The 112,964-nt window shown below is 74.6% G+C and carries 71 protein-coding genes; 28 read left to right on the top strand and 43 right to left on the bottom strand.

The window, feature by feature from the left end; all coding sequences use genetic code 11:
* Nucleotides 1-916: 916 nt before the first annotated feature.
* A complete protein-coding gene (locus tag ACZ4WZ_RS26970; protein WP_467894204.1) occupies nucleotides 917-1,225 on the bottom strand; it encodes a hypothetical protein in 309 nt (102 codons plus the stop codon).
* A 21-nt stretch (nucleotides 1,226-1,246) separates the two neighbouring features.
* Nucleotides 1,247-1,978 carry a DUF2625 domain-containing protein gene (locus ACZ4WZ_RS26965; protein WP_467894202.1) on the bottom strand — a complete coding sequence of 244 codons (732 nt, stop codon included), beginning with the start codon at nucleotides 1,976-1,978 and terminating at the stop codon, nucleotides 1,247-1,249.
* A 153-nt stretch (nucleotides 1,979-2,131) separates the two neighbouring features.
* Here ACZ4WZ_RS26965 and ACZ4WZ_RS26960 point away from each other — a divergent pair, with 153 nt between their 5' ends.
* The 3 genes from ACZ4WZ_RS26960 (at nucleotide 2,132) to ACZ4WZ_RS26950 (ending at nucleotide 3,936) form a co-directional block, all read left to right on the top strand.
* Nucleotides 2,132-2,653 (top strand): cupin domain-containing protein, encoded by a 522-nt coding sequence (locus ACZ4WZ_RS26960; RefSeq protein WP_467894201.1) that lies wholly within the window; start codon nucleotides 2,132-2,134, stop codon nucleotides 2,651-2,653.
* Nucleotides 2,650-3,048 carry a VOC family protein gene (locus ACZ4WZ_RS26955; protein WP_467894200.1) on the top strand — a complete coding sequence of 133 codons (399 nt, stop codon included), beginning with the start codon at nucleotides 2,650-2,652 and terminating at the stop codon, nucleotides 3,046-3,048. The genes ACZ4WZ_RS26960 and ACZ4WZ_RS26955 overlap by 4 nt, the downstream gene beginning before the upstream one ends.
* 120 nt (nucleotides 3,049-3,168) lie before the next feature.
* Nucleotides 3,169-3,936, top strand: coding sequence for an SDR family oxidoreductase (locus ACZ4WZ_RS26950; protein WP_467894198.1), 768 nt, complete (start codon nucleotides 3,169-3,171; stop codon nucleotides 3,934-3,936).
* A 70-nt stretch (nucleotides 3,937-4,006) separates the two neighbouring features.
* Here ACZ4WZ_RS26950 and ACZ4WZ_RS26945 read toward each other — a convergent pair whose 3' ends face one another.
* Both ACZ4WZ_RS26945 and ACZ4WZ_RS26940 read right to left on the bottom strand, forming a co-directional pair.
* Nucleotides 4,007-4,879: a hypothetical protein gene (locus tag ACZ4WZ_RS26945; protein ID WP_467894197.1), complete on the bottom strand. Its 873-nt coding sequence runs from the start codon at nucleotides 4,877-4,879 to the stop codon at nucleotides 4,007-4,009.
* 10 nt (nucleotides 4,880-4,889) lie between these two features.
* Nucleotides 4,890-5,453: a papain-like cysteine protease family protein gene (locus tag ACZ4WZ_RS26940; protein WP_467894195.1), complete on the bottom strand. Its 564-nt coding sequence runs from the start codon at nucleotides 5,451-5,453 to the stop codon at nucleotides 4,890-4,892.
* Nucleotides 5,454-5,927: 474 nt separating this feature from the next.
* Here ACZ4WZ_RS26940 and ACZ4WZ_RS26935 point away from each other — a divergent pair, with 474 nt between their 5' ends.
* The 3 genes from ACZ4WZ_RS26935 (at nucleotide 5,928) to ACZ4WZ_RS26925 (ending at nucleotide 9,197) form a co-directional block, all read left to right on the top strand.
* The gene (locus tag ACZ4WZ_RS26935) at nucleotides 5,928-6,068 is read left to right on the top strand and encodes a hypothetical protein (protein WP_467894193.1); all 141 of its coding nucleotides are present in this window, start codon (nucleotides 5,928-5,930) and stop codon (nucleotides 6,066-6,068) included.
* Nucleotides 6,069-6,178: 110 nt separating this feature from the next.
* A complete protein-coding gene (locus ACZ4WZ_RS26930) occupies nucleotides 6,179-7,456 on the top strand; it encodes a YcaO-like family protein (protein ID WP_467894191.1) in 1,278 nt (425 codons plus the stop codon).
* Entirely contained in the window at nucleotides 7,446-9,197 is a 1,752-nt protein-coding gene (locus ACZ4WZ_RS26925; RefSeq protein ID WP_467894189.1) for an ABC transporter ATP-binding protein, read from the top strand. Before ACZ4WZ_RS26930 ends, ACZ4WZ_RS26925 begins: the two co-directional genes overlap by 11 nt.
* A gap of 159 nt (nucleotides 9,198-9,356) precedes the next feature.
* On the opposite strand, the gene ACZ4WZ_RS26920 is transcribed toward ACZ4WZ_RS26925, so the two are convergent.
* The 3 genes from ACZ4WZ_RS26920 to ACZ4WZ_RS26910 all read right to left on the bottom strand — a co-directional run bounded on the left by ACZ4WZ_RS26920 (nucleotide 9,357) and on the right by ACZ4WZ_RS26910 (nucleotide 11,392).
* Entirely contained in the window at nucleotides 9,357-9,938 is a 582-nt protein-coding gene (locus tag ACZ4WZ_RS26920; RefSeq protein ID WP_467894187.1) for a hypothetical protein, read from the bottom strand.
* A gap of 587 nt (nucleotides 9,939-10,525) precedes the next feature.
* Nucleotides 10,526-10,912 carry a VOC family protein gene (locus ACZ4WZ_RS26915; RefSeq protein ID WP_467894185.1) on the bottom strand — a complete coding sequence of 129 codons (387 nt, stop codon included), beginning with the start codon at nucleotides 10,910-10,912 and terminating at the stop codon, nucleotides 10,526-10,528.
* Between the two features lie 63 nt (nucleotides 10,913-10,975).
* The gene (locus tag ACZ4WZ_RS26910) at nucleotides 10,976-11,392 is read right to left on the bottom strand and encodes a VOC family protein (RefSeq protein WP_467894183.1); all 417 of its coding nucleotides are present in this window, start codon (nucleotides 11,390-11,392) and stop codon (nucleotides 10,976-10,978) included.
* Nucleotides 11,393-11,692: 300 nt separating this feature from the next.
* Here ACZ4WZ_RS26910 and ACZ4WZ_RS26905 point away from each other — a divergent pair, with 300 nt between their 5' ends.
* Nucleotides 11,693-12,283, top strand: coding sequence for a TetR/AcrR family transcriptional regulator (locus tag ACZ4WZ_RS26905; protein WP_467894181.1), 591 nt, complete (start codon nucleotides 11,693-11,695; stop codon nucleotides 12,281-12,283).
* Between the two features lie 98 nt (nucleotides 12,284-12,381).
* Here ACZ4WZ_RS26905 and ACZ4WZ_RS26900 read toward each other — a convergent pair whose 3' ends face one another.
* Nucleotides 12,382-13,470 (bottom strand): YVTN family beta-propeller repeat protein, encoded by a 1,089-nt coding sequence (locus ACZ4WZ_RS26900; RefSeq protein ID WP_467894179.1) that lies wholly within the window; start codon nucleotides 13,468-13,470, stop codon nucleotides 12,382-12,384.
* A 298-nt stretch (nucleotides 13,471-13,768) separates the two neighbouring features.
* Between ACZ4WZ_RS26900 and ACZ4WZ_RS26895 the strand changes: the two genes are divergently transcribed.
* The 3 genes from ACZ4WZ_RS26895 (at nucleotide 13,769) to ACZ4WZ_RS26885 (ending at nucleotide 18,008) form a co-directional block, all read left to right on the top strand.
* Nucleotides 13,769-15,277, top strand: coding sequence for a serine/threonine-protein kinase (locus ACZ4WZ_RS26895; RefSeq protein ID WP_467894177.1), 1,509 nt, complete (start codon nucleotides 13,769-13,771; stop codon nucleotides 15,275-15,277).
* 167 nt (nucleotides 15,278-15,444) lie between these two features.
* On the top strand, nucleotides 15,445-16,770 hold the full coding sequence (locus ACZ4WZ_RS26890) for a hypothetical protein (protein WP_467894175.1): 1,326 nt from the start codon (nucleotides 15,445-15,447) through the stop codon (nucleotides 16,768-16,770).
* Nucleotides 16,767-18,008 carry an MFS transporter gene (locus ACZ4WZ_RS26885; protein WP_467894173.1) on the top strand — a complete coding sequence of 414 codons (1,242 nt, stop codon included), beginning with the start codon at nucleotides 16,767-16,769 and terminating at the stop codon, nucleotides 18,006-18,008. Before ACZ4WZ_RS26890 ends, ACZ4WZ_RS26885 begins: the two co-directional genes overlap by 4 nt.
* A 255-nt stretch (nucleotides 18,009-18,263) precedes the next feature.
* Here ACZ4WZ_RS26885 and ACZ4WZ_RS26880 read toward each other — a convergent pair whose 3' ends face one another.
* The 10 genes from ACZ4WZ_RS26880 to ACZ4WZ_RS26835 form a co-directional block, all read right to left on the bottom strand.
* Nucleotides 18,264-19,163, bottom strand: coding sequence for an aminoglycoside phosphotransferase family protein (locus ACZ4WZ_RS26880; protein ID WP_467894171.1), 900 nt, complete (start codon nucleotides 19,161-19,163; stop codon nucleotides 18,264-18,266).
* 20 nt (nucleotides 19,164-19,183) lie between these two features.
* A complete protein-coding gene (locus tag ACZ4WZ_RS26875; RefSeq protein WP_467894169.1) occupies nucleotides 19,184-20,479 on the bottom strand; it encodes an MFS transporter in 1,296 nt (431 codons plus the stop codon).
* Nucleotides 20,472-21,656, bottom strand: coding sequence for an ATP-grasp domain-containing protein (locus tag ACZ4WZ_RS26870; protein WP_467894167.1), 1,185 nt, complete (start codon nucleotides 21,654-21,656; stop codon nucleotides 20,472-20,474). The genes ACZ4WZ_RS26875 and ACZ4WZ_RS26870 overlap by 8 nt, the downstream gene beginning before the upstream one ends.
* Complete coding sequence (locus ACZ4WZ_RS26865) at nucleotides 21,653-22,876, bottom strand: ATP-grasp domain-containing protein (protein ID WP_467894166.1); 1,224 nt, start codon at nucleotides 22,874-22,876, stop codon at nucleotides 21,653-21,655. Before ACZ4WZ_RS26865 ends, ACZ4WZ_RS26870 begins: the two co-directional genes overlap by 4 nt.
* Nucleotides 22,877-22,955: 79 nt before the next feature.
* Complete coding sequence (locus tag ACZ4WZ_RS26860) at nucleotides 22,956-24,182, bottom strand: ATP-grasp domain-containing protein (RefSeq protein ID WP_467894164.1); 1,227 nt, start codon at nucleotides 24,180-24,182, stop codon at nucleotides 22,956-22,958.
* A gap of 50 nt (nucleotides 24,183-24,232) precedes the next feature.
* Nucleotides 24,233-25,024 (bottom strand): SDR family NAD(P)-dependent oxidoreductase, encoded by a 792-nt coding sequence (locus ACZ4WZ_RS26855; protein WP_467894162.1) that lies wholly within the window; start codon nucleotides 25,022-25,024, stop codon nucleotides 24,233-24,235.
* A gap of 58 nt (nucleotides 25,025-25,082) precedes the next feature.
* Nucleotides 25,083-26,075 carry an aldo/keto reductase gene (locus ACZ4WZ_RS26850; RefSeq protein WP_467894160.1) on the bottom strand — a complete coding sequence of 331 codons (993 nt, stop codon included), beginning with the start codon at nucleotides 26,073-26,075 and terminating at the stop codon, nucleotides 25,083-25,085.
* A 34-nt stretch (nucleotides 26,076-26,109) separates the two neighbouring features.
* The gene (locus tag ACZ4WZ_RS26845) at nucleotides 26,110-27,351 is read right to left on the bottom strand and encodes an FAD-binding protein (protein WP_467894158.1); all 1,242 of its coding nucleotides are present in this window, start codon (nucleotides 27,349-27,351) and stop codon (nucleotides 26,110-26,112) included.
* A complete protein-coding gene (locus ACZ4WZ_RS26840) occupies nucleotides 27,348-28,397 on the bottom strand; it encodes a polysaccharide deacetylase family protein (protein ID WP_467894156.1) in 1,050 nt (349 codons plus the stop codon). The genes ACZ4WZ_RS26845 and ACZ4WZ_RS26840 overlap by 4 nt, the downstream gene beginning before the upstream one ends.
* Nucleotides 28,398-28,408: 11 nt before the next feature.
* Nucleotides 28,409-29,218 (bottom strand): phytanoyl-CoA dioxygenase family protein, encoded by an 810-nt coding sequence (locus ACZ4WZ_RS26835; RefSeq protein WP_467894154.1) that lies wholly within the window; start codon nucleotides 29,216-29,218, stop codon nucleotides 28,409-28,411.
* A 206-nt stretch (nucleotides 29,219-29,424) separates the two neighbouring features.
* Between ACZ4WZ_RS26835 and ACZ4WZ_RS26830 the strand changes: the two genes are divergently transcribed.
* Nucleotides 29,425-30,678 (top strand): ATP-binding protein, encoded by a 1,254-nt coding sequence (locus ACZ4WZ_RS26830; RefSeq protein WP_467894152.1) that lies wholly within the window; start codon nucleotides 29,425-29,427, stop codon nucleotides 30,676-30,678.
* A 96-nt stretch (nucleotides 30,679-30,774) separates the two neighbouring features.
* Here ACZ4WZ_RS26830 and ACZ4WZ_RS26825 read toward each other — a convergent pair whose 3' ends face one another.
* Complete coding sequence (locus ACZ4WZ_RS26825; RefSeq protein WP_467894150.1) at nucleotides 30,775-31,653, bottom strand: aminoglycoside phosphotransferase family protein; 879 nt, start codon at nucleotides 31,651-31,653, stop codon at nucleotides 30,775-30,777.
* 15 nt (nucleotides 31,654-31,668) lie between these two features.
* Nucleotides 31,669-31,884 (bottom strand): hypothetical protein, encoded by a 216-nt coding sequence (locus tag ACZ4WZ_RS26820; protein ID WP_467894148.1) that lies wholly within the window; start codon nucleotides 31,882-31,884, stop codon nucleotides 31,669-31,671.
* Between the two features lie 301 nt (nucleotides 31,885-32,185).
* On the opposite strand from ACZ4WZ_RS26820, the gene ACZ4WZ_RS26815 reads away from it, so the two are divergent.
* The 3 genes from ACZ4WZ_RS26815 to ACZ4WZ_RS26805 all read left to right on the top strand — a co-directional run bounded on the left by ACZ4WZ_RS26815 (nucleotide 32,186) and on the right by ACZ4WZ_RS26805 (nucleotide 34,760).
* Nucleotides 32,186-33,439 (top strand): helix-turn-helix domain-containing protein, encoded by a 1,254-nt coding sequence (locus ACZ4WZ_RS26815; protein ID WP_467894146.1) that lies wholly within the window; start codon nucleotides 32,186-32,188, stop codon nucleotides 33,437-33,439.
* A gap of 206 nt (nucleotides 33,440-33,645) precedes the next feature.
* Entirely contained in the window at nucleotides 33,646-34,227 is a 582-nt protein-coding gene (locus ACZ4WZ_RS26810; protein ID WP_467894144.1) for a TetR family transcriptional regulator, read from the top strand.
* Nucleotides 34,224-34,760 carry a dihydrofolate reductase family protein gene (locus ACZ4WZ_RS26805; protein ID WP_467894143.1) on the top strand — a complete coding sequence of 179 codons (537 nt, stop codon included), beginning with the start codon at nucleotides 34,224-34,226 and terminating at the stop codon, nucleotides 34,758-34,760. The genes ACZ4WZ_RS26810 and ACZ4WZ_RS26805 overlap by 4 nt, the downstream gene beginning before the upstream one ends.
* Before the next feature lie 2 nt (nucleotides 34,761-34,762).
* Here ACZ4WZ_RS26805 and ACZ4WZ_RS26800 read toward each other — a convergent pair whose 3' ends face one another.
* From ACZ4WZ_RS26800 to ACZ4WZ_RS26785, 4 genes are all read right to left on the bottom strand, one after another.
* Entirely contained in the window at nucleotides 34,763-35,785 is a 1,023-nt protein-coding gene (locus ACZ4WZ_RS26800) for an alpha/beta hydrolase (RefSeq protein ID WP_467894142.1), read from the bottom strand.
* 15 nt (nucleotides 35,786-35,800) lie between these two features.
* Entirely contained in the window at nucleotides 35,801-36,220 is a 420-nt protein-coding gene (locus ACZ4WZ_RS26795) for a RidA family protein (RefSeq protein WP_467894140.1), read from the bottom strand.
* 81 nt (nucleotides 36,221-36,301) lie between these two features.
* Entirely contained in the window at nucleotides 36,302-37,474 is a 1,173-nt protein-coding gene (locus ACZ4WZ_RS26790; RefSeq protein WP_467894139.1) for a cytochrome P450, read from the bottom strand.
* A complete protein-coding gene (locus ACZ4WZ_RS26785; protein ID WP_467894137.1) occupies nucleotides 37,471-40,731 on the bottom strand; it encodes an amino acid adenylation domain-containing protein in 3,261 nt (1,086 codons plus the stop codon). The genes ACZ4WZ_RS26790 and ACZ4WZ_RS26785 overlap by 4 nt, the downstream gene beginning before the upstream one ends.
* A gap of 125 nt (nucleotides 40,732-40,856) precedes the next feature.
* Here ACZ4WZ_RS26785 and ACZ4WZ_RS26780 point away from each other — a divergent pair, with 125 nt between their 5' ends.
* Nucleotides 40,857-43,805 (top strand): type I polyketide synthase, encoded by a 2,949-nt coding sequence (locus ACZ4WZ_RS26780; protein WP_467894135.1) that lies wholly within the window; start codon nucleotides 40,857-40,859, stop codon nucleotides 43,803-43,805.
* Nucleotides 43,806-43,893: 88 nt separating this feature from the next.
* Here ACZ4WZ_RS26780 and ACZ4WZ_RS26775 read toward each other — a convergent pair whose 3' ends face one another.
* Together ACZ4WZ_RS26775 and ACZ4WZ_RS26770 are read right to left on the bottom strand one after the other, a co-directional pair.
* Nucleotides 43,894-45,882, bottom strand: a complete 1,989-nt coding sequence (locus tag ACZ4WZ_RS26775; RefSeq protein WP_467894133.1) for an alpha/beta hydrolase family protein — start codon at nucleotides 45,880-45,882, stop codon at nucleotides 43,894-43,896.
* Nucleotides 45,883-45,923: 41 nt separating this feature from the next.
* Entirely contained in the window at nucleotides 45,924-46,820 is an 897-nt protein-coding gene (locus tag ACZ4WZ_RS26770) for a TauD/TfdA dioxygenase family protein (protein WP_467894131.1), read from the bottom strand.
* A gap of 179 nt (nucleotides 46,821-46,999) precedes the next feature.
* On the opposite strand from ACZ4WZ_RS26770, the gene ACZ4WZ_RS26765 reads away from it, so the two are divergent.
* The 7 genes from ACZ4WZ_RS26765 to ACZ4WZ_RS26735 all read left to right on the top strand — a co-directional run bounded on the left by ACZ4WZ_RS26765 (nucleotide 47,000) and on the right by ACZ4WZ_RS26735 (nucleotide 54,662).
* Entirely contained in the window at nucleotides 47,000-49,000 is a 2,001-nt protein-coding gene (locus ACZ4WZ_RS26765) for a non-ribosomal peptide synthetase (protein ID WP_467894129.1), read from the top strand.
* On the top strand, nucleotides 48,997-49,779 hold the full coding sequence (locus tag ACZ4WZ_RS26760; protein WP_467894128.1) for a thioesterase II family protein: 783 nt from the start codon (nucleotides 48,997-48,999) through the stop codon (nucleotides 49,777-49,779). Before ACZ4WZ_RS26765 ends, ACZ4WZ_RS26760 begins: the two co-directional genes overlap by 4 nt.
* A gap of 77 nt (nucleotides 49,780-49,856) precedes the next feature.
* Nucleotides 49,857-50,849: a cupin domain-containing protein gene (locus ACZ4WZ_RS26755; protein ID WP_467894126.1), complete on the top strand. Its 993-nt coding sequence runs from the start codon at nucleotides 49,857-49,859 to the stop codon at nucleotides 50,847-50,849.
* On the top strand, nucleotides 50,846-52,156 hold the full coding sequence (locus ACZ4WZ_RS26750) for an MDR family MFS transporter (RefSeq protein ID WP_467894124.1): 1,311 nt from the start codon (nucleotides 50,846-50,848) through the stop codon (nucleotides 52,154-52,156). The genes ACZ4WZ_RS26755 and ACZ4WZ_RS26750 overlap by 4 nt, the downstream gene beginning before the upstream one ends.
* Nucleotides 52,153-52,308, top strand: a complete 156-nt coding sequence (locus tag ACZ4WZ_RS26745; protein ID WP_467894122.1) for a hypothetical protein — start codon at nucleotides 52,153-52,155, stop codon at nucleotides 52,306-52,308. Before ACZ4WZ_RS26750 ends, ACZ4WZ_RS26745 begins: the two co-directional genes overlap by 4 nt.
* Nucleotides 52,309-52,312: 4 nt before the next feature.
* Nucleotides 52,313-53,695 (top strand): YcaO-like family protein, encoded by a 1,383-nt coding sequence (locus ACZ4WZ_RS26740; protein WP_467894120.1) that lies wholly within the window; start codon nucleotides 52,313-52,315, stop codon nucleotides 53,693-53,695.
* Between the two features lie 91 nt (nucleotides 53,696-53,786).
* On the top strand, nucleotides 53,787-54,662 hold the full coding sequence (locus tag ACZ4WZ_RS26735) for an NmrA family NAD(P)-binding protein (protein ID WP_467894118.1): 876 nt from the start codon (nucleotides 53,787-53,789) through the stop codon (nucleotides 54,660-54,662).
* Nucleotides 54,663-54,764: 102 nt separating this feature from the next.
* Here ACZ4WZ_RS26735 and ACZ4WZ_RS26730 read toward each other — a convergent pair whose 3' ends face one another.
* Nucleotides 54,765-55,919: an oxygenase MpaB family protein gene (locus ACZ4WZ_RS26730; protein WP_467894117.1), complete on the bottom strand. Its 1,155-nt coding sequence runs from the start codon at nucleotides 55,917-55,919 to the stop codon at nucleotides 54,765-54,767.
* A 279-nt stretch (nucleotides 55,920-56,198) separates the two neighbouring features.
* Here ACZ4WZ_RS26730 and ACZ4WZ_RS26725 point away from each other — a divergent pair, with 279 nt between their 5' ends.
* Together ACZ4WZ_RS26725 and ACZ4WZ_RS26720 are read left to right on the top strand one after the other, a co-directional pair.
* Nucleotides 56,199-56,705, top strand: coding sequence for a RidA family protein (locus ACZ4WZ_RS26725; protein WP_388946076.1), 507 nt, complete (start codon nucleotides 56,199-56,201; stop codon nucleotides 56,703-56,705).
* 263 nt (nucleotides 56,706-56,968) lie between these two features.
* A complete protein-coding gene (locus tag ACZ4WZ_RS26720; protein ID WP_467894116.1) occupies nucleotides 56,969-57,604 on the top strand; it encodes a class I SAM-dependent methyltransferase in 636 nt (211 codons plus the stop codon).
* A gap of 103 nt (nucleotides 57,605-57,707) precedes the next feature.
* Here the strand turns inward: ACZ4WZ_RS26720 and ACZ4WZ_RS26715 are convergent, their stop codons facing one another.
* On the bottom strand, nucleotides 57,708-58,607 hold the full coding sequence (locus tag ACZ4WZ_RS26715) for a LysR family transcriptional regulator (protein WP_467894114.1): 900 nt from the start codon (nucleotides 58,605-58,607) through the stop codon (nucleotides 57,708-57,710).
* Nucleotides 58,608-58,780: 173 nt separating this feature from the next.
* On the opposite strand from ACZ4WZ_RS26715, the gene ACZ4WZ_RS26710 reads away from it, so the two are divergent.
* Nucleotides 58,781-59,347, top strand: a complete 567-nt coding sequence (locus ACZ4WZ_RS26710; RefSeq protein ID WP_467894112.1) for a DUF6817 domain-containing protein — start codon at nucleotides 58,781-58,783, stop codon at nucleotides 59,345-59,347.
* Between the two features lie 54 nt (nucleotides 59,348-59,401).
* Here the strand turns inward: ACZ4WZ_RS26710 and ACZ4WZ_RS26705 are convergent, their stop codons facing one another.
* Complete coding sequence (locus tag ACZ4WZ_RS26705; protein WP_467894111.1) at nucleotides 59,402-60,721, bottom strand: LCP family protein; 1,320 nt, start codon at nucleotides 60,719-60,721, stop codon at nucleotides 59,402-59,404.
* A gap of 83 nt (nucleotides 60,722-60,804) precedes the next feature.
* Entirely contained in the window at nucleotides 60,805-62,358 is a 1,554-nt protein-coding gene (locus ACZ4WZ_RS26700; protein ID WP_467894110.1) for a N,N-dimethylformamidase beta subunit family domain-containing protein, read from the bottom strand.
* A gap of 134 nt (nucleotides 62,359-62,492) precedes the next feature.
* On the opposite strand from ACZ4WZ_RS26700, the gene melC1 reads away from it, so the two are divergent.
* Both melC1 and melC2 read left to right on the top strand, forming a co-directional pair.
* Nucleotides 62,493-62,918 (top strand): apotyrosinase chaperone MelC1, encoded by a 426-nt coding sequence (melC1, locus tag ACZ4WZ_RS26695; RefSeq protein ID WP_467894109.1) that lies wholly within the window; start codon nucleotides 62,493-62,495, stop codon nucleotides 62,916-62,918.
* A complete protein-coding gene (gene melC2 / locus ACZ4WZ_RS26690; RefSeq protein ID WP_467894108.1) occupies nucleotides 62,915-63,739 on the top strand; it encodes a tyrosinase MelC2 in 825 nt (274 codons plus the stop codon). Before melC1 ends, melC2 begins: the two co-directional genes overlap by 4 nt.
* A 138-nt stretch (nucleotides 63,740-63,877) precedes the next feature.
* On the opposite strand, the gene ACZ4WZ_RS26685 is transcribed toward melC2, so the two are convergent.
* A complete protein-coding gene (locus tag ACZ4WZ_RS26685) occupies nucleotides 63,878-65,377 on the bottom strand; it encodes an MFS transporter (protein WP_467894106.1) in 1,500 nt (499 codons plus the stop codon).
* A gap of 141 nt (nucleotides 65,378-65,518) precedes the next feature.
* Between ACZ4WZ_RS26685 and ACZ4WZ_RS26680 the strand changes: the two genes are divergently transcribed.
* Nucleotides 65,519-66,301 carry an aminotransferase class IV gene (locus ACZ4WZ_RS26680; protein WP_467894105.1) on the top strand — a complete coding sequence of 261 codons (783 nt, stop codon included), beginning with the start codon at nucleotides 65,519-65,521 and terminating at the stop codon, nucleotides 66,299-66,301.
* On the opposite strand, the gene ACZ4WZ_RS26675 is transcribed toward ACZ4WZ_RS26680, so the two are convergent.
* The 12 genes from ACZ4WZ_RS26675 to ACZ4WZ_RS26620 all read right to left on the bottom strand — a co-directional run.
* A complete protein-coding gene (locus tag ACZ4WZ_RS26675) occupies nucleotides 66,250-66,579 on the bottom strand; it encodes a chorismate mutase (RefSeq protein ID WP_467894104.1) in 330 nt (109 codons plus the stop codon). The genes ACZ4WZ_RS26680 and ACZ4WZ_RS26675 overlap by 52 nt on opposite strands.
* Before the next feature lie 11 nt (nucleotides 66,580-66,590).
* Nucleotides 66,591-68,015: a DHA2 family efflux MFS transporter permease subunit gene (locus ACZ4WZ_RS26670; RefSeq protein WP_467894103.1), complete on the bottom strand. Its 1,425-nt coding sequence runs from the start codon at nucleotides 68,013-68,015 to the stop codon at nucleotides 66,591-66,593.
* The gene (locus ACZ4WZ_RS26665; RefSeq protein ID WP_467894205.1) at nucleotides 68,012-79,069 is read right to left on the bottom strand and encodes an SDR family NAD(P)-dependent oxidoreductase; all 11,058 of its coding nucleotides are present in this window, start codon (nucleotides 79,067-79,069) and stop codon (nucleotides 68,012-68,014) included. The genes ACZ4WZ_RS26670 and ACZ4WZ_RS26665 overlap by 4 nt, the downstream gene beginning before the upstream one ends.
* A 4-nt stretch (nucleotides 79,070-79,073) precedes the next feature.
* On the bottom strand, nucleotides 79,074-83,891 hold the full coding sequence (locus ACZ4WZ_RS26660; RefSeq protein WP_467894101.1) for a type I polyketide synthase: 4,818 nt from the start codon (nucleotides 83,889-83,891) through the stop codon (nucleotides 79,074-79,076).
* Nucleotides 83,888-88,699: a type I polyketide synthase gene (locus tag ACZ4WZ_RS26655; RefSeq protein ID WP_467894100.1), complete on the bottom strand. Its 4,812-nt coding sequence runs from the start codon at nucleotides 88,697-88,699 to the stop codon at nucleotides 83,888-83,890. The genes ACZ4WZ_RS26660 and ACZ4WZ_RS26655 overlap by 4 nt, the downstream gene beginning before the upstream one ends.
* 26 nt (nucleotides 88,700-88,725) lie before the next feature.
* A complete protein-coding gene (locus ACZ4WZ_RS26650) occupies nucleotides 88,726-101,322 on the bottom strand; it encodes an SDR family NAD(P)-dependent oxidoreductase (protein WP_467894098.1) in 12,597 nt (4,198 codons plus the stop codon).
* A gap of 70 nt (nucleotides 101,323-101,392) precedes the next feature.
* Complete coding sequence (locus ACZ4WZ_RS26645) at nucleotides 101,393-102,580, bottom strand: 4-hydroxybenzoate 3-monooxygenase (RefSeq protein WP_467894097.1); 1,188 nt, start codon at nucleotides 102,578-102,580, stop codon at nucleotides 101,393-101,395.
* Nucleotides 102,577-104,940 carry a glycoside hydrolase family 3 protein gene (locus tag ACZ4WZ_RS26640; RefSeq protein ID WP_467894095.1) on the bottom strand — a complete coding sequence of 788 codons (2,364 nt, stop codon included), beginning with the start codon at nucleotides 104,938-104,940 and terminating at the stop codon, nucleotides 102,577-102,579. Before ACZ4WZ_RS26640 ends, ACZ4WZ_RS26645 begins: the two co-directional genes overlap by 4 nt.
* Nucleotides 104,937-107,093, bottom strand: a complete 2,157-nt coding sequence (pabB, locus tag ACZ4WZ_RS26635; RefSeq protein ID WP_467894093.1) for an aminodeoxychorismate synthase component I — start codon at nucleotides 107,091-107,093, stop codon at nucleotides 104,937-104,939. Before pabB ends, ACZ4WZ_RS26640 begins: the two co-directional genes overlap by 4 nt.
* Nucleotides 107,094-107,098: 5 nt before the next feature.
* Complete coding sequence (locus tag ACZ4WZ_RS26630) at nucleotides 107,099-108,676, bottom strand: FAD-dependent monooxygenase (protein ID WP_467894091.1); 1,578 nt, start codon at nucleotides 108,674-108,676, stop codon at nucleotides 107,099-107,101.
* Entirely contained in the window at nucleotides 108,673-109,902 is a 1,230-nt protein-coding gene (locus ACZ4WZ_RS26625) for a macrolide family glycosyltransferase (protein WP_467894090.1), read from the bottom strand. Before ACZ4WZ_RS26625 ends, ACZ4WZ_RS26630 begins: the two co-directional genes overlap by 4 nt.
* 46 nt (nucleotides 109,903-109,948) lie before the next feature.
* A partial coding sequence (locus tag ACZ4WZ_RS26620; RefSeq protein ID WP_467894088.1) for a type I polyketide synthase occupies nucleotides 109,949-112,964 on the bottom strand: 3,016 nt, incomplete at its 5' end.

The following is a 112,964-nucleotide window of genomic DNA, read 5'->3' as shown; positions in this document are numbered from 1 at the left end:
CCTGATACTGCGCCGGCCTTCTCTGTCCGCAAGCCCGACCTGAATGCTGCCGGGGGTGCGGGGATCGCGGATGCGTGACCGGAGACCACCTCACTATCGATGTCCTGCGGTACCCGGGCTCAAGACTCCGCCCGGGCGATCCTGATGGCGCGGGTTCCTCCGTTCTTCCCTCGGTGATCAACTACTTGCCAAACGGGAACTGCATACTGCTGGTGATGCTGGTACTGCTCTCCTGCGTACTGCTGGTAATGCGAACTGCTCAGTGGCCTGTGACAGCACCACTCTTCGGCAGCCAGCCCCGTCGCCCGTCCTGCGTCTGCTCTGGCTTAGAACCCCACTGCCGAACCTCCCGGTGCGCGCGCCCGCAGCCGACGCCTTCACCGAGGTACTGCTCACTTACTTCGCTGCTGGGTACTGCCACTGCGGTGGCGGCCCCTGATCACTGCGGGCCACCCGGTCCGGTCGTCAGTCCCGTCGCCGTCCTGCAACCACCCTGGCTTCGAAACTCCACCACCGCACCGTCATGCGAACTGCAACTGCGGGTACTGCTGCCCGGCAGTTCGTCTCTGCCGGGCCCTGCGGTCCTTCTTGGTTACGAGAGAAACCATACCCACACCACTGCGTAATGTCTACTGCGACCAACATAGATTTTCACGTGCTCGACAGCGAGATAATCGTCCTCGAGCAGTGATGGGTTCCGGGACGAGCCGGGGTGACGGGCCGCAGTGCGGCTAGCTGTACGGATCGCCAGCCTGATCGGCGACCGGCGCTCCCTCAGGGGGCGGGCCCCAGTCGATCTCCGTGTCCGTGTTGATCACCGCGACCCTGTCTTCCCCGGAGACGGTCACGTGGGCGCGGGCGCGGGCCGGGTCCACCGCCACGTGGGTCGTGCCGGAGACGGCGGGTCCCTTGCCGATCAGGGCGTCGGCACCGGGGGGATGCCGTTGCCGGCGCCGGTTGCCGGACCGTTGGCGAGGGCGATCAGCCGGAGCTCCCTCGACCGGGGCCAGTCGCCGGCTTCCTCCAGCGCGTGCGGGAAGGCCCGGCGCTGCTCGCCGAGGGCGGGCTTGTCGTCCCAGTCGGCGATGTGCTGCGAGAGCGGCTCCTGGGCGGCCGGGCTGTTGATCTGGCCGGAGAAGCCCGGGTTGAGCTTCTTGATCGCTGTCCCCCCGTCTCGCTCGCAGGACCTCGGCCCAGGCGCCCTACTCCGGAGCTTCGCTGACACACAGGGGCGACAGCGAACCGGTCACGCGTCGCCCAGGAAACCAGGATCGGACGGTCCCATCTGCCGGGCGAAGTCCGCTGCGACCGCGAGTACCTCGCGCATCGGCACAGGCCGCCGACTCGTGGCCGCGAGATCGGCGTGAGCCTCCTCGGACCACAGAAACGGATATACGGAAAGGCCCTGCCCGAAAGCCAGGGCCGCGGTCTCCTCACGCCAGCCGGACCAGCGCGTTCCGTCGTAGAACGTCTCGAGCCTGCCCGAGAGCAGCCAGGAGACCCAGCCGGAGTGGCCCATCTCCATCGCCTCCCATTCCAGAGTGTCGGGAGCGAAGTACGTCATCTGGCCAGGTGCCCCGGGGCGGCCGGCGGCCGCGGGATCGCCACCGTTCAACGCGAAGACCCCTCCGACAATGTCGTGGCCGACGACGAGGCCCGTCGCGGGGTGCCAGCCAGGGTCCAAGTCCGTGGGGAAACGGTTGACCTGCGCCAGGCTCGGAAGTCCCCCATCCGCGCCGGAACCCGGACCCCCGCCGAACACGCGCACCCACCCGTCGTCCACGAGCAATCCGCCGGTGTTCCACGCCAGTGCACCCAGCACCGATCGCGCGCTGACCTGCATCTGCAGAAGGCATCGGCGGCCCTCGTTGGGGTCTCCGGGCAGCACTCGGACCGGCACGGAGCTCGCCCTGAGCATCCCCTGAAGCTCCGGCCACGCCGGGTCGTCCACGTTGACCAGCTCATCGATCCCTCGCATCCGACGATGGTCGCACCTTCCGGTGTTGCCTCATCGGCGCCTGCCTGCGCCTCCGAGTGCGGCGGCTGCCGTGCGGGGCCGTCGCCGAAGGTTTGGGGGCCGGCCTCGAATGCAGCTGGTCAGGGCAGGGTTCAAGATCGTAAAGTCAGGGTCATGCCCCAGGACATACCCGCCGCGATCCCGTCCGCCGCGCCCTTCCGGCCCGTGCTGACCCGTCATGCCGACGCCGAGACCTGCGCCGACCCCAGCAGCGTGATGAGGCTGTTCGCCGACTCGGACGGCACGGCCGACGGCTTCACCAGCTATCGGTCCACCTTCGCCCAGGGGGCAGTGGGAGCACCCGCACACTTCCACACCAAGGCGACGGAGCTGTTCTTCGTGATCAGCGGATCCCTCCAGGTGCTGGTGGGTGAGGAGGTGACCGTCCTGGAGGCGGGCGACTTCCTGGCCGTGCCGCCCCGCACCGCGCATGCCTTCGCGGCCGCGCCCGGGTGTGAAGCCGACGTCCTGTTCGTGTTCACGCCGGGCATGGGCCGGTTCGACTACCTGCGCCTGCTCGGGCGGGTCATGCGCGGGGAGGCCGACCCGAAGGAGATCGCCGAGTCGGCGGAGCGGTTCGACAACCACTACGTCGACAGCCCGGTCTGGCGCGCCGCGCTGGAGACCTCGGCGTGATCGACTCCACCGTTCACGTCCGGGTGGCGCGGCCCTCGCGGAACCTGGCCGCGGCCGAACGTTTCTATGTGGACGGCCTGGGCCTGAAGGTCCTGTGGCGTACCGGCGAGCGCGTCCCGGGCGAGCACGACCTCGTCATGCTCGGCCCGTCCGACGCCGGCTGGCATTTCGAGCTGACGCACGACCCCGAGCGCCCGCTGGAGCCCACCCCGACCGTGGACGACCTGTTCGTGCTCTACCTCGGGGAACCGGCGGACGAGGAGTTGGTCGGCCGTCTGGTGGAGGCGGGCGGCACCCGTGTCCCGGCCCACAACCCCTACTGGGACGAGCACGGAGTAACGATCGCCGACCCGGACGGCTACCGCCTGGTGCTGTGCTCCCGCACCTGGAACTGAACATCCGTTGACGGCCCTGCCGTGGCCGGCCCGACGCCGGTCCCGCTGAAGGGTCTTGGCCCGGTGCGTACGCGGCCGGGGCCCACTCGCTGTTCATCACCCGCCGATCGAGAGAACGACATGAGCCTCACCGACCGCCGTGTGGTCATCACCGGTGCGGGCCGCGACTTCGGCCGCGCGCTCGCCCACCACTTCGCCGGCCTCGGCGCCGAACTCTTCCTGGCCGCACGCGGCCTGGAAGCGGCCGAGCGTACCCGCGGCGAGATCCTCGAGCGTGGCCACGACCGCGTGCACGCCTTCGCCTGCGACCTCGCCGACCCCGCCTCGATCCGCGCGTTCGCGTCGGCGGTCGGCGGTCGCACCGACCGCGTCGACGTCCTGGTCAACAACGGCGCCCGCTGGCTGGCGGGCCCCGACCTGCTCTCGGTCTCCGACGAGGACGTGGCCGACACCGTCGCGTCGGGCAGCACGGGCACCATCCTCGTGACGAAGAACCTCCTGCCGCTGCTCCTCGCCTCCGACCACCCCGATGTGGTCACGATGGTCTCGGTCTGCGGGGTGCCCGGCGCCCAGCACCCCGTGGCGCACGAGGCCTACTACGCGGCCAAGCACGGCCAGAGGGGCTTCACCGAGGCCCTCTCACGCCGCCTGCGCCCGCAGGGCGTTCGGGTGATCTCCCTGTTCCCGCCGGACTTCGACAGCGGCCGTGACCCGCTGTCCCCCGAGTGGGAGGCCACGCCGCGCTCTGCCATGGACCCGCTCGCGGCGCAGTCGGTGATCGACTGCATCACCTTCGCGATCCAGCAGCCGCGCGACTGCTACATCAGCGCCTTTCACTTCGAGTCCCTGCACCCCTCCCCCGCGGCCGGCGGCACGTCGCCGGTCTGAGCCGCAGTGGCGCGGCGGCGCCCCGCTCCGTCCGGCCGGCTGCCGGAGCGGAGTGAGGGACGGGACGGGCTCAGCGGGTGCCGGCCCGCCGGCGCCGACCGAGCACGGTGGCTGCGCCCGCGAGGGCGAGTGCCGCGCCGGAACCGCCGGCGAGGAGCAGGGTGGAGGACGTGGGATCGTCCTCCTTGGACCGGGTGCTGTAGCCGCTGGAGTAGCCCTTGGTGTCGTACTCCGAGCCGGGCAGCTTGTCGGCGTAACGGGCCTTGACCAGTTTCTGGTAGTCGCTGAGCGACACCGAGCTCTGGCCGCCCAGTCCTTGGCGGGCCTCGTCGTTGAGCGGCTCGACGGTGGTGAGCTTGAGCTGGTACCAGCCGCGGATCTGGGGCTCGGTGAAGACCAGGGTGCCGACGGTGGCCTTGGAGGCGTACGCGGCGTCGGTGTCGCCGTCGCGCACGGCCGCCAGGTGCCAGCCGCCGCCCTGGGTGGGGGCGAGCATGACGGTCGCGTTGCGGCCGTTGACGGTGGTGCTGAGCGAGGAGACCAGCTGCGTCAGCTTGACCGCCTCGGTGGGCAGTGGCCGGGCGGTGCCGGCGACGAACCCGGGGGTGATCTCGTTCCGTGCCACCGGGTCCTTGATCGTGAAGACCGGGAGTCCCTGGCACGGCTCGGCCGTTTCGGGGATCGTCTGTACCGGCTCGCCGGCGCCGCCGGTGGGCACCGGAGTGCGCAGGAAACGGCAGACCGCGTTGCGGACGTCGGTGGACTTCACCGCGTCGAGGGCCGACTGGTAGTCGGGGATGTCGGCCGGGAGGGGGTCCTTGGCCGGGGCCGCGTGGGCCGGGCCGACGACGGACAGCAGTGCGGACGCGCTCAGTGCGATGACGATGGACAGGCGGGAGAGGCGGGAGTCCGCCCGCCCGCTGGACGTTTTGGTGTCGCGCATGTCGCCTGCCTTAGCGGGAGATGCCGATGCGGGAGTGGGTCCACTTGGAGGAGCTGTTGCTCACGTAGTCGTTGTAGTTCCACCAGGTGTAGGTGGTGGTGTCCGGCCACGGGTCGGCCACGGCGATCGTGTTGTTCGAGGTGTCGAAGCCGTAGACGACGTTCATGTGGCCGCCGCCGGAGGTCCACCCGATGCGGGCGCCGATCGGCCGGGCCGCCTTCACGTCGGTGTACACCTGGTTGAACGTGGCCGCGCTGCTCAGGCCCGAGCCCGTGTGGGTCAGGCCCAGGCTGCTCCAGCCCCGGGCCATGTCGTCGAGGGTCGCGGGCTGGTTGTTGCAGCCGTAGTGGGGCTGGGCGCGGTTGCAGAAGTCGGTCTGTGTGGATCCGAACCCCTGGAACTTCGCGATGGTCAGCCCGGAGGCGACCCAGCACCACTGGGTCTTCTCCTGTTTCAGCATGGCGATGGTGTCCTGGCCCGCCTCCGCGTGGGCCGTGCCTCCCGCGGCCGCGAGCGATCCCACGGCGGCCAGCACGATGGCCGACGCAGTGGTTCCGTACCTGAACTTGCCCATGTTCCTGCCTTCCCCTGATGGGTGCAACGAGATGAAGCGGGCAATCCGACGCAGGAATATGACAGCGCATCATGTCGGTGTCACATAGGGGAATGGTGGAAAATGAGTCGTAAGGGCTAGTTGTCAGGAAATCGTGCAACTGGGGCCCTGGGAGCTGTCGCGCATCCGCGCTCCCTTCCGGCCCGGGACGCTGCCCGCGGGAATGTACGGACTTACTTCCTGTTATGAGGGGGTTTGGTGCCGTTTACCTCGGTACCGGGGGCCGGGTGCGATGCGTTTCGGAGCGTTCGGGTTCACGTCCTCAAGGGCCGTTTTCGGGCGCGCGGTTGCCCCTGGGGCTGCCCTTGCGGCCATTCTCCCGGCCGGTGGCGTACGGGAGTCTTGATCTCGGAAGGGCCCCCGCCGGGAAGCCACAGCAACCCGGCGGGACCGTCGCTCTTCCTCTCGTATCACTTCACTCACTGAGGAGTTGTCATGGGTAGCTTTGACTGGGGCCGTAACTGGAAGAAGACCGTTCTGCCGGGCACCGAGCTCACGGACGTGACCGAGGCGGAGCAGGGCGCCATCGCCGAGCTCCTCGACATCGCCGAGAGCACGGTTGTGATCAACAAGTAAGGCGTTGTACCAGCAGGCGGGCACGGGATCCTCATCCCGTGCCCGCCTGCGACGTCGCGCCGCGCGGAACCGACGCCGCGGCGCCTCCGGCGAGCAGAACACGAGCGGACATGGGTGGGAAGATGCTGCACCAGTACGGCGAACGAGAGATTCCGCTGGCGGAGTCCTGGAAGCGCGGCACGGAGGCCCTCGCCGCGCTGGGGCTGACGGCCGCGTACACCGACCTGGGCGGGGACCCGGGGGCGTGGCACTGCCAGTTGCACGAGGAGGACGGGACGCCGGTCCCCAGCCTCGCCGGGTGCGGCAAGGGCTTCGGCCAGGCCGCCAAGGTGGGGGCGCTCTACGAGGCGCTGGAACACCACCTCGCCGCCACGGTCACCATAGAACCCGCCGACGTCACCCTCCGCTCCGCGCACGAGATCTCCACCGGCCCCTTCGCGCCGGACGTCTCCTCGCTCCTCCTCTCCGCCGGCCCGGACGGGCAGGTGGCGTGCCGCAGCCATCGCGCCGTGCACGGGGACGCCACCTGCGACGTGCCGGTGTTCGTCAACTGCCCCTGGTACCTGGAGGACGAGGCCAAGGACCTGCGGTCGCGGCTGGGGGACCACTACTCCTACGGCGCCCTCGGCCGCTACAGCGTCAACAGCGGCTGCGCCACCGGCGCCACCGTCACCGAGGCCACGGTGCACGCCGTCAACGAAGTGGTCGAGCGCGACGCGTTCTCCCTGCTGCTGATCCGCACGTTCCTCGCCCCGCAGCCCACGCCGCTGACCGTCGTCGACCCGGACACCCTGCCCCAGCGGCTCGCCTCGCTCCTGAAGGCGACCGAGGAGCGCGTGGGCGCGCCGGTCGTCCTCATCGACATGACGAGCGACATCGGCATCCCGAGCTTCATGGCCTGGTCGGCCCCGCAGCAGCCCGGCATGATCCGGCGCGGCTGCGGCACGTCCCTGGTCTCCGCGTACGCGGCGGAGCGGGCGCTCACCGAGCTGATCCAGTGCGTCGCCGTCACCTCCCGCCCCGGCTACGACCACCCCGAGCGCAGCTCCCTGGAGGACTACCCGGTGCTCATGCGCTGCTCCGAGATGGACCTGCGCCCGGCCCTCGGCAGCGCCCGTACGGTTCCGTTCACGGAGACGCCGACGTGCGGCCAGCCGGAGCAGTACCTCGCGGCCCTGGTGGAGCAGCTGGCTCGGCGGGGGCACACCCCCTACGTCCGCCCCCTGCACACGTTCGCCAACGGGGTGTCCGTCGTCAGCGTCGTGATTCCCGGTCTGGAGCGGTTCGCGCTCATCACCGACGGGCGGGTCGTCGTCCCCGGGAGCCGCGGGCGGCAGGCCCAGAGGGCGGTTCCCCAGCCGGCCGGCCCGCACGCCGATGCCGCCTGACGCCCCCTCCGGCAGCAGCCTGCGCTTCCTGCTGCGCTCGCTGGCCCCCGCCAAGGCCGTCTTCGGCGCGGGAGCCGCGCTGAGCCTGGCGGGCGGGGTCGCCGGGCTCTTCCAGCCCCTCATGGCGAAGGACGTGATCAGCTCGCTCGGCGAGCACGGCCCCTCGCCGGCGCCGTTCGTCCTCCTGGCGCTCCTGGTCGTGGCCGCGGCCGTGCTGACCGCGTGCGGCGATTTCCTGCTGGAGCGCACCGCCGAGACGATCGTGCTCGGGACCCGCAAGAGGCTGATCCACCGCATCCTGTGCCTGAAGGTCGACGCGGCCGACCGGCTGCAGCCGGGCGACCTGCTCACCCGGGTCACCAGTGACGCGGCCGTGCTGCGCCAGACGGTGTCGCACGCCGTCACCCAGATCTTCTCCAGCGGCCTGCTGATCATCGGCTGCATCACCCTGATGGCGTTCACGGCACCCCTGCTGATGGCCGTCACCGCGGGCGCGCTGCTGCTCGTCGCCCTGTCGGCGGGCGTGGCACTGCCCAGGATGCGCGAGTCCGCCGCGCAGGTGCAGCAGTCCGTGGGCGCTCTGGGCGCCGTGCTCGAACCCGCCCTGAACGCGCTGCGGACCGTCAAGGCGTTCGGTGCGGAAGGGCGGGAGGCCGCCGCCGCCGAGCGAGCCGCGGAGCGGGCCTGGCGGCACGGCATCAAGGCGGCCGGCTGGCGGGCCGTCGCGGGCACCGCCATGACCGTGTCGGTCCAGACGGCCTTCCTGGCGGTCCTCGGAGTGGGCGGGGCGCAGGTCGCGTCCGGGGACCTCTCGTCCGCCGGGCTGGTGGCCTTCCTGCTGTACCTCTTCTACGTCATGCAGCCGCTGGACGCCCTGGTGCAGGCGCTCGGCACCGTCCAGGTGGGGCTCGCCGCCGTCCAACGCCTGGAGGAGCTGGACGGCCTCCCGGCCGAGGACCCGGGACCCGCGCGGACCCCGGCACCCCCGCTGCCCGTACCCCGTCCCGCCGCGCCCCTGCTGACGCTGGACGACGTCTCGTTCCGCTACGACACCGGGCACCCCGTCCTGACCCGCGTCAGTCTGCAGGTCCCGCACCGCGGGCTGACGGCCCTCGTCGGCCCGTCCGGGTCCGGCAAGAGCACCGTCCTCGCGCTCCTGGAACGCTTCCACGAGCCGGTGTCCGGGCACATCCGCATCCACGGCCGGGACGTGGCCGGACTACCCCTGCACGAGCTGCGCCGCCGCATCGGGTACGTGGAACAGGACAGCCCCCTGCTCTGCGGCACCCTGCTGGAGAACGTCTGCTACGGGCTGCCCGGCACCGACCGGGGCAAGGCCGGGGAGGTCCTGGGCAAGGTCGGCCTGACCGGCCTGCTCGACCGCCTGCCCGAGGGCCTGGACACCCCCCTGGGCTCCGGCGGCACCGCGGTCTCGGGCGGTGAGCGGCAACGCATCGCCATCGCCCGGGCGCTGGCGCGCGACCCCGAGCTCCTGCTGCTGGACGAGGTGACCTCCGGTCTCGACTCCGCCAGCGAGAAGGTGGTCATGGAGACCGTCCGTGCGGTGAGCCGGAGCACCGCGGTGGTCCTCGTCTCCCACCGCATGTCCTCGGTCAAGGACGCCGACGCCATCGTGGTCCTCAACGACGGGCGGCTCCTCGCCACCGGCACCCACGACGAACTCCTGGGCGCCAGCTCCTTCTACCGCGAACTGGCCGGCGCCTCCGTGCCGGCCGGGTGAACGGCCCGGCACCGCAGCGGTGCGCGGGCCGGTCGGGAGCCCGGCGCCCGCGGCGGCGAGCGGCCCGGCGGCCCGTCAAGGGCCGAAGACCGGATGTGGCCGTGCGCGGCGTCGACGCCCGCCCCGGGCGGGTGGGTCCGGGGCGGGGCGTCGGGCTGGTCAGGCCGGGGCCTTGTGGACCTTCCAGTCGGCGACGGTGGAGTTGCCGCGGTTGTAGTAGCCGTTGGTGCACACGTCGTACTTGCCGCCCGAGGCGGTGCTGTTGTGGTTCGTCTCCAGGAAGCCGCCGTTGTCCCCGTAGGTGTTGAACAGGTGGACGGTGTCGCCGACGCGGACGCTCTGGTCGAGCGGGCCGGAGGTCTGGGCGAAGATCCGCCAGCGGCCGGTGCCTTCCGCCCGGTCCCTGTCCTTGGAGGTGGAGACGTCGTACTTGCCGCCGGCGTTCTTCTGGCCGGTGGTGGCGTGGTTGTTGGTGTCGAGATAGCCGCCGTCGCCGCCGTAGAGGTTGCGCAGGTAGATCAGGTCACCGGTGACGACCGCGGCGCCGGCCGGCTTGCCGGAGGCGGAGAGCACCTCCCAGGTGCCCGTGCCGGTGCCGCGGTTGGGGGTGTCCGTGGTGGAGACCTCGTACTTGGCCCCGCTGTTGCCGGCGTGGCCGTTGGTGTCGAGGTAGCCGCCCTGCCAGTTGTTGTAGCCGTTCTGCAGATGGATCCGGTCGCCGTACTTGAGCTCGTTCGACATGCGTGTCCCTTCACCTGCTGGAGAGCGTCCTCCGCCTGGGCCGCCGGGGCAGCTCTCCCCGCCGGCCGTGCCGGGCGCTCGTCCCCGGCACCGCCCCAGGACAGCGCGGACCGCCGCGCGGCGGTAGGCGACGGGGAGGCAGACACGTCATTTCAGGTTGACGCGTTTATCCAGCGGGCCGGCGTCACCGCACGGGACCGCCGTACGGGGCAAATGCGGCGGGAACGGTTCCTCTGCGACCTGGTGTCCGGGCAGAACGGCGGGAAGCGGGTGCCTGTCCCTCCGGGATGGTCACCCACAGGGGTGGACTGTCGGGGCGTCGCGTTGACGCTCTCCCTGGTGTGGCCCCGGGGCCGGGCGCAGGCGTCGAGCGGTACGGCGTGGACCCCGGGCCACGGCCGAGCGCTCATCCGTCAAAGCGCCCGGGCAAGGGCGCCTGCCAGCTGATCGGCATCACGCCGCCGCTGGCGCCGCCGGCCAGCCGGACAGGACCACCTGTGTGCCCGGGCGCGGCCGGCCTTGGCCGGCGGCGTGTGCGCGTTGGAGGGGGAGGGTGGCTGGGCGGGAGGGGGCTGGACGGCTGGGGGTCAGACGGCGGGGGCGGCCGACTTCTCGTTGACGCCGATGACGTAGCCGTCGAGGTCGCGGAAGTAGAACAGGCGCATGCCGTTGTGTTCGGCGAGGGGCTTGACGATCTCGGCGTGCCGGGCGATCCGGTCGTACGCGGCCTGGAGGTCGTCGACGCCCAGGTAGTGCATGCCGGCGAAGCCGATCGGGGTGTCGGCGAGGACGGGCAGCCAGTTCTTCAGCTCCGCGTTGCTGTAGAGCATTCCGCAGAACTCGCCGCCGTAGAACAGCATGTGGATGTCGTCGCCGGCCTTGGCCCCGCTGGAGTCGGTGGTGAAGCCGAGCTGCTCGTAGAAGGCGATGCTGGCCGCGGTGTCCTTGACGCTGAAGCAGGGTGCGTAGCCCATGGTGGTTCCTCGCTGTGGTGCCCTCGTGCGGGCGGGGGGTGGGGTGAAGTGGGTCGGGTCTGGTTACGCGTCGGGGGTGTAGGCGCCGTCGCTGATGCAGAAGGGCTGGCCGGAGGGGTCCAGCAGGACCGTCCAGTGCTCGCCGCCGGGCTGGTGGCCCGGCTTGGTGGCGCCCAGCTCCAGCAGGTGCTCCTCGGCGGCGGCGACGTCGTCGAAGGCCAGGTCCAGGTGGAAGGGCAGCTCTTCCTCGGGCCAGTTCGGCGCCTTGAAGTCCCGGGCCGTGTAGAAGACGTACGCCGTGGCGCCGTCGGTGACGTAGAACGCGGTGGGCACGCCGTGCTCGTTCGGGAACTCCTGGGCGACCTTCCAGCCCAGAACGGCGGCGTAGAACTCCGCGAGCGCCCGGCCGTCGGGCCCCCAGAACGCGTACGACGTCACGCGGCCAGTGGCAGCGGGGCGTGCGGCATTGCCGGTCTTCATCAAGATCACTCCATGGGTACGGGACCGCGTCGTCAGCGTGTGGCGGCGGCAAGAGAGGGGGGAAGGCATCGCGAGCGGGCCCTGGGCGGGTCGACCTCGTCTTGAAACAGTACATACGTAATGTACATCCGTACTAGATGGCACGCAAATCGGGCATATCGCTCCCCGAAGCGCCGAGGGAGGGGGCGCAGGCCTGGGTCTGTAGCTGCTGTAGGCCTTGTCTCGGCGGCGCGCGCCTCGGGCGGGGAGTACAGTACGCATGTACTGGATTTCTCCTCGCAGCTCTCAGGAGTCGCCACCGTGCCCCAGGACGGTCCCGCTCGTCGCCGCCGCGATCCCGAACGCCGCATCGCGGAGATCGCCGCCGCGACCGGCCGCGTCATCGCCGACCGCGGCATCGAGGGGCTGACCCACCGGGCGGTCGCCGAGGAGGCCGGCGTCCCGCTGGGCGCCACCACCTACCACTTCAAAACCAAGGACGACCTCATCCAGGCCGCCCTCCAGCAGGCGTACGAGCGCTACGCCGCCATGCTCCACGACTGGGTCGCCCAGCGCCCCGACCTCACCGCCCACCAGCTCGTCGTGCTGCTCACCGACGCCCTCATGAGCTACTTCGGGCCCGACCGCGACCGCGCCTACGAGGTCGTCGAGCTGGAGCTCTACCTCGCCGCGCTGCGCCGCCCGGCCCTGCGCCCCCTGGTCGACCGGTACACCGAGGCCACCGTCAACGCACTGCTCCCCTACACCGACCCCGTCACCGCCCGCACCGCGACCGCGGCCATGAACGGGCTCAGCCTGCAAGGCCTGGCCGCCTCCCGGCCCCCCACCCGCACCGAAGTCGAGGACGTCCTCGCCCGCATCCTCACGCCCAACCCCGCACTCCCCGCCTGACGACCCGAAGCCCGCCGGCCGCGCAGACGTACCGATGGGGCACCGCTCGGCGGTGCCCCATCGGCCGCGCGCGCCGCTGTGGGCGTCGTACGCGCTGCTTACGGGCGGTCCTTGCCCTTGCCGTTGCCGGACCCGGTGAGGACGGCCACCCCGACCGGACCGTCGCCGGCGGCGAAGGTGTCGACCACCGTGTCGGTCTCGGTGTTGATCACCGAGACCGTGTCCGATGCCGAGTTGGTGACGTAGGCGCGGGCGCGGGCCGGGTCCACCGCCACGCGGGCCGGCTCGTCGCCGACGGCGAGGGTGCCGACCACCGCGTTGGTCTCCGTGTTCACCACCGTCACCGAGTCGTCGTCGAAGTTGACGACGTAGGCACGGTCACGGCCCGGGTCCACCGCGACCCCGGTGGGGCTGGTGCCGGTGGGGACGGTGGTGACCACCGCGTTCGTCTCCGTGTTGATGACCGTCAGGTTGTTGCTGCTCTGGTTGGTCACGTAGGCGCGGGCCCGGTCCGAGTCCACCGCCACGTCGAACGGGCCGTCACCGGTGGGGACAGTGTCGACCACCGTGTTCGAGTCGGTGTTGATCACCGATACGGTGTCGTCCTCCCGGTTGGACACGTAGGCGCGGGCGCGGGCCGGGTCCACCGCCACCCCGAACGGGGAGGCGACGGGGATGCTGGTGACGACGGTGTTCGTCTCGGTGTTGATGACGGAAACCGTCTCCGAGGCGGCGTTGGTCACGTAGGCGCGGGCCCGGCCCGGATCGACGGCGACCTGCTGGGGGGCACTGCCTACCGTGATGGTGGTGATCACCGAGTTGTTGTTGGCGTTGATCACCGAGACGTTGTCGCTCTCGCGGTTGGTCACGTAAGCGCGTGCCCGTCCCGCGTCCACCGCCACGTCAGCCGGCGTGTCACCGACGGGGATGGTGGCGATGATCGCGTTGGTGAGGGCGTTGATCACCGAAACGGAGTCGGTTTCGAAGTTGGTCACGTACAGGCGGCTGACCGTCTTCGGCTTCGGCTTGACCACGGCCGCCTGCGGGGCGACGGCCGGCACCAATGCCGTGCTCATCACCGCCAGGGTGCCCACCAGCCATGCGCGGCGCCTGAGCCAGGACCGGGGCTGTCTCCTCTCCTGGCTCCCGGCCTGTGCTGCGTCGTGGCTGTCGGGGGTTTCGGGCATCGCTTCTCCTGAGTCGTGGCCTGGGGACGGCACGGCCCGCCGTGTGGCGGGTGCCGTGCAGCATCCTCAGCCGGGTGCGACGCCTCGGCCAGGCGGGCGTGGCCATACGGGGTGGTAATACCTGGATCGGCCCCCTGTGTGGTCCGGGGCCGGGCCACGGTGTGGTGACGCGCGGTCCTCGGCGGACCGGCCCTGTCCCGCTGCCGCCGCACCTGCTGACCCCGCCGGGCATGTCATCTGGTCGGCGATGCAGGAGACGGCCGTCAGCGGGGCCGGGCGCATGGGTTAGGTTCCGGGCGTGACTCACGATCGCGGAGGACTGCTGGGCGGCCGGTACCGGCTGGCCGAACTGCTCGGCCAGGGCGGCATGGGGACGGTCTGGCGGGCCCATGACGAGCAACTCGACCGGGAGGTCGCCCTCAAGGAGCTCAGGCTCCCCGACGACCTCGACGCCTCCGGGCGCAAGGCCTGGATCGGCCGCCTCGACCGCGAGGCGCGGGCGGCCGCCAGGCCGAAACACCCGGGGGTCATCACCGTCCACGACCGGATAGCCGGCGATGACGGCCGCCCGTGGATCGTGATGGAACTCGTCCACGGCCGGTCACTGGACGATCTGATCAAGGAGGACGGCCCGCTCCCGCCGGCCCGGGTGGCGGAGATCGGTCTGCAGGTCCTGGACGCGCTGCGCGCCGTGCACGCCACGGGTGTCACGCACCGGGACATCAAACCCGCCAACGTGCTGCTCGAAGGTGACCGGGTGGTGCTGACCGACTTCGGGATCGCCGCCGTGGAAGGCGAGCCCGGTCTGACCAGGTCGGGGGCCCTCATGGGGACCCCCGTCTACATGTCCCCGGAGCAGGTGCGCGGGCTTCCGGCGACCGCCGCCTCCGATCTGTGGTCGCTGGGCGCGACGTTGTTCACCGCCGTGGAGGGAAACCCTCCGTTCAGCGGCTCCGGTTCCTGGGCCGTCTTCGTCGCCATCGCCACCGAGGAGCCCGCCACCGCCGTGCGCGCCGAGGAGCTCGCGCCCGTGCTGGCGGGCCTGCTCCGCAAGGACCCGGCGCAGCGCCTCACCGCCGATGAAGCGTACGGCCTGCTCGCCGGGCCGGCGGGCAGGGCCGGGCCGTCCCGGCCGGACCCCGTGCCGGCATCCGCGTCCACGCTGCGGCTGGGTGCGTCGCCGGGAGCCGGCCCGGGTGCGGAACCGGTGGTCCCGACGGCGCCCGGCCCCGCCCGCCGCGTCCGGTGGAGGTACGTGCCGGGTCTGGCGGTGGTCTTCGTGGCGGCCGTGCTCGCGATGCCCTGGTGGTTACCGGCGGCCGGGTCCACCGACGACGACGCCGGCCGCGGCCGCGCGACCGGCTCCACGACGCCCGCCCACCGCTCCCCGTCGCCGTCATCGTCTCCCCCTTCCGCCTCGCCCACGCCGGCTGCCTCGCCCAGTCCCAGCCCCACCCCCACGCCCGAGTCCACGCGCACCCCCCTCGACCGCCAGGCCGTCGAGCGCGTCTTCGCGGTCTACATGAACGGCCTGGCCGACCACGACATGACCTCGCTGCGCCGGGGCACCTGCCCCCGGCTGCGCTCGACCCTGCTGGGATTCGTCCTCAACGGCTATTACGTGGACCGCTGGGAACTCCAGCCCTACGAGATCCCGCCGGACCGGGACGAGCTCAGCGTGGAAGCGAGGATCACCCGTCGGGACCCCGTGACCGGGAAGCTCGCGGGCGACGTCCTCAACCAATGGATCATCGAGCGGGACGCGGACCAGCAGTACTACGTCTGCGGCTGGCTCAACGAGGAGTGACCCGAGGGGCGGGTGGGCCCTGAACCGCCCTGCCACGCTTGCCAGAGACAGGCAATAATGTTTGCCGTTGTTGACAACTCGCTTTCCGTGCTGGGTTAATGAAGCGCCATACTGTTGCCCGAATTGGCAACTTCGGGCGTGGCTTCTGAGCACGAGGAAGGCAGCGCATGGAGAACGCAAGCCCCCACCGGATCCTGATCGTGGGCCTCGACCGCTACGGCATGCGGGCATGCGTCCGCCTCGGCCTGGAGGTCACCGTCGTCTGTGGCGCGGCCACCTGGGAGCAGGGGCACATCGCGATACCGGACGAGGTCACGGTCATCCGCGTCGACGACCACACCAGCGCCGAGGCCGTGCTCATGGCGCTCGCCCGCGCCGGGCTGACCTCCGGGTCCTTCGATGCCGTGTACACCACCGCCGAGGACTCCCTGGTGATGGTCGGTCTGCTCGCCGCCCACCTCGGTCTGCCGGCCGTGCCGCCCGATGTCGCCGTGCGCTTCCGGGACAAGGCGGTGCAGAAGCGGGAGATCAGGGCGGCGGGCCTGGCCACGGCGGAGACCGTGGTCGTCGACGACGTCCACGACGTCGCCGGGATCACCCGGCTCCCTTCGGACCGGGCCGTGCTGAAGCCGGTCGCGGGAGCGGCCACCGAGCGGACCACCGTCGTGTCCTCGGTGGCGGAACTGCGCGGCCGCAGCGAGGAGTACCGGCGGCAGGGCACCGCTCAGCGCACCTTCGTCCTGGAGGAGTTCGTCCGGGGTGAGGAATGGATAGCCGACGGCGTGGTGTTCGAGGGCGAGCTGCTGTTCTGCGCGCTCGGCCGGTACGGCGACCCCTGCCTGACCGCCGTCGACAGCGGACGCCCGCTCAACTTCCGCCACTTCGACCCCGCCGAGGAGGACTGGGCCTACGACCGGGCCCTTCCCGTGGTGTCGGCCTCGCTCGCGGCGCTGGGCCTGCGGGACGGGATGTTCCACATGGAGCTCTTCCACGACCCCGGGACCGGTGCGCTCACCTTCGGCGAGTGTGCCGCGCGCCGGGGCGGCGCACTCGTTCAGGAGGTGGTGCACGCGAAGTTCAACGTCGACCTGGCCGCGTGCGCCATCCAGGTCGCGCTCGGACGGCGTCCGGAGATCGACGTCAAGATCCGCCCGGGAGCCATCGGCGGCGCGTACCTGACCGCCGGTGCGGGGCTGCTGCTCGACTGTCCCTCGGCGGACCAGGTCATGGCGCGGCCGGGGGTGGAGTTCGTCCGGATCGAGCGGCCCGTCGGCGCGCACACCCCGGCCGTCGCCGGTACGAACCACCGGATCGGCCAGTTCATGGTGGCGGCGGACACCCCCGAGGAGCTGCAGCGGCGGTTCGCCAAGGTGTGGGACTGGTTCGGGCCGCAGGTGAGGATCGTCCCGGACGGGCTCACCCCGCGCGAACTGCGCGCGCTCCAGCCCGCGCTGCGCCCCGGTGTCCGCTTCGGGGACGCGCTGTGGCGGTGACGACGAGCGTGCCCGGGCCCGCCCGGGGCGGCGGCCTGCGCAGGCTGCTCCCCGCATCGCCGGCGCAGCGCGTCCTGACCTTCGCCACCTTCGCCAACAGCTTCGGCGGCGGGATGTTCACCACGGCGAGCGCGCTGTACTTCACGCGCGTCGTGGGGCTGCCGGCCGGGCAGGTCGCCATCGGCCTGTTCGGCGGGGCGATGGCGGGCCTGATCGCCGGGGTCCTGGTCGGACGGCTGGCGGACCAGTGGGGACCCAAACGGGTCCACGTCACGGTCATGCTCTGCGGCGGGGCGGTGATCTCCTGCTTCACCCTGATCGGTTCCTTCTGGTCCTTCCTGGCGGTCTCCCTGGTCGCGGGGATGATCATTCCCGCGGACGTGGCCAGCAAGGCTCCGCTCATCCGCGGGGTGGCCGACGGGAACCCCACGGTTCTCATCGGCTACCTGCGGTCGGTGACGAACCTGGCCCTCGCGCTCGGCTCGGTCGCCGCCGGCTTCGCGATCCAGATCGACAGCCGGCCCGCGTACCTGGCCCTGGTGGTCTGCCGGGCCCTGGCCTACGTGAGCTGCGGCCTCATCCTGCTGCGGCTGCCGAGGATCGCGGCCGGCGCCGGGAAGCGGGAACGGGGCTGGGCCGCGCTGCGCGACCGCACCTACCTCAGCGCCACGCTCGCCAATGCGGTGCTGTCGCTGAACTACGCCGTGTCCGGGTTCCTGCTGCCGCTGTGGATCGTCGCGCACACGAGCGCGCCCCGGTGGGTGGTCTCGGCGGTCCTGGTGCTCAACATGGCCTTCGTGGTGCTGCTCCAGGTCAAGGTCAGCCGGGGGGTGCACGACGTGCACGCGGCCGGTCAGCGCATGGCCTGGGCCGGCGTGGCATTCGCCGCCGGGCTGACGCTCATGGCACTGGCCGACGGGCCCTCCCGCTGGACGGCGACGGGGCTGCTCATGGGCGGCATGGCCGTCTTCGCCCTCGGCGAGCTCTGGTACGCGGCCGCCTCGACCCAGTACTGCTTCGGGCTCGCGCCCGCCCACCTGCAGGGGCAGTACGCCGGGGTGTTCGGGCTGGGCAGCGGGGCCGTGCAGGCGGTCGCCCCGGCGGTGATGAGCCTGCTGCCGCTCGGAATGGGGCTGCCCGGCTGGCTGGTGCTGGGCGCGCTCCTGCTGTTCGTCGGCCTGGGCAGCCGGCCGCTGGTGGCCCGGGCGGGCAGGACCGGGCCGGCGGCATCGGCCTGAACGGCCGCCCGCGGAGCGGGGTGGACGACCTACGCGGCGGACGCGGCCGACACGGCGGACGCGGCGCGACGGGAGCCGGGCCGGAGGGAGGACCTCCGGCCCGGCTTCCGCGTGGGACGCCGCCTGCCGCCCCCGGACGCCGCGTCGGGCCGCACCCTCGGGCGCCGGCAACGCCCCGCGCCCCACGCCGGATCCCCGCCGCCCGACCGCCCGGGAGGGCCGGCCGGCGACGGGGACCGCGGGCGGAGGGGGACGTCAGGAGCGGTGGTGGTCGGCGATCGCCTCGGCCGCCGCGCGGTGGCCGGTGCGTGCCAGGACGGGGTTGAGGCCGCCGCGGTAGTAGTGCTCCGCGGTGAGCCCGAAGCGCAGGGCCCAGCCCCGCCCCCGGGCCCACGTGGCGTCGTCCACGCCGGCCGCCTCGCGGAAGGCGTCCCGGGTCTCGGCGGTCAGCAGGGTCCAGGCCGCCATCAGATCGCACGCGGGGTCACCGACGCCCACGAGCCCGAAGTCGATGACGGCCGTGAGCCGGCCCTGGCGGCCGAGCAGGTTTCCCGGCAGCAGGTCGCCGTGCAGCCATACGGGTGCGCCCCGCCACCCCGGCGCCCGTACGGCCGCCTCCCAGGCGGCCGTCGCCGCCCCGGCGTCGTGCGTGCCGTCGGCGCCCAGGTCCCGGATGGCCGCCCGGACCTCGTCGTCGGCGGTGTCCACCCGACCGCCGCGGAACGAGCGCGGTGCCCCGGCGGTGCCGACGCGGTGGAGCGCCGCGAGGAAGCGGCCCAGCGCGACGGCAGCGTCCTGGAGTCCGCTTCCGGCGAGGGGCCGGTCGTACAGGTTCTCGCCGTCGAGCCAGCGGTACACCGACCAGGCGAACCCGTACCCCTCACCCGGCGCCCCGTGCCCCAGCGGCACGGGCACCTCCAGGGGCAGGTGCGGGGCGAGGTGCGGCAGCCACCGCTGCTCGGCGCCGACCTGCCCCGCGGCATCGGGCATGCGGGGGAGCCGTACGGTCATGTCCTCGCCCAGCCGGTACATGGCGTGGTCCGTACCGGCCGAGGCCACCTTCCGTACGGGCAGTCCCGCCCACTGCGGGAACTGCGCCGCGATCAGCCGCTCGACGAGCGACTCGTCGATCCCGGCCCCGTCACGATTGGTCACACCGGTCACCTCGACTCCCCTCAGGCCGACGCCGGCTCCGGCGCCGTCTCCGGCATCCTCGTACAGGCCACGACGAACAGCACCCACCCGGCGAGCGAGGCGACCGCGAAGACCAGCAGCGAGTTCCACAGGCCCAGCCGCTCGCCCATCACGCCGCCGAGGAACGCGCCGAGGGGGAACGGCCCGTACGTGAGCATCCGGTACGCCGCGGTCGCGCGGCCCAGGACGTCCGAGGGGATCACCGTCTGGCGGAACGCCACGACGTGGACGTTGTAGATGGTCAGGCCGAACCCGTAGACGGCGAACGTCAGCGTCGCCAGCGCGAAGTTCCAGCCGGTGCCGGCCCCGGTCGGCAGCAGCAGCACCGGCGCGACGGACGAGGCGCTGCTGGCCAGGATCAGGATCCTGGGGAACCCGAACCGGTTGCCGGCCCGCTTGGCCACCGCCGCGCCGGCGAGGGAGGCGACGCTGCCGAAGGCGAGGACGAAGCCGACCCCGCCGGCGTCCATGTGGAGTTCCTTGACGGCGTAGACCAGGAAGAGGGTGAGGATCGCCTGCTCGCACATGTTGAACCAGCCGGCCCGCAGGCTCAGCATGCGCAGGATCCGGTTGCGCCACAGCAGCCCGAAGCTGGTGACGATGTCGGCCAGGCGCGGCCGGCCGGCCGCCTCCGGGTCGCGTGCCGGTTCCCGGTGCCGGATCAGGAGCATCGCCACGAACGCCGCCAGGTAGGCGACGACGTTGGCCAGGATCGCGAACCACGCGCCCAGCACCTTGATCAGCAGGCCGCCGAAGCCGGAACCGCCGATCTGGGCGACGGCGTACGAGCCCTGGAGCTTGCTGTTGGCGTCCACGAGGTGCTGCTGCGGCACGAGCGCCGGAAGGTACGCGAGGTAGCCGACGTCGAACACGGCGGTTCCCGAGCCCACCACGAACGCGACCGCGCACAGCGCCGGGACGCTCAGGCCGTCGGTGAGGTAGAGCACCGGCACCACGGCCAGGGCCACGGCCCGCACCGCGTTGGCCGCCAGGATGATCAGCCGCCGGTCGAACATGTCGATCACGAGGCCGGCGAACGGGGTCACGCACAGCGCGGGCAGGAACTGCATCGCCGTGACGAGGCCGACCTCCGCCGCGCTGCCACCCAGGGCGCCCAGCACCAGCAGCGGGAGCGCCAGCTGGGTCACCTGGGAGCCGAGCGCGGCGACGGTCTCCCCCGACCAGAGCTTGAGGAAGTCGTGGTTGTGCCACAGGCCCCGGCCGGGCCGGCCGGGGCCGGCCGGGGCGCTCGCCGTCCGGCCCCGGGGGCTAGTCACCGCGGTACTCCTCGGCTCCGTCGCCGAGGGCGGCCAGCGCCGCCGCGGTCTCCTCGCGGGTGCCGGCGAGGATCGCGTATCCGAGCCGGTCCTCGGGGCCGCGCGGTACCCGGGCCACCGTCCCCTCGCCCGCGAAGTAGCGCAGTTCCCGCAGGGTGTCCACGAGCGGCGGCAGGCCGGCGGTCTCCCAGGTCACGGGGTGGCGGAACGGCGTCCTGCCGTCGCCGACGAAGAACCGGATGGCGGAGCATTCGGCGGCCGGTGTCCCCTGGGCCGTCCGCCCGCCCACCACCGCCGCGAGTTCGGCGGTGTTCAGGTTCCAGCCGGTGGCCAGCTCGACGAGCCGCGGGATCTGGCCGCCCGCCGGGCGCCCCGCGATCTCCATCAGGACGGGGCCCTCGTCGGTCATTCGGAACTCCGCGTGGGAGACGCCCGCCTCCATGCCGAGCGCGTCGAGCGCGCGGACCGTCGCCTCCGACAGCAGCTCGCGCTCCGTGTCCGAGACCGCCGCCGGGGAGACGTGGCCGATCTCGATGCAGTACGGCGGCCGGGTCAGGTACTTGTCGGTGATCGCGAGGACCTGGGTGTCACCGGGTGCCCAGGTCACCGCCTCGACGCTGTACTCCTTGCCGGTGACGTAGCGGTCCACGGCGACGCGCCCGCTCGCGGCCAGTGCGGCGGCGGCGCGGAAGGCCTCGGCGAGTCCGTCCGGGCCGTCGACGACCCGGACCCCGCCGCTGCCGCCGTAGTCCGTCGGCTTGACCACGACCGGGAAGCGGCCGCCGGCGAGGGACACGCACTCCTCCACGGTGCGGGCCACGCCGAGTTGCGGCGAGGGGACGCCCTGCTCCCGCAGCCGTCCGTGCATGACTCCCTTGTCGCGGAAGTGGCCCGCGGGCATCCGCGGCGCCGGTACGCCGAGCTTGCGGGCGACCTCCCGGGCGATGTCGGTGGACAGCTCCTCCCAGCAGAGGATCGCGTCCCACGCGAACCCGGCCGAGCTCGCCGCTTCGAGCATGGAGTCGACGGAGAAGCGGTCGCCCGCGCGCCACCAGTCGCACTGGTTGACGGGGACGCGGTGCGGCAGGTCGATGATCCCGACGAAGTGCCCCGCGTCGCGCAGCGACTTGAGTCCGAACTCCTTGTTGTCGCCGAGTCCGGCGATCAGCACCTTCATCGTGCTTCCGCCTTCCCGCCGAACACGGCGAAGCCCTGCTCCAGCTGCCGGAAGGCGGACTCGACCGAGCAGCGCAGCAGGCCCGCGGCGTCGAGCTCCTTCACCCAGCGCTTGCCCGCCTCCACGTCGCCGACGGTGGTGACCAGCTGCATGCGGTCGGTGTTGATGAAGCAGCGGTTGGTGGGCTTGCGCGCGGTCACCCGCATGACGTCGGCGCCCTCGGGGTGCTCGGGCACCTCGACGCCGGGGATCTCGGCCGACGGCAGCTCGATCGCCACCGCGCGGGTACGCGCCCCGGGCAGCGGCTCGCCGAGCGCGGCCGCGGTGAACACCGCGTGCGGGTCGGTGCCGCTGCCGGTGGCGCCCAGGTCGGAGAGGCCGCCGAGGCGCGGGTTGATCTCGAGCACGACGATGTCGTCCTCGACGACCGCGAAGTCGATCTGCCACGGGCCGTACGGGGCGAAGTTGTCCTGGATGTCGGTGAGGAACGCCTCCAGACGCGCCGCGGCGCGCTCGGGGAGGGCGTACGGGGTGACCCGTGCCCGCTTCGAGGGGTCGAGCCCCGCGTCCAGCGGGCCCATGGAGACGACGGGCCAGCGCATCAGCTCACCGTCCGCGCTGATCAGCTCGATGCCGGTCTCCTCACCGACCTTGAACGCCTGCACGATCGCGGGGAACGCCAGGCCGCCTTCGAGTACCGCGTCGAGTTCCTCGGCGGAGGCCGCGAAGAAGCGGCCGTCGCCCGCCTGGGCCTGGGCTTCCTTGATCACCAGCGGGAAGCCCAGCTCCCGGGCGGCGCCGGCGACCTCGGAGACGTCCGCGCAGACCGCTCCCGCCGGGACCGGCCAGCCGCGCTCCACGCCGGTCTCGTGCAGCTTGACCTTGTCGCAGGCCACCTCCGCGAACTCGGCGGAGTGGGCGACGAACCGGCCGTCCCACCGCGCGGCGGCCCGGCCGTAGACGATGGGCAGCTGCTCCTGGCCGTGGGCGTACGGGTTGGCGATGGCCACGTCGGGCCGCTCGGCGTCCAGTACGCGGACCACGTCGTCCGCGTCCCAGTCCAGGCTCAGCGGCTTGACCTCGACGCCGGTGGCGTCGAACTCGAGGGCCGCGTCGAACTCGACGGCCGAGTACACGACGAAGTCCGTGTAGCCGCGGTCGCGCAGGACCGGCAGGAACCTGGCGATCTTGTACTCGCCGAAGATCAGGGCCTTCTTCATGGGTGTGTCTCCATCTGTGCGGAAAACGGGAAGGGGGAGCGGGAAAGCGGGGTCGGGAGGGGGGCGGGACGGGGGCGGCTCAGACGGGCAGGGGCTTGCCGAGCACGGCCGTGGCGTCGGCGAGCTTCAGCAGGCGCGCGTCGATCTCGTCGATGCCGGAGCCGGTGGCGATGACGTATCCGGCGCGGCCCAGGAACTGCCGCGGCGGCAGCCGCAGCTCGGTGCCCGGATCGCTGACCCGCCGCACCTCGCGCACCCAGGGCTCGCCGGCGAGCGCGGCCGGAACCTCGATGTCCTCGAACGTCAGGTCCTCGGCGGGGTACAGGAAGCGGATGCCGACCAGCTGCTCCGGGGCCGGGATAGGGTCGGGTTCGCGGCCGGTGGCGACCGCGCCGAGGAGCGCCCCGACGGACAGGCCCGGGATCGCGATCTCGGCCAGGCGCGGGATGAGTTCCCCGCCGAGGCGGCCGTTGACCTCGACCACCTTGGGTCCGTCGGCGGTGAGCATCAGCTCGGTGTGGGTGACCGTACGGTCGATGCCCAGCGCCCGGTTGGAGCGGATCACCACCTCGCGGACCGCGGCCTCGGTCCCGCTGTCGAGGACGGTGCCGACGACGTGCGCCACCTCCTCGAAGAACGGTGCGTAGCCGGTGCGCTTCAGCGCGATCGCGTACGGCTCGACCCTGCCGTCGAGCACCCAGCAGTCCACGCTGATCTCCGGGCCGACGAGGAACTCCTCGATGAGGACGAGCCCGTCCTCGATGGCCGCGTTCTCCGAGCTGCGGGCGAAGTCGAACGCCGCGCGCAGCTCGGCCTCGGAGCGGACGATCTGGACCGCGACGCTGGCGGCCCGGCCGCGGGGCTTGACCACCACGGGGTAGCCGATGGCGGCGGCCGCGTCGACCGCCTCGGCGACGGAGCCCGCGAGGTGGAACCGCGCCGACGGTACGCCCGCCTCCTGGAAGCGCTTGCGCTGCTCCGCCTTGTCGCGGCACGCCCGCGCCGCGTCGACCGGCATGGTGGGCACGCCCAGCCGGGCGCCGACCGCGGCGGCCCGCGCGATCAGCATCTCCTCCCAGGTGATGACACCGATGATGCGGTTGTCCGCGGCGAGTTCCTCGGCGGCCGCGAGGACCGCCGCCTCGTCCTGGAGGTCGGCCTCCCGGTGGTCGGCCGCGTACGGAAGCTGCCAGTCCAGCGGGCGCTGTCCGATGAGGACGACCCGGTAGTGCTCCGCCAGTCCGCGCAGCGCGTACTCCCGGAAGTGCAGGTAGCCCGAGCCGATGACGAGAACGCTGTCCAACATGTGCTCACTCCTCATGAGGTCGTGGGGGGCGCGTGCGTTCGCCCGGCGCGTCACCGGGAGGCCCGTTGCGCGTCGACGATGCGCCGGGCGCTGTCGTCCGGGGCGCCCCGCCCCTGGAGCCGGGCGGCGGCGGCCGGGAACTGCACCGACAGGGCGCAGCGCAGCCGCAGCCTGAGCGGCGCGATGTTGATCTCGCCGCGGTCGTGCGTGATGGCCCGGAGCACCGCCGACGCCACCTGGTCCGGTGTGACCGCCCGCGCGCCGCGGGGCAGTGGCGCCCCGGTGCGGGCGAACATGCCCGCCTCCGCGACGAAGCCGGGCTGGACGAGCGACACCCCGACGCCCGCGGGGCGCAGGTCGAGCCGCAGGGCGTGGGCGAAGCCGCGGAGCGCGAACTTCGACGCCGTGTACAGCGACGAGGCCGGGGTGGCGGCCTTTCCCGACATCGACCCCACGAACGCGAGGTGGCCGCGGCCGGCGCCGGTCATCGCCGGTGCGAGGAGCCGGGCCAGGACGACCGCCGAGCGCAGGTTCACGGCCAGGGCGCGGTCGATCTGCTCGGGCGTGTACTCGAGCAGGTCGCCGCTGGCCGGCAGGGCGGCGTTGGCCACGAGGATGCCGGTGCCCCCGCAGGACTTCGCGAGGTGTTCCACGTCGTAGGGGTCGGCGAGGTCGGCGGCCACCCACCGGGCGCCGAGCGGGTCGGCGAGGGCGCGCAGCGCGTCCGGGTCGCGGCCGGTCAGGATCAGGTCGGCGCCCGCCCCGGCGAGTCGGGCGGCGAGCGCCCGGCCTATGCCTCCGGTGGCACCGGTGAGGAGGACGGTCTCTCCGGCGATCTTCATCCTGTGGCTCCTGGGAAGGGGTGGGCGGGGGCGGGCGGGGCGGGCGGGCGGTCCGCGGTCACCAGAGGTGGTGCACCTGGGCGCGGATCCGGCGGTCGTACAGCTCGCGCAGCCGCTCGAGGGTCTCCCCGGGCAGCGGTTCCATGGAGCCGACCGCGGCGTTGGACCGCGCCTGGGCCACCGAGGTGGCGCCCGGGATGACGGTGGTGACGCCGTCCTGCTGGGTGACCCAGCGCAGGGCGAGCTGGGCGGGCGTGGCGCCCACGGGCACCATGCCGGTGAATTCGCCCGCGGCCGCGAGCCCGGTCTCGTAGTCGACGCCGGAGAAGGTCTCGCCGACGTCGAACTGCTCGCCGTGCCGGTTGTAGTTGCGGTGGTCGTCCTCGGCGAAGACCGTGTCGCGCCGGAACTTCCCGGAGAGCAGGCCGGAGGCCAGCGGCACGCGGGCGATGACGCCGACGCCCGCGGCCCGGGCGGCCGGCAGGACCTGTTCCAGCGGTTTGCGCCGGAACACGTTCAGGATGATCTGCACGGAGGCGACGTTCGGCCGGGCGAGGGCGGTCATGGCCTGGGCGCAGGTCTCCACGCTGACGCCGTACGCCTTGACCCGGCCCTCGTCGACCAGCGCGTCCAGGGCGTCGAAGACCGCGTCGGACTCGAACACGGCGTCCGGCGGGGTGTGCAGCTGTACGAGGTCGAGCGTGTCCACCCCGAGGTTCTGCCGGGAGCGGTCGGTCCAGGCGCGGAAGTTGTCGAGGGTGAACGCGCCGAGTTCCTGTGCGCCGCGGCGGCCCAGTTTGGTCGCCACGGTGGGCCGCTCGCCCCGCGAGGTGCGGAACTCCTGCAGGAACCGTCCGATCAGCCGCTCGCTGCGGCCGTCGCCGTAGACGTCGGCGGTGTCGATGAAGTCGACGCCGGCCTCGACGGCCGCGTCGAGGATGGCCCGGACGTCGTGCTCGCGCACATGGGCCCATCCGTCGCCGAACTGCCAGGTGCCGAGCCCGACGACGGAGACCTTCCGTCCGGTCTTGGTCAGTGGTCGCTTTTCCACGCGCGTGCCTTCCGCGATCGCTGGTACGAGGGGGTCACCGGGATTTGGGGGAGAACAGCCCGTCGACGAACTCGTTGGCGAACTTGCCGTCGGGGTCGGACTTCGCCAGCAGCTCCGCGAAATCGGAGGCGCGGCGGTAGCAGGAGCGGATGTCGGCCCCGGTCATGGCCGTGAGCTTCGCCCAGTGGGGCCGTGCTCCCAGCGGTGCCAGGAGTTCTTCCACGGCGTCGATCACCGGCCGTACGCGGGCGGCGTCCTTGATCCAGGTGAAGTGGAAGGCCACCGAGTCCCGTTCGTACGCCGGGCTCAGCCACAGGTCGTCGCCGCGCACGGTCCGGACCTCGGCCACGTGCAGGACGGGGCCGAGGAGCGCGCCGATCCCGCGCAGCGCGTCGAACGCGGCCGGGGCGGCGGCGCGCGGCAGGAAGTACTCCGACTGCAGTTCGTCGCCGGCGTCCGGGGTGGCGCCGGGGCGGAAGTGCGGCAGCCGCAGGTGCCAGGGGCCCGGAACGCCCAGCTGGGCCGTGCAGGGGGCCGGGTCGGCCCCGGGGACCGGGTGCAGCGGTCCCGGCGCGGGGGTCCCGAGGTCCAGTTCGGTGACGGCGCGGTCGGTGCGGCGCTTGAGCCACACGGACGCGTCGTCCCCCCACGTGGTGAACACGCTGACGCTGTACGCGGCGCCGGCGACTTCGTCGAAGCGGTCCCGGATCTCGTCGAGGGGCACCGCCGCCCGCACCGACTGGGCCACTTCGAACGCCGGCTCGATCTCCAGGGTGATCCGGGTGGCGACGCCCAGCGCCCCGAGGGAGACCACCGATCCGGCGAAGGTGTCCCGGTCCACGTCGCGGCGCAGCTCGACCAGGTCGCCCTCGGGGCCGACCAGTTCCAGCCCGGTGACGGCCGCCGACAGGCTGCGCCGGCCGTCACCGGAGCCGTGGGTGCCTGTGGCGGTCGCCCCCGCGACGGAGAGGTCCGGCAGGGAGGCGAGGTTCGCCAGGGCGTGGCCTGCCCGGTGCAGTGCGGCGGCCACGTCGGCGTACCGCATTCCGGCGGTCACCGTGGCGGTGCCGGCCGCGGTGTCGATGTCCACGGCCGGGGGCAGCCCGTCGAGCCGGACGAGGCCGCCCGCGGTCGCCAGGACCCCGCTGAAGGAGTGGCCGGCGCCGAGCGCGCGGACCCGTTCGCTGCCGGCGACGATACGGCGCAGTTCGTCGACGGAGCCGGGCCGCGCGATCGGGGCCGTACCGAAGTCGATGGTGCCCGCCCAGTTCCTCATGGGGCCGCCACCAGCCCGGGCCGGGTCCGCGCGATCATGTCGTCGGCCCGTACGAACGTGTAACCGCGCTCCAGGAGTCCTTCGATGATCGGCGGGAGCGAGGCCACGGTGGGCGAGCGGTCGCCGCCGCCGTCGTGGAGGAGGATCACGGAGCCCGGCCGGACCTCGGCCAGTACGTCGCGCGCGATGGCGTCGGCCTGCCGCAGGGCCCAGTCGTCGGGCGCGACGTCCCACAGAACGGTGGTGGCGTCGATGTCCGCGAGCCAGTCCAGCACCTGCGGTGTCCGCGATCCGTACGGGGGCCGGAACAGCCGGGGTGCCTCGCCGCCGCTCGCGCCGGCGATCGCCTCCGCCGTGCGGTTGATCTGTTCGGCCAGCTGGGGCCGGGTCAGCTCGGGCAGGAAGGGGTGCGACCAGGTGTGGTTGCCGATGGCGTGGCCCTGCTCGCGCATCCGGGCCAGGTCCTCGGAGAACCCGCCCGCGTTGATCCCGACGCAGAAGAAGGTCGCCGGGATGCCGTAGCGCTCCAGGACGTCGAGGATCTGCCCGGTCCAGGGCGGCAGCGGTCCGTCGTCGAAGGTGAGCGCGACCTCGCGGCGTTCGCGGCTGCCGTGGCTGAAGAGGCGGCCCGCCAGGTGCTGCTCGCGGTCCGCGCCGGCGGAGGAGGCGATCTGGGCGGCCAGTTCCTCCTCGCGGCCGGTCTGGGTGCCGCGGTGGGCCTCCAGCCGTACCAGGCCCCGTCCGCCGCGCAGGCTCGCGAGGGCCAGTTCCTCCGCCGGGACGGAGCCCAGCAGCGGCCGGTCCGGCAGCAGCCAGGGGTCGGCCCGGTGCACGCGCAGTCCGGCCGCCATCATGCGGCCGTCCAGGGTGCCGTTGGTGCTCTCCACGACGATCCCGAGCCGGTCGCCGAGCTCGCGCAGCCGCGCGATCAGCTCGTCCGCCCGGTGCGGGGGGTAGTCGCCGGGCACGGGGACGCGGCGGCCGTCGGGGCCGACCACGGCGAGGCGGTACCCGCCCGCGTGCCATGAGATTCCCGCGTGCAGCATCTCGTCCTCCCTCACTCGGGCCGGGTGTATTCGCCGAAGTGGTGCTCGGCGAAGAGGTCGGGCCAGTCCGCTCCGGCGAGCCCGAGCCGGCGAGCCCGCCGCAGCATCTCCCGCCAGTACGGCTTGACCGGCGGCCACAGCACGCCGGCCTCGCAGTAGGAGGCGTCGACGAAGTAGCGCGGGCGGCCCGGGAACTGCGGCTTCGCCCGGCGGGCGTGGAAGAGGGCGGAGTGCAGCAGCACGGTCGAGCCGGCCGGCAGCTCCTCGAGGTACACCTCGCCGGGCAGCACGTCGGTGCCCAGGTGGGCGCGCGCCGTCTTCGGCGCCGCCTCGAGGTGCGATCCGGGCAGGACGGCCAGTCCGGCCATGTCCGGGTCGATGCCGTCGAGGTAGTGCAGCGCGTGGACCATCGTGTGGGTCCGGCGCGAGGGGGAGCCCTGCTCGTAGTCGTGGTGCCACGCCTTGCCGGGGAGGTCGGGGGCGTGCCGGTCGCTGTGCATGTGGTGGAAGCCGAACCCCGGGCCGAGCAGCTGTCCGACCACGTCCAGCAGCGGTGCGTGGGCGAGGAGTTCGCCGTGCCCGGGGAGGTCGAGCTCCAGGACGTCCGGCACCCCGTGGGTGGCGTAGTCGAGTACGGCCGCGATGGACCGGGCCCGCAGCCCGGTGTCGACCCAGGTGTCGACCTCCTGTTTGACCCGGGTCACGAGATCGTCCGGGAGGAAGCCCGGCAGTACGAGGAAACCGGACCGTTCGAACTGGGCCCTCTGCGTGTCGTCGAGTTCGGGCAGCCGGGTGGGGGTGTGCAACGTCTGCACGGACATGGGTGAGAGCTCCGTTCTTCATTGATGAACTGGCCGGTCGCGCGCCCGGGGACACGACGAGGTGTCAGGCGATCTGGGGCGACCGGATGCTTCGGCTCAATCGAGCGGCTCTATCCCAAAAGAGTGACAGATGTTGCCTAGCTGGTCAATAATCTTGGCAACTGACATTGCCTTAACTGGCAACCAACTGCTCCGACGGAGGCAGCATGCGAGCTGATCACCCCTTGGTCGTCCTCGTCGACGCGTACGGCACGGGCAGGCACCTCCGGGCGGCCTTCGCCGGACTCGGCGCCGAGGTCGTGCACCTGTCCAGCACCCCCGAACCCCTGGAGTACCTGAAGGCGCCGGACCTGGGCGGCTACGCGGCGGCCCTGGTCGCCGCCGGCGGCCCGGCCGAGACCGCCCGGCAGCTCGCCGCACTGCGCCCGGCGGCCGTGGTGGCCGGGCAGGAGCCCGGCGTACCGCTCGCCGACCTGCTGTCGGAGATGCTCGGCCTGCCGACCAACGGATCCGCCCTGTCGGCGGCGCGCCGCGACAAGTACGAGATGATCGAAGCCGTCCGGAAGGCCGGCGTGCGCTGCGCCCGCCAGTTCCGGTCCGACGACGTCGACGCCCTCGCCGCCTGGGCGCGGGAGCAGGGCGGCCGTCCGGTCGTGGTCAAGCCGCTGGCCGCCTCCGGCTCCCAGGGCGTGTCCATCTGCGCCGACCCGTCCCAGGTGCGCGGCGCCGCCGAGGCGGTCCTCGGCACCGTCACCATGTACGGCGAGACCAACACCGAGGTCCTCGCGCAGTCCTACCTCGAGGGCACCGAGTACATCGTGGACACCGTCTCCTGCCGCCGGGCGCGCTACGACGCCGGTGTGTGGCGCTGCGACAAGCGGCGCCGCGGTGCCCGCAACATCCCCCACCGGGCCCTGCTCGTCGCGCCGGACGACCCGGTGGTCGCCGAGCTCACCGCCTACACCCACGACGTGCTGGACGCCCTCGGCATCGAGTTCGGCGCCGCGCACGCCGAAGTGATGATGACGGCCGACGGGCCCGCGCTCGTCGAGATCGGCGCCCGCATGAACGGGACGATGAACCCGGACTTCGACGCCGGGAGCTTCGGCGCGGACCAGGCCCGGGCGAGCGCGCTCGCGTGGCTGCGGCCGGACGCGTTCGCCGAGGAGTTCGCGGGCCGTACGTACCGCAAGCTCCGGGAGGGGTTCGTGTACCACGTGGCCACCGGCCTCGCCGGGGTCGTGGAGTCCGTGGACGCGTCGGTCCTGGCGGAGATCGACGCGGTGGAGTCCGTCCGGGCGGTCACGGTGAAGCCCGGCCCGGGCGACCGGCTGCGGCCCACCGTCGACCTGCCGTCCAGCCCGCTCACCGTGCACATGGCCCATGCCGACGCGGCCGCCCTGGCCCGCGACCAGGCCCGGGTCCTGGCGCTGTCCAAGGGGGTGTTCCGGCTCGCGTAGCCGCCGCGGGAACACAGGAGGAGGGGGGGGGGGGGGGGAGGGGGGGCCCCCCCCCCCCCCCCCCCCCCCCCCCCCCCCCCTCCTCGGGGAGCGGCCTCAGCCCGCGAGCACCTGCCGGATCACGTGGCGGGCGTTCGCGGAGATGACCGGGTTCGTCCCGCGGTAGTAGGGCAACTGGACGAGGGCCATGGACAGCGCCCAGCCCCGGCCGCGGGCCCACGAGGCGTCGTCGGTGTCCACGGCCTCGCGGAAGACCCGCCGCGCGGAGGACGGCAGCAGGTTCCACGCCGGGATCAGGTCCACGGCGGGGTCGCCGACGCCCGCGGTGCCGAAGTCGATCACCGCGGCCAGCCGTCCACCGGCGCCGAGCAGGTTGCTCGGCATGAGGTCGGAGTGGATCCACCGCGGCTCCCCGGACCATCCGGGGGCGGCGAGCGCCTCCTCCCACGCGGCGAGGGCCGCGCCGGCGTCGAACGGCTCGTCCGTGTGCCGCAGTTCCTCGATCGCGGCACGGGTCTCCGCGTCGGCGGCGGCCAGCGGCCGGCCCCGGTGGGCCCGGGGTCCCTCGCCGGGATCCACCCCGCGCAGCGCGGTGACGAACGCCGCGAGGTCCCGGGCGAGCCGCCCGGGGTCCTCCACCCGGCCCTCGGCCAGCACCTCGCCGTCGATCCACCGGTGGACGGCCCACCCCCACGGGTAGCCCTCGGCGGCCCGGCCCAGCCCGACGACCTCCGGGACGGGCACGGGCACCAGGGGCGCGAGCCGCGGCAGCCAGTGCGCCTCCCGCTCCAGCGTCCCGGCGCCGCCCTCGGTGAGCGGCAGCCGGACGGTCAGCCCGGCGCCGACCCGGTAGATCGCGTTGACGGTGCCACCGGACTCCAGGCGCCGCACCGGCAGGCCGGCCCACTGGGGGAACTGTCCGCGGAGCAGCCGCCGGACGAGGTCCTCGTCGGTCCGCGCTTCGTCTGCGTGCATCGTGGCCATGGGTCGTCAGGGCCAGTCGATGACGCCGGTGCCGCCGTCCCGGGTGCCGGCGGGGGCGGTGGGTCCCGCGGGCCAGTCGATGCCGTCGCCCTGCCCGGCGCCGACGATCCGGACGGAGGGCTCGGCGGGCCAGTCGATGCCGGGGTCGGTGGTGGTGGCGACGGTGGCCGCAGCGACGGAGAGCAGGGCTGCGGCGGAGGTGACGAGGATGCTTCTACGCATGAACGGCTCCGAACGAGGATCCCGTGATCGCGGGATCGGGGATGTGGGAGGTACTCGAGAGCCGCTGGAAGCGGCTCGGCCTCGATCAACCTAGAACTCCCGGCCCCCGATGGCAAGTCGATTTGCCAAAGGTTGCCAAGGGTTCTTGCGGGCTTCCTAGGGGTGCCCGGCGGTGCGCGGAGCCGCAAGGCACGCGTCCGGCAAATAATTTGCCTACGCGTGCGGGGAGCGCTACGATGCCCCCCAAAGCGTTGGCGGGCGCGATCAGGGTTGTATTCCGAGAATTGATTGCAGGACTCACATGACAGACGAGTCGTCTTTCGGCGCGCGCCTCAAGGCCTTGAGGCTCCAACGGGGTCTCTCCCAGGCCTCGCTGGCCGGCGAGGAGATCTCCACCGGCTATTTGTCCCGCCTGGAGTCGGGCGCGCGGCAACCCACCGAGCGAGTGATCACCTACCTTGCCAAACAGCTGGGGGTGGACCGTCTCGCCTTCGACGCCCTGCCCGGCGCCGCTGCCACCACTCCCGGCGGCAGCTCGCTGACGCAGGCGCTGAGCATCGCCGCCTCCTCCGACAGTGACGAGTCCGTCGAGCAGCTCATCGACGTGCTCGCGGCCTCCGGGGCGGAGGATCCGCTCCTGCGCTGGCAGGCCCTGTGGGTGATCGCGGGATACCGGTCCCGCCACGGCGAACGCGCCGAGGAACAGGCGTGCCTGGAGGAGCTGGCCGAAGTGGCCGAGGAGCTCGCGCTGCCGGCGCTGCAGTGCCGGTCCGGCACCCAGCTCGCCCGGTGTCTGCGCTCGGTCGGCCAGATCGCCCGGGCACTCGAACTCGCCGAGAACGCGTACCGCGTCGCCAAGGACGCCGGGCTCTCCGTCGCCGACACCGGGACCGCCCTGCTGGCGCTGGTGTCGGCCGAGGCGGAGTCCGGCCGTCTGGCCGAAGCCCGGGCGCACGCCCGGGAACTGGTCGAACTGGTGGCGGGCAGGTCGGACGCGCTGCGCGCCGAGGCCCTGTGGTCGGCTGCCACCGTCTGCTCCCGCCAGGGGGACGACGAGGCGGTCCACGCGTACCTGGAACAGGCCATGCAGGCGCTCGACAGCCGTGTCGACCCGATCCTGTGGGCGCGGCTGAGACTCGCCGCGGCCTCGCTGTACCTCCAGTCCAGACCCGCCCTCACCGAGCAGGCCCGCACCTGCCTGACGCAGGCCGAGGCGGCGCTCGCGCTCATCGGCACGCCCGTCCAGCAGCAGGAACTGCTGGTGCTCCAGGCGCACCTCGCGTTCGAGGAGGGCCGTTACGCGGACGCCCGCGCGGCCCATGGCCGGCTGGACTTCGACAACCTCCGCCTGACCTACCGCGACCGGATCCGGCTGCAGACGCTCGACAGCCTGCTGCTGATCGTCGAGGGCCACCAGCAGGAGGGCCGCGCCCGGCTGAAGCAGCTGGGCGAGGAGGCCCGCCGCGCCTCGAACATGGACCTCGCCGCCGAGATCTGGCGGGTCCTGGCCGAAACGCTGGAGAACGCCGAACGGGCGGGCGCCGCCCGCCGCTGACCGGCCGCACACGGGCCGCACACCGGCGGACGCACCGCCCGTCCGCCCCGTACGCGCGCATGCCCCGGGGGTCTGGCCCGAGCCAGGCCCCCGGGGCATGCGCGGGCGCCCTCCGCCCGGTTCTCCACCTCCCCTCCCCTGCCCCGATTAATAAATGAACCGCCATTTATTAATGTGTTACGGTCGGTCACGAGGAGGAGGAACCCATGCCACGACCACGCGCCACCAGCGACACCGAGATCCTCGCCGCCACCGCGCGCGCCATCGGCGCCCACGGCCCCGGCAGGCTGACCCTGGCGCACGTCGGCGCCGAGGCGGGCGTCTCCCCCGCGACGCTGTCGCAGCGCTTCGGGTCCAAGCGCGGCCTGTTGCTGGCCTTCGCCGCGGACGCCGCCGCGAACGCCGCCGCCCCCTACCGGAGGGCGCGGACAGCGAACGACTCGCCGCTGGCGGCCCTGCACGCGGCCGCCGACGAACGCGCCGGTCACATGTCCACCCCCGAGCAGATGGCCAACCACCTCGCCATGCTCCAGCTCGACCTCTCGGACCCGGAGTTCCGCGTCCACGCCGCCGAGCACGCCCGTGCGGTCGACGCGGCCCTGCGAGAACTGCTCGCCGACGCCGTCACGAGCGGCGAGCTCCCGTCCGGCACGGACGTGCCGCGCCTGGCGCGCGCCGTCCGGATCACCACCGACGGCTCCCTCCTGCAGTGGGCGCTCACCGGCGACGGCGACCCCGCCGCCCTTCTCCACGACGACCTCGACCACGTGCTGAGGAGCACCCCGTGACCTTCACCGCCACCGTCTTCATCGGCACCAGCCTCGACGGCTACATCGCCCGCCCCGACGACGACATCGCATGGCTGACCTCGCGCGGGGAGCGGGCCGGCGACATGGGCTACTTCGAGTTCCTCGGCTCGGTCGACGCCGTGGTCATGGGCCGCAACACCTACGAGAAGGTCGTCGGGTTCGGCGAGGAGAACTGGCCCTACGGCGACCGCCACGTCGGCGTCCTGAGCACCACCCTTCCCGAGGACGCCGACCCGCGCGTCACCGTCTACCGCGACATGGACGCCCTTGTAGCCGACCTCGAGGCGCACGGGACCCGGCACGTCTACCCCGACGGTGGACGCCTCGTCCAGAGCTTCGTCCGCGCCGGACGCGTCGACGCGTTCATCATCAGTGTCGCGCCGGTCCTGATCGGTGCCGGTCACCGTCTGTTCGGCGAGCTGACCGAGGACGTCCCGCTGCGCCTGGACTCGGCCGCGGACGTCGGCGGCTTCGCGCAGCTGCGCTACACCGTGGAGAAGCGGCGGCGCTGACCTCAGCCCGCCAGTACGCGGCGCATCCATGCCACCCGCGCCCGGTGCGCGGCCTTCGAGACGGCCGCGTCCGGGACCCACTCGTCGAAGCTGTGGAACGCCCCCGACCAGACGTGGAGTTCGGCCGAGCCGCCGGTCTGCCAGATGCGGGACGCGTAGGTGATGCCCTCGTCGCGCAGTGCCTCCACGGAACCGACCTCGATGAAGGCGGGCGGGAGTCCGGACAGGTCCTCGGCCCGGCCCGGAGCCGCGTAGCAGGAGACGTCCGGCGTGCCGCGCCGCTCGCCCAGCAGGGCCGTCCACCCCGCCCGGTTGGACTCGCCGTCCCACAGCCCGACGCGCGCCATCTGCCCGGCGGAGAACGTGCCGCACCGGTCGTCGAGCATCGGGAACTGCAGCACCTGGCCGATCGGGCGCGGGCCGGAGCGGTCCCGCGCCAGCAGCGCGAGGCCGGCGGCGAGGGCCCCGCCGGCGCTGTTGCCGCTGAGGAAGACGCGGTCCGCATCGAGGCCGAGGCCTTCGGCGTGCTCGGCCAGCCAGCACAGTCCGGCGTAGCAGTCCTCCACCGGCGCCGGGTCGGGGTGCTCCGGGGCCAGCCGGTACTCGACGGAGACCACCGCCGCCCCCAGGTCCTGGGCGCGGTCCAGCTCGCCGATCAGTTCGGTGCTGCGGTGGCTGCCGGCCACCATGCCGCCGCCGTGGGTGTGGTAGATGACCGGTACGGGCCCCGGGGCCGACGCCGGGCGGCAGATCAGCAGGGTGATCGCGGGGGCGCCGGCCGGGCCGGGCACCGTACGCTCCTCGATCTCGAACGCCCCGCCGCGGCGTATCCGTTCGTCGCTCAGCCGCCCTTCGGCGGAACGGCGGCGGCGGTCCGGGATCAGCTCGGGGGTCAGGGGCATGGGGAGCTCGCCGAGGATCCAGCCGATCGGCCCGGCCAGCTCGGCGTCGAAGGGCGGCGGCGGGGCCTGCAGTCCGGCGTCCCGGAGGGAGGCGGAGGCGGAGGGGGAGGTGGTGGGAGTCATGGTGTGTGTTCCGGTCTACTCGACGGGCAGCAGGGCGAGGGCGTCCACCTCGAGCAGCAGATCGGGGCGGTAGAGCGCCACGATCTGGACCACCGTGCTCGCCGGCGGGCGCTCGGTGTCGATGAACTCGTCGCGCGCGGCCAGGATCTGGGGGACGGAGGCGATGTCGGTGACGAAGTAGGTCAGCTTGATGACGTCGTCGAACGTGGCTCCGGCGGCGGCGAGGCAGCGCTGCATGTTGGTGAAGACCTGCCGGGCCTGCGCCGCGGGGTCCCCGGGGCCGACCAGTTCGCCGTCGGCGTCGAACGGCATCTGGCCGGCGATCGCGGCGACCCGCCCGGGCCCGGTGACCACATGGGTGTACCCGGAGCTGGGGTAGACCCCGGCGGGGTGCGACAGGTGTACGAGGCCGGGCCGTTCCTTCTTGTCCGTCATGTGTTCACTCCTGGACGGTTCGTGGGGTGCGTGATCGGTCGGGGGGAGGCGAGGGAGGGGGCGTCGCGGCCGCGGTGGCCGTCACTTCGCGGTGAGGCGCACCGGCAGCGTCTCGGGGCCGCCCACCTCGATGGACCGCAGCCGCCGTACGGGGCCGTTCTGCTCGATCCGGCCCACGGTGTCGAGCAGCTCGGTGAACAGGACGCGCATCTCGGCCCTGGCCAGCGTGCTGCCGATGCAGAAGTGCTCTCCGGCGGCCAGGGCGATGTGCCGGTTGGGGCTGCGGGTGATGTCGAAGAGGTACGGATCGGTGAACACGTCCTCGTCGCGGTTGGCCGAGGGCAGCCACAGGGCGACGCGGTCGCCGGCCTCGATGCGCGTGCCCCGGACCTCCACGGTGCGGGTGGCGACCCGCATGCTGTGCGTCGCGCTGGAGGTCCAGCGCAGGACCTCCTCGATGGCGCCGGGCATCAGGGAGCGGTCGGCGGCCAGCCGCTGCCACTGGTCCGGGTGCTCCAGGAAGGCCTGCATGCCCCCGATCAGGGCCAGCCGGCCGTTCTCGGTGGCCCCGATGAGGTTCTCGCAGTTGAAGACCGCTTCCTCCTCGGTCAGCAGCTCCCCGTCCACCGTGCCGTTGACGAGGGCGCTCACCAGGTCGTCGGCGGGCTCCTCCATCCGCTGGTAGAGCAGCTCCATGAAGTACTCGACGAGCTGGGGGTGCGAGACCAGGGAGGCGTGGGCCTCGAACGCCTCGTTCGTCCACCGGTACAGGTCCTCGTGGTCCCGCTCGGGGATGCCCAGGATGTGGCAGATCACCGACAGGGACAGCCGCCCCGCCACGTCGTCCGCGAAATCGCAGCCGCCCAGTTCCAGGGCCCGCCCGAGGACGCTGCGCGTCGCCGCCCGGATGTAGCCCTCCAGGCCCCGTACGGCACGGGTGTTGAACCAGTCCGCCATCAGCCCGCGCAGCTGCTTGTGCCGCGGGGCGTCGGTCAGGGCGAGCGTCATGCCGCCGCCCGGGTCGTCGCCGGAGCGCAGCAGTACGCCGCGGGCCGAGCTGAAGGCCGCGGCGTCCCGGTACACCGACCGGATGTCCTCGTGACGGGTCAGCGACCAGAACGCGGGGAGTTCCGCCGCCTCGTGGCGGTACACCGGGGCGTGCGCGCGCATCCACCGCCACACGGCGTGCGGATCACCGCTCGCGTGGAGTCCGGGATCGGTCAGCAGGGCGGGCGATACGGCGGTGGTCGTCATGGCGTGACTCCTGGGACGAGGGCTCCGGGGACGGCTCCGGGGACGAGGGCTCCTGCGCCGCGGGCTCCCGGGGCGAGGGTGCGCACCCGCTCCGCGAAGCGCTTGGAGACCTCCCGCGCGGTGCTCTCCGCGACGGCGTCGGGCCTGAAGGCGGTGTGGACGAGCAGCCCGCCGTCGTCCGCGGGCCACAGCTCCGTGTGCAGTTCGAGGGGCAGGTCCAGATAGGGCTGCCGCAGCAAGGTGGTCCTCGTGCCGACGAGTTCCAGCCTCGGCGGGACGTTGTCCTGGCAGGCGAAGAGGGTCTGGTACAGCGGGGGCCGACCGTCGCGCGGCGGATCCACCAGCGCCAGGACGTCCGGGAACGGCACGTCCTGCGCGGCGAAGGCGCGGGCGGTGGTCCCGGCGACGCGCGCGACCGCGGGGCCGTCGCCGTCCAGGGCCGCCCCGCGCAGCCGCAGGGCCAGCATGTTGATGTGGCAGCCGACGGCGCGTTCGAGCTCCGCGCCGTCGCGCTGGGCCACGGGGACGCCGACCGCGAAGTCCCGCTGCCCGGTCGCCTCGGACAGGCCGGCCGCCCACAGGGAGAGCAGGACCACGAAACGGGTGACCCCCGCCGCGGCGGCCGCGGCGTCGGCCCCGGCCACTGCCTCCGCGTCCAGTACGGTCTCGACGAGCCCCGGTGCCCCCGCCTCCCGCGGCTCGGGGCCGGCCGGCCACCTCATCGCCGGTACGTCCGCCAGCTCGGCCCGCAGCCGGGCGTGGTGGGTCTCCAGCGCGGCCTCCCGCAGGTGTGCCCGGCGCTGCCGGTGCACCGCGGCCAGCGTCGGGCGGTGGCTCAGTACGGGGGTGCCGGTGGCCACCGCGGTGCGGTAGGCGGCGCTCAGGTCCTCGGCGAGGACGCCCTCGGACCAGCCGTCGAAGGCGACGTGGTGCACCACGCAGCCGAAGACGGCGGTGCCGGCGTCCGGCTCCGGGCCGGTGACGGGGACCAGGACGGTGCGCCACACCTCGCCGGCGTCGGGGGCCAGCTCCCCGGCGAGCTCGGCGCGGGCGGCGCGGGCCGCCGCGGCGACGGACTCGCGGGCGGGCAGGACCTCCAGGGGCGGCGGGGGGACGTCCACGAGTTCCGCGGCGGGCCGCGGGTCGAGGACGTACGCGGCGCGAAGGGACTCGTGGATCCGGTGCACCTCGGCGACGGCCGCCTCCAGGGCGGCGCGGTCCAGGCGGCCCTCGACCGCCCAGGTCATCAGGCAGTGCCCGGTACGGTCCGCCGGGTCCAGCAACCCGGGGGTGAGGTGCACCAGCTGCATGGCGGACAGCGGCGTGCCGGCGGAGCCCCCGCGCTCGCCGGGGCCGGCGGCAGCCGCGTCCGGTTCCGGCTCCCGCTCCGGCGCGGCGGCCAGCCGGCGGGCGAGTCCCGAGGCCGTCGGGTCCTGGTACAGCCAGGAGACCGGGACCGGCCGGGACAGGGCGGCGCCGAGCCGTGCGCAGAGCCGGCCCGCGCCGAGGGAGGTCCCGCCGAGGTGGACGAAGGGCACGTCGAGGGGGACCGCGTCGAGTTCCAGGACGGAGGCGAAGCATTCCGCGACGGCCCGCAGCACGGGATCGCGCAGCTCGGCGGGGCGGATACCGGCCCGGACGCCGGGCCGCGCCGGGTGCGCCGCCTCCGGCGACGGGCCGCCGGGGGCGGCCGGTCCGGCCGCACCGGCCAGCGCCAGCAGGGCCCGTTCGTCCAGCTTGCCCCGCGCGGTGACGGGGAAGGCGTCGACACTGACCAGCGCGGCGGGCCGCTGGTAGGGGACCAGGGCCCCGGCCAGCACGTCGGGGGCGCCGTCCAGCGGGTCCCCCGGCCGCACCGGCACGCAGAACGCGACCAGTTCGAGCTCGCCGCGGGCGGCGTCGCCGCGGGCCAGTACCCGGCAGTGCCGCACCGCGGGCAGGAGCCGCTCCACCTGTCGCTCGACCTCGGCCGGCTCGACGCGGTGGCCCCGGATCTTCAGCTGCCGGTCGGCCCGGCCCTGGTAGTGCAGGAGGCCGTCCCGGTCCCAGCGGCCGAGGTCGCCGGTGCGGTAGACGCGCACCTCCTGCCCGTCGATCCGTACGTCGGTGAACTTCCGTGCGGTCAGGGCCTCGTCGCCCAGGTAGCCGAGTGCCAGTCCGTCGCCCGCGAGGCAGATCTCGCCGGTCTCGCCGACCGCGCACGGCCGGCTCCCGTCCAGGACGTGGACCCGCGTGCCGGGCACCGGGCGGCCGAGGGGGATGCCGCCGGGGAGGTCGCAGTCGGCTTCCGTGACGCGGTGCGTGGTGGCGAAGACCGTGGATTCGACCGGCCCGTAGCCGTTGAGGAGCGCGATGCCGGGGTGCCGGCGCAGGAACCGGCGGACGTGGCCGGCCGAGAGCCGTTCCCCGCCGATCGCGACCTGGCGGAGCCCGTGGAAGGCGTCCGGGGCCTCGTCCACGATCATGTTGAACAGGCTGCTGGTCAGCCAGACGGTGTCCGCGCCGTGCCGGGACACGGCCTCGGCCAGGGCCACGGGCGACAGGTAGGGGTCGGTCACGATCACCGAGGTGCCGCCGTTCAGCAGCACCGCCCACAGTTCGAGCGAGAAGGCGTCCCAGGGGGTGGCGGCGGCCAGCGGCATCACCGTGGCGGCGGTGAACTCGGCGAAGGTGCCCGGCTGGAAGAGGCGCGCGGTCGCCCGGTGCGGGCTGAGCACGCCCTTGGGCCGGCCGGTGGTCCCGGAGGTGAAGAAGACGCACGCCGGATCGCCGGCGTCGACGGCCACGGGCGTGAAGCCGGCCGGTTCCGCCGCCCGACCGGCCCCGGCCGTCCGCCGGGCCGGCGGCGACCAGACGGGCGGCGTGGCGCCGTGCGGCACGCCCAGGCCGTCGCGGGCGATGAGGAGGGGCGGCCGCAGGTCGCGCAGCACGTCCCGCAGCCGGTCCGCGGGCCAGTCGGGGGGCAGCAGGGCGTAGGCCGCCCCGGTCTTCAGGACCGCGAGCAGCGCGGTGACCAGATCCGTGCTCCTGGGCAGCAGTACGGGCACCAGCGCGCCGGGGGTGACACCCGCGGCGACGAGCCCCGCGGCCCAGGCGTCGGCCGCCGCGTCGAGTTCGGCGTACGTGGTGGTGCGGTCCCCCTCGACGAGGGCGACGGCCCCCGGGCACTGTGCCGCCCTGCGGGCGAACGCCTCGTGCAGTCCCCCGCCGGGCGCCGTGTTGCGCGGGCCGGCGGTCCACTTCGGGTCTGGTCGCACGCCGTCCTCTCCCCTCTGTTCCGGTTAACCGCCTGTCAGACAAGTCGATGACAAGGACATTGCCATCAACTTGCCTAATCTGGCAACCTTGCTGATCCGTACTGGCGCGACACGAAGGTGGATGCATGACGCGCGACCGTTCCCTCGACATAGCCGTGACCGGGCTGTCCGGCCGGTTCCCGGGCTCCGCCGATCTGGCCGGGTGGTGGGAGGCCCTCCTGGAGGGGCGGGTCCTCACCACCCGGTACGACAAGCAGAGGCTGCGGGAGGCCGGGGTGCCGCGGAGCCTGGTGGACGATCCCGCGTTCGTGCCGGTGCACGGGCACCTCGCCGACGCCGACCGCTTCGAGAACGCCCTGTTCCGGATCAGCCCGCGCGAGGCCGAGATGATGGACCCGCAGCACCGGATGATGCTCGAGTGCGCGTGGGCGGCCCTGGAGGACGCCGGGACCGGCCCGCTCGACACCACGCTCACCACCGGCGTGTACGCCTCCGCCAGCGGCAGCGGCTACCTGCGCGCGATGCTGGCCGGCGGCGGTCTGGACCCCATGACCCTCGAGGACGCCGTCCACGGCAACGAGCCGGACTTCATGGCGAGCCTCATCTCCTACAAGCTCAACCTCACCGGGCCCGCGATCGCCGTCCAGACCGCCTGCTCCTCCTCCCTGGTCGCCCTCCACACGGCCGTCCAGGCGCTGCTGAACGCGGAGTGCGACCAGGCCCTGGTCGTGGGCGCCGGCGTGGCCTACCCCCAGGCCGGGCACCTCCACGTGCCCGGCGGCATCCACAGCGCGGCGGGGGCCTGCCGGCCGTTCGACGAACACGCCGACGGCGTGGTGGCGGGCTCCGGGGTGGCGTGCGTCGTACTGCGGCGCCTGGAGGACGCGCTCGCGGAGGGGGTGGAGCCGTACGGCGTCGTCCTCGGCACGGCCGTCAACAACGACGGTTCGGCGAAGGCCGGTTACTACGCCCCCTCCGCCGGCGGCCAGGAGGCCGTCATCCGGGCCGCCCTGGAGGCCGCGGACGTCGACGGCGCGAGCATCGGCTACCTGGAGACGCACGGGACCGGCACCCGGGTCGGCGACCCCATCGAGTGGTCCGCCGCCTCGGCGGCCCTGCGCGCCGCGGGCGCCGCCCCGGGCCAGGTCGCCGTGGGGGCGCTCAAGGCGAACACCGGCCACCTCGACAACGCCGCCGGACTCGCCGGACTGATCAAGGCCCTGTTCGTGGTGCGCGAGGGCGTGGTCCCGCCGGTCGCCGGATTCAGCCGGCTCAACCCCCTGCTGGACACCGCGGACTCGCCGCTGTACGTACCCGCCGCCGCCGCGCCGTGGTCCGGCCCCGAGCCCCGGAGGGCCGGCGTCAGCTCCTTCGGCGTGGGCGGCACCAACGCGCACGCCGTCGTGGAGGCGCCGCCGGCCCCCGCGCCCCGCTCCGAGGACCGGGACCGGCCGCGGGCCGGGTACCTCGCGCTGCTCTCCGCCGCGGACGGCGAGGCCCTCGGGCGCTCCGCCGACCGCCTCGGCCGCCACCTGGCCGCGCACGCCCCGGCGCCGGCCGACGTCACCCGTACCCTCGCCACCGGCCGGACCGCGCTGCCCGAACGCCTCGCCGTCGTGGGCCGGGACACCGCCGGCCTCGCCGAACGCCTCGCCGCCGGCACCGGGGTGGTGCGCGGCCGTGTCCCCGAGGCCGGCCCGGCCCCCCTCGTCCTCGCCTTCCCCGGCCAGGGGTCCCAGCGCCCGGGCATGGCGGTGCCGTTCGCCGAGGCCCTGCCCGGTTTCGCCGAGGCCCTCGCCGAGTGCCTCGGCGCCTTCGGGCCCGGCCTGGCCTCCGAGGTCGACCGTGCCGTGCACGACCCCGCGTTCCCCGAGGAGGAGCTCGCCCGGACCCGGCTGGCCCAGCCCGCGCTCTTCGCGGTCGAGTACGCGGTCGCCGCGGCCCTGCGCGGTCTCGGCCTGGTCCCGCGGGCCGTGATCGGGCACAGCCTCGGCGAGGTCGCGGCGGCCTGTGCGGCGAGCGTACTGGAACTGCCCGACGCGGCCCGGTTCGTGGCCCTGCGCGGGCGCGCCATGCAGGACTGCCCGGAGGGCGCCATGCTGGCCCTCGGCTGCGGCGAGGACGCCGCCCGCGAGCTGCTGGCCTCCTGCGGCCTGCCCCTGGAGCTCGCGGCGGTCAACTCCCCGGAGGGCAGCGTGGTGGCGGGTGCCCCCGGGGCCGTCGCGGAGTTCGAGGCCCGGCTCGCCGGGCGCGTCGTCACGCACCGGCTGCGCACCACGCGGGCCTTCCACTCGGCGCTCGTCGAGCCGGCCGTCCCGCTGCTCGCCGCGGAGCTGTCCGGGACCGCCGTGCACCCGCCGGTGATCCCGTGGGCCGCCAACGACGGCCGGCTCCTGCTGCCGGGTACCGAGGTCGCCGCGGACTCCTTCGCCGCCGCCGCGCGCAACCCCGTCCGGTTCGCCCGGGCCCTCGGCGCCCTCGCCCGGCACCTGCCCGGCGCACTGGTCGTGGAGGCCGGTCCGGGCCGTACGCTGTCGGCCCTGGCGGAGGCGGCGGACCTGACCGCCGTCCCGCTCGCCGCCGCCCGCGCCGCCCGCGCCGAGGACGTGCTCACCGCGCTGGGCGCCCTCTGGACCGTGGGCCAGCCGCTCGCGGCCGGCCGGCTCTGCGACGGGGGCCGCCCCGTACGCCTGCCCGGCTACGCCTTCGCGGGGCCGCGCCGGACCGCGCCCGAGGCCGCGCCGCCCTCGGAGGCCCCCCGCCGCATCGCGGGCGCCCCCGGGCCGGCGGCCCCGGAGCCCGGCACCGGCGAGCGGTCCCCTGACCCCCTCGACGTGCCCGCGCTGGTCGCCGGGGTCTGGGCGGAGCTGCTGGGCCATCAGGAGATCGCCCCGGACGCCGACTTCTTCGCCCTGGGCGGCGACTCCCTGCTCGTCACCCGCCTCGCGCGCAGGCTCGGTGCGCGGCTGGGCGTCCGGGTCCCGATCCGCGAACTGCTCCTCGCCCGTACGCTCGGCCGCCAGACGGAGGTGGTCGCCGCCCTCGCCGCCCAGGCCGCGGCCGCGGCCGGCTGACCGTACGCGAACGCCCGGTACACGGAAAGCCGCCCCCGGATGTCCGGGGGCGGCTTTCCGTGTACCGGGCCGGGCGGCCGGCGGGTGCTCAGCCCGGGTGCCCCGCCGAGAGCTCGGTGCGGGGGATGCCCGGGGCCTCGAAGCCGAACACCTGCCCGTAGGCGGAGAGCTCGGCGTGCAGGCAGTCGATGACGGTCCGCGCCATGCGGAAGCCGTGCTGCTCGTCCTTGAACGCGAGGTACGCGTGCGGCACCCCGTTCTCCCGCATCCGTTCCAGGAACCGCTCGGCCTGGACCGGTGGGCACACGGCGTCGTCGAGCCCCTGGAGCAGCACGAACGGCGCGCGCACCCGGTCGGCGCGCCGCAGCGGCGACACCCGCGCGTAGCGTGCGGCGGCCCGCGGCCACGGGCCGATGAGGCTTTCGAGGTAGCGGGACTCGAAGTCGTGCGTGCCCTGCGCGCGCCACTCCTCCGGGTCCAGGAGCGGGAAGTAGATCCCGGCGACCCGGTACAGCTCCGGTTCGGCGGCCAGCGAGGCGGCGGCGGTCCAGCCGCCCGCGCTGCCGCCGCGGATGCCGATGCGCCCGGGGTCGGCCTTCCCCTGTGCGACCAGGCCGCGGATCGCGGTGGCGCAGTCGCGTACGTCGACCACGCCCCAGGCCTCCCGCAGCCGTTCGCGGTAGGCGCGCCCGAAGCCGGTGGACCCGCCGTACTGGACGTCCACCACGCCGACGCCGCGGCTGGTGAAGAAGGCGGTGGAGAGGTCCGCCACCAGCTGGCTGCGGGTGGTGGGACCGCCGTGCGCCTGGACCACGTACGGGGGCAGCTCGCCCTCCGGGGCGGTGAAGCCGGGGTTGTGCGGCGGATACACGTACGCGTGCACCTCCTCGCCCTCCGGGCCGCGGAACACCGCGTGGTAGCCCGGGGGCAGGTGGTCCTCGTACGAGGTGTCCGCCGGGCGCAGCACCTCCGGCGCCCCGCCGTCCGGTCCGATCAGCAGCAGCTCGCCCCGGTTGCGCGGGCCGGCGGCCGAGGCGGCCACGCGGCGGCCGTCGGTGGCCAGCACGGCCCATTCGGTGAGCTCCTCGCGGGCGTCCAGGTCCCGTAGCGAGCCGTCGGCCTCCAGGAGCGCGAGCCGCCGTGCGCCCACCCCGTGCGTGACGAACATCCGGCCGCCGCCGACCGGGAGGAACCACTGCGCTCCGATGCGCCACAGCGCCTCGCCGAACTCCTCCTCCCGTGCGCACAGGGGGCGTACGGAGCCGTCGAGGGACAGCTCGTGGAGGTTCCACCAGCCGGTGCCGTCGCTGAGCGCGTACAGGACGCCGGGCCGGTCCGGGGCCCACTCCGCCTGGCTGACGGCGATGCCGGGCCCGCCCGCCAGGACGCGGGCGGGGCCCAGGGTGCCGTCCGGGCCGACCGGCGCGCACATCAGCTCCGTACCGTCCCAGGGCATCCTCGGGTGGTCCCAGCCGAGCCAGCACGCGTACCGGCCGTCCGGGGAGACCTTGGGGCCGGTCATCAGGTGGTGGCTCGCGGCCAGGACCCGTACGGCCGCCGGGTCCGCGGCCGCGGCGCCGTCCAGCGGCAGGGCGACCAGGTCCCGGCGGACCTCGGCGCGGTCCGGGGTGAGGGCCGTCTCGCGCAGGCACCAGACCTCGTCCCCGACGCGGGAGAAGTCGGCGTAGTGCGCCCCGCCGGGCAGCGCGGGCTCCGGGCTGATCGGCTCCGGACGGCCGCCGGGCACCGCCCGGTACACCCGCTGGTCGTCCCAGTGGGTGAAGACGAACCCGGCGGCGGGCTCCGCGCCCAGGGGCAGCCACGGCCGCCCTCCGTATTCGATGACCCGGGTGCGGACGTTCCACCCGGGGTCCAGCACGTCGGCGACCGAGCCGTCGGGCGCGCGCCGCACCAGTGCCACGCGTCCCGATTCGCCGGGGCGCCACTCGGTCCACCAGACCTCTTCGCCGATGAACGCGGCCCACTCGACCTTCTTCTGTCCGGCGGCGGCCGCGTCCGCGCCGATCGGTGAGGTCCAGGTTCCGTAGGGGGACGTGCGCACCTGTGTCTCCGTCATGTCCGGGATCGTGGTCTTCGTGTCCGGGTGGCGCCGGCCGCTCAGTCCCGGCCCGTGCTGTAGGCGGAGGTGTCACCGCGCAGGGCCACGCTGGGCCGGCCGTCCACGCCGACGGGGGTGGGGGCCACGACGGTGACGCGCTCGCCGCGGCGGTACTGGTTGCCGTAGTCGTAGATGGCGTAGTGCGCCGTCGACTGGTTGTCCCAGATGGCGATGTCGCCGACCTTCCACTGCCAGCGCACGGTGTGCTCCGGCTTGGTGAGGTACTCCTGCATGACCCTGATCAGGTCGCGGGAGGCCTGCGGGGGGTAGCCCACCACCCTGCGGGCGAACCCGCCGAGCAGGAGGGAGCGTTCGCCCGTCTCGGGGTGGACCCGGACCGCGGGGTGTTCCGCCTCGTAGGGGGTGGAGATGTAGGCCCCGCGCTCGATGACGGTGTCGTCGGTGAAGTCGCAGTCGTTGCTGTGGACGATCCGCAGCTGGTCGGCGAACTGGCGCAGTTCCGCCGGCATGGAGGCGTACGCGGTCGCGGCGTTGGCCCACACGGTGTCCCCGCCCACCGGGGGGATGACCTTGCTGTGCAGGAACGCGAAGGCCGGCGGGCGCTCGATGAAGGTGAGGTCCGTGTGCCAGTGGTTGGCGCGGGTGCCCTGCTTGGAGTCCATCTCCCTCAGGTTCGGGCGGCCTTCGGGGGCGTCGTAGATCGGGTGCCCGAGCGTCAGCTTGCCGAAGCGCGAGGCGAAGGCGGTCTGCGCGGCGTAGTCCAGGTCCTGATCGCGCAGGAACACCACCTTGTACTGGAGCAGGGCCGCGCGGATGGAGGCGATCGTCCCGTCGCTCAGCGCGCCGCCCGCGTCCACGCCGCCGATCACGGCGCCGATGTTCCCGGTCAGCGGAGTGACCGTCACACCGGCCGGTGCCTGAAGGGTTTCAGTCATGGCTCTTGCCCTTCCCATGGTGATTCCGGTTCACCGGGCGTCCCGGCTCACCGAGTTGACTTTCCAGATCTGGCAAGAGGTTGCCATAATTGTGACTCGCCTGGCAATGTTGTTGGCATGAAGCTCCTGAAGACGCGGACCGGCCCTGCGCCGTCTGGACGAGCAATGGAGGACTCCTGATGGCCACGCCGACCCTGACCGCTCCTTCCGGGCCCCCGGCCGGCGCGCCCCGCCCCGCGGGAGAGGGCGAGCCCCTCCCCGCCGGCCCCCGGCCGCCGGTGCACGAACTCGTGGCGGGGTTCGCCCGCACCCGCCCCGCCCGTACCGCCGTCAGCTGTGGCGCGAGCAGCATCGCGTACGGGGACCTCGACGCCTGGGCCGGCCGCCTCGCGGCCGCGCTCACCGAGGCGGGCGTCCGCCGCGGCGGACGGGTCGGCGTGCTCGTCGAACCGTCCCTCGCGATGGTCGCCGCCGTGCTCGGCGTGATGCGCTGCGGAGCCGCGTACGTACCCGTGGACGCCTCGAACCCCGACGCCCGCCTGACCGCCGTCCTGACGGACGCCCAGGTCGACGCCGTGCTCGTCACCGACGCCACCCGCCCCCGCCTCACCGGGCTCGACGTACCCCTGGTCGACGCCGGCTCCACCGCTCGGGAACCGGCGGGCGGCCCCGCGAGCGGCGCGGCCCGCGGCCGCGAGCCGGAGTCGCCCGGCGTTCCGGTGGCGGCCCACGACGCCGCCTACCTCATCTACACCTCGGGCAGCACCGGCGAGCCCAAGGGCGTCGTCGTCGAACACGGACAGCTGGCGGCCTCCACCCTGGCCCGCCGCACGGTCTACCCCGGCCGGCCCGTCTTCCTCCTCGTCTCACCGCTGGCCTTCGACTCGTCGGTGGCCGGGCTCTGGGGCACCCTCACGGCAGGCGGCCACCTGGTGGTCGCCACCCCGGACGAAGTGCGCGACCCGGAGCGGCTGGTCGCCCTCGTCGAGCGCCACCGGGTCACCCGGCTGCTGTGCGTGCCCTCCCTCTACAGCGTCCTCCTGGACGCCGCGCGCTCCCTCGGCGGCGAGCGCCTGAGCTCCCTCGAGACCGTCATCGTCGCGGGCGAGGCGCTGCCGCCCGAACTCGTCGACCGCCATTTCGCCCTGCGCACCGCCCCCACCGCGCTGGTCAACGAGTACGGGCCCACCGAGGCGACCGTCTGGGCCACCTACCGGCGCTTCGACGCCCCGGGCCCCGTCTCCATCGGCCGGCCGGTCCCCGGCGCCCTGCTCCACCTGCTCGACGACGAACTGCGCCCGGTGCCGCCCGGCACCGAGGGCGAGCTGTTCATCGGCGGCGCCGGGGTGTCCCGCGGCTACCACGGCCGGCCGGAGGCCACCGCCCGTGCCTTCCTCGACGACCCCTTCGCGGACGCGCCAGGAGCCCGGATGTACCGTACGGGCGACCGCGCCCGCTGGAACGCCGACGGCACCCTCGCCTTCCTCGGCCGCCGCGACCACCAGGTCAAGATCCGCGGCCACCGCGTGGAACTCCCGATGATCGAGGCGCAGTTGGCCGCCCTGCCCGGCGTACGGGAGGCGGTCGCCGTCCCGGACGCCGCCGGCACCTCCCTGACCGCCTTCGTCCTCGCCCCGTCCGGGCCGGTACCGGCCCCCGAGGCCCTGCGCGAACGGCTCGCCGCCCGGCTGCCGGCCGTCATGGTCCCCGCCCGGATCGTCCGCCTCGACGCGTTCCCCCGTACCGTCAACGGCAAAGCGGACCGGGCGGCCCTGCGGGCCCTGGCCGACGAGCCGCGGCCCGTCGCCGCCGACGGCGCCGGCGCCGTCGGCGCGCCGGGGTCCGGGGGCGACCTGACCGCACAGGTCGGCGCCGCCTGGGCCGAGATCCTGAAGACCCCCCACGTGCCGCTGGACGTCAACTTCTTCGACCTCGGCGGCCACTCCCTCGCGATGTTCCAGCTCCGTGAGGCCCTGGAACGCCATACCGGCAAACGGCCCCCGGTCGTCGCCCTGTTCAAGCACACCACCGTCGCCGCGCAGGTCGCGATGCTGCGCGACGGCGACGGTGCCACCGAAGGCGCCGACGGCACCGTCTCGGCCGAACGCCGCGCCGCCGCGCGCCGCGCCCGTGCCCTGCGCGCCCGCCGGCAGGACCCGGCACAGGAGACCTCCCAGTGACCACCGACCTCACCGCCCCGTACGACGCGACCGCCGGCACCGCCCTGTGGCTGCACCGCACCGCACCCGTCGCCGACCCGGTCGCCCGTCTGATCTGCTTCCCCCACGCCGGGGGATCCGCGTCCTTCTTCCGCGACTGGGGCCACCAGATCCCCGGGGTCGAGGTGTACGCGGTCCGCTACCCCGGCCGCGCCGAGCGCCTCGCCGAGCCGGTGGCGGCCGACCTGCGCGAACTCGCCCGCGCGGTCGCCGACGCCGTGGCGCCCCTGGCCGACCGCCCCCTGGCCCTGTTCGGGCACAGCATGGGCGCGCCGATCGCCCTGGAGACCGCCGCGGCGCTGGAGGCCCGGGGGATCGACCCCGTCCACCTGTTCGCGTCGGGCTCCCGCGACGCCCCGTACCCGTCCGCCGAGGAGTGGGCCGACCCGGACGCGGACGACGACCCGGCCGTCATCGAGCGGCTCCTCACCCTCGGCGGGACGGATCCCGAACTGGCCGCCGACCCCGAGTTCCAGGAGCTGGTCCTGCCGTACGTACGGGCGGACGCGCAGATGTTCCACTCCTACGCCCCCGGCTCGGGTGCCGCACCGAGCGTGCGGTGCCCGGTCACCACCCTCACCGGGGACGCCGACGCGGACGCGGACCGCCGGCCCTGGAGCGAGCTGACCACGGGCGGCGTCCGTGAACGGGCCGTGCCGGGCGACCACTTCTACCTGGTGGCCGCGCCTCCCCTCGCCCTGATCCGGGACACGCTGGCGCCCGTCCCGACGGCCGGCTGACCCGCCGCACGCCCCCTCACCCACCCGTCACCTACCGCTCACCCACCCGTCCCCCACCGAGCAGACCCGGAGCAGCTGTGGACATCCTCCAGGCGGACGCACCCGGCCGCGCCCCCGCCGGCGGGCTCGCCGGCCTGCTGTACCCGCTCGCCGAGCCGGAGTTCCTCCGCCACCGGCTGGGGTCCGAACCCGTCCTGATCCGGGGGCGGGAGGGCCGCTTCCGCGGCCTCTTCGGCTGGCCCGAGCTCAACGAGGTCCTCGCGGCCGCCCGTACCGACTCCTCCCGCGTCCACCTGGTGCGGTCCGCCGACGGGGTGCCCCTCGCCTCCTGCGCCGAGCCCGTCCCGCAGCTGTCGCCGCGCGGGCGCCCCTCGCGGCTGCGCCCGGAGCGGCTGTACGAGACGCTCCGCGCGGGCAGCACCCTCGTCATCGACGGCATCGAGGAACTCCACGCCCCGCTGCGGGCCCTGGTCACCGCGGTGGAGGGCACCCTGCGCTCCCTCGTGCAGGCCAACCTGTACGTGAACCTGGGCGGGGCCGAGCAGGGGTTCCACACGCACTGGGACGACCACGACGTGTTCGTCCTCCAGGCCGAGGGCGCCAAGCACTGGGACGTCCACCCGCCGACCGAGGACCACCCCGTCGGGGTCCTCAGCGCCCCGGCCCCGCCGGCCCCGGACGCCGCCACCTGGTCCGGGGAACTGACCGACGGCGACGTGCTGTACCTGCCGCGCGGCTGGTGGCACACCGTCAAGGCGGTCGAGGGCCGCCCCTCGCTCCACCTGACCCTCGGCACCCGGCTGCCCTCGGCCGGGGACCTGCTGCGGCGGCTCCTCGTCCACCTGGCGCGCACCCGCTCCCGCGTACGCCAGGACCTGCCGAGGTTCACCACCGCGGACGACGCGCGGGACTGGTACGAGGGCCTGCGCGAGGTCCTGGTGGCCGCCGCCCGCGAGCCCGGTCTGCTGGAGGAGCTGGCCGGGCAGGCCGACGGCGGCGCCCCGGTCCGGCCGCGGTTCGGCTTCCCGTACGGCGGGCCCGCCGCCGGCGACCCGGCCGGCAGCCGGTGACCCGCCCGCGGGGGGCACGGCTGAGGGCCCCGGCGGCCGTACGCGGCCTGCCGACGGCGTTCTGGTGGATCTGGCTGAGCGTCCTGGTGAACTGGATCGGCGGCTTCGCCGGTCCCATGCTGGCCCTGTCGCTCACCGCCGGGCACGGCTACTCGGCTTCGTACGCGGGGCTCGTGATGTCCCTCGTCGGCCTCGGCGGGATCGCGGGCACGTTCCTCGGCGGAGCGCTCGCCGACCGGATCGGGCGGCGCACGACCATGTTCGCCGCCCACCTCTGGACGGCGGTGAGCATGGCCCTGCTCGGCGTGAGCACCGCGCCGTGGGCGGTGGCCGCGTCCGCCCTGGCCATGGGGCTCGGCGCGACCGCGGTCCGGCCGGCGATGCAGGCCTCGCTCACGGACCTGGTCCGGCCCGAGGACCGCCAGCGGGCCTTCGCCCTGAACTACTGGGCGCTGAACGCGGGCGGTGCGATCGCGGCGGTGCTGGCCGGCCTGATGGTCGCGCACGGCTACGCCCTGGTCTTCCTGGCCGACGGCGCCGCGACGCTGCTGTGCGGGATCCTGGTGCTGGCGAAGGTCCCCGAGACCCGGCCCGGCCCGGCCGGGCGGCGGCCGGCGCCCGCGGCGGGGGCGGAGGCCGTGCCCGTGCACCGCGACGGCTCCTTCATGCTCTTCGTCCTGATGACCGCCCTGTTCGCCGTGGTCTTCAAGCAGGGGACCTCCACCCTGCCCGTCGTCATGACCCGCGAGGGGCACTCGCCCGAGATGTTCAGCCTGGTCAGCGCCGTGAACGGGCTGATGGTCGTCGCCCTGCAGATCCCCCTGACCCGGCTGGTGAGCGGCCGCTCCCGTCCGGGGGTGCTGCTCGCCGCCTGCCTGCTCCTCGGCTGGGGGTTCGGCCTGACGGTGTTCGCGGACGGCGTCGCGGCCTTCGCGTGCACCGTCCTCGTCTGGACGCTGGGCGAAATCCTCCAGGCGCCCGCCGGGATCGCCGTCACCGCCGGCCGCGCCCCCGCCGAGAGCCGCGGCCGGTACCAGGGGATGTACGGGGGCGCCTGGTCGGCCGCCGCGTTCCTGGCCCCCGCGGCCGGCGGCTGGGTCCTCGACCAGTGGGGTGCCACCACGCTGTGGACCCTGTGCGCGGTCCTCGCCACCACCGCCGGCGCCGGCTGCGCGCTGGTCACCGCCCGCGAAGACTTCCGTACGGGCTCCGCGAGCCCCGTACGGGACGGCAGCGGCACCCCGCCGCTCCCGACCGCCTCCTCCGGAACCGGAAGAGGACACGCAACCGAAGGGAACGCGTCATGAACCTCGTGGACCTCGTGGACGAGCAGTTCGTCGTCGACAACTGCGTCGCCGCCTACGTCGGCGCCGAGGAGTTCGTCGTCAACAACTGCGTGGCGGCGTACGTCGACGCCGAGCAGTTCATCGTCGACAACTGCGTCGCCGCGTACGTGTGAGCCGATGACAGCCACCCGTACCGCGGAGCCCGGCCCGGACAGCGACCGCTGTCCGGCGCCGGGCGCCGGCCCGCACCCGTCCGTCATCTCCCGTACGCGGGTCCTCACCGGCCCCGCCGGTACCCCGCCCGCCCTCCACCTGGCCGTGTGCGACCTCACCGACCCCGGCCCCGGCAGGCCGTGGCAGGCCGACCGGCAGGCGTTCGGCACCTCCTGGGACGGCCCCGGACGGGCCCGCCGCTCCGCCGAGGGGGAAGCGGTCGAGCGGTTCTGCGGCTCCGTACCGCCCGCCCCGGAGCGGGTCCGGTACGCGAGCCACGACGAGCTGTCCCGCCGGGGCGTCCCCGCGCTGGACCCCCGCCGGCTCGTCCTGTACTCGCCCCGCCAGTACGCGACCCCCGGCTTCCCGTTCCGCCCCTTCCTGCGGGACTCCCCGGCCCACTGGGTCGAGGGCCGCTACGCCGATCGCGACGAGCCCGTCCACGTACCGGCCTTCCTCGTGTACACGCCCTGGCGGCGGATGCCGCACCAGGGGCCGGAACCGCTGTACGCCTTCCCCGCCCTGGGCGGCACCGCCGCCGGCCCCACCCCCGAGGACGCGCTGCGCGCCGGGCTGGAGGAGGTGGTCGAACGTGACGCGGCCGCCGTGTGGTGGGCCCATGCCCGGCCGCTGCCGGCCCTGGAGCCGACGGCGTACCTGCGCGGCCTGACCAGCGGCGCCGCCCGTGACTTCGACGTCCGGCTGACGCACATCGACAACGAGTTCGGGGCGCCGGTGCTCGCCGCCGGCGTGCGCAGCCGCGCGGAGGGCTGGCTGACGTACGGGTTCGCCGTGCGCCCCGACCCGGTCGAGGCCGCGGCCAAGGCCCTGGCCGAGGCGTACACCCTGCAGCTGACCTGCCGCACCCTGGACGACCCCGCGGCCACCGTCCGGACCCCGGGCCGGCCCTCCCCGCTCAAACCCTGGCGGGCCGACCGCCGCTACCTCGACTCCTACCGCGAGGACGCGTCGGACGTCGTGGAGCAGCTGTGCCAGCAGCAGCTCTACCTGGACCGGAGGGCGGCCGACCGGGTCGCGCCGTGGACCTGGGACCTCCCGGCCGGCCGCTGGAGCGACGTACCGCGCGTCGGCGCGGGCGGCGGCCTGGCCGACCGGGTCCGTGCGCGGGGGTACGAGGTCATCACCGTGGACATCACCGCGCCGGAGGCCGCCGCCGGGGGCCTGCACGCGGTGCGCGTCATCGTCCCGGGCACGGTCGGCGCCGCCCCGGCCGCCTACCCCGCCCTCGGCGCCGGCCGCCTGCGACGGGCCGGCACCCGCCTGGGCTGGACGCCGTCCGGCCTCCCCGGGACCGGCCTCAACACCTTCCCCATGCCGCATTCCTGAACGGCGCCCCGAATGATGCGGGCGGCCCGGGGTACGCCGTCGGGAGTGCGGGGGTGTGCGGGGCAGGGGGTCTGAGGAGGAGGACGGCTCGATGGGCATCGTGGTGACCACACCGACCGGACACGTGGGATCGCGCGTGGTGCGGTTGCTGCTCCAGGCGGGCGTCCGCCCCCGCGTCCTGGTCCGCGACCCCGCCCGCCTGGACGAGGAGACCCGCGGGCGGGTCGACGTGTGCCCGGGCGACCTCACGGACCCCGGGTTCGTCCGGAAGGCGGTGGCGGGGGCGCGTTCCGTCTTCTGGGTGGATCCCACCCCGCACACGGCGGCGGACCCGATCGGGACCTCGCTGGCGACCGCGGCGCCGTTGGCGCGGGCGGTCCGGGCCGGTGACGTGGGGCGGGTCGTGCTGCTCAGCAGCGTCGGGGCGGAGAAGCGGCACGGCGTCGGGCACATCGACGGGCTGGCCGGGATCGAGGCGGAACTCGACGCCGCCGGAGCCGACGTGCTGCACCTGCGGTGCGCGTACTTCTTCACCAACCTGCTGCTCGACCTCGAGGGGCTTTCCCGCGGCGTGCTGAGCACCGCGTTCGACCCGGGACGGCCGATGCCGTGGGTGGATCCGCGTGACGTCGGGGACGTGGTCGCGGCCCGGCTGCTGAACGACTCGTGGCGGGGCCGGGTGGTACAGGCCGTCCACGGGCCCGAGGACCTCACCTTCCACCAGGTCGCGCGGATCCTGACCGCCGCGCTCGGGCGCACCGTCCGGGTGGACCGGGTCGGCGACGACGCGGTGCGGGACGCCCTGCGCGCGGCCGGGCTGCCCGACTCGGCGGTGGAGGGCATCGTCGGGATGGCGGCCGGCTCACGGGACCTGGTGCCGGAGCAGCCCCGTGACCTGCTGACCACCACGCCCACCCGGCTCGCCGGCTGGGCCCACGCCGAACTGCGCCCGCTGCTGCACGGGTGATGCCCCTCCCGGCCTCCGGGAGGCCCTCGGAGCCTTCCTCCTCGCCGGGGACGAAGGGGTGTCCGTCCCCGGTTCGGAGCCTGCGCCGTCGACCGGGGCGGGTCAGCGGTTGTCGCCGAGTTCCTGGTGCATCTGGGGCTGGTCGTCCTGGCCCTGGGTGAGCGCGGCCTTCTCCATGTCGCGGAACGCGGTCGAGGCGAGGCCGAGGACGTCCTTGTAGGGGTTGACCCCGGTGGCCTTCTCCGCGCCGCCGCCCAAGAGGCCGCCGCCGATCCCGCTGACGGCCTTGTGCCCGGCGGCGAGGGGCTTGCCCGCGGCGGACAGCAGGCCCTTGGGCAGGCCGGCCATGTCGGCGTACTTGTCGCCGAGGGCGGTGCGGACCATGGCGAGGAACGCGTCGTGGGAGGGGCCGGGCAGGAACTTCTTGTAGTACTCGGTGGCCTGCTTGGTCATGAAGACCCCGTCGTCGGTCTTCATCCACTCCTTGTCGCGCTCGGAGGTCCACAGCCGGTGCACCTCCTCGGCGTCCTTCGGCAGCACCCACTTCTCGGGGGTGCCGAGGTAGTGGTTGACGTAGTGCCACGCGCACATGAAGCCGTGGGCGTCGTCCTTGGAGACGTCGAGGCCCAGGTTCCGCATGGCCTCCAGGACCTGGACGGAGAAGACGCAGGCGGCGCCGGTGGTGTACTTCTGCGAGACCGGCTCACCCCACTTGCCGTAGTCCCACTGGCCGCTCTTCTTGTGCAGCTGGCGCACCGAGGCGTGCACGAGGCGGACCTTGGTGACGTTGGCCTTCAGCGTGCCGTCGGTGAGCGCGTTCTTCTTGTCCATGTCGACGAACAGGCGTGAGGACTGCGACAGTCGCCGGCCCGGGCCCTCGACCCCGCCGAGGCGGCCGGTGGAGCGCAGGGTGAACGCACCGGTCGGGGAGAGGTACGTACCGATCAGGCCGACCGTGCCCTGGAGCATGGCCACCTCGCCGCGGTGGCGGTCGAAGAACTTCTCCGCGGCCTTGACGTCCGCGTCGCTCCAGCCCGGCGGGTCGGCCTCCGCGCTCTTGAGGAACGCGCCCAGCTTCGGGGGGAGATGGGAGTGGTCCTGACCGGGCTTGAGGGTCGCGATCGTACGGAACAGGGCGTTGACCCCGTCGATCTCCTTCTTGTCGATCAGCTCGGAGACCAGTTCGTCGGCCTCCGGATCACCCACCTTGCTCGCGGCCTCGAGCTCCTGGGCAACGTCCTGGGCGGTCAATGGCACGGCGCGTCCTTCCTCTGGCACTGGCACGGATCCGCTCGCGCGGCCGGCACCGCGGGAGGACCCCCGGCGGCGGCCGGGCCGGCGAGCACTGACATGCTCCCGGCCCCCCGCCGCCCGCTCCCGCGCGCCCCGGAAACGGATCGTTTCCCCCTCACCCGAACGGCGCCGTCGGTGACCGCCGGCGTCCCGGGTGTCCCGGTTCGACTCCCCTTCGAGGGGTCCTCGTTCGCGGACTGGCAGCTTCGGAGCTCCAGCACCGGGGACGAAAGGACAAGGGGAATGACCAAGTCGAGGCGCAGGTTCGGTATCGCCGCTGTGGTGGCCGCGTTGGTGGCCGGCATCACCGTTGTGGGGCCGCAGGGAGCGAGTGCGCAGGACACGGCGCGCCGCGGCTGGGACCACTTCGGGTTCGGGGTGTCGTGGGAGGAGACCTACGGCTACTCGCAGGCCATCAAGGCCGGGGACACGGTCTACATCTCGGGTCAGCTGTCGCACGACGCGGCCGGGAACCTGGTGGGCGTCGGCGACTTCGAGAAGCAGGTCCGCACGTCGTTCGAGAACATGGACAAGGTCCTCGCGCACTACAAGATCCCGCGCAGCCAGATCGTCAGCATGAAGATCTACACCAAGGACCTGCGCCAGAACTTCGACACGGCCGCGAAGCTGCACAAGGAGTACGTCGGCAAGCACCGCACGACCGACACCATCATCGGGGTCAGCGACCTGGCGTTCCCCGAGCAGCTGGTGGAGATCGAGGCCGTCGCTCTGGTGAAGCCGCGCTCCTGACCCCCGGGCGGGCCGCGCGGTGACCGCCGCGCGGCCGCTCGGCGCGTCGCGCGGTGACCGCCGCGGCGACGCCCGATGACCCGCCGACGTCGGGCCGTCCCCGCTCGCGGCCCGGCACGGGCGTCACCGGATCCGGTCCGGCCGCGGCCGGCACAGCGCGCGACGCCAAGGGCCCGGGCACTCGTTGCCCGGGCCCTTCCGCGTGCCCGGCCGGCCCGGACCACGCACCGCCGTGCCCGTACGGGGGTGTTAGCTTGTCTCCCATGGCGGAACACCAGGACGAGACCCGGGCGGCCTACGACGGGGTCGTCGATCTGTACGCGTCCTTGTTCGCCGACCGGTTGGAGACGCGGCCGTTCACGCGGGCCATGGTGACCACCTTCGCCGGGCTGGTGCGCGGGACGGGGAACCCGCGGACGGCCGATGTGGGGTGCGGGCCCGGACATCTGACGGCCGTACTGCACGACCTGGGGCTGGACGCCTTCGGCCTGGACCTCTCCCCGGGCATGGTCGGCCACGCCCGGCGGGCCCATCCCGCGCTGCGGTTCGACGAGGCGCGGATGGAGGCGCTGCCGGTCGGGGACGGCGTGCTCGGCGGTGTGCTGGCGCACTACTCGATGATCCACACCCCGCCGGGGGAACTGCCCGCGCTGCTCGCGGAGCAGAAGCGCGTCCTGATGCCGGGGGGACTGCTCCTCGTCTCGTTCTTCGGGACCGGGGGACCGGAGCCGGTCCGATTCGACCACAAGGTGGCTCCCGCCTACGGCTGGCCGGTGGACCGGTTCGCCGAGCTGCTGGCCGGGGCCGGGCTGGTCACGTTCGCCCGGCTGCTCCACGACCCCGCCTCCGAGCGGGGTTTCCTCGACGCCCACCTGATGGCCCGCCTCCCCGAGGGGTGAGCGCCCGGCGGGTGACACCTCGCCGTCCTGCGGCTGGACGGTACGGTCTCCGGCGGCGGCTCCGTTGATCGCCGCAGCTGATGGTGCGTGAGCTCCCTGGTGTTCACCGCCGGACGTGGCTGACGGTCCGCTCGCCCACCGCGTCGGCGAAGGTGCGGGCCAGCGGGGCGAGGGCCTCCCAGCGGCGGACCGCCCAGCCGACCGCGAGGGGCGGCAGGGCGGGTACGGGAACCAGGCGCAGGGGGCCTTCGGGTGCGGCGCGCAGGCCGGGGACGAGCGGTACGACCGTGTGGCCCAGGCCGAGTTCGGCCAGCAGGAGCGCGGTGTCCCAGTCCGCGACGCTGGTGTCGGAGCCGACCCGGACGCCCAGTTCGGTGAAGGCCGCGTCCAGACGGGCGCCGGAGAGGGAGTTCGGGGGCAGCCGGACGAGGCGGAGGTCCGTGAGGTCGGCGGCGTCGATGGTCCGGCGGGCGGCGAGCGGGTCGCCGGCGCGGACGGCGAGCACCCAGGGCAGGTCGGCCACCGGGCGCTGCTCGATGCCGGGCACCGGGGGGCCGATGGTGACCCAGGCCAGGTCCAGGGTGCCGGCCAGGAGGGCTTCGAAGCAGCGGCGGCTGGAGGTCTCGGTGCGGAACTCCAGGCTGGTGCGCGGGTGGTGGCGGCGGAAGTCGACGATGGCCTCGGCCATGAAGTGGCGGACGGTCGCCCCGCCGGTGCCGACGCGTACGGATCCGCCCTCGCCGTTCGCCAGGTCGCCGAGGCGGCGCAGCGCCTGGTCCAGGCCGGTGATCCCGTCGGCGGCGGCCTCGTAGAGGATCCGGCCGGCGGGGGTGGGCGCCACTCCGCGGGGCCGGCGTTCGAGCAGGGTCGTCGCCGTTTCGCGTTCGAGGCGCTTCACGTGCTGGCTGACCGCCGACTGGGTGCGCCCCAGTTCGCGTGCGACAGCGCTGAGGCTGCCCGCGCGGCATACGGCGATGAAGACGCGGAGATCGTCCAAGGTCATGAACCCCAAGGTATTGCTTGGGTGTTGGCAAGGAAACCCCAGGATTGACTGGATGCCCGGCAGGGCGGACGATTCCGGTGGGCCCGGACCCAGGCGGCAACCCTGTCCGGTGGCCACGGCCGGGTCCGGAACCGGCGTGGGCGCCGGACGGGTGCCGACCACGGGAGGGTCGCATGACCGCTGTGCCGTCCGCCGACGAGCGGGCCCTGGAGTTGCTGCGGCGGTGCGGGGCGCAGGGGGTTCCCCATCCGGGCGGCGACCTGGCGGCCCACCTGCTGCGGGTACGGGAGCGGCTCGCCTCGTGGGGGGCGCGGCCGGCGCTCCGGCTCGCCGGGCTGTGCCACGCCGTGTACGGGACCGACGGCTTTCCCGAGGCGCTGCTGCCGCTGGAGCGCCGTCCGGAGGTGGTGGCGGCGATCGGAGCCGAGGCCGAGGGTGTGGTGTACCTGTACGCCGCGTGCGACCGGGGGGCGACCTACCCGGGCCTGGGGCGGGCCGGTGCCGTGTTCACCGACCGGTTCGACGGCGGGCGGAGCCTGGTGCCGGGGGAACGGGCTCGGCGTGACTTCGCCGAGCTGACGGCGGCCAACGAGCTGGACCTCGCGGCGGAGGACTCCGCCTTCCGGGCCGCGTACGGGCCGGACCTGCTGGTGCTGCTCGGCCGTGTCCGGCACCTGCTCGGTCCCGGTGCGCGGGAGGACTGCCGGGCCTTGGCGCGGGACCTCGGGGTGCGGTGGTGAGGGGCCGCCGTGCGCGGCCGGCCCCTCGGTGTTCCCGGGCGGCGCGGGCCGGGTTCAGCCCGTGGGCCGGGCGGGGTGGGGGGTCGTGGCGGGGCAGCGCAGGGTGTCCGCGGTGACCGGGGCGCCGTCCGCCTTGTTGCGGTCGTAGGTCACCGTCCGGACCTGGACCGGGGTGGTGCCGACGGTGACGTCGAAGGTCTGGTCGTGGTCCGCGGCGGGGTGGAGGCGGGCACCGGGGAGGGCTGCCGCGAGGGTGGCCGCGTCCGCTCCCCGGCCGGGGGCGTACGTGATGACGGGCGGGCCGGAGGGCCGTACGAGGGGTGCGGGCCGGGGGGTGACCTTGAAGCCGCTCCGCGTCAGGGCCGCGGCGGCGGCGGGCTCGTCGACGCGGACCTCGATGCCGGCCGGGTTGGTGTCGGCGGGGGTTTCGGGGACGGGCTGGATGCGGGGGTCGCCGGTGATCGGGCGGTCTTCGGCGAGGGCGTCCCAGAGGGCGGCGGCGCGGGCTTCGTGCCAGACCAGGGTGGATCCGACGCCGGGGACGCGGTGGTCGAAGAGGCGGATGGGGACGGTGGCGAACTCGGTGCGCTCGGCGCGGAGCCGGCCGAGGGCCCAGCCGATGCGGACGAGGTCGCGCAGGTCCGTCCGGTCGTCGGTGCGTACGGTCTTCAGCAGGGTGCGGGCGGTACGGGCCGTGCTGAGGGGGCCGGCGAGGGCGCCTTCGGCGGTGAGGCGGGCCAGCAGGTCGTTGACGGTGCGCTGCTGGCGGCGGACGCGGCCGAGGTCTCCGGGCCGGTTGGTGATCTTCCGGGCGCGGACGTAGCGCAGGGCCTGGTTGCCGTCGGTGCGGTGGACGCCGGCGGGGATGTCGAGGCCGGAGCCTTCGTCCTGGAGGGGCCGGTCGGTGCAGACGGTCGCGCCGCCGAGGTTGTCGACGGTCTGCTCGAAGCCGGTGAAACCGGTCTCCAGGTAGTGGTCGACGTGGAGGCCGGTGGCCTGTTCGACGGTGCGTACGGCCAGCGGTCCGCCGCCGATCGCGTACGCCCCGTTGATCTTCCCGAAGCGGGGCGGGCCGGGCAGCGGGTACTGGACGTAGGAGTCGCGGGGGATGGAGACGATGCTGGCGCGGCGGCCGTTCGCGGAGAGGTGGACGAGCATCATCACGTCGGTGCAGTCGCAGCCCTTGCCGCCGACGTGCAGCCGGCGCTTCTCGGCGGCGGAGAGGCCCGCGCGGCTGTCGACGCCGACGACGAGGACGTTCGTGCCCCGGTGGCCGGCGTCCGTGCCGTGGTCGGCGGACAGGGCCCGGGAGCCCGAGTGGGCGCCGGCGGCGAGGGTGGCCAGCAGCGTGAGGGCAACGGTGAGTCGACGCAACGCGCATCCCCTGACGTGGTGGTGGTGAGGTGGTGGCGGAAGCCGCGGGAGGACCGTACTGCCGCGGCCGGTGGGGGGTGGGGTTACGCGCCGGGGAGGGTGTCCAGATTGTCCCGGGCGGGTCTGGTCAGGCCGGCCGGGCCGCGGGCGAACGCGCGCAGGACGTTGGCGGTGACGGTGCGGGTGAAGTGCCCGGCGCGGGCGTCCAGGCCGTGGTTGGCCTTGCCGCCCGCGGGCCCGGTCGCGTCGAGGGCCTCGACCCAGCGCATGGTGCCCGTGGCGAAGACGGCCGCCCCGCCCGGCAGGGTGAGGTAGGCGGTGTCCGCGTACGAGGCACGGCCCTTGCGGACGACCGGCGAGCGGGCCAGGACCTCGATGGGGCGGGGGGTGGGGTGGCGCGGGTTCACCCGGTCGTACTCGACGCCCACCAGGTGCGGGAAGCTGTCGCCGGCGCGGGCTCCGGTGCCCTCCAGGAGCCAGTGCCCGGGGTGGGTCACCACGTAGGGGGCGTCGACCGGGTAGCCGTCGTAGATCACGCCGAGCAGCGAACTCTCGGGGTCCGCGGCGGGTGCCCGCCGGAAGTCGTGGGTGGGCGGGGATCCCCGCTGGTAGCCGGGGTCCTGGGCGTAGTCGTCCTTGTAGCAGACGACGACCCGGTCCGGGCCGGCCGGGGAGGCCTCGAGGCGGATCCGCCGGTAGCAGCAGTTCGCGCCGAGCACGGCCAGGTTGGTGCCGGTGTCGCGGGCGAGCGTCACGTGCCGGCGCTGCTCGGGGCTCCAGTACTCGTCGTGGCCCATGGAGACCACCGCGGCCGCTCCGCACAGCAGTTCCGGGTCCCGTGCCACGTCGATGCCGGTCGCGTAGGCGAGGGGCAGGCCGAGCCGTTCGGCGAGGGCGACCACGGGTGCCTCGTAGACGAGGAACTGGCCGGCGCCGTTCCTGTTGGAGTAGGGCCGGTCGAAGGTGACCCGCAGGGACCTCGACGCCTTCTCGCGCGTCCTGCCCTTGTACAGGTCCGCGCCTCCCCAGCGGTTGTAGGCCTGCCAGGTGGCCACGGCGTGCGTCAGTACGGTACGGCCGGCCGTGGCGGCGGAGCGTACGGTGACCGGCACGAACCGCTGGGCCAGCCCGTCGGTGGTGTCCAGGCGCAGCAGGTAGGCGCCCTCCGGCCAGCCGGAGGTGTCCACCAGCGCCGTCCGGCGCCAGGGGGCGCCGGCCGTGCGGGTCTCGGGGTCCGTGGTGGCGGGGGGCTGGCGGACGCCGGGGAGCGGGGCGGAGCGCCACACCAGGCGGGCCCGGGCGCCGCCGTACCAGCCCATCCGGTAGGCGGAGACGGTGTAGGACGCGGAGGTGGTCGACACCCTCAGGCCGAGCGGTTCTCCGGGGCGCAGCGACACCCGCTCGGCGAAGCCCTCGACGGCCCGGGCCGGGCCGGGGCGGGTGATCCGCCAGCCCGGGGAGCCGGGGAGCGCGTTCTCCGCCGTGACGTCCAGGCCGCCGTCCGGGGGTTGCCGGCGTACGGGGCCCTCGGGGCGGGTGGCCGCACGGGCCGGCGGGCCGGGCCGTGCGGTGATCGCGGCGGCGGCCAGGCCCAGGATCAGCCGGCGTCGTCCGGGCCGTCCCTCGCTCTCGTGCACGCCCTCCGTTGTAGTCCACCGGCGGACGCCGGCCCGGCAGACGCGCCCGTCCGGCCAGGGGGCCGGCCGGCCCGGAAAGACCGTGCAGGGGGCACTGATCGACGGGATCCGGCCTTCTGGTACTTCTTCAGGCCATGAAGAAGATCACTCGCCGACAGGCTCTGGGGATAGGTGCCGGGACGGCCGCGGCCCTGGGGCTGGGCGCCTGCTCGTCCTCGCCGGATCCGGCCCCGGCTGCCGGGGCGTCAGGTGCCCCCGGGGCCTCCGGGGCCCCGGGGAAGCCGCTTTCCCTGCCCACCGGCGGCATCGACGAGGTGTACGAGGGGCGCCGCATCCAGATCACGGTGGGCGCCGGCGGCCACCACGGCGTCGCGGTTCCCACCGTCAGGATCGACGGCAAGGAGCTGCACCTGATGGGCAACGCGGACGGCAGCTGGGTCACCGTCGTCAACCACTACGAGAGCTTCCCGGACCCGGTCGCGGCCGCCCGCGCCGCCATCCGTGATCTCCAGGGCGCCGAACTCGCGCCGTTCGTCGCGAAAGAGGCTCCCCGGCTGTGACCGTACGCAAGAACCAGGCCGTGCTGACCCCGGACGAGAAGCGCGCCTTCGTCAACGCGCTGCTGGAGCTGAAGCGGACCGGCGTCTACGACCGGTACGTCAACGCCCACAACTACTACCTGATGAACGACACGGACTTCGGCAACCGGATCGGGCACCGCACGCCGTCCTTCCTGCCCTGGCACCGGCGCTTCCTGCTGGACTTCGAGGCGGCCCTGCAGCGGGTGGACCGCAACGTCGCGCTGCCGTACTGGGACTGGACCGCCGACCGGGCGCCCGACTCCTCCCTGTGGGCGGCCGACTTCATGGGCGGCACCCGGCGGGGCCGGGACGGGCAGGTGCTCGACGGGCCCTTCGCCTCCACGGGCGGGAAGTGGGCCGTGACGGTGGGCGTGGACCGGCGCGACTACCTGCGGCGCGTCCTGGGGTCGGGGGTGCCGCAGCTGCCGACCAGGGCCGAGGTCGACGCGGTGCTCGCCATGCCGGTGTACGACACCGCGCCCTGGAACAGCGCCTCGAGCGGGTTCCGCAACCACCTGGAGGGCTGGCGCGGGGCCAATCTGCACAACCGGGTCCACGTGTGGGTGGGCGGCCACATGGCCTCCGCGGCCTCCCCCAACGACCCGGTGTTCTGGCTGCACCACGCCTTCATCGACAAGCTGTGGGCGGACTGGCAGGCCCGCAACCCGAAGGCCGGCTACCTGCCCGCGACCCGGACGCCGAACGTGATCGACCTGCGGGGCGCGCTGCCCCCGTGGAACAACGTGACCCCGGCCGACATGCTGGACCACCGGCGGTTCTACACCTTCGACAAGCCGTGACACCCCGCGGCCGCCGGCACCGCCGAGCGGCCGCCGGCACCGCCGTGGCGCCTCCCGGCCGCTGAGCCGCGCGGTGCGGGAAGAGGCCCGCGCCCCCCTCGGGGCGCGGGCCTCTTCGTACGGCGTGGCGGGCGCCGGTCAGGCGGCCGCGGGCGCGGACGGGGCGGGCTGGGTGGGCTCGGCCTTCTTGTGGTCCCGCATGACCACGACGGCGAGGACCGCAGCGGCCAGGATGGCGGCGGCGCTGATGGTGAAGGTCGTGGACATCGAGGTGACGAAGGCTTCGCGGGCCGTGCGCACCATGCCCTGGTCCCCGCCGGCGACGGCCAGGGCTCCGGCGATGGAGTGCGTTGCCTCCTCGGGCAGTCCGGCCGGCATCTCGGCGGCGAACCCGGAGGCGAGGAGCGAGCCGAGGATCGCGATGCCGAGGGCGCTGCCCGCCTGCCCGATGGTGTCGTTGAGGGCCGAGCCGACGCCCGCCTTCTCCTCGGGGATGGTGGCCATCAGGGCGCCGACGGCGGCCGGCATGGCCGCGCCCGCGCCGAGGCCGAGCAGGCCGAGGGCGACCGCCGGGACGGTGAAGCCGGAGTCGGGGGAGGCGGTGGTCAGCAGGGCGAAGGAGGCGGCCATCACGATCATGCCGCCCACGATCAGGGGGCGGTTGCCCACCTTGGAGGCGAGGCCGGCGCCCGCTCCGTTGCCGACCAGGGCGGCCACGGCGAGCGGGACGAAGGCGAGGCCCGCCTTGAGGGGCGAGTAGCCGAGGACGAACTGCAGGTACTGCGTCAGGACCAGCAGCAGGCCGCCGTTGCCGATCTGGACGAGGGTCAGGGAGAGCGAACCGCCGCTGAAGTTGCGGTTCTTGAAGAGGAGCAGCGGGACCATCGGGGAGGGGGTGACGTTCTCCCAGATCACGAAGCCGGCGAGGCAGGCCGCGGCGACGGCGAGGGTGAGCGAGGAGCGTCCCTCGAAGGCGCCGTGCTTCGGGATCTCGATGATCCACCAGACCAGGGCGGTCATGCCGACGGCGGAGAGGACGGCGCCCAGCGGGTCGGGCTTCTGCCAGGGCCCCTTGGACTCGGGCATCAGGGTGAGGGCGGCGATCACGGCGAGGACGACGACCGGGACGTTGATGAAGAAGATCGACTGCCAGGAGAAGTGGTCGATCAGGACGCCGCCGAGGACGGGGCTGCCCACGAGGCCGAGCATGGAGACCGAGCCCCAGGCCGCCATCGCCTTGGGCCGCTCGTCCTCCTCGAAGACGGTGATGAGGATGGAGAGGGTGGACGGCATGATGAGCGCGCCGCCGACGCCCATCGCGACGCGTACGGCGATCACCTCGCCCGGGTTGGAGCAGTAGGTCGCGGCCAGGGACGCCGCGCCGAAGAGGACCAGCCCGACCAGCATGACCAGGCGCCGGCCGAAGCGGTCGCCGAGGCTGCCGGAGGTGAGCAGGAGCCCGGCGAAGACCAGGATGTAGGAGTCGAGGATCCACTGGGTGTCCTGCGCGCTCGCGCCGAGGTCCGTGGTCAGGACCGGCACCGCGACGGTCAGGGCCATGGAGTCGACCACCAGGACCAGTGAGCTCAGGCACAGCACGATCAGGATCCACCAGCGGCGGGGGTTCCTGGTTTCCATGGGTCGTTCCCTTTCGTCCTTCGTCGGTGCGTCCCGTTGATGAGGCCCACTCGGCGCGTACACCGTTCCAGCGTTGCGCACACTGTACGCACAATGGGTACGGTGTACGCAAGGGGGCGTGCGGCGCTCTATGCTCCACGCATGGGAACGGGGCCGGCGGGTGCCGGTGGAAGCGGGGAGCGGGTCCTCCTGTACGGCCCGGGAGGGCTCGTCGAGGGCGAGGCGGCCGGGGAGCCGGAGGTGGCCGACTCCTGGCTCGTCGAGGACGGGCGGGTACGGGAACTGCCCGCGCACTGGCGGCGGTTCGGCGCGTCCGTGGCCGAGGCGGGCGGGCCCGGACCGGAGGGTTTCCCGGAGGCCGTCGCCCGGGCGCTGCCCCGGCGGGGGTGCTGGTTCCCCCGGGTGGAGCTGGTGGGCGGACGGCTGCTGCTGCGGCTGCGCGTGGCGCCCGCGCGGACGAACGCGGTACGGCTGTGGACCGGGGGCGAGGATCCGCGGCGCACGCCCCGGCGCAAGGGGCCGGACCTGTACGCGCTGGGGGCGCTGCGGGCGCGGGCCGTCGCGGCGGGCGCCGATGACGCGCTGCTGGTCGGCGACGACGGCGTCGTACGGGAGACGGCCACGGCGAACCTGGTGTGGTGGGACGGGGACGTGCTGTGCGTGGTCGATCCCGCGCTGCCGGTCCTGCCGGGGGTGACGGCGGCGTGGGCGGTGCGGCGCGCCGGCGGGCTGGGGATCCCGGTGCGGCGGTGCCGGGTGCGGCCGGGTGAGCTGAGCGGGCGCGAGGTGTGGGTCGTCAACGCGCTGCACGGGCTGCGGCCGGTGACCGGGTGGGTGGGGGCCGGCGTGGCCGCCGGCCCCTCACCGCGGGTTCAGGAGTGGCGGGCCGCCTGGGCGGCGGCCGCCGAGCCCCTGCCCCGGTAGCGGCACAGGTTCAGCAGGAGGAGGGCCAGCTCGACGCCGGGGCGGCCGAGGCTGTTGCTGTACCGGGCGATGACCCGCGTTTCCCGGGACAGGCGGGTGCCGGGGCCGCCGGCTGCGGTCCGGTCGCGCTGGATCTCGTGGACGAGGGCGGCGCGGTGGGCGATCAGGCCGATGATCTGGTCGTCGAGGGCGTCGATCCGGTGGAGCAGGACCTCCTCGTTGAGCCGGGTGAGGAAGGCCGTTGTCTCCGTGGGGGCGGGCTCTGTGGTGACGGGCATGCGGGTTCCCCTCAGCGGGTGGGTTCGGGGGCGGCCGGACGGCGTTGGGCCCGGACGAGCAGGACGGCGGACAGCACGGCCACGGCGGCGAGGGCCAGGGACCATCCGAAGGTGACGGCGAAGGCGGAGGCCTTCTCGCGCGGGTGGCCGTCCGCACCGTCGAGGCCGCGCTGCAGGACGGTGACGAGGACCGCCGTGGCGAGCGAACCGCCCAGCCGTTGCAGGATGCTGAGCTGCGGTGAGGCGTCGCTGATCTTCTGCGGGTCGAGGCTGCGGAACGCGCTGGTCATGGCGGGCATGACGGACAGGCCGGCGCCGAATCCGGAGACGGTCATGGCCGTCCCGATCACCGCGTAGGACGTGCCGGCGCCGACGAACACGAACGGCACCGCGGCCGCCAGGCTGAGCCCGGCGCCGACGAGGGCGGTCCGGCCGGTGCCGAGGCGTTCGGCGGCCCGGCCCGAGAGCCAGGTGGCCGCCGCCGCGCCGATGCTCGACGGCACCAGCAGCATGCCGGTCGCGACCGGGTCCTCGTGCCGGACGTCCTGGAAGTACAGCGGCATCAGCACCATGCCCGCGTACATGCCCATGGAGAGGAAGAACGTGGTGAGGGAGGCGGCGCGGAAGACCCGGTCCCGGTAGAGGCGGATGTCGAAGAGCGGGTGGGCGGTGCGGAGGGTACGGATGGTGAAGAGGACGAGCAGGGCGGTACCGGCGGCGACGGAAAGCAGGGGCACGGTGAGGGAGCCGGTGTCGGTGCTGCCCAGGCCGTAGGTCAGGACGGCCATCCCGGTGGAGACCGCGGCCAGGCCCGGGACGTCCAGCGGCGGGGCCGCCTCGGGGCGGTCGGCCGGCAGGAGGCACACGGCGCACAGGACGGCGGCGGCGCCCACGGGCAGGTTGACCAGGAAGATCCACCTCCAGTCGGTGTAGTGCAGCAGGAGCCCGCCGATGAAGGGGCCGAAGACCGGGGCCAGGACGATGGGTACGCCCACCGTCGCCATGACCCGGGACATGTTCCGCGGCCCGGCCGTGCGGGCCAGGATCATCTGCCCGACGGGCATGATGAGCCCGCCGCCGAGGCCCTGGACCGCGCGGAAGGCGATGAGCTGTCCGGCGTCCTGGGCGGCCGCGCAGAGCGCGGAGCCCAGGGTGAACAGGACGACGGCGGCCACGTAGGTGCGGCGGGCGCCGAAGCGGCGGGCCGCCCAGCCGGAGACGGGGATGACCGCGGCGACGGCGAGGAGGTAGGCGGTGACCACCCACTGGACGGTGTTCAGCGGCGCCCGGAAGTCCGTACCGAGCGCGTTGAGCGCGACGTTGACGATCGTCGAGTCGAGGAACGACATCGTCGCTCCCACGATCACGACCGTGGCGGCCTTCCAGACGTCGCGGCCGAGGCCGGTGCGGGGTGCGGGTGCGGTGCGGGTCGTCATGCCACGGTCTCCGTCAGCCAGTGGCCGACGACGGCGGCAGCGGCGCGCGCGTCGTCCTCCATCATCGTGAAGTGGTCACCCGGCACGTCCACGGCCGTGTGGGGCAGCGGCCAGGACGCCTGGTGGTCCCCGCCGTCGACCAGGGAACGGCCCGCCCTGACGAGCAGCGTCGGGACGTCGGTGGCGGTGGGCCGCCAGGCCGGGAAGAGCCGGAAGTAGCCGCCCATGGCCGTGAGCCTGAGGTCGGTCATCCAGCCGAAGGCGTCCTCCCGTTCGAACATGGCGTCCGTCATCCGGGAGCGGAACGCGGGCCGGGCCGCGTCGCCGGGCAGGAACGTGTCGAGCAGCACCAGCCCGGCGGGGGCGGTGCCGCCGCGTTCGAGGTGGGCGGTGACCTCCTGGGCGAGCCAGCCGCCCGAGGAGTACCCGGCCAGCGCGAACGGTGCGCCGTCCGCGAGGCGCAGGACCGCGGCGGCCACGTGCGCGACGAGGGCGCCGGCGGTGGCGGGCAGCGGCTCGCCCTCGCCGTAGCCCGGGAGCGGGAGGACGTGGACGTCCCGGTGCCCGCGGAAGGGCGCGGCGAAGCGGGCGAACTGGTGGGGGCTGGAGAGTGCGGTGACCGAGGGCAGGCAGATCAGCGCCGGACCGCCGGATCCGCCAGTGCCGCCGGACAGGGTGACCGGTGCCGGGGCGCCGTCCGTGCCGTCCGCGGTGAAGGACGGGCGCAGCAGGGAGGCCGCGACGAGCAGGTCGGTGGCCTCCTTGACCTTGCCGTCCGCGCAGGCCTGCCGGTAGAGCGCGGCGATGGGCTGCGCCGGCTCGGGCGGCCGTACGGGTTCCCGTGTCCGCGGGGTCCGGGCCGCCGCGAGTTCGCCGCGCATGTGCTCGGCCAGGTCGGCGGGGGTGGGGTGGTCGAAGACGGCCGTCGCGGACAGTCTCAGGCTGGTCGCGGCGTTGAGGCTGCCGCGCAGGCGCACCGAGGTCAGCGAGTCGAAGCCCATCTCCAGGAACGTGCGGTCCGGTTCGATCCGGTCGGCGGAGCCGTGCCCGAGGACGGCCGCCGTGTGTGCCCGTACGAGGGCCGGCAGGTCCTCCGGGTCGACGGCGGGGACGGCGGACGGGGTGCCCGCCGTCCGCCGGAGCGGGGCCGGCACCAGGCCGTGCAGCAGGGGCGGGAGCGCCTCGTGCCGGGCGCGGGTGCGCAGGGCGGGCAGGTCCAGGCGGATCGGCACCGCCAGGGCCCGGTCGTGGGCGGGGGCCGTGTCGAGGAGGGCGAGGGCCTCTTCGGTGGTGAGGGCGGCCATGCCGCCGCGGTGGATGCGGTCGACGTCACCGGCGTCGAGGGATCCGGTCATGCCGCTGCGCTCGGCCCACAGGCCCCAGGCGAGGGAGATACCGGGCAGGCCCAGGGAGCGCCGGTACTGGGCGAGGGCGTCCAGGTAGGCGTTGGCGGCCGCGTAGTTGCCCTGGCCGGGGGCACCGAGCAGGCCCGAGGCGGACGAGAAGAGAACGAACGCCGACAGGTCCAGTCCGGCGGTGAGCTCGTGGAGGTTCCGGGCGGCATCGGCCTTCGGGCGCAGCACCGCGTCAAGGCGTTCCGGGGTGAGGGACTCGATCACCCCGTCGTCGAGGACGCCCGCGGTGTGGATGACGGCGGTGAGCGGGTGCGCGGCCGGAATCCCGGCCAGGAGGGCGGCGAGGGCCTCGCGGTCGGCGGCGTCACAGGCGGCGACGGTGACCGAGGCCCCCAGCTCCGACAGCTCGGCGACCAAATCCCCGGCACCGCCCGAGCGGCTCGCCAGCAGCAGGTGGCGGACGCCGTGTTCCCTCACCAGGTGGCGGGCCACCGCCCGGCCCAGCGTTCCGGTACCCCCGGTGACCAGGACCGTGCCGCCGGGGGTGAAGGACAGGCCCCCGGAGACGGGGGCGGCGGAGGCCCGGGACAGGCGCGGAACCCGCACCACTCCCCGGCGCACCGCCGCCTGCGGCTCCGCACGGGTCAGGTACGGCGCCGGGTCCACGTCCCCGTCCAGGTCCAGGAGGTGGAAGCGGCCGGGGTGTTCCGACTGCGCCGAGCGCACCAGGCCCCACACCGCCGCACCCGCCGGATCACCGGCGCCGTCGCCCACGGCCCCGCGGGTCACGAACACCACGCGCTCCTCCCCCGCGCCCGCGAGGGAGTCCTGGAGCACCTCCAGGGCCCGGCCCACGGCCGCGCGCACACCGGCGGAGGTGTCCACCTCGCACACCGCGCCCGCGGGCACGGGCTCGGCCGCCGGGGCCGCGACCCAGTCCACGGTGAACAGGGTGTCCCGGTGCGCGAGGTGTTCCGTGGCCACCGGGCGCAGGGCCAGTGAGTCGACGGTGGCCACCGTCGAGCCGGCCGTGTCGGTGACGGTGAGGGAGACGGCGTCGCCGCCCGCGGGGCTCAGCCGGACGCGCAGGTCGCGCGCGCCGGCCGTGTGGAGGTGGACGCCGTTCCAGGAGAAGGGGAGGCGGACGCCGGGGCCGTCGAGGAAGGAGCCCAGGCCCACGGCGTGCAGGGCGGCGTCGAGGAGGGCCGGGTGGAGACCGAAGCGGCTCGCGGCGTCCTGCCGGCCGCGGTCGAGGCCGACCTCGGCGTACACCTCGTCGCCGAGCCGCCAGGCGGCACGCAGGCCCTGGAAGGCGGGCCCGTAGCCGAGTCCGGAGTCGGTGAGCCCGTCGTAGAAGCCGGTCAGGTCCACGGGTTCGGCGCCGGCCGGCGGCCACTGGCCGCCGGTGGTGGCGGGCACCGGGGAAGTGGCCGGGGCGGTGGACAGGACGCCGGTGGCGTGGCGGGTCCAGGGTTCGCCGTCCTCCTGGTCGGAACGGGCGTACGTGACGATCGTGCGCCGGCCGTCCGGGCCGGCGGGGCCCACGGCGAGCTGGACCTGGACGCCGCCCCGCTCGGGCAGCACCAGCGGGGCTTCCAGCGTCAGTTCCTCCAGGTGGCCGTGGCCGGTCCGGAGGCCCGCGTGCAGGGCCAGTTCCACGAAGGCGGTGCCGGGCAGCAGGACGGTGCCGGCCACCGCGTGGTCGGCCAGCCAGGGCTGCGCGGCCACCGACAGCCGGCCGGTGAACAGGAGGTCGTCGGAGGCGGCGACCGTCACCATCGCGCCGAGCAGGGGGTGCCCGGCCTCGCCCAGGCCCGCGGAGGCCATGTCGCCCGCGGCATCGGTGCCCTCCAGCCAGTACCGCTCGCGCTGGAAGGCGTACGTGGGCAGGTCGACCCGCCGGGCGCCGGGGAAGACGGTGTCCCAGTCGACCGGCACGCCGTGGACGTGCGCCTCGGCGAGGGCCGCCGTGAAGCGGTCGGGGCCGCCGTCGCCGCGGCGCAGGGAGCCCAACGCCGTGTCGGGCAGACCGTGGACGAGGACGGGGTGCGGGCTGACCTCGATGAACACGCCGTAGCCCGCGTCGACGAGGGTGTCGGTGACGTCGGCGAGCAGGACGCTCTGGCGGAGGTTGCGGTACCAGTACCGCCCGTCCAGTTCGGTGCCGTCCAGCCAGGTGCCGTCGACCGTGGACAGGAACGGGATCCCGGCCGGGCGGGGGGCGATCCCGGCGAGGGCGTCCAGGACGTCCGTACGGATCTCCTCGACGTGGGCGGAGTGGGAGGCGTAGTCCACGGGGATCCGGCGGGCGCCCTCGACGCCGGCGAGTACCGCGTCGAGGGCCTCGGGATCGCCGGAGACCACCACGGAGCGGGGGCCGTTGACGGCGGCGAGCGAGAGCCGCTCGCCCAGGTGTGCGGCGGCCTCCTCGCGGGACAGCGGCAGGGAGACCATGCCCCCGCGGCCTGAGAGGGCCAGGAGGGCCTTGCTGCGCAGGGCGACGACGCGGGCCGCGTCGTCGAGGGTGAGCGCTCCGGCGACGCAGGCGGCGGCGATCTCGCCCTGGGAGTGGCCGACCACGGCGGCCGGTTCCACTCCGTGGGAGCGCCACAGCTCGGCGAGGGAGACCATCACCGCCCACAGGGCGGGCTGGACCACGTCGACCCGGGCCAGGGCGGTCTCGTCGGCGAGGGCTTCGCGCAGCGACCAGTCCACGTAGGGCGCGAGGGCCCGTTCGCAGGCGGCCAGCCGGTTGGCGAACACCGGTGCGGAGGCGAGCAGTCCGTGGGCCATGCCGGCCCACTGGGAGCCCTGGCCGGGGAAGACGAAGACGGCTTTCGCGGCGGTGCGCGACGATCCTCGCAGCAGGCGCGGGGAGGGCTCGCCCGCGGCCAGGGCCGTCAGCCCTTCGGCGAAGGCGGCGGGGTCGTCGGCCACCACGGCGGCCCGGTGCTCCAGTGCGGCGCGGGAGGTCGCGAGGGAGCCGCCGATGTCGGCGAGGGGGTGGTGGGGGCCGTCCCCGGGGGACCGTGGCGCGGTCAGGCCGCCCAGGGCGGCGAGGAGGTTGCGGGCCTGGTCGCGCAGGGCTTCGTCGGTCTTGGCGGACAGCACCCACGGCAGTGCCGTGCCCGGTGCGGGGGCCGGCCGGGGGGCGGGCCCGGCGGGGGCGGTGGCCCCGTCGAGGGGGGCCTGTTCCACGATGACGTGGGCGTTGGTGCCGCTGACCCCGAACGAGGACACCCCCGAGCGGCGGGCCCGTCCGGTCTCGGGCCAGGGCACGGGCTCGGTCAGCAGGCGTACGCCGCCGGCCGTCCAGTCGACGTGCGGGGTGGGCTCGTCGACGTGGAGGGTGCGGGGCAGGAGGCCGTGGCGCATCGCCTCGACCATCTTGATGACGCCGCCGACGCCGGAGGCGGCCTGGGTGTGGCCGATGTTGGACTTGAGGGAGCCCAGCCACAGCGGCTGGTCCGCGGGCCGGTCCTGCCCGTACGTGGCGAGCACGGCCTGCGCTTCGATCGGGTCGCCGAGCTTGGTGCCGGTGCCGTGGGCCTCGACGGCGTCGACGTCCCCGACGCTCAGGCCGGCGTTGCCCAGGGCCTGGCGGATGACGCGCTGCTGGGAGGGGCCGTTGGGGGCGGTGAGCCCGTTGGAGGCGCCGTCCTGGTTGACGGCGGAGCCGCGGATCACCGCGAGGACCCGGTGGCCGTTGCGGCGGGCGTCGGAGAGCCGCTCCAGCAGCAGCATGCCCGCGCCCTCGCCCCAGCCGGTGCCGTCCGCGGCCGCGGCGAAGGACTTGCAGCGGCCGTCGAAGGCGAGGCCGCGCTGCCGGGAGAACTCCACGAACGTGTTGGGGGTGGCCATCACGGTCGCGCCGCCGGCCAGGGCCATCGTGCATTCGCCGGACCGCAGGGCCTGGGAGGCCAGGTGCAGGGCGACGAGGGAGGACGAGCAGGCGGTGTCGACGGTGACGGCCGGGCCCTCCAGGCCGAGGACGTAGGAGATGCGGCCGGACAGGACACTGCCGGCGTTGCCGGTGCTGAGGTAGCCGTCGATGCCCTCGGGGACCTCGCCCAGGCGGGAGGCGTAGTCGTGGTACATGACGCCGGCGAACACGCCGGTGGCGGTGCCGCGCACGGACGTCGGGTCGATGCCGGCGCGTTCGAAGGCCTCCCAGGCGGTTTCCAGGAGGAGCCGCTGCTGCGGGTCCATGGCGAGGGCCTCGCGGGGCGAGATCCCGAAGAAGCCGGCGTCGAACTCGGCGGCGTCGTAGAGGAAGCCGCCTTCGCTGACGTACGAGCGGCCGGCCGCGTCGGGGTCGGCGTCGAAGAGGCCGTCCAGGTCCCAGCCGCGGTCGGTGGGGAACGCGGCGATGCCGTCGCCGCCCGCGGCCACCAGCTGCCACAGGTCCTCGGGCGAACGCACTCCGCCGGGGTAGCGGCAGCTCATGCCGACGATCGCGATGGGGTCGTCGGTGCCGGCGCCGGGGACGGCGGCGGCCGGGGCGGGGGCGTCGGCGGCCGGTGCCCCGGTCAGTCCGGCGCGCAGGTGCTCCACGAGGGCGGCCGGGGTGGGGTAGTCGAAGATGAGGGTGGCCGAGAGCCGCAGGCCCGTCTCGGTGGTGAGCCGGTTGCGGAGTTCGACCGCGGTGAGGGAGTCGAAGCCGAGCTCGGTGAACGCCTGGCCGAGGTCGACCGCCCGCGTGCTCGCGTGGCCCAGTACGGCGCTGACGTGCGTACGGACCAGCTCGGCGAGCTGCTGTCCGGTCCACTGGGTCCGCGGGGTGGACGGGCCGGACGCGGCCGCCCGGCGGGCGGGGCCGCGGACGAGGCCGCGCAGCAGTGCGGGGGGTGTGGCGTTGCGCGCCGCGCCCGGCGGCCGGTCGAGGTCCAGGCGGGCGGGGACGAGGAGGGGCTCGTCGAGGCCGCCCGCGAGGTCGAAGAGTTCCAGGCCGTCGGCGGCGGACAGCGCGCCGACGCCGGAGCCGGTGATGCGCCGGCTGTCGCTGTCGGCCAGTCGGCCGCCCATGCCGCCGCCCTCCGCCCACAGGCCCCAGGCCAGGGACACGGCGCTGAGGCCCTGCGCGGTGCGGTGCTGGGCGAGCGCGTCGAGGAAGGCGTTCGCGGCGGCGTAGCCGGCCTGTCCGGGGGCGCCGAAGACGCCGGCGGCCGAGGAGAACAGCACGAACGCCGCCAGGTCGGCGTCCCGCGTCAGCTCGTGCAGGTGCCAGGCCGCGTCGAGCTTGGGGCGCAGCACGGTGTCCAGCCGGTCGGGTGCCAGCGAGCCGATCACGCCGTCGTCGAGGACGCCGGCCGCGTGCACGACCGCCGTCAGCGGCCGTTCGGCGGTGATCCGGGCGAGCAGCCGCGCCAGGTCGGCGCGGTCGCCGACGTCGCAGGCCTCGATCCGCACGTGGGCGCCGGCGGCGGTGAGCTCGGCGGCGAGTTCGCCGGCGCCCTCGGCGGCCGGGCCGCGCCGGCCGGCCAGCACGAGGTGGCGTGCGCCGTGTCCGGTCACCAGGTGGCGGGCCAGCAGGGCCCCGAGGCCGCCGGTGCCACCGGTGATCAGGACCGTGCCGTCGGGGTCCCAGGCCCGCGGCTCGGCGGGGGCGGGGGCGGGGACTCGGGCCAGCCTGGGGGCGTACGGCGTGCCGTCACGGAGCGCGAGTTGCGGTTCGTCGAGGGTCAGGAGGGCGTTCAGTGCGGCGGAGAAGTCCCGGTGGTCGTCCGGGGTGCCGTCCGGGGTGCCGTCCGGATCGTCGTCCCGGTCGTCCTCCGGGGCGGTGACGTCGATCAGGCGGAAGCTGCCCGGGTTCTCGGCCTGCGCCGACCGGACGAGGCCCCACAGCGGCGCCTGGCCGAGGTCGCGGACCGTCTCGCCCCGCCGGACGGCCAGGGCGCCGCGGGTCACCAGGACCAGCTGCGAGGAGGCGCACCGGGGGTCGGCGAGCCAGGCCTGGAGGAGTTCCAGAACGCGGTGCGCACCGGTGTGGGCCGCGGGGACCAGGTCGCCGCCGGTGCGGGGGCAGCGGACGAACACGGCGTCGGGCACGGTGTCCAGCGCGGCCAGGTCGGCGGCCGAGGCGATCCAGCGCGGCGGGGCGCCGGCCGGCTGCCCTGCCCCGGCCGGCCGGGGCAGGGCGGCCCAGTCGACGCGGAAGAGGGAGTCGCGGTGCCGGTGCGTGCGCTGTGCCGCGGCCGGGCGCAGGGCGAGCGCCTCGACGGTGGCCACCGGGGCACCCGTGCGGTCGGCGGCGTCCAGGGACACGCTGTCGGGGCCGGCCGGCGACAGCCGTACGCGCAGCGCCGCGGCTCCGGCCGCGTGGAGGGTCACGCCGCGCCAGGAGAACGGGAGGCTCGCGGCGCCGTCGGTGACGAAGTCACCGAGCCCGACGGCGTGCAGGGCGGCGTCCAGCAGGGCGGGGTGGAGGCCGAAGCGGGCGGCTTCGGCCTCGGCCGGCAGACGTACCTCGGCGAACACTTCCTCGCCGCGGCGCCATGCCGCCCGCAGCCCCTGGAAGGCGGGTCCGTAGCCGAAGCCGACCTCGACGAGGTGGTCGTAGAGCCCCTCGACGGACACCGGTTCGGCGCCCGCGGGGGGCCATGCGCTCAGGTCGGGGCCGGCGGGCGGGGCGGTGGCCGGGGAAGGGGCGGCCGTCAGGGTGCCGGTGGCGTGCCGGGTCCACGGCTCGTCGGCGCCGCGGGAGTGGAAGGTCAGGGAGCGGCGGCCGTCCGCGTCCGCGGGTCCGACTCCGACCTGGAGCTGGACCGCGCCCTGGTCGGGGAGGACCAGCGGCGCCTCGATGGTGAGTTCTTCGAGGCGGGCGCAGCCGACCTGGTCGCCGGCGCGGACGGCCAGCTCCACGAAGGCGGTGCCGGGGACGAACACGGTGCCCAGGACGGCGTGGTCGGCGAGCCAGGGGTGGGTCCGCAGGGAGAGGCGGCCGGTGAACAGGACCTGGTCCGCCTCGGCCAGCGTGACCATGGCTCCGAGCAGGGGGTGGTCGGCCGGTCCCAGGCCGGCGGCGGTCACGTCGCCGGGCGCGGTCGTCCCGGGCCAGTAGCGCTGCCGCTGGAAGGGGTAGGTGGGCAGGTCGACGCGGCGTCCGGGGAGCAGGGGCGTCCAGTCGACGGGGAGGCCGCGGGTCCAGGCTTCGGCGAGGGCGCCCAGGAAGGCCTCGGGCTCGGGACGGTCCTTGCGCAGGACGGGGGCCAGCAGTCCGGAGAAGGCGTCGGGGAGGGACTCCCCCGCCATGGCGGCGAGGACGCCCTGCGGGCCGAGCTCCAGGAAGTGGGCGACGCCCTGTGCGGCCAGGTGGGCGACACCGTCGCCGAAACGGACAGCTGCCCGGACGTGCTCCACCCAGTAGTCGGCCGTGAACTCCTCGACCTGCCCGCCGGTCACGTTGGAGACGACCGGAATGGCGGGCGCGGCGTAGGTCAGGGACTCCGCGACCTCGCGGAACGCCTCCAGCATCGGCTCCATCAGCGGCGAGTGGAAGGCGTGCGAGACCGTCAGCCGCTTGGTCTTGCGACCCCGCGCGGCCAGTTGCGCGGCCACGGCCAGAACCGCGTCCTCCGCACCCGAAACCACCACCGAAGGGGGGCCGTTGACCGCCGCGATGTCCACCTCGGCCGACAGCAGCGGGCGCACCTCGTCCTCACCGGCCAGCACGGACACCATCGCCCCGCCCTCCGGCAGCGCACCCATCAGCGCACCGCGCGCCGCCACCAGACGGGCCGCGTCCGCCAGGGACAGCACCCCCGCCACATGCGCGGCCGCGATCTCACCGATCGAGTGACCCGCCACGAAATCCGGACGCACACCGAAGGACTCCACCAGCCGGTACAACGCCACCTCGAGAGCGAACAGGGCCGGCTGCGTGAACTCGGTGCGGTGAACCGCCTCCCCCTCCCCGAAGACGATCTCCTTCAACGGGAGGTCGAAGTGGGCGCACACCTCGTCAAAAGCCGCCGCGAACACCGGCTGGGCCGCGTACAGCTCACGCCCCATCCCCGCACGCTGCGCACCCTGCCCCGAGAACAGGAAGGCGCACGTGCCGCCGGAGGCCACGCCCTCGACGAGTTCCTCCCGGTCGGCGCCCGGGACCACGCCCCGGTGGGCGAAGGGCGTCGACAGGGAAAGGGAGTGGGCCAGGTCGGCGGGGTCCAGCTCCGGGTGGTCCTGTGCGTACGAGCGGAGTTGGGCGGCCCGCGCGCGCAGTGCCTCGGGGGTGTGGGCCGACAGCAGCCACGGGGCGGCGGTGGTGCGCGGCGCCCGCGGCTCGTGCGTACGGTCCTGGGGCCGGGCGTCCTCGGGCGCGGCCTGCTCGACGATCAGGTGGGCGTTGGTGCCGCTGACGCCGAAGGCCGACACGCCGGCGCGGCGCGGTTCGCCCGTCTCGGGCCAGGGCGTGGGCTCGGTCAGCAGGCGTACGCCGCCCGCCGACCAGTCCGCGTGCGGCGTCGGCTCGTCCACGTGCAGGGTCTTGGGCAGGGTGCCGTGCTGGATGGCGAGGACCATCTTCATCACCCCGGCGACGCCCGCCGCGGCCTGGGTGTGGCCCAGGTTCGACTTGACCGAGCCCAGCCACAGCGGCCGGTCGGCGTTGCGCTTGCGGCCGTAGGTGGCGAGCAGGGCGTGCGCCTCGATGGGGTCGCCGAGCCTGGTGCCGGTGCCGTGGGCCTCGACCGCGTCGACCATGTCCGGGGACAGCCGGGCGTTGGCCAGGGCCCGGCGGATGACGCGCTGCTGGGCGGTGCCGTTGGGGGCGGTGAGCCCGTTGGAGGCGCCGTCCTGGTTGACCGCCGAGCCCCGCAGGACCGCGAGGACGGGGCGGCCGTTGCGCCGGGCGTCGGAGAGCCGTTCGAGGACGAGCAGGCCCGCGCCCTCGCCCCAGCCGGTGCCGTCCGCGGCGGCGGCGAAGGGCTTGCAGCGGCCATCGGCGGCGAGCCCGCGCTGCCGGCTGAACTCGACGAAGACCCGGGGGGTGGCCATCACCGTGGCGCCGCCCGCGAGGGCCAGGGCGCATTCGCCGCGGCGCAGTGCCTCGGCCGCCAGGTGCAGGGACACCAGGGAGGACGAGCAGGCGGTGTCGACGGTGACCGCGGGGCCTTCGAGACCGAGTACGTAGGACAGCCGGCCGGAGAGCACGCTCGCCGCGTTGCCGGTGCCGATGTAGCCTTCGAGGCCCTCTTCCGGGGCCGAGCCGAACAGGGTGCCGTAGTCCTGGCCGTTGGTGCCGACGAAGACGCCGGCCCGGCTGCCGCGCAGGGCGGCCGGGTCGAGGCCGGATCGCTCCAGGGCCTCCCAGGCGACCTCGAGCAGCAGCCGCTGCTGGGGGTCCATGGCGCGGGCCTCGCGCGGGCTGATGCCGAAGAAGGCGGGGTCGAAGTCGGTGGCGCCGGCGAGGAAGCCGCCCTCGCGGACGTAGCTGGTGCCGGCCCGGTCGGGGTCCGGGTCGTAGAGCGCGGCGAGGTCCCAGCCGCGGTCGTCGGGGAAGGGGGCGAGCGCGTCGGTGCCGTCGGCGAGGAGGGTCCACAGCTGTTCGGCGGAGTGCACGCCGCCGGGGAAGCGGCAGCCCATGCCGACGATGGCGATCGGCTCGTGGCTGAGGTCCTCGGCGTCCTTCAGACGCCGGTTGGCCTCGTCCAGGTCGGCCGTGACCCGCTTGAGGTATTCCAGGAGCTTGGTCTCGTTCACCATGTCAGCGGGTCCCGTATTTCTGGTCGATGTAGGCGAATAGGTCGTCCGCCGTGTCCAAGGTCGGCCGGGTGTCGGCCGCCGTCGCGCCGTCCGGGCCGGAGCCGGGTCCGGGTGCCGCGGCGGCGCGGGCCAGCAGGCTCTGGAGGCGGGTCGCGACCTCCGCCCGTACGTCGGGGGCGTCGAGGACCGCGAGGGCGTCCTCCACGCGGTCGAGGTCGGCGAGGACGCGGGCGGCGGCGGTGCCGCCGAGTTCGGCGTCGAGGTGCTCGGCGAGGGCCTGCGGGCTGGGGTGGTCGAAGACCACGGTCGTGGCGAGGTCGAGCCCGGTGCGGACGCCGAGGACGTTGCGCAGGTCGACGGCGGTCAGGGAGTCGAAGCCGAGCTCGCGGAAGGGCTGGGTCGGGGTGACCGACTCGGGGCCGCCGTGTCCGAGGACGGCCGCGGCCTGGGTGCGTACGAGGTCCAGCAGGGCGGCGGCGCGTTCCGTGTCCGGGAGCAGGGTGATGCGTTCGCGCCAGTCGGGTTCCCCGGTGGTGCGGGGGCGGGCTTCCTCGATTCCGGTGAGCAGCGGGCTGGGCCGGACGGTGGTGAAGCCGGGGGCGAACAGGGCCCAGTCGATGTCGGCCACCGCCAGGCAGGCGTCGCCGTGGTCCAGGGCCTGTTGGAGCCCTTCGATGGCGTGCGGGGGCCGCATCGGGCGGATGCCGTGGCGGCGCAGGCGCTCGCCGACGGCCGCCTCGTCCTCGGCCATGCCGCCGTCGGCCCATGCGCCCCAGGCCACGGCGGTGGCGGGCAGTCCGTCGGCGCGGCGCTGGTCGGCGAAGGAGTCCAGGAAGGCGTTGGCGGCCGCGTAGTTGGCCTGGCCGGAGCCGCCGACCGCGCCGGCGAAGGAGGAGAAGAGGACGAACGCCGTCAGGTCCAGGCCGGCGGTGAGTTCGTGGAGGTTGCGGGCCGCGTCGGCCTTGGGGCGCAGGACCGCCGCGAACCGTTCGGGGGTGAGGGAGTCGATGACGCCGTCGTCGAGGATGCCGGCGGTGTGCACCACGGCCGTCAGGGGCAGTTCGGCGGGGATCGCGTCGAGCACCGCCGCGAGCGCGTCCCGGTCGGCCGCGTCGCACGCCGCGACGGTCACCCGGGTGCCCGCGGCGGTGAGTTCGGCGGCGAGTTCGCGCGCGCCGGGTGCCCGCTCGCCGCGGCGGCTGGTGAGGAGCAGGTGTTCGGCGCCGGACGCGGCGAGCCAGCGGGCGATGTGGCCGCCGAGGGCGCCGGTGCCGCCGGTGACCAGGACGGTGCCGGAGGGGCGCCAGGGCGTGACGGCGGCCGAGGCCCTGCGTACGCGCACCAGCCGGCGGGCGAGGATGCCGGCGGGGCGGATGGCCAGCTGGTCCTCGGCGTCGGTCCCGGCGGGAGTGCGGGCCAGCAGGAGGGTGCCGAGCCGGTCGAGGGCGGGGGCGTCGAGCTCCGCGGGGAGGTCGACGAGCCCTCCCCACCGGGTGGGGGTTTCCAGGGCGGCGGCCCGGCCCAGGCCCCAGACCTGTGCCTGGCCGGGGTCGGCGGGCCGGTCGCCGGGGCCGGTGGAGACCGCGCCGCGGGTGGCGCACCACAGCGGTGCCGTGATCCCGGCGTCCCCGAGGGCCTGGTGCAGCCCGAGGGCCGCGTCCAGGCCGGGGTCGCCGGGGCCGGCGGGCAGGAGCAGGACGCCGGCACAGCGGTCGGCGGCGGCCAGGGCCGTGAGCAGGCGGACGGTCAGGGCCTCGCGGTCGTGGCCGGTGCCGGGGGTCAGGTCCAGGCGGGCGGTGGTGGCGCCCCGGGCGGCGAGCGCCCCGGTGACCAGGTCGAGTTCCCGCAGGCGCGGGCCGGCCACGAGCCAGGTCCCCTCGGGGGCGGTGGCGGCGGGGGCGGGGGCGGTGGCGGCGGGGGCGGGGGCGGCGAACGGCTGCCACTCGATGCGGTACTGGAGGCCGGCGGCGGGGTCCTGGGCGGTGGCGTCGGGCCGGCCGGCGCTCTCGCCGGGGCGGGCCCAGTAGCGGGTGCGCCGGAACACCGTGGTCGGCAGGGGCACCCGGTGTACGGGGTGCCCGGCGAAGACGCCGGTCCAGTCCGGGGCCGTGCCGTGCACGAAAAGCTCCCCCAGGGCGGCGGTGACGGTCTCCCGCTCGGGCCGGTCGCGGCGCAGGGCCGGTACGAGGACGGGACCGGGGCCGCTGACGCAGTCCTGTCCGGCGGCGGCCAGCACGCCGGAGGGGCCCAGCTCGAGGAAGCGGCGTACGCCCCGGGCCTCCAGGTGGCGCATGCCGTCGTGGAACCGGACGGCCGCGCGCACGTGCCGGACCCAGTACTCGGGGCCGGCGACCTCGGCCGGGTCGGCGGTGCGTCCGGTGACGTTCGAGACGATCGGGACGGACGGCTGGTGGAAGGTGAGCGTCCGCGCGACGCGGCCGAATTCGGCGAGCATCGGCTCCATCAGCGACGAGTGGAAGGCGTGGCTGACGTTGAGCCGCTTCGTGCGGTGGCCGGCGGCCTCCAGGAGGCCGGCGGTCCGCGCGACCGCGTCCTCGGGGCCGGAGACGACCACCGCGCGGGGGCCGTTGACCGCGGCGATGTCGACGCCGGCCGTCAGCAGGGCGCGCACCTCGTCCTCGGCCGCCTGGACGGAGACCATCGCCCCGCCCCCGGGCAGCGCCTCCATCAGCCGGCCGCGGGCGGTGACCAGCGTGGCGGCGTCGGGGAGGGTGAGCACGCCGGCCACGTGGGCGGCGGCCAGTTCGCCGACGGAGTGGCCGAGGAGGAAGTCGGGGCGTACGCCCCAGGACTCGAAGAGGCGGTACAGCGCCACCTCGAGGGCGAACAGCCCGGCCTGGGTGTACCGGGTCCGGTCGAGGAGTTCCGCCCCGCCGCTCATCACCTGCCGCAGCGGGCGGTCCAGGTGTGCGTCCAGGGCGGCGCAGGCCGCGTCGAGGGCCCGCGCGAAGACCGGGAACGCCGCGTACAGCTCGTCCCCCATGCCGGCGCGCTGGGCGCCCTGGCCGGTGAACAGGAACGCCAGCCCGCCGGGGGCCGCGCTGCCGTGCAGGACGCCGGGGTCCGTGGTGCCGTCGGCGATCGCCGCCAGCCCCTTCAGGAGGGCGTCGCGGCCGTCGGCGACGACGGCGGCGCGGCGGTCGAGGGTGGCGCGGGTGGTGGCGAGCGAGTGGGCCACGTCGCGGGGGGACAGGTGCGGGCCGTCCAGGAGGTGGGCGTGGAGGCGGGCGGCCTGTGCGCGCAGCGTCTCGTCCTCGCGGGCGGAGAGCACCGCGAGGACGGGGGGCTCGACGGTGGCGGGGGCGGAGCCGGCGGGGGCCGCGCCGGTCGCGGGGCTCCGGTCGTCCGGTGCGGCGGGCTCGGGGTCGGGCGTGTGCTCCTCCAGGATGACGTGGGCGTTGGTGCCGCTGATGCCGAACGAGGACACCCCGGCGCGGCGCGGCTGCCCGTCGGGCGCGGGCCAGTCGAGGTTCTCCGTCAGCAGCCGCACGGAGCCGGCCGACCAGTCGACCTGGGGCGTGGGCTCGTCCACGTGCAGGGTGCGCGGCAGGACGCCGTTGCGCATCGCCTGCACCATCTTGATGACGCCCGCCACCCCCGCGGCGGCCTGCGTGTGACCGATGTTCGACTTGACCGACCCCAGGCGCAGCGGCCTGTCCGCCGGGCGGTTCTGCCCGTAGGTGGCCAGCAGGGCCTGCGCCTCGATGGGGTCGCCGAGGGTGGTCCCGGTGCCGTGCGCCTCGACCGCGTCGACCTGGTCGGGCGTCAGGCGGGCGTTGGCGAGCGCCTGGCGGAGCACGCGCCGCTGGGACGGGCCGTTGGGGGCGGTCAGGCCGTTGGAGGCACCGTCCTGGTTGACGGCGGAGCCGCGGATCACCGCGAGGACCCGGTGGCCGTTGCGGCGGGCGTCGGAGAGCCGCTCCAGTACGAGCACTCCGGCGCCCTCGCCCCAGCCGGTGCCGTCCGCGGCCGCCGCGAAGGCCTTGCAGCGGCCGTCGCGGGCCAGCCCGCCCTGGCGGCTGAACTCCGCGAACAGGGTCGGTGTCGACATCACGGTGGCCCCGCCGGTGAGGGCCAGCTCGCACTCGCCGCGCCGCAGCGCCTGGCCCGCCAGGTGCAGGGCGACGAGGGAGGCGGAGCAGGCGGTGTCGACGGTGACGGCGGGGCCCTGGAGCCCGTAGACGTAGGAGAGGCGGCCGGAGAGCACGCTGGCGGCGTTGCCGGTCATGATGTGCCCGGCCAGGTCGTCGGCGGAGTGGACGGCGACGGGGGTGTAGTCCTGCCCGTTGGTGCCGATGAACACGCCGGTACGGCTGCCGCGCAGGGTGTCCGGGGCGATCCCGGCGCGCTCGAAGGCCTCCCAGGAGGTCTCCAGCAGCAGCCGCTGCTGGGGGTCCATGGCGAGGGCCTCGCGGGGCGAGATCCCGAAGAAGGCGGCGTCGAACTCGCCCGCGCCCTCGAGGAATCCGGCGCGGCGGGCGTGGGAGGCACCGGCCCGCTCCGGGTCGTCGGAGAGCAGGCCCGCCAGGTCCCAGCCCCGGTCGGTGGGGAAGCCGGACAGGGCGTCTTCCCCCGAGACGAGCAGCCGCCACAGGTCTTCGGGGTTCTGGACGCCACCGGGGAAGCGGCAGCTCATGGCGACTACGGCGATCGGCTCGCCGTCCCGGTTCTCGCTCTCGCGCAGGCGTTCCCGGGTCTGCTCCAGCTCGGCCGAGACGCGCTTGAGGAAGTGGCGGAGTCTTTCTTCGTTGGACACGTGAGGGTTCTCCCTGGCGGAGGTGCGGGCGGCGGCGGTCATGAGATGCCGAACTTCTCGCCGAGCAGGCCGAACAGTTCGTCGTCGGTCGCCGCTTCGTACGCGTCGGCGGCGGCGCGGTCCGGGTGGCCGGAGGCTTCCGGACCCTGCGCCAGCAGGGCCCGGAGCCGCTGCATGATCGTGGTGTGCTCGTCGGTGCCGGGCTCGACCCGGGTCAGTGCGCGTTCGAAGCGGGCGAACTCCTCCAGCGCGGACGGGCCGTCCGCGCCGGCGTGCCCGCACAGCTCGGAGCGCAGGTGCCCGGCGAGCGCGGCCGGGTCGGGGTGGTCGAAGACCACGGTGGCGGGCAGGGCCAGTCCGGTGGCCGTGCTCAGCCGGTTGCGCAGCTCGACCGCCGTCAGGGAGTCGAACCCGGCCTCGCGGAAGGCCCGTCGGGGGGCGACCTCGTGCGGGGTGCCGTGCCCGAGGACGGCCGCCACGTGCGTACGGACCAGCTCGAGCAGGGCCCGTTCCTGCGCCTCGGCGGGCAGGCCGGGGAGGGTGTCCCGCAGGGAGGTGCCGGTGGCCCGGCCGTCCTCCAGGGCCGCGAGCACGGTACGCGCCTCGGGTACCCCGGTCAGGAGCGGGCTGGGGCGGCCCGTGACGAAGGCCGCCGCGAAGCGCTCCCAGTCGACGCCGGCGACCACGAGGGTGGTCTCGTCGCGGTCCAGTGCCTGCTGGAGTGCGGTGATGGCCAGGTCGGGGGCCATCGGCAGGAGGCCGCCGCGGCGCATGCGGGCGGTGACGGCATCGGATCCGGTGGCGAGGCCGCTGTCCCCCCAGGCTCCCCAGGCGAGGGAGGTGGCGGGCAGTCCGTCGGCCCGCCGCTGCTCGGCCAGCGCGTCCAGATGGGCGTTGGCCGCCGCGTAGTTGCCCTGACCCGCGCCACCGACCGTGCCCGCGAACGACGAGAACAACACGAACGCCGACAGCTCCAGCCCCAACTCACCCGTCAGCTCGTGCAGATGACGCGCCGCATCCGCCTTCGGACCCAGCACCGTCGCCAAACGCTCCGGCGTCAGACCCTCCAGCACCCCGTCATCCAGCACACCCGCCGCATGGAACACCGCGGTCACGGGGTGCTCGGCCAGCAGCTTCCCCACCGCATCCCGGTCCGCCACATCACACGCGGCGACGGACGCCGTGACCCCCGACCCGGCAAGCTCCGCCACCAGATCGGCGGCACCCGGAGCCTCAAGACCCCGACGGCTCGTCAGTACGAGCTCCGTCGCACCCACCGAAGCCAGCCAGCGCGCCACCCGCGAACCCAGCGCACCCGTGCCACCCGTCACCAGCACCGGACCGTCCGGCCGCCACCCCTCCCCCACCACCCCGGCGAAGGGCGCACGCACCAGACGGCGGGCGAACGCACCCTCCGCCCGCACCGCGACCTGATCCTCACCACAAGCACCGGACAGCACAGCGGTCAACCCGGCGACAACCCGCTCGTCCAGCACCAGCGGAACGTCCACCAGACCGCCCCACCGCTCACCCCACTCCAGCGCCGCCACCCGGCCCAGACCCCACACCTGCGCCGCCACCGGATCCGCGAGACGATCCGACACACCCGTCGACACCGCACCCCGCGTCACACACCACAGCCGGGCACCCACACCCGCGTCACCCAGCGCCTGCGCCAACGACAGCGAACCCGCCACATCCAGCAGCGACACCACACCGTCGACCGCGCCCACACCCGACAGGGCCCCCGCCAGCTCCCCACGCGAAAGACCACCCCCGACCAGCTCGACCACATCGGCACCCGAGCCCGACAGCACACCCGCCAACTCCGCACCCGACTCCCCCGACACCACCAGCCACCGGCCCGGCAGGTGTCCGGGGGCGTCCGCGGCCGTGGGTTCCCAGACCGCCCGGTAGCGCCAGGAGTCGACGGTGGACCGCCGGCGGCGTCCCGCCCGCCAGGCGGTGAGGACGGGCAGGGTGGCCTCCAGGGCGTTCAGCTCCGGCCCTGCGGCGCCGAGCGCGCCGGACAGGGCGGGCAGGTCGGCGCGTTCGACGGCCTCCCAGAAGGCCGACTCCGCCGGGTCGGACCCGGCCGTGCGGCCCGTGCCGGGGCGGGGCCAGTACCGCCGGCGCCGGAAGGCGTAGGTGGGCAGGTCGACGTGGGCCGGGCCGGCGTCCGGGAAGGCGGGCGACCAGTCGACGGCGACGCCGCGCACGTGGGCCTCGGCCAGCGAGAGCAGGAACCGTGCCGGTCCGCCGTCCTGGCGGCGCAGCGACCCGACGGCGCCGTCCCCGAGGCCCTGGATCAGCACCGGGTGCGGGCTGCTCTCGACGAACACGCCGTACCCCTGCTCGCGCAGGGCGCGCGTGGACTCCTCGAAGCGCACGGTCCGGCGGGCGTTGCGGTACCAGTACTCCGCGTCCAGCTCGGCGGTGTCCTGCCAGTCGCCGGTGACCGTGGAGAAGAAGGGCACCTCCGCCGGGCGCGGGGAGAGCCCGGCGAGGACGGTGAGGAGTTCGTCCCGGATCTCCTCCACGTGGGCGGAGTGGGAGGCGTAGTCGACGGCGATCCGGCGGGCGCCCTCGGTCGCGGCGAGCAGCTCGTCGAGTGCCTCGGGGTCGCCCGAGACGACGACCGAGCGGGGCCCGTTCTCCGCGGCGATGGACAGCCGCGCGTCGAGGCCGGCCGCCACCTCCTCGCGGGGCAGGGGGACGGACACCATGCCGCCGCGGCCGGAGAGGGCGAGGAGGGCTTTGCTGCGCAGGGCCACCACCCGTGCGCCGTCCTCGAGGGAGAGGCCGCCCGCGACGCAGGCCGCGGCGATCTCGCCCTGCGAGTGGCCGAGGACGGCCGCCGGTTCCACTCCGTACGAACGCCACAGGGCGGCGAGGGACACCATCACGGCCCACAGGGCGGGCTGGACCACGTCGACGCGGGCCAGGGCGGCCTCGTCGGTGAGTACCTCGCGCAGCGACCATGCGACGAACCCGGACAGGGCCCGCTCGCACTGCTCCATGCGGTCGGCGAAGACGGGGCTCGTGGCCAGCAGTTCCGTGGCCATGCCCGTCCACTGGGAGCCCTGGCCGGGGAAGACGAAGACGACCTTGGCGCGGCCGTCGGGTGCCTGGCCCTCGACCAGGCCGGCGGCCGCCGTGCCGTCGGCCAGCGCCGACAGCGCGGCGTCGAAGGCGTCGGGGTGGCCGGCGACGAGCACGGCGCGGTGGTCGAAGGAGGTCCGCGAGAGCGCGAGCGAGCGGCCGACGTCGGCCGGCGCGTGACCGGGGCGGGCCGACAGGAAGGTCCGCAGTTCGCGGGCCTGCGCGCGCAGCGCGTCGGCCGACTTGGCGGACAGCGGCCAGGGCAGGGCCGGGGTGGCGCGGGGGGCGGCGGGGACGGAGGGAGTGGCCGCGGCGGGCTCGGGGTCGGGCGTGTGCTCCTCCAGGATGACGTGGGCGTTGGTACCGCTCATGCCGAACGAGGACACCCCGGCGCGGCGCGGCTGCCCGTCGGGCGCGGGCCAGTCGAGGTTCTCCGTCAGCAGCCGCACGGAGCCGGCCGACCAGTCGACCTGGGGCGTGGGCTCGTCCACGTGCAGGGTGCGCGGCAGGACGCCGTTGCGCATCGCCTGCACCATCTTGATGACGCCCGCCACCCCCGCGGCGGCCTGCGTGTGACCGATGTTCGACTTGACCGACCCGAGGCGCAGCGGCCGGCCGGGCGGGCGGTTCTGCCCGTATGCCGCGATGAGGGCCTGTGCCTCGATGGGGTCGCCGAGGGTGGTCCCGGTGCCGTGCGCCTCGACCGCGTCGACCTGGTCGGGCGTCAGGCGGGCGTTGACGAGCGCCTGGCGGAGCACGCGCCGCTGGGACGGGCCGTTGGGGGCGGTCAGGCCGTTGGAGGCACCGTCCTGGTTCACGGCGGAGCCCCGGATCACCGCGAGGACCCGGTGGCCGTTGCGGCGGGCGTCCGACAGCCGCTCCAGTACGAGCACTCCGGCGCCCTCGCCCCAGCCGGTGCCGTCCGCGGCCGCCGCGAAGGGCTTGCAGCGGCCGTCGGGGGCCAGGCCCCGCTGGCGGCTGAACTCGGTGAAGGTGGTCGGGCCGGCCATGACGGTCACACCGGCCGCGAGCGCCAGCGTGCACTCCTGCTGGCGCAGCGCCTGTGCGGCGAGGTGCAGGGCGACGAGGGAGGAGGAGCAGGCGGTGTCGACGGTGACGGCGGGCCCCTCGAAGCCGAACTCGTAGGAGATCCGGCCGGACAGCACGCTGGTGGCGTTCCCGGTCGCCAGGTATCCGTCGACCTCCTCGGGACCGCCGACGAGGACCGTGCCGTAGTCGCTGCCGTTGGTGCCGACGAACACGCCGGTGCGGCTGCCGCGCAGGGCGTCCGGCGTGATCGCGGCGCGCTCCAGCGCCTCCCAGGAGGTCTCCAGCAGCAGCCGCTGCTGCGGGTCCATGGCGAGGGCCTCGCGGGGCGAGATCCCGAAGAAGGCGGCGTCGAAGTCGGCGGCGTCGTGGACGAACGCGCCCTCGCGGACGTAGGAGGAGCCGGGGCGGTCCGGGTCCTCGTCGAACAGTTCCTCCAGGTTCCAGCCCCGGTCGGTGGGGAACGGCGACACGGCGTCACGGCCGGCGGCGACCAGGTCCCACAGTCCCTCGGGCGAACGGACGCCGCCGGGGAACCGGCAGCTCATCGCGACGATCGCGATGGGCTCCCGGGCCGCCTCGGTGAGCCGCCGGTTCTGTTCGCGGAGCCGCTCGGCCTCCTTGAGGGAGGTCCGGAGCGCGGCCACGAGCTTCGCTTCGGGCGTCACCGTGCCGGATGTCACTGCTTCGGGCGTAACCATGTGTCAGCTCCTCACTTCCCGGACCGTCAGGAGTCCGTGTTGTCCATGGCGAGACGGATCAGGGCGTCGGCGTCCATCACGTCGATGTCCTCCGGGGCCGTTTCGTCCGGGTCGGCCGCCGCTTCCCGGGTGCCGCCCGCTTCGAGGCCGGCGAGGTCCAGCAGCACTTCCAGCAGGCCGGCCTCTCTGATCCGGGAGAGCGGCATCGAGGCGAGCGCCCGGCGGATTTGGTCCTCCTCCGGGTCGGTATCGCCGAGGTCCCCGCACAGCTCGGTGAGGAGGTACGCGGCGAGCGCGGCCGGGTTGGGGTGGTCGAAGACGGCGGTGGCGGGCAGGGCCAGTCCGGTGGCCCGGCCGAGCCGGTTGCGCAGCTCGACCGCCGTCAGGGAGTCGAACCCGATGCCCTTGAACGGCTGGTCGGCGGTCACGCGCTGCGGCGAGCCGTGGCCGAGTACGCCGGCCACGTGGGTACGGACCAGGTCCAGCAGTAGGTCGGTCCGCTCGGCGGCGGACGGCAGCGCCGCCAGCCGTGCGGCGAGGCCGGCGTCGGCGCTGTCCGGTTCTGCGGGACGGGCGGCTTCCGGGATCCCGGCGAGGAGGGGGCTCGGGCGGGCGGAGGTGAAGCCCGGCGCGAAGCGCTCCCAGTCGATGTCGATGACGGTCAGGGTGTCGTCGCCCCGGCCGAGGGCGCGGGCGAGTGCGGCGAAGGCCGTGCCGGTGGCCAGTCCGGTCATGCCGGCCAGGCGCATGCGTTCGGCGACGGTCTCGTCCGCGGCCATGCCGTTGTCGGCCCACGGGCCCCAGGCGAGGGAGGTGGCGGGCAGTCCGTCGGCCCGCCGCTGCTCGGCCAGCGCGTCCAGATGGGCGTTGGCCGCCGCGTAGTTGCCCTGCCCCGCGCCACCGACCGTGCCCGCGAACGACGAGAACAAAACGAACGCCGACAGCTCCAGCCCCAACTCACCCGTCAGCTCGTGCAGATGACGCGCCGCATCCGCCTTCGGACCCAGCACCGTCGCCAAACGCTCCGGGGTCAGCCCGTCCAGCACACCGTCGTCCAAGACACCGGCCGCGTGGAACACCGCGGTCACGGGGTGCTCGGCCAGCAGCTTCGCCACCGCGTCCCGGTCCGCCACGTCACACGCGGCGACGGACGCCGTGACCCCGGATTCGGCAAGCTCCGCGACCAGTTCGGCGGCGCCCGGAGCGTCCGGACCCCGGCGACTCGTCAGCACCAGCTCCGTCGCGCCCGCCGAAGCGAGCCAGCGCGCCACCCGCACACCCACCGCACCCGTACCACCGGTCACCAGCACGGGACCGTCCGGCCGCCACCCCTCCCCCGTCACCGGCACGAAAGGCGCACGCACCAGACGACGCGCGAACACACCCCCGGCGCGCACCGCCACCTGATCCTCACCCGTGGAGCCCGACAGCACGGCCGACAGGTGGGCGGCGGCCTGCTCGTCCAGCACCTCCGGGACGTCCACCAGACCGCCCCAGCGCTCACCGAACTCCAGTGCCGCCACCCGGCCCAGACCCCACACCTGCGCCCGGACCGGATCCACCACGCGGTCGGAGGCGTCCGTCGAGACCGCACCACGGGTCACGCACCACAACCGGGCCGCGACACCCGCGTCACCCAGCGCCTGCACCAACGACAGCGAACCCGCCACATCCAGCAGCGACACCACACCGTCGACCGCACCCACATCCGGCAGGAGCCCGGCCAGCTCGCCACGGGAACGACCGCCCCCGACCAGCTCCACCACATCGGCACCCGACGCCGACAGCAGGCCCACCAGCTCGGCACCCGCCTCCTCCGCCACCACCAGCCACCGGCCGGGCACGGTGGTCCGCGCCGTGTCCACCGGCTGCCAGGTGACCCGGTAGAGCAGGTCGTCGAGGGCGTCCGTACCGCGTCGCGGTACGAGCCAGCCGGGCACCGCGGGCTGTTCCGCGATGCGCGGCCAGTACCGCTCGTGCTGGAAGGCGTACGTAGGGAGGTCGGCGGGGGCCGCCGGTGCGCCCGCGAAGAGGGCGGGCAGATCGAGGGGGACTCCGCGCGCGTAAGCGCGGCCGAGGGCTGCGAGCAGGGTGCGCGTTTCGGAGCGGTCGCGCCGCAGGAGCGGCAGGAGGGTCGCCGGTTCGGCGAGGCAGGTCTGGCCCATGGCGGTCAGGACGGCGTCGGGGCCGAGTTCGAGGTAGGTGTCGACTCCGGCGGCTTCCAGCCGACGCATGGCGTCGTGGAAGCGGACGGCCTCGCGGACGTGGCGCACCCAGTAGTCGGGCGAGGTCATGTCCCCCGTGAGGGCGGAGACCACCGTGATCCCGGGCTCGGAGTAGGTCACGGACTCGGCGACCTCGCGGAACGCGTCGAGCACGGGTTCCATGAGGGGCGAGTGGAAGGCGTGCGAGACCGTGAGGCGCTTGGTCCTGCGGCCCTGGTCCGCCAGCTGCGCGGCCACGGCCAGAACGGCCTGCTCGGCACCCGAGATCACCACGGACCGCGGGCCGTTGACCGCCGCGATGTCGGCGTCCGCCGACAGCAGCGGACGGACCTCGTCCTCGCCGGCCTGGACGGACACCATCGCCCCGCCCTCCGGCAGGGCACCCATCAAGGCGCCGCGGGCCCGGACCAGTGCCGAGGCGTCCGCGAGGGAGAAGACACCGGCGACGTGCGCGGCCGCGATCTCACCGACCGAGTGACCGGCCACGAAGTCCGGGCGGATGCCGTAGGACTCCAGCAGCCGGTACAGCGCCACCTCAAGGGCGAACAGGGCCGGCTGGGTGATCTCGGTGCGGTGGACCTCGTCGCCGCCGCCGAACACCAGGTCCTTCAGCGGCAGGTCGAAGTGTCCGCACACCTCGTCGAAGGCGGCCGCGAACACCGGCTGCGCCTCGTACAGCTCGCGCCCCATCCCGGGACGCTGCGCGCCCTGACCCGAGAACAGGAACGCGGACGGGGCCGGTGCCCGGAACAGGTCGGTGTCGGCTTCGCCGCGTGCCACGGCGTCGAGCGCGTCGAGGTACCCGGCGCGGTCGGCTCCGGTGACGACGGCGCGGTGCGGGAACAGGGTGCGTGCCGTGGCCAGGCCGCGGCCGACCGCGCCCGGGTCGAGGCCCGGCCGGTCCGCGAGGTGGTCGCGCAGGCGGCGGGCCTGTGCGCGCAGGGCCTGTGCCGAGGTGGCGGACAGCAGCCAGGGCACGGGGTTCCCGGGGGGCACGGGGGTCTCCGCGCGCTCGTCCGGGGTGTCGAGCGGGCTCTGTTCGAGCAGCAGGTGGGCGTTGGTGCCGCTCATGCCGAAGGAGGACACGGCCGCGCGGCGCGGCTGCCCGGTCTCCGGCCACGCCAGGTTCTCGGTGAGCAGGGAGACCGCGCCGGCCGTCCAGTCGACGTGCGGGGTGGGCTCGTCGACGTGGAGGGTGCGGGGCAGGACGCCGTGGCGCATCGCCATCACCATCTTGATGACGCCGCCGACGCCCGCGGCGGCCTGGGTGTGGCCGATGTTGGACTTCAGGGAGCCCAGGTGCAGCGGCCGGTCCCCCGGGCGGTCGTGGCCGTACGTGGCCAGCAGCGCCTGCGCTTCGATCGGGTCGCCGAGCGGGGTGCCGGTGCCGTGGGCCTCCACGGCGTCGACCTGGCGGGCGGTCAGGCCGGCGTTGGCGAGGGCCTGGCGGATGACGCGCTGCTGGGCGGGGCCGTTGGGGGCGGTGAGCCCGTTGGAGGCGCCGTCCTGGTTGACGGCCGATCCGCGGATCACCGCGAGGACCCGGTGGCCGTTGCGGCGGGCGTCCGACAGCCGCTCCACGAGGAGCATGCCGACGCCCTCGGACCAGCCGGTGCCGTCCGCGGCCGCCGCGAACGGCTTGCATCGGCCGTCGGGCGACAGGCCGCGCTGTCGGCTGAAGTCGATGAAGGACTGGGGGGTCGACATGACGGTCACGCCGCCGGCCAGCGCCAGGTCGCATTCGCCGCGCCGCAGCGCCTCCGTGGCCAGGTGCAGGGCGACGAGGGAGGACGAGCAGGCCGTGTCGACGGTCAGGGCGGGTCCTTCGAGGCCCAGGGCGTAGGCGATGCGGCCGGAGGCGACGCTGCCGGCGCCGCCGGTGCCGAGGTAGCCCTCCAGGCTTTCGGAGGACCGCGAGACCAGGGCCGTGTAGTCCTGGCCGTTGGTGCCGACGAAGACGCCGGTGCCGCTGCCGCGGGCCGCCCCCGGGGTCAGTCCGGCGCGTTCGAACGCCTCCCACGCCACCTCCAGCAGCAGGCGCTGCTGGGGGTCCATGGCGAGGGCCTCGCGCGGGGAGATCCCGAAGAAGGCGGCGTCGAAGTCGGCGGCGTGCCGGAGGAAGCCGCCGTGCCGGGTGTACGTGGTCCCCTGGTGGTCGGGGTCGGGGTCGTAGAGCGCCCCGATGTTCCAGCCCCGGTCGTCGGGGAAGGGCGAGACCGCGTCGGTCCCGGACGCGACGAGGCGCCACAGGTCCTCGGGAGAGCCGACGTCTCCGGGGAAGCGGCAGCTCATGCCGACGATGGCGATGGGCTCGTCGCTGCCGGCCGCGCGGCGTACGCGGGCCGGGCCGCTGCCGGTGCCGCCGAGGAGTTCGGTGCGCAGGTACCTGACGAGGGCGGCCGGGGTGGGGTGGTCGTAGACGAGGGTCGCGGGCAGCGCGATCCCGGTCGTGGTGGCGAGCCGGGTGCGGAACTCGACGGCGGTCATCGAGTCGAAGCCGAAGTCGCGGAAGGACCGCTCGGGGTCGGCCGTCTCCCGCGCGGTGTGCCCGAGAACGGTGGCGATGGTGTCGCGGACCAGTCCGAGCAGGACGCGTCCGGGGTCGCCGGCCGCCTCCAGGCGCTGGGCCAGCGGCGAGGCCGGCTCCGCCGCGCCGGCCGGGGCGGGGTCGGTGCCGGGCCAGTAGCGCTGCCGCTGGAAGGCGTACGTGGGCAGGCCGACGCGGCGTCCGGGGAGCAGGGGCGTCCAGTCGACGGGGAGGCCTCGGGTCCACGCTTCGGCGAGGGCGCCCAGGAAGGCCTCGGGCTCGGGGCGGTCCTTGCGGAGCACCGGGGTCAGCAGCCCTGGGAAGTTCTGCGGCAGCGACTCCCCCGCCATGGCGGCGAGGACGCCCCGCGGGCCCAGCTCCAGGAAGTGGCCCACGCCCTGCTCCTCGGCGAGGTGCCGGACCCCGTCGGCGAAGCGGACCGCGCCGCGGGCGTGGCGCACCCAGTGGTCGGCCGTGAACTCGGTGATCTGCTCGCCGGTGACGTTCGAGACGACCGGGATCGCGGGGGCGTGGTGGGTCAGGGACTCCGCTACCTCGCGGAACGCTTCCAGCATCGGCTCCATCAGCGGCGAGTGGAACGCGTGCGAGACGGTGAGGCGCTTGGTCTTGTGCCCCTGGACGGCAAGCCGCTCGGCCACGTCCAGGACGGCCGCCTCGGCGCCCGAAACCACCACCGAGGAGGGGCCGTTGACGGCCGCGATGTCCACCTCGGCGGAGAGCAGCGGGCGCACCTCGTCCTCACCGGCCTGGACGGAGACCATCGCGCCGCCCTCCGGGAGGGCGCCCATCAGCGCACCGCGCGCCGCCACCAGGCGGGCCGCGTCCGCCAGGGACAGCACCCCCGCCACGTGCGCGGCGGCGATCTCACCGATGGAGTGGCCGGCGACGAAGTCCGGGCGCAGGCCCACGGACTCCGCCAGCCGGTACAGGGCCACCTCGACGGCGAAGAGGGCCGGCTGGGTGTTCTCGGTGCGGTGGATCTCCTCGCCTCCGCCGAGGACGAGGTCCTTGAGGGGGCGCTCGAAGTGCCCGCACACCTCGTCGAAGGCGGTCGCGAACACCGGCTGGGCGTCGTACAGCTCACGACCCATCCCCGGCCGCTGCGCGCCCTGCCCCGAGAACAGGAAGGCCGACTTGCCGCCGGAGACCGCGCCCTCGACTGCTCCGGATGCCGGGCGGCCCTCGGCCAGGGCCTCCAGCCCGGCCAGCAGACCCGCGCGGTCCCCCGCCACCACGGCCGCCCGCGTGCCCAGCGCGGCCCGCGAGGTCGCCAGGGAGAAGGCCACATCGGCCGGGTCCAGCTCCGGATCGGCCGACACCCGCTCCAGCAGCCGGGCCGCCTGCGCTCGCACCGCCTCCCCGTCCCGCCCCGACAGCACCCATACGGGCCGTGCCGGTGCGGGGGTGGTGCCGGGGTCGGCGGCGGGCTCCCGCGGGGCCTCCTGGAGGATGGTGTGGGCGTTGGTGCCGCTGATGCCGAACGAGGACACGGCCGCCCGGCGCGGTTCGCCCGTCTCGGGCCAGGGCACCGGCTCCGTCAGCAGGCGCACGGCACCCGCCGACCAGTCGACGTGCGGGGTCGGCTCGTCCACGTGCAGGGTCATCGGCACCACGCCGTGGCGCATCGCCATGACCATCTTGATGACGCCGGCCATGCCCGCCGCGGCCTGGGTGTGGCCCAGGTTCGACTTGACGGAGCCCAGCAGCAGCGGCCGGTCCTCCTCGCGGTCCCGGCCGTAGGTGGCGAGCAGGGCCTGCGCCTCGATCGGGTCGCCGAGGGTGGTGCCCGTGCCGTGCGCCTCCACCACGTCGACCTGCCGTGCCGTCAGCTCGGCCTTGGTGAGGGCTTGTTCGATGACGCGCTGCTGCGAGGGGCCGTTCGGGGCGGTCATGCCGTTGGACGCGCCGTCCTGGTTCACCGCCGAGCCCCGCACGACGGCGAGGACCTGGTGTCCGTTGCGGCGCGCGTCGGAGAGGCGTTCCAGCAGGACCATGCCGACGCCCTCGGACCACGAGGTGCCGTCGGCTCCCGCGGCGAAGGGCTTGCAGCGGCCGTCGGGGGCCAGGCCGCGCTGGCGGCTGAACTCCACGAAGGTGTTGGGGCTGGACATGACGGTCACGCCGCCGGCGAGGGCCATGGTGCACTCGCCCTGCCGCAGGGCCTGGCCGGCGAGGTGCAGCGACACCAGGGAGGAGGAGCAGGCCGTGTCCACGGTGACGGCGGGGCCTTCGAGGCCGAGGGTGTAGGCGATGCGGCCGGAGGCGATGCTGCCGGCGCTGCCGTTGCCGGCGTAGCCCTCGAGGCCCTCCTGGTCGTGGAGGAGGTTGACGTAGTCGTGGTACATGACGCCGGTGAAGACGCCGGTGCGGCTGCCGCGTACGGAGGCCGGGGAGATCCCGGCGTGTTCGAAGGTCTCCCACGCCGTCTCCAGCAGCAGCCGCTGCTGGGGGTCCATGGCGAGGGCCTCGCGCGGGGAGATCCCGAAGAACACGGGGTCGAAGTCGGCGGCCCCGTCGAGGAAGCCGCCCTCGCGGACGTACGAGGTGCCGGGGTGGGCGGGGTCGGGGTGGTAGAGGGAGTCGATGTCCCAGCCCCGGTCGGCGGGGAAGTCGGCGATGGCGTCGCCGCCGGAGAGCACCAGCCGCCACAGGTCCTCGGGAGAGCGGACCCCGCCGGGGAAGCGGCAGCTCATGCCGACGATGGCGATCGGCTCGTCGGCGGGCAGCGGGGCGGCCGCGGTGGCGGGTGCCTTCGCGTCGCCGGTGTCGACGAGGCGGGCCTTCAGGTAGGCGACGAGGGAGGCCGGGGTGGGCTGGTCGAAGATGAGGGTGGCGGGCAGCCGCAGGCCGGTGGCGGCGCTGAGCCGGTTGCGCAGCTCCACGGCGGACAGGGAGTCGAAGCCGAGGTCCTTGAACACCTGCGTCGGCTCCGGGGCGCCCGGTGCGCGGTGGCCCAGTACGGCCGTCACCTCGGTGACCACCAGGTCGTGGAGGGTCCGTGTCCGCTGGGCTTCGGGCAGGCCGGCCAGCCGCTGTCCGAGGGGGGAGCCCCCGGTACGGGGTGCCGCGCCGGCGGTCGGCCGCGCCGGGGGTGCCGCGGCGAGTCCGCGCAGGACGGGCGAGAGGGAGGGGCCGGTGGGGAGCGCCTTGAGGTCGAGGCGCATGGGGAAGAGGACGGCCCGGTCGTGGGCGGGGGCCGTGTCGAGGAGGGCGAGGGCCTCTTCGGTGGTGAGGGCGGCCATGCCGCCGCGGTGGATGCGGTCGACGTCACCGGCGTCGAGGGATCCGGTCATGCCGCTGCGCTCGGCCCACAGGCCCCAGGCGAGGGAGATACCGGGCAGGCCCAGGGAGCGCCGGTACTGGGCGAGGGCGTCCAGGTAGGCGTTGGCGGCCGCGTAGTTGCCCTGGCCGGGGGCACCGAGCAGGCCCGAGGCGGACGAGAAGAGGACGAACGCCGACAGGTCCAGTCCGGCGGTGAGCTCGTGGAGGTTCCGGGCGGCATCGGCCTTCGGGCGCAGCACCGCGTCAAGGCGTTCCGGGGTGAGGGACTCGACCACCCCGTCGTCGAGGACGCCCGCGGTGTGGATGACGGCGGTGAGCGGGTGCGCGGCCGGAATCCCGGCCAGGAGGGCGGCGAGGGCCTCGCGGTCGGCGGCGTCACAGGCGGCGACGGTGACCGAGGCCCCCAGCTCCGACAACTCGGCGACCAAATCCCCGGCACCGCCCGAGCGGCTCGCCAGCAGCAGGTGGCGGACGCCGTGTTCCCTCACCAGGTGGCGGGCCACCGCCCGGCCCAGCGTTCCGGTACCCCCGGTGACCAGGACCGTGCCGCCGGGGGTGAAGGACAGGCCCCCGGAGGCCGCCGGGGCGGGGGTGCGGATCAGGCGGGGGACCCGTGCCTCTCCCCCGCGCACCGCGAGCTGCGGTTCCGGGGAGGTGAGGTGGGGGGTCGGGTCGGCGTGCTCGTCCTCCAGGTCCAGGAGGTGGAAGCGGCCGGGGTGTTCCGACTGCGCCGAGCGCACCAGGCCCCACACCGCCGCACCCGCCGGGTCGCGCGGGTCGTCACCGACGGCCCCGCGGGTCACGAACACCAGGCGGTCCTGGCCGGCGTCCGCGAGGGATCCGCGGAGTGCCTCCAGGACCCGGTGCAGGGCGGGGCGGACGCCGTCGGAGGTGTCCACCTCGTACACCGTGCCCGCGGGCAGGGGCCCGCCCGCCGGGGCCGCAGCCCAGTCCAGCGCGAACAGGGTGTCGGCGATCCGGGTCAGCCCGCCCGGAGTCATCGGGCGCAGGGTGAGGGAGGCGATGGTGGCCACGGGGAGGCCGGCCTCGTCGGTGGCGGTCAGCGCGACCGCGTCCTCGCCGGCCGGGGTCAGCCGGACGCGCAGGGTGCGCGCGCCGGTGGCGTGCAGGGCGACCTCGCGCCAGGCGAACGGCAGTCGGGGCTCGCCGCTGTCGGGGAGCGGGCTGCCCACGCCGGCCGCCTGGAGGGCGGCGTCGAGGAGGGCCGGGTGCAGACCGAAGCGGCTCGCGGCGTCCTGCCGGCCGCGGTCGAGGCCGACCTCGGCGTACACCTCGTCGCCGAGCCGCCAGGCGGCGCGCAGGCCCTGGAAGGCGGGCCCGTAGGCGAATCCGGCCTCGGCCAGGCGGGGGTAGAAGGAGTCCAGGTCGACGGCCTCGGCTCCGGCGGGGGGCCAGGTCCCGCCGAGGCCGGTGGCGGTGGCGGTGGGGGCGGCCGGGGCGAGCACGCCCTGGGCGTGCCGGGTCCAGGCGCCGTCCTCGTGGCGTGCGTACGCGGTGACCGTGCGCCGGCCGTCCGGGTCGGCGGGGCCCACGGCGAGCTGGACCTGGACGCCGCCCCGCTCGGGCAGCACCAGCGGGGCTTCCAGCGTCAGTTCCTCCAGCAGCCCGCAGCCGACCTGGTCACCGGCCCGGACCGCGAGCTCCACGAAGGCGGTGCCGGGCAGCAGGACGGTGCCGGCCACCGCGTGGTCGGCCAGCCAGGGCTGCGCGGCCACCGACAGCCGGCCGGTGAACAGGAGGTCGTCGGAGGCGGCGACCGTCACCATCGCGCCGAGCAGGGGGTGCCCGGCCGCGTCGAGGCCGGCCGAGGTGACGTCACCGGCCGCGCCGGCGCCCTCCAGCCAGTACCGCTCGCGCTGGAAGGCGTACGTGGGCAGGTCGACCCGCCGGGCGCCCGGGTACAGGGCGTCCCAGTCCACGGTGACGCCCTGGGTGTGGGCCTCGGCGAGGGCTCTGATGAAGGCGGCCGGCTCCGGCTGGTCGCGGCGCAGGGCGGTGCTCCAGCGGATGCCGGCGTCCTCGTCGAGGCAGTTCTGCCCCATGGCGGTGAGGACTCCGTCGGGGCCGAGTTCCACGAAGGTGGTGACGCCGTGGTCCGCGAGGGTGCGGACGCCGTCGTGGAAGCGCACCGTCCGGCGGACGTGGCGCACCCAGTACTCGGGCGAGCCGAGCTCTTCGGCGGTGGCGATGCGGCCGGTCACGTTGGAGACGACGGGGATGGCGGGCGGGCGGAAGGCGAGCCGGGCGACGACCGCGCGGAACCGGTCGAGCATCGGTTCCATCAGCGGGGAGTGGAACGCGTGGCTGACCTTGAGCCGCTTGGTGCGGTGGCCGGCGGCGGCGAGGCGCGCGGCGGCGTCGAGTACGCCGGTTTCGGTACCGGAGAGGACCACGGACGTCGGGCCGTTGACGGCGGCGATGTCGACGCCGGGCGTGAGGAGCGCGCGGACGTCTTCCTCGGCCGCTTCCACGGCGACCATGGCGCCGCCTTCGGGCAGTGACTGCATGAGCCGGCCGCGGGCGGCGACGAGCGCGGCCGCGTCGGCGAGGGGGAGCATGCCCGACACGTGTGCGGCGACCAGTTCGCCGACCGAGTGGCCGAGGAGGAAGTCGGGGCGCAGGCCGTGGCTCTCGGCGAGGCGGAACAGGGCCACTTCGAGGGCGAAGAGTCCGGCCTGGGTGTACTCGGTGCGGTCGAGGAGCGGGGAGCCGCGGAGGACGACGTCCCGTACGGGGGTGTCGAAGTAGCGGTCGAGGTGGGCGCAGGCCTGGTTGAAGGCCTCGGCGAAGACGGGGTACGCGGCGTGCAGCTCCCGTCCCATGCCGGGCCGTTGCGCGCCCTGGCCGGTGAACAGGAACGCCGTGCGGGGGTCGGGGCGGGCCGTGCCGTGGACCAGGTTCTCGGCGGGCGCGCCGTCGGACAGGGCCCGCAGGCCCTCGCGGAGCTCGTCGGCGGTGGTGCCGACGACCACGGCGCGGTGGCCGAGGGCGGCGCGGGCGGTGGCGAGGGTGTGGCCGGTGTGGGCCACGGGGGCGCCGTCGGTGGTGTGGTCCAGCAGGCGGCGGGCCTGGGCGCGCAGCGCTTCGGGACTGCGGGCCGAGAGGGGCCAGGCCGCGACCGGGGGTGGGGCCGGGGCGGTCTCCGGCTCCTCGTCGGGGGTGTGCGGCTCGGGCCGTTCGAGGATCAGGTGGGCGTTGGTGCCGCTGATCCCGAAGGAGGACACCGCGGCGCGGCGGGGTGCTCCGGTGCGCGGCCAGTCGGTGTTCTCGGTGAGCAGGGAGACCGCTCCGGTGCTCCAGTCGACGTGCGGGGTGGGTTCGTCGACGTGGAGGGTCTTGGGGAGGACGCCGTGGCGCATGGCCTCGACCATTTTGATGACGCCGGCGACGCCCGCGGCGGCCTGGGTGTGGCCGAGGTTGGACTTGACGGAGCCCAGCAGCAGCGGCCGGTCCTCCGGGGTGCGGTCCTGGCCGTAGGTGGCGAGGACCGCCTGGGCCTCGATGGGGTCGCCGAGGGTGGTGCCGGTGCCGTGGGCTTCCACGGCGTCGACCTCGCGCGGGGTGAGGCGGGCCTGTTCCAGGGCCTGGCGGATGACGCGCTGCTGGGAGGGCCCGTTGGGGACGGTGAGGCCGCTGCTGGCGCCGTCCTGGTTGACGGCGGAGCCGCGGATGACGGCGTGGACGGGGTGGCCGTGGCGGCGGGCGTCGGAGAGCCGCTCCAGCAGGAGGAGACCCGCGCCCTCGCCCCAGCCGGTTCCGTCCGCGGCCGCGGCGAAGGGCTTGCAGCGGCCGTCGGGGGCCAGGCCGCGCTGCTGGCTGAAGTCGACGAACAGGCGGGGGTCGGCCATGACGGTGACCCCGCCGGCCAGGGCCATCGTGCATTCGCCCTGGCGCAGGGCCTGGGCGGCCAGGTGGAGCGCGACGAGGGAGGAGGAGCAGGCCGTGTCGATGGTGACGGCGGGGCCCTCCAGGCCGAGGACGTAGGAGACGCGGCCGGAGGCGACGCTGCCGGCGTTGCCGCTGCCGAGGTACACCTCGACGCCTTCGGGCAGGTCGCGGGGGCCGGCGGCGTAGTCGTGGTGCATGACGCCCGCGAAGACGCCGGTGCGGCTGCCGCGCAGCGAGGTGGGGTCGAGGCCGGCGCGTTCGAAGGCCTCCCAGGCGGTTTCCAGGAGGAGCCGCTGCTGGGGGTCCATGGCGAGGGCCTCGCGCGGGGAGATCCCGAAGAAGGCGGCGTCGAACTCGGCGGCTCCTGCCAGGAAGCCGCCGTCGCGGACGTAGCTGGTGCCCTGGTGGTCGGGGTCGGGATGGTAGACGGCGTCGAGGTCCCAGCCGCGGTCGGCGGGAAAGCCGGCCACGGCGTCGCGGCCTTCGGCGACGAGCCGCCACAGCTCCTCGGGGGAGTTGACGCCGCCGGGGTAGCGGCAGCTCATCGACACGATCGCGATCGGTTCGGGCTCCTCGGCGGTCCGCAGCCGTTCCCGGGTCTGGTGGAGTTCGGCCGTCATCCACCGGAGGTGGTCGAGCATCTTCTCTTCGTTCGTCATGACGTACCGGAACTCCCGTTGATCAGGTCGAAGGGGCTGCCCCCGGCGGTGGACCGGGCGGGGGTGGCCGTCAGCGTCGCGACTGGCCCACGTACTGCTCGGCGAAGTCGGTCGCCGCGGCCGTGGAGCCGGTCAGGTGGTCGAAGCGCGCCCGGCGCAGGCCCCGGTCGAAGGGTGTGCCCGGGCCGGTGTGCAGCAGGTCGGTCATCCACCGTGAGAACTCCTGGCCGAGCCAGGCCCGGCGCAGGGCGGTGGCCGAGTACGCGTCGAGGGCGTCGCGCCGCCCGGTGCCGTACCGGAGGGCGAGGGCTCCGGCGAGGAGTTCGGCGTCGGCGACGGCCAGGTTCAGTCCCTTCGCGGCGCTGGGCGGGACGATGTGCGCCGCGTCGCCGAGGAGGAAGAGCCGCCCGTGCTGCATGGGTTCGCAGAGGAAGCCGCGCAGCGGGACGAGGGTGCGTTCCAGTACGGGTCCGGTGGGCAGGGCTCCGCTGCCGCCCGTGAGGCGCTGGTCGAGTTCGGCCCAGATCTGCTCGTCGGAGCGGGTGTCCGCGCTCTCGCCGGGCGGGACCTGGAGGTAGAGGCGGCTGACGGTGCTGGAGCGCATGCTCTGGAGGGCGAAGCCTCGCTCGCCCGTGGCGTAGACGAGTTCGGGGGACATCGGCGGGGCGGCCGCGAGGATGCCCAGCCAGGCGTAGGGGTAGGTGTGGGTGCTGGTGGTGAGGGAGGCGGCGGGCACGGCGGTGCGGCTGACGCCGTGGAAGCCGTCGCAGCCCGCGACGAAGTCGCAGGTGATCTCGGCGGGACGGCCGTCGAGGGTGCAGGTGACGGTGGCGCCGTCGCCGGCGAGCCGGTCGATCCGGACGTCGTCGACGTCGAAGTGCAGTGCTCCGCCGGTGGCGGTGCGGGCGGCGATGAGGTCCTTGACGATCTCCTGCTGTCCGTACATCCACACGGATTCGCCGGTGAGCTTGGTGAAGGGCAGGCGGTAGGTGTCGCCTTCGAGGCGGAGTTCGAAGCCTTCGTGGACCAGGCCCTCCCGGTCGAGGCGCCCGGCGACGCCGGCGCGGCGCAGGGCTTCGACGGTGCCCTGCTCCAGGAGGCCGGCCCGGACGCGGCGTTCCACGTGGTCGCGGCCGCGGCGTTCGAGGACGACGCAGTCGATGCCGTTCAGTTCGAGGAGCCGCGCCAGCAGCAGGCCGGCGGGGCCGGCGCCGATGACGCACACCGGAGTGTGGATCCGCTGGGGGGCCGGGGTCACGGGCTCACCGTTCCGGCCGGGTCGACGTGGACGGTGGCGGTGAGGGGGAGGTCCTGGGAGGAGCGGCCCACGGAGACGGTGCGCGGGCCGGCGGCGACGGTCCAGGCGCCGGTGGCGGTGTTCCAGTACTCGAAGCGGCGGGCGTCGAGGACGATCTCCACGACGGTGGACGCTCCGGGCTCCAGGTGGGCGCGGGCGTAGCCGGCCAGGGCCTTGGGGGCCTGGGGGGCGGTGACGTCGGGGCTGCCGCCGAGGTAGACCTGGACGGTTTCGCGGCCGGCCCGCGCGCCGGTGTTGCGCAGGGTGCAGGAGACCTTCAGTTCGCGGCCCCGGGCGGTGAGGCGGAGGTCCTCGTAGCCGAAGGTGGTGTAGCTGAGGCCGTGGCCGAAGGGGAACAGGGGGGCGACGCCGTGCTCGTCGTGCCAGCGGTAGCCGACGAAGACGCCCTCCTGGTACTCGACGCGCCCGTCGACGCCGGGGTAGCGCAGGGGGTCTCCGGCGACCGAGGTGCGGCCGGCGTCCACGGGAAAGCTCTGGGTGAGCTTGCCGCTGGGGTTGGCGTCGCCGAACAGGAGGGCGTCGGTGGCCTCGGCGCCCATCTCGCCGGGGTACCAGACGTCGAGGACGCCGGCGACGTGGTCCAGCCAGGGCATCGTCGGGGAGGAGCCGGTGTTGAGGACGACCACGGTGTTGGGGTTGGCCCGGGCGACGGCGGAGATCAGGGTGTCCTGGAGGCCGGGCAGGGCGAGCGCGGGGCGGTCGATGAGCTCGGCGAGCTCGTCGTAGGCGAAGACGACGGCGGCCCGTGCGCCGCGGGCGGCCTCGACGGCCTCCTCGATGTCGGCGCGGGCCTGCTCCGGGGTGACCCAGCCGAGGGTGAGGTGGACGGGGTTGGAGGGCATCGGCAGGGCGGACAGGACCAGCTTGTAGGTGCCGGGGAGGAGGTCGACGGTGAGGCCGGCGGTGTCGCCGAAGGAGCTGCCGGCGAAGACGCGGGGGTGGCCTTCGAGGTCGATGGCGGCGTAACCGCCGAGCGCGGTGACGGCGATGCGGTAGCGGCCCTCCGTCTCGATGGTCAGCCGGCCCTCGTAGAAGTAGTCGGGCTCGGTGGAGGGGCCGGCCGGGACCTCGCCCTCGCGGAAGGCGGGGACGAGCGCCGACTCCGGGATGGGGCGTCCGGCCGGGTCCTCGCCGATGCGGAACTCGACGGCGTCCTCGCCGAGGCGGGCGCGCAGGACCTCGAGCGGGGTGGCGGCGTGCTCCGGGACGACGAGGGCGCTGCCGACGCCGGCGGTCTTGGGGACGGTGGCGGGCCGGCCGATGACGGCGAGGCCGTGCGAGGCGCGGCCCGGCTCGGTGAGCTTGGCGGCGGACAGCGGCAGGACGTTGCGGGGGTTGTGCAGGAGCACCGAGCCGGCGGTGGCCACTTCCAGGGCCAGGGCCCGGCCGCGCTCGGGGTCGCGTACGGCCTGCGGCCGGGGGGTGGGGGTGCCGAGGAGGCCGAAGCGGGCCATCTGGCCGACGATGCGGGCGACGGCGCGGTCGAGGACGGCTTCGTCGGTACGGCCCTCGGCGATGGCCTCGCGCAGCGGCTCGCCGAGGTGGGCGCCGTCGGGCATCTCCTGGTCGAGGCCGCGCTCGATGGCGACGGTGTCGTGGACGGCGTCCCAGTCGGACATCACCCAGCCCTCGAAGCCCCACTCCTCGCGCAGGACGGTGTTCAGCAGGGTCTCGTTCTGGCAGCTGGGGTGGCCGTTCACGCCGTTGGTGGCGCCCATGAGCGCGCCGGCGCCGGCGCGGACGGCGGCCTCGAAGGCGGGGAACTCGATCTCGCGGAGGGTCCGTTCGTCGACGCGGGTGTCGACGGCCATCCGGTTCTCCTCCTGGTTGTTCGCCGCGAAGTGCTTCGGCATGGCGATGACGCCCTGGGACTGGATGCCGTTGATCACCGCGGTGCCGATGGCGGTGACCAGCAGCGGGTCCTCGCCGTACAGCTCGAAGTTGCGGCCGCCGAAGGGCTGGCGCAGCACGTTGAGCATCGGGCCGATGAGGACGTCCTGGCGTTTGGCGCGGGCCTCGTGGCCGAGGTACTCGCCGTAGCGGGCGGCCAGTTCGTCGTCGAAGGTGCAGGACAGCGCGATGGGGGCGGGCAGCGCGGTGGTGGTCCCGCGCTTCATGCGGACGCCGGCCGGGCCGTCGGTCATCCGCAGTTCCGGGATGCCGAGGCGGGGGACACCGGGGACGTACCCGGACTGGCCGAGGCGCTCGGGGTCGTCGGATCCGTGGACGAACGACAGCTTCTCGTCGAGGGTCATGGCCTGGACGAGCGCGGTCACGTCGACGGGGGTCTGCGGGGTCATCGCTGGTCACTTCCGGTTCGTTCGGGGGCGGGCTGGGTGGTGTCCGGGCGGGCCGGGAGCAGCGCGCGGGCGGGGGCGTCGGCCTTGAGGAGCATTTCGTCGTACTCGTCGTGGGGGTCGGAGCCGAGCACGATGGCGCCGCCCGCACCGATCCGCCAGCGTCCGTCGGCGAGGACCATGGTCCGGATGACGATGTTGAGGTCGGCGGTGCCGTTGCAGGAGAGGTAGCCGATGGCGCCGGAGTAGATGCCGCGGGCCCGGCCCTCGAGGGACTCGATGATCTCGAGGGTGCGCCGCTTGGGCGCGCCGGTCATCGAGCCGCCGGGGAAGCAGGCGCGGACGCAGTCGAGTGCGTCGTGGCCGTCCTTGAGGGTGCCGCGGATGGTGGAGACGAGCTGGTGGACGGTGGCGTAGCTCTCGGCGGCCATCAGGACGGGGACGTGGACCGAGCCGACCTCGCAGACGCGTCCGAGGTCGTTGCGCATCAGGTCGACGATCATCAGGTTCTCGGCGCGGGTCTTGGCGCTGGCGACCAGCTCGCGGCGGGCGCGCTCGTCCTCGGCGGGGGTGGTGCCGCGGGGGGCCGTGCCCTTGATCGGCTTGGCCTCGGCGATCCGGTCGGCGGTGATCCGGAGGAAGCGTTCCGGGGAGGAGCAGGCCACCTCGGTACCGTCGAGGCGCAGGTAGGCGGCGTACGGCGCGGGGTTGGCCCGGCGCAGCCGGCGGTAGGTGGTGAAGCCGTCCTCGGTCGCGGGGATCTCGGCGACGTTGGTCAGGCAGATCTCGTAGCTCTCGCCGGCGGTCAGGTACTCCTGGCTGCGCAGCACGTCCTGGACGTAGGCGTCGCGGTCCCGGGCGAGCCGGGGCTCCACGGACGTGCCGGGGCCGCCGGCGGGCGCGGCGGCCGGGTGCGTCCCGGGGTCCCGCCGGCCGAGGGCGGCGGCGGTTCCGGCGAGCCAGCGGGTGGCGGCGGCGGCGGTGGCCGGGTCGGTGCTGAGGGCGAGGAGGTAGGTGCGGCCCTCCTGGTGGTCGACGGCGAGGAACCGGTCCGCGAAGATCCAGACGGCGTCCGGGGTCGGGGCGGAGTACCGGTTGGGGGATCCGCAGTCGCCCTTCAGTTCGTAGCCGAAGTAGCCGACGTAGCCTCCGGTGAAGTCGAAGGGCAGCGGCGGGGCGTCGATCACCCGGCGGGCGAGTTCCCGCTGGAGGTAGTCGAAGACGGGCTCCCGGTGCCTGGCCGGTGTGGCGGAGCCGACCTCGACCACGCCCTCGTCGACCCGGTACCGGACGGTCTCGGCGAGCGGGCCGTGGGCGTCGCCCAGGAAGGAGAACCGGGACAGGCCGGGCTCCACGCGGGCGCTGTCGAGCCAGAAGGCGTGCCGGGATCCGGCGAAGAGCGAGGCGAACGCGGTCTCGGTGTCCACCGCGGCGTCCAGCTCGGTCACGTGCAGCGAGTAGTGCGTACGGTCCCCCGCGCCGGCGGCGTGCCCGACCCGCGGCTCCGGCACGGCCCCGGTGCGGGCGGCCGCCGCGGGGGCGGGGGCGGCGGGGCGGCCGCCCGTGCGCTCGGCGCGGTCGGCCAGCGTCAGGTCCCGGAAGTTGGCCAGCATCCGGCGGCCGTACTCGGTCTCGATGGACTCCGGGTGGAACTGCACGCCCCAGCGCGGCATCAGCCGGTGGCGCAGCGCCATGACGACGCCGTCCTCGGACCAGGCGGTGGCCCGGAGGTCGGGGGGCAGCGGCTGCGCCACGCACAGGGAGTGGTAGCGCACGGCGCCGAACTGCTCGGGTATGCCCGCGAAGAGCTCGTCCCCGTCGTGCCGCACCCGGGCGACCTCGCCGTGCACCGGCAGGGGGGCGGGCACGACCTCGCCGCCCGCCCACACGGCGAGCCCCTGGTGCCCGAGGCAGACGCCGAGCACCGGGACGCCCGCCTTGACCAGGACGTCCCGGGAGACGCCGAAGTCGCGGGAGCGGGCCGGGTGGCCGGGCCCGGGCGAGATCACGATGTTGTCGAAGCCGTCGAGGTCCAGGTCGGCCACGGAGGCGGCGTCGTTGGCGATGACGACGGGCTCCCGCCCGTTCACCTCGGCCAGCAGCTGGAAGAGGTTGTAGGTGTACGAGTCGTGGTTGTCGATGAGGAGGGTCCGCACGGGGCTCACCTGCTTCGCGAGGGGGTCAGCGGCCGGGACACCAGCCGGTCCAGGTGGCCCAGGGACTCGGCCGGCCGGTGTGCGGCGGCGAGGTGGGCCAGGTGGCCGTCGGGACGGACCAGGGCGATCAGCGGCTGCCTTCCGAACAGCGGGGCGAGGGCGGCGCGTCCGGACGGCGACAGCCGTGCGAGGTCGTGGACGGGGAGGCGGTCCGCGAGGGCGCGGCGGGCGCCGTCCGCCACGGCCGACCAGCCGGCGGCGGGGCGGCGGCCGGGCCAGAGCAGTGCGATGTGGCCGCGCTGGTCGAGGACGGGGGCCCCGGCGTGCTGCCGGGTCCGGTGGAAGAACGGCAGCCGGTCTCCGGGGCGGGCCCTGCGGCGCAGCGTCGAGCGCCACAGCGGTTCGCCCGTGGCGGCGTAGCTGAGGCCGATCTGGCTCATCAGGGGCGCCGCCACGTGCCGCAGGAGGCCGGTGCGGTGCGCCGAGGCCACCTTCAGGTCGCGCAGGCGGCGCTCCCGTGCGGTGGGGGCGGCGGACAGTTCCATCTCGGTGCGGATGACCGTGCGGACCTGCTCGACGGCGGTGCGGCGTTCGGTGTCGTACGTGTCGACGATCCGCTCGTCCCAGACGCCGTGCACGACGCCGGCGAGCTTCCAGCCGAGGTTGAGGGCGTCCTGGAGGCCGAGGTTGAGGCCCTGTCCGCCGAGGGGGACCACCGAATGGGCGGCGTCGCCGACCAGTACGACCCGGCCTTCGCGGAACCGTTCGGCGACGCCCGGACGCGGGTGGTAGGTGCGGGTCCACAGGGGTTCGCCGAGCCGGTACGGCAGGCTGGTGCGCTCGTCGACCATCCGCTGCCAGTCCGCCAGCGGGCGGTCCGACCAGTCGGTTTCCCCGGGGGCGACGATGGTGGCGAGCCGGCAGACGCCGTCGGGCAGGTGGACGAGCGGAAGCAGCCCGCTGTCGGCGTAGTGGTACTCGACGGTGGAGACGCGCGGCCCGGTGACGGGGAAGTCCCCGAGCGCGATGCCGAGCGGGAAGGGTACGCCGGGGTAGGGGATGCCGAGGAGCCGGCGGGTGACGCTGCCCGCGCCGTCCGCGCCGATCAGCCAGTCGGCCGCGGCCCGTTCGGTCCGGCCGTCACCGTGCCGCAGCGTGGCGGTGGGGAGCGGGCCGGAGGCGTCGATCGCGGTCAGCTCGGTCCCGTACTCGATGGTGCCGCCGAGTTCGGCGAAGCGGCGGCGCAGCAGCACCTCCAGCTCGCTCTGGACGATGCCCAGGCCGTAGGGGCGGGCAGCGCCCAGCTTCGTCATCGGTACGGTGCCCAGCCGGCGTCCGCGGGAGAAGAAGCTGACGTCGTCGGCCCGGAACCCGCGGGAGACGAGCTCGTCGGCGATGCCGACCTTCTCCAGGAGCTCCAGCACGCGGGGCCAGATCATCACGGCGCGGGAGTGCGGGTCGGACTCCTCCCGCGGGGACGTGGCGTCGACGATCCGCACCGGCACCGACTGCTGGAGGAGGTCGCAGGCCAGCAGGGTGCCGACGGCGCCCGCTCCGACGATCAGAACGCTCTGCCCGGTCATATCGCGGCCGCCTTCGTCTGCGCGGCGGTGCCCGTGCCCGCCAGATGGGCTTCGATCGCCCCGGCCGCGGCGGCAGCGCCGCCCGCGTCGCGGCTCAGCCGCCGGAAGCGGGCCGCGGCGGCGGCGGTGCCGGTATCGGCGCTCACGGTTTCCACCGCCGCCCGCAGGCGTCCGGCGGTGGCGTCGGCCGGGTCGAGGCGCAGACCCAGGCCCAGCTCGACGACGCGGTCAGCGATGATCTCCTGCTCGGCCATCTGCGGGACGACGACCATCGGCGTGCCGAAGGACAGGGCTTCCATCGTGCTGCCCATGCCGCCGTGCGTGACGAACGCGGCGGCCTGGCTCAGGACGGACAGCTGGGGGACGCTGCGGTGCGCCTCGCAGTGCGCCGGCAGGGGTCCGAGGTCCGCCGGGTCGGCCTGCTGCCCGACGGACAGCACCAGGTGCAGGCCGCTGTCGGCGAACGCCTCCACACAGGTGCGGTAGAAGGAGGTGGCCCGGTTGAAGACCGTGCCGAGCGAGACGAACACCATCGGGCGGTCCGGGTCCTCGCGGCGCCAGGTGCCCTCGGCCTCCCGGCCGCCCAGGCTGGGCCCGACGAAGCGGTAGTGCTCCCCGAACGTGTGCGCCTCGGGCTGGAACTCCCTGGGCAGGAACGCCAGGTTGAGTTCCTCCTCGAAGTCCATGAACTCCTCGGCGCGGATCCCGTCCAGGCCGGCCGCACCGAGGAACTCGGCGAGGCGCGCGTCGAATTCGGCGCCGTTGGCCTCGTGGGAGGCGGAGCGGCCGGTGCGCGCCAGCATGGCGTCCATCAGCGCGTAGGAGCGGCTGGAGGCGAGGGAGGGGAAGAACTGCACGGCGCGCGCCCCCCACCTGCGGGCCAGGGCGCGCCCGGCGAACGGCACCGTGTTGTCGTACACCACGAGGTCGGGACGGTCGGCGCCGACGGAGGACTCCGCCAGGGCGATCCGGTCCGCGCTGCCGTGGAGGAAGAACAGGGGCAGGGCGCTGAGGTCGTTCTCGGCGAAGGCGCGCGGTGACTGTCCGGGCGGGGTGGCGACGTCGTAGCGGCACACCTGCGCGCCGAGCCGGGTGAGCTGCTCCTCGAAGGCCCGGGTGGTGAAGTAGGTGACCCGGTGACCGCGCGAGACCAGCTCGGCGACGATGCCCAGGGTGGGCGATACGTGCCCGTGGGCGGCCACGCTGAAAAATGCGATGTGTGCCATCTGTTCCTCAGGGTGTGCGGGGGGGGAGGGACGAAGGGGGGACGGCTCAGATGCCGATCTCTCCGTTCAAGATGTCGAACAGCTCCTCGTCGGTGACGTCGTCCACATCGGTCGCGGCCGGGGGCCGCGCCGGCCCCCCGACCTCGGTGAGCAGGGCGCGCAGCCGGTCCTCCAGGTAGCGGGCGGTGACCGGGCCGGGTGCGGCGGTGCGCAGGCCGGCCGCGAGCTCGTCGAGCCGGCGGACCACGGCCGGGTCCGGCCGGTCCCCGGCGGGGGCGGGGGCCAGTTCCCGGTCCAGGAACCCGGCCAGCGCCAGCGGGCTGGGATGGTCGAAGACCAGGGTCGGGGAGAGCCGCAGGCCGGTCTCCGCGCCGAGCCGGTTGCGCAGTTCGATGGCGGCCAGCGAATCCAGCCCCAATTCCCGGAAGGAGCGTTCCGCCGGTACGTGGGCGGACGTGCCGTGGCCGAGGACCGAACCGGTCTGGGCGCGCACCAGGTCGACGAGGAGCCTGCGGCGGGTGTCCGCGTCGGCTCCGGCGATCCGGCGGGCGAACCCGCCGCGCCCGGCGGCGGCCGGCTTGCCCGTCGGCCGGGCGGCCCCCGCCCGGGCCGGGGCCACCGGGCGGGCCGCGACCAGGTTGGGTACGCCGGGCAGCGCCAGCGCCGCGTCGAACAGGGCGAGCGCCTCCTCGTTGGCCAGCGGTACGGTGCCCTGGCGCGCCATCCGGGCGACGGCCTCCGGGCCGATCCGGCCGGCCATGCCGCGTTCCTCGGCCCAGGGGCCCCACTGGAGGGACTGCGCGGGCAGTCCCAGGGAGCGGCGGTGGTGGGCGAAGGCGTCCAGGAAGCCGTTGGCGGCGGCGTAGTTGGCCTGGCCCGGGCTGCCCATGACGGCGGCCGCGGACGAGAACAGGACGAACGCGTCGAGCGCGGAGTCCTTGGTCAGTTCGTGCAGCGCGACGGCGCCCGCCGCCTTGACCCGGATGACCCGTTCGAACTGGTCTTCCGTCAGCGTGCCGAGGAGTCCGTCGTCGACCACGCCCGCCGCGTGGACGACCGCCTTCAGCGGGCGGTCCGGGGAGAGGCCGGACAGGACGGCCGCCAGGGCCTCGCGGTCGGCCACGTCGCACGCGGCGAGCGTCACCCGGGCGCCGAGTCCGCGCAGGGCCGAGGCGAGTTCCTCGTTGCGCGGGTCGCCGGCGCCGCCGCGGCTGAGCAGCAGCAGGTCGTCGGCGCCGTACCGGCGTACGAGGTGCTCGGCGACCACCGCGCCGAGGCCGCCGGTGCCGCCGGTGATCAGGACGGTCCCGGAGAACGGGGGCGCCTGCGCGCCGGGTGCGGTCCCGGGCCTGCGGACCTGGCGGGGGGCGAGCGGCCGCCCGTCGCGGACGGCGGCCTCCCGCTCGTCGGTGCCGAGGACGCCCGGCAGCGCGTCCCAGGACTGCGGCTGCCCGTCGAGTTCGACGACCAGGAACTTCCCGGGGTGCTCGGCCTGCGCGGTGCGCAGCAGCGCGCGGACCGCTCCCTGCGTGGTGCCGGCCGGGTCGCCCCGCGGGATCAGCAGGACGAGCCGGGCCGTCTCCGCGAGCGGGGACGCGGTCCACCGCCGCAGCAGGCGGGCGGTCCGCCAGGACGCCTCGTGGGCGTGGCGGGCCGGGTCGGCCGGCTCGGCCGGCTCGGCCGCCTCCAGCAGGTGCAGGACCGTCGCGGGGGCCTCGGCCGCCCGCTCCAGCGCGTCCAGATCGGGGTACGCGGTGAGGGACGCGCTCAGGGAGGCCGGGACGGCGGCCGAGCCGTCCGCGAGGAGCGCCCAGGGGCCGGCCGGGGCCGGGACGGGGTCCAGCGGCTGCCAATGGGTCTCCAGCAGGGCGGCGGTGTCGCCCGCGAGGTCCTCCGGGCGCATCCGGCGCAGGGTCAGCGAGGCGACCGAGGCCACCGGTGCGCCGAGCCCGTCGGTGATCTCCAGTGACAGGGTGTCGGCGTCGGTCCGGGTCAGGTGCGCCCGTACCGCGGCGGCGCCGGCCCGGTGGAGGGTCAGTCCCTGCCAGGTGAACGGCAGCCGTCCGGAGTCGTCGGACCCGCCGGGCGACTCGATGAAGCCGGCGTGCAGGGCGGCGTCGAAGAGCGCGGGGTGGAGGGCGAACCGTGCGGCGTCGTCGGCGTCCGCCGCGGGCAGGGCGACCTCGGCGAAGATTTCGTCGCCGCGGCGCCAGGCGGCCTTCAGGCCCTGGAACGCCGGGCCGTAGTCGAAGCCCATGCCGGCCGCCCGGACGTACGTGTCCCCCGCGTCGACCGGTTCGGCGTCGGCCGGCGGCCACCCGAGCGGTCCGGCCGGCGGGAAGGGCGGTGCGGAGCCGCTGAGGATTCCGCTCGCGTGCCGGGTCCAGGGCCCGTCGGGGGTGTCGGCCGGCCGCGCGTAGACGGCGACGGTCCAGGGCCCGGGCTCCCCGTCGGGGCCGGCGGGGGCCAGGAGCGTCTGGACCTCGACCACGGCGGCGCCGGGCAGGTGCAGCGGGGAGAGGACGGTCAGCTCGTCGAGGGTGTCGCAGCCGGCTTCGCGGCCGGCGCGCAGGGCCATCTCCACGAAGGCGGTACCGGGCACGATGACCGTGCCGTTGACGACGTGGTCGGCCAGCCAGGGGTGCGTTCGGGCCGACAGGCGGCCGGAGAGGACCACCTCGTCGGAGTCGGCGCGGGCGAGCACGGTCGTCAGCAGCGGGTGCGCGTCGGCCCCGTGCGCTCCGGTGGGGCGCGGGCGCGGCCAGTGGCGCGTCCGCCGGAAGGCGTAGCCCGGTACGCCGGGTGCCCGCGTTCCGGGCCCGAAGTACGCCGGCCAGTCCGGGTCGGTGCCCCGGGCGAACAGTGCGCCCAGGGCCGCGGCGAGGGTGTGCTCCGCGTCCTTGCCGCGGCGCATCAGGGGAACGAAACCGGACGCTTCGGCGGCGTCCTCGGCGACGCACTGCTGGGCCATGGCGGTCAGGACGGCGTCGGGGCCGAGTTCGAGGTAGGTGCGCACCCCGGCGGTCTCGAGGTGGCGCACGGCGTCGTGGAAGCGGACGGCC

The sequence above is a fragment of the Streptomyces sp. NPDC029122 genome, from assembly GCF_055569445.1.
This window is presented reverse-complemented; position numbering and strand designations above follow the sequence as displayed.

Excerpts from the sequence above, each read along its gene's own strand:
- ACZ4WZ_RS26965 (WP_467894202.1), bottom strand. The coding sequence starts at position 1,978 with ATGCGAGGGATCGATGAGCTGGTCAACGTGGACGACCCGGCGTGGCCG.
- ACZ4WZ_RS26960 (WP_467894201.1), top strand. The coding sequence starts at position 2,132 with ATGCCCCAGGACATACCCGCCGCGATCCCGTCCGCCGCGCCCTTCCGG.
- ACZ4WZ_RS26950 (WP_467894198.1), top strand. The coding sequence starts at position 3,169 with ATGAGCCTCACCGACCGCCGTGTGGTCATCACCGGTGCGGGCCGCGAC.
- ACZ4WZ_RS26945 (WP_467894197.1), bottom strand. The coding sequence starts at position 4,879 with ATGCGCGACACCAAAACGTCCAGCGGGCGGGCGGACTCCCGCCTCTCC.
- ACZ4WZ_RS26940 (WP_467894195.1), bottom strand. The coding sequence starts at position 5,453 with ATGGGCAAGTTCAGGTACGGAACCACTGCGTCGGCCATCGTGCTGGCC.
- ACZ4WZ_RS26935 (WP_467894193.1), top strand. The coding sequence starts at position 5,928 with ATGGGTAGCTTTGACTGGGGCCGTAACTGGAAGAAGACCGTTCTGCCG.
- ACZ4WZ_RS26930 (WP_467894191.1), top strand. The coding sequence starts at position 6,179 with ATGGGTGGGAAGATGCTGCACCAGTACGGCGAACGAGAGATTCCGCTG.
- ACZ4WZ_RS26925 (WP_467894189.1), top strand. The coding sequence starts at position 7,446 with ATGCCGCCTGACGCCCCCTCCGGCAGCAGCCTGCGCTTCCTGCTGCGC.
- ACZ4WZ_RS26920 (WP_467894187.1), bottom strand. The coding sequence starts at position 9,938 with ATGTCGAACGAGCTCAAGTACGGCGACCGGATCCATCTGCAGAACGGC.
- ACZ4WZ_RS26915 (WP_467894185.1), bottom strand. The coding sequence starts at position 10,912 with ATGGGCTACGCACCCTGCTTCAGCGTCAAGGACACCGCGGCCAGCATC.
- ACZ4WZ_RS26910 (WP_467894183.1), bottom strand. The coding sequence starts at position 11,392 with ATGAAGACCGGCAATGCCGCACGCCCCGCTGCCACTGGCCGCGTGACG.
- ACZ4WZ_RS26900 (WP_467894179.1), bottom strand. The coding sequence starts at position 13,470 with ATGCCCGAAACCCCCGACAGCCACGACGCAGCACAGGCCGGGAGCCAG.
- ACZ4WZ_RS26890 (WP_467894175.1), top strand. The coding sequence starts at position 15,445 with ATGGAGAACGCAAGCCCCCACCGGATCCTGATCGTGGGCCTCGACCGC.
- ACZ4WZ_RS26870 (WP_467894167.1), bottom strand. The coding sequence starts at position 21,656 with ATGAAGGTGCTGATCGCCGGACTCGGCGACAACAAGGAGTTCGGACTC.
- ACZ4WZ_RS26865 (WP_467894166.1), bottom strand. The coding sequence starts at position 22,876 with ATGAAGAAGGCCCTGATCTTCGGCGAGTACAAGATCGCCAGGTTCCTG.
- ACZ4WZ_RS26860 (WP_467894164.1), bottom strand. The coding sequence starts at position 24,182 with ATGTTGGACAGCGTTCTCGTCATCGGCTCGGGCTACCTGCACTTCCGG.
- ACZ4WZ_RS26855 (WP_467894162.1), bottom strand. The coding sequence starts at position 25,024 with ATGAAGATCGCCGGAGAGACCGTCCTCCTCACCGGTGCCACCGGAGGC.
- ACZ4WZ_RS26845 (WP_467894158.1), bottom strand. The coding sequence starts at position 27,351 with ATGAGGAACTGGGCGGGCACCATCGACTTCGGTACGGCCCCGATCGCG.
- ACZ4WZ_RS26840 (WP_467894156.1), bottom strand. The coding sequence starts at position 28,397 with ATGCTGCACGCGGGAATCTCATGGCACGCGGGCGGGTACCGCCTCGCC.
- ACZ4WZ_RS26835 (WP_467894154.1), bottom strand. The coding sequence starts at position 29,218 with ATGTCCGTGCAGACGTTGCACACCCCCACCCGGCTGCCCGAACTCGAC.
- ACZ4WZ_RS26830 (WP_467894152.1), top strand. The coding sequence starts at position 29,425 with ATGCGAGCTGATCACCCCTTGGTCGTCCTCGTCGACGCGTACGGCACG.
- ACZ4WZ_RS26825 (WP_467894150.1), bottom strand. The coding sequence starts at position 31,653 with ATGCACGCAGACGAAGCGCGGACCGACGAGGACCTCGTCCGGCGGCTG.
- ACZ4WZ_RS26820 (WP_467894148.1), bottom strand. The coding sequence starts at position 31,884 with ATGCGTAGAAGCATCCTCGTCACCTCCGCCGCAGCCCTGCTCTCCGTC.
- ACZ4WZ_RS26815 (WP_467894146.1), top strand. The coding sequence starts at position 32,186 with ATGACAGACGAGTCGTCTTTCGGCGCGCGCCTCAAGGCCTTGAGGCTC.
- ACZ4WZ_RS26810 (WP_467894144.1), top strand. The coding sequence starts at position 33,646 with ATGCCACGACCACGCGCCACCAGCGACACCGAGATCCTCGCCGCCACC.
- ACZ4WZ_RS26800 (WP_467894142.1), bottom strand. The coding sequence starts at position 35,785 with ATGACTCCCACCACCTCCCCCTCCGCCTCCGCCTCCCTCCGGGACGCC.
- ACZ4WZ_RS26795 (WP_467894140.1), bottom strand. The coding sequence starts at position 36,220 with ATGACGGACAAGAAGGAACGGCCCGGCCTCGTACACCTGTCGCACCCC.
- ACZ4WZ_RS26790 (WP_467894139.1), bottom strand. The coding sequence starts at position 37,474 with ATGACGACCACCGCCGTATCGCCCGCCCTGCTGACCGATCCCGGACTC.
- ACZ4WZ_RS26780 (WP_467894135.1), top strand. The coding sequence starts at position 40,857 with ATGACGCGCGACCGTTCCCTCGACATAGCCGTGACCGGGCTGTCCGGC.
- ACZ4WZ_RS26775 (WP_467894133.1), bottom strand. The coding sequence starts at position 45,882 with ATGACGGAGACACAGGTGCGCACGTCCCCCTACGGAACCTGGACCTCA.
- ACZ4WZ_RS26770 (WP_467894131.1), bottom strand. The coding sequence starts at position 46,820 with ATGACTGAAACCCTTCAGGCACCGGCCGGTGTGACGGTCACTCCGCTG.
- ACZ4WZ_RS26765 (WP_467894129.1), top strand. The coding sequence starts at position 47,000 with ATGGCCACGCCGACCCTGACCGCTCCTTCCGGGCCCCCGGCCGGCGCG.
- ACZ4WZ_RS26745 (WP_467894122.1), top strand. The coding sequence starts at position 52,153 with ATGAACCTCGTGGACCTCGTGGACGAGCAGTTCGTCGTCGACAACTGC.
- ACZ4WZ_RS26740 (WP_467894120.1), top strand. The coding sequence starts at position 52,313 with ATGACAGCCACCCGTACCGCGGAGCCCGGCCCGGACAGCGACCGCTGT.
- ACZ4WZ_RS26735 (WP_467894118.1), top strand. The coding sequence starts at position 53,787 with ATGGGCATCGTGGTGACCACACCGACCGGACACGTGGGATCGCGCGTG.
- ACZ4WZ_RS26725 (WP_388946076.1), top strand. The coding sequence starts at position 56,199 with ATGACCAAGTCGAGGCGCAGGTTCGGTATCGCCGCTGTGGTGGCCGCG.
- ACZ4WZ_RS26720 (WP_467894116.1), top strand. The coding sequence starts at position 56,969 with ATGGCGGAACACCAGGACGAGACCCGGGCGGCCTACGACGGGGTCGTC.
- ACZ4WZ_RS26715 (WP_467894114.1), bottom strand. The coding sequence starts at position 58,607 with ATGACCTTGGACGATCTCCGCGTCTTCATCGCCGTATGCCGCGCGGGC.
- ACZ4WZ_RS26710 (WP_467894112.1), top strand. The coding sequence starts at position 58,781 with ATGACCGCTGTGCCGTCCGCCGACGAGCGGGCCCTGGAGTTGCTGCGG.
- melC1 (WP_467894109.1), top strand. The coding sequence starts at position 62,493 with ATGAAGAAGATCACTCGCCGACAGGCTCTGGGGATAGGTGCCGGGACG.
- ACZ4WZ_RS26685 (WP_467894106.1), bottom strand. The coding sequence starts at position 65,377 with ATGGAAACCAGGAACCCCCGCCGCTGGTGGATCCTGATCGTGCTGTGC.
- ACZ4WZ_RS26680 (WP_467894105.1), top strand. The coding sequence starts at position 65,519 with ATGGGAACGGGGCCGGCGGGTGCCGGTGGAAGCGGGGAGCGGGTCCTC.
- ACZ4WZ_RS26675 (WP_467894104.1), bottom strand. The coding sequence starts at position 66,579 with ATGCCCGTCACCACAGAGCCCGCCCCCACGGAGACAACGGCCTTCCTC.
- ACZ4WZ_RS26670 (WP_467894103.1), bottom strand. The coding sequence starts at position 68,015 with ATGACGACCCGCACCGCACCCGCACCCCGCACCGGCCTCGGCCGCGAC.
- ACZ4WZ_RS26660 (WP_467894101.1), bottom strand. The coding sequence starts at position 83,891 with ATGACCGCCGCCGCCCGCACCTCCGCCAGGGAGAACCCTCACGTGTCC.
- ACZ4WZ_RS26655 (WP_467894100.1), bottom strand. The coding sequence starts at position 88,699 with ATGGTTACGCCCGAAGCAGTGACATCCGGCACGGTGACGCCCGAAGCG.
- ACZ4WZ_RS26650 (WP_467894098.1), bottom strand. The coding sequence starts at position 101,322 with ATGACGAACGAAGAGAAGATGCTCGACCACCTCCGGTGGATGACGGCC.
- ACZ4WZ_RS26640 (WP_467894095.1), bottom strand. The coding sequence starts at position 104,940 with ATGACCCCGCAGACCCCCGTCGACGTGACCGCGCTCGTCCAGGCCATG.
- ACZ4WZ_RS26630 (WP_467894091.1), bottom strand. The coding sequence starts at position 108,676 with ATGACCGGGCAGAGCGTTCTGATCGTCGGAGCGGGCGCCGTCGGCACC.
- ACZ4WZ_RS26625 (WP_467894090.1), bottom strand. The coding sequence starts at position 109,902 with ATGGCACACATCGCATTTTTCAGCGTGGCCGCCCACGGGCACGTATCG.